The sequence below is a fragment of the Providencia sp. wls1916 genome (genome assembly GCF_009706585.1).
Lineage (GTDB): Bacteria > Pseudomonadota > Gammaproteobacteria > Enterobacterales > Enterobacteriaceae > Providencia > Providencia lanzhouensis.
Genome location: NZ_WLUL01000014.1, coordinates 230,686 through 317,500 on the forward strand (window position 1 = coordinate 230,686; position 86,815 = coordinate 317,500).

Genomic DNA, 86,815 nt, shown 5'->3' on the forward strand with positions numbered 1-86,815 from the left:
GTTCATACCCTAAATTCACCGCCCAACAGCAGGCATTGTACTGTAATCCGACAAGCTGGCTGGCAGATTGTTGCTGTTTGGTATCGTAATAATACGAGCCGACAAAGCCCCAGTTATCACTTAATGGCCAACTTACCACGGTACCTACTTGGGAAATACCTTGTTGATATTCTGGTAATTTATATACCTTCTCATTATCTTTTTGATATGTAGCTTGGATATAGTCACGGTCAACAAAACGGTAATTGAGCTGAATCAGTCTGTCCGCATCAAAGCGATACTCGGTGACCGCATTTCCCATGGTGATGTTGCCAAGGCGGCGGTCATACTGTAAGTTCCCACTAATGCCCCAGTTTTCATCAATGTGCCACATGGCATCCGTTGCCCACAGCAATGATCCTGTGTCACTCTTATCATCAATTTTTCGCGTTGAATTCCCCGCACGAGGGCGCTCTAAATAGTAAATTTGCCCGACGGAGAAATTGAAGCGTTCAGCTAAGTTTTCATCATAAATACGGGTGGTTAAACCAGTTGTGAATTGGTTCGCAGAAGCGATACGATCTAAACCACTGTAAATACGGTCACGGAATAAGCCCGAATAATCAGATTGTAATAATGATGAGTCGTAGTTATTGATATTGTCCTGATCTTTATACGGAATATATAAATACTGAACTCGTGGCTCTAATGTTTGAACAAAATCACTGCCTTGGAATAAGTCGCGCTCAAATACCACCTTCGCATCACTCTTAAACATAGGCAGCACGCGGGTGACATTTTTATCTAAGGCGCTATTTTCTTGGGCTTTGGGGATATCTTGATCATAGTGAGTAGCAAATAGCCTTACACTGTTATTCATCTGCGCCCAACCGTTAGACAGCGGCATGCTGACTTCTGGCTCGATATGCAAACGGGTTGCATCTGGGTTATTTTCACCTACGCTGGTAAAACGTGCAGCTTGTGCGTAGGTATGGAAATCCAACATACCGACGTCATTTTGGTAATAGTTAAAATCGATTTGTGGCTCAGCTTTATAAGCACGACGGTTCGGGTCATCAACGAAGATTTGGAACTGTTTGTGAGACACTTTCATGTTCCAATTGGTATCAGAATAGCCGACGTTAAATTTCTGGGTGGCATAGCCATCAGTGGTGCTACCATACTGAGAGCTAAAATCAGTAAAGTATTGACGGTCACTTACTTTGGTGTAGTCGGCACCAAAGTTCCAGTGCTGAGCAAAGGTCCCTGAGTGGCGCCAGTAGAATAACCAGCGGTCATCGCTGTCACGGGCATCACGCTTACCATTTTCTTTATCTTTAATATAAGCACGATCGTGGTTAATAAAGTCAAATGCGATGGTCCCCGTACCTGGTGTGATTAAATAACGGAATTCGTTATTTAATTTTACGCCTCGGTGGGTCATAAATTGTGGCGTAATCGTCGCATCGTAATTTGGTGCGATGTTCCAATAATACGGCAGCGTGAACTCTAACCCGTCGTTGTTTGAATAGCTTCCCATTGGGATTAAGAAACCAGAACGGCGCTTGCTACCAATCGGTAACTGCATATATGGGCTATAGAACACAGGCACATCTGCGATACGGAAACGAGCATGCCAAATTTCTGCGACTTCTTCTTCGCGGTCAATAATCACTTCAGAGCCAGCAACGCTCCATGTATTACTGCCCGGTAAGCAGCTGGTGAAAGTCCCGTTTTCCATAATGGAATAGCGGTTTTCACCTCGCATTTTCATTTTTTTCGCGTCACCGCGACCTTGACGACCTACCATCATGTAGTTACCGTCATCAACGTCAGTGTTTTTATTATCTAAGTTTGACCACGCTGAAGGGCCTTTCAGGATAATTTGAGGGTCATCGTAATGGACATTCCCCGTCGCCGTCACTTCACGAACCGGTTCTTCACCCTCTTTTTGGGTTTGTGTCAGTTTAACGTTATCTGCTGTGAGAGTCTGGTTGCCCTGCTGAATATCAACGTTACCAGTATATTCGACAAAATTAGGGTATTCCCCTGTGACGTCGTCAGCTTGAATCTCAATCGGTAAGCTATTTTGATCACCAGAGATAATAGGTTTGTCATAAACAGGCACCCCAAGCATACATTGTGCTGCAAGATCAGCATGTGCTTGCTGGCTATAAATAGCCGCCCATACCATGGTGGCGATTATTGTGGGATAACTTTTCTTCATCATTAAATAGGGAGTCCGTCAAATGGGCACAGTCGGCAAACGCTCAAAGACTATCTTAGCCAACCCGTTTTCGCCAGTATAATATCAAAACTGGAATAAACGTAGTTAGCAACTTGTTAGGTTCTTTATCGTTATGCACAAAAGCAGAATGGATAGTATGATAATGCAAAATTGCATTCTGAGCATTGAAGAATTGAGGGATATATGCACTATTGGGGTAAAATTATTGGGGTGATACTCGCTATTGTCTCCGGTTTAGGGTTTTGGGGAGCATTAGCCGGCTTACTGATTGGGCACGGTTTTGATAAGGCTTCGGCTCAACGTAAGTTCGCTGGCGCCTTCAATAAGCGCGACAGACAAATTATTTTCTTCGCAAGTACCTTTCAAATATTAGGGCATTTAACCAAGTCAAAAGGGCGTGTCACCGAGACTGATATCCAGTTAGCATCGAACCTGATGGACAGAATGCAACTGCACGGAGAAACTCGCAAAGCCGCTCAACAAGCCTTTAGAGAGGGGAAATCCCCAGACTTTCCACTGCGTGATGTTCTTAAACAATTACGTATGGCTTGTTATGGTCGTTTTGACCTTGTTCAGATGTTTCTGGAAATTCAATTACAAGCTGCTTTCGCGGATGGAACCCTACATCCTAACGAACGAAAAGTGCTATTTATTATTGCGGAAGAGCTGGGTATCTCCCAAATTCAGTTTGAGCAATTCTTAGATATGATCCAAAGCGGTCGCCAGTTTGGTCATGGTTATTCTCAGCAGCAGTCTGGAGGCTATTACCAACAAAATAATGGCCCTACGCTGGAAGATGCCTGTAAGGTACTTGGGGTTTCCGTCGATGATGACCCAACGAAAATTAAGCGAGCGTACCGTAAGCTGATGAGTGAGCATCATCCCGATAAGCTCGTTGCTAAAGGTTTACCGCCAGAGATGATGGAAATTGCTAAGCAAAAAGCACAGTCAATTCAGGCGGCTTATGATCTTGTTAAAAAAGAGAAGGGTTTCAAATAACTTCAGTTTTTAAATAACTTAAGCTTTTAAATAATTGAAGCGCTTAAACCAGCCTAAGCGCTTCAATCAGATTAGAAATCTGGCGGGCAAGTAAAATGCATTGGTGTGTCATACTCAGGATGAGTGATATACAGCTCCTGCGCATGTAACTGCAAACGTGGTGCTAATGCCAATGCTTCTTCATGGGCATAAAATCTGTCACCAAGAATAGGGTGTCCCAGTGCGAGCATATGGACACGTAGCTGATGAGAGCGTCCCGTAATTGGCGAAAGTTTGACTCGCGTTGCCTGCTCTTCATATTCTAAAACTTGGTATTCGGTTTGGGCCGATTTTCCGGTTTCAAAACAGACTTTCTGCTTAGGGCGATTCGGCCAGTCACAAATTAGCGGTAAATCCACCAAACCCTCAGGTTTTTCCAAATGACCCCACACGCGAGCCACATAGTGTTTTTTCGGCTCCCGTTCCCTAAACTGACGCTTGAGTTCACGCTCAGCCGCTTTATGCAGAGCGACGACCATAACGCCACTGGTTGCCATATCTAAACGGTGAACGGACTCCGCCACAGGATAATCCCGCTGAATACGGCTCATGATGCTGTCATGGTGCTCAGGGGCTTTCCCTGGTACAGAAAGCAAGCCGCTAGGTTTATTGACTACAATAATATGCTCGTCTTGGTAGAGTATGTGTAGCCATGGTTCAGTAGGGGGATTATAGGGTAACATTTCTTTTATCCTTCATTCTTCACACTGTAGCGGTGTTGGCTGCTATCAGCCAGCACCGCTGTAACTCGCATAATCTCGGGGAGTGTCGAGCTATATTCTCTACTGATGCGTGACAACCACTAAGCGGATAGCGTCGAGGCGCCATGAAGCTTGGTCGATGTTGGTCATCAATTGGCGACGCTCTTCCTCGATAATATCGAGTTCTTCATCACGGATATTTGGGTTAACCGCTTTCAGCGCTTCCAAGCGAGACAGTTCCAAAGTCAGGGCTTTATCAGCGGCTTCTTTGGCATTCTCAATAATGGATTTTGCTTCTTTCTCGACCATCGGTTCAGAGAGGCGTAATACAGAATGCACCTCGTTTTGTACGGCATTGACTAACTTGCTCGCCATATGACGGTTGATGGCATTTAATTGGCGGTTAAAACTCTCAAACTCCACTTGTGAAGATAGGTTATTACCTTTTAAATCAATCAATAAGCGAACTGGGGTCGCCGGTAAGAAACGGCTGATTTGCAGCTGTTTCGGAGCCTGAGCTTCTACAACATAAATCAGTTCGGTCAGCAAGGTGCCTACTGGCAACGCTTTGTTTTTCAACACAGAAACTGCGCAGCTACCCGTATCGCCGGATAACACTAAATCCAAACCGTTACGAATAATCGGATGTTCCCAGCTAATAAACTGCGTATCTTCGCGGGAAAGCGCTTGTTCGCGGTCAAAAGTGATAGTACAGCCATCTTGCGGCAATCCTGGGAAATCAGGCACTAACATATGGTCGGATGGCGTGAGGATAATTAAGTTATCGCTCTTATCTTCTTGGTTGATCCCAACGATATCAAACAGGTTCAGTGCAAAGTTAACCAGCTCAGTCTCGTTATCGCCTTCACCAATCTCTTCGGCTAATTTATTACCGGCTTCACCGCCATTTGAGTGCATTTCCAGCAAACGGTCACGACCTTGCTCTAACTGCGCTTTGAGTGCATCGTGCTCTTCGCGGCAGGTTTTAATAAATTCATCAAACCCGTCAGTGATGGTTGGCTCAGCCATAAATTGCAGCAATTGTTGGTAATATTTATCGTAAATAGTACGACCGGTAGGGCAAGTATGCTCAAAAGCATCTAAACCTTCATGGTACCAACGAATTAATACGGCTTGTGCGGTATTTTCCAAGTAAGGCACGTTGATCACGATATCGCGGCTTTGACCAATACGATCCAAACGACCAATACGCTGCTCAAGCAAGTCAGGGTTGAATGGCAGGTCAAACATCACTAATTGGTTAGCAAACTGGAAGTTACGACCTTCTGAACCAATTTCAGAACACAGCAATACCTGCGCGCCTTCTTCTTGTGAAGCAAAGTATGCAGCAGCACGGTCACGTTCTAACAGGGATAAACCTTCGTGGAATACCGCCGCACGGATCCCTTCACGCTCACGCAGAACTTGCTCAAGTTGCAGTGCTGTAGCGGCTTTGGCACAGATAACCAGTACTTTTTCATGACGATTTGCGGTTAAGAAGCCCATCAGCCATTCAACTCGTGGGTCGAAGTTCCACCAAGTGGCGTTTTCACCTTCAAATTCTTGGTAGATTTGTTCTGGATACAGCATCTCTTTTGCGCGAGTTTCTACATCCTTTTTCGTGCCCATAATGCCAGCGACTTTGATTGCCGTTTGGTATTGAGTTGGCAGTGGCATTTTTAAAGAATGCAATTCACGGCGTGGAAAGCCTTTGACACCATTACGGGTGTTTCTAAATAACAGGCGGCTAGTACCATGTCTGTCCATCAGCATATGGATCAGTTCTTGGCGAGCGGCTTGGCTGTCATCGCCTTCAAGATTAGCGGCTTTTAATAACGGCTCAACATCTTGTTCTTTGATAAGCTCGCTGAGCAGGTTTTGCTGGTCATTCGTCAGTTTATCGCCAGAAAGTAGCAGTGAAACCGCATCGGCGACAGGGCGATAATTTTCTTGCTCGGCTAAGAACTCTTGATAGTCATGGAAGCGGCTAGGGTCAAGGAGGCGCAAACGCGCAAAGTGGCTCTCTTGACCTAATTGCTCGGGTGTTGCCGTTAGCAGTAAAACAGAAGGAACATGCTCTGCTAAGGTTTCAATCACTTGATATTCACGGCTTGGGGCAGTTTCGCTCCATTGCAGATGGTGAGCTTCATCGACGACCATCATGTCCCAGCCCGCTTCGACGAGTTGGTCAAAACGCTGTTTATTACGACGAACAAAATCTAGAGAACACAGGACTAATTGTTCAGTTTCAAATGGGTTATCGCTGTCGTGTTGGGCTTCGCTGTAGCGGCTATCATCAAACAGGGAAAAACGCAGGTTAAAACGGCGCAGCATTTCCACCAGCCATTGATGCTGTAAGCTATCTGGGACAATGACCAATACTCGCTCAGCACGACCTGCCATCAATTGTTGATGGATTATCATACCCGCTTCGATGGTTTTCCCTAAGCCCACTTCATCCGCCAGTAAAACTCGCGGATTGTGGCGCTTACCGACTTCGTTAGCAATATGCAACTGATGCGGGATCAAACTCGCGCGGATACCACGCAGACCCGTAGATTGGTGTTTAACTTGTTCGCTTTGGAATTTACGTGCACGAAAACGCAGCGCAAAACGATCCATACGATCGATTTGACCGGCGAACAGTCTATCTTGTGGCTTATTAAACGTTAGCTTGCTATCAAGGAACACTTCTCTCAGGCTGACATCCGCTTCTTGGGTGTCTAAACGTGTTCCTGTGTAGGTCAATAACCCTTTATCTTCTTGAATACTTTCAACTTGTAGCTGCCAACCTTCGTGACTGGTGATGGTATCACCTTCGTTGAACATCACTCGGGTAATTGGGGCATCACTACGTGAGTACAGTCGGTTTTCCCCAGTGGCAGGGAAAAGCAACGTCACCATACGGGCATCAATAGCCACGACGGCGCCTAACCCAAGTTCGCTTTCTGTGTCGCTGATCCAGCGTTGACCAAGAGTAAATGGCATAGGTTTAATTTAATTCCATAATTTTGATTGTTTATTTTTAGATGTTTAAGACAACTAACCGGTGTCTTTGCCCAGTGTTGATATAACGGTTATATACCAAGGGTGATGCGAAATTTTTTAATCGTTTTGCCGTTTGGCAATTATAGCTCTTTTCTCTTTCGAGTCGCGTTGCTCGAATTATGATGAGTATAGCCGATTTTCTCGCCAAGCTGTGTGTATAACAGGTCGAGATATCAAAGGGGCGTTATATTAATTCAACATTCGCTTATCGTCACCTGTTAAAAATGCGGCAATTGTAATAAGAATTGTACAATTCACGCTGTTCGTTAGGCTTTAAAACAAAAGATTAATTTGCCCTGTCAAAATGGCGTCAAAATCATCTTGCAGAAATGGCAGAATTCCATCGGCGATAGGTTTGATTTGCTTAAGAATATAGTGCTCATAGTCAGGTTTCGCGGTTACGGTCTCTAATGGCTCGGGACCTGCCTGAGTGATGATATAACTGATCCACCCCCCATTTTGATATTGCAATGGGCGCTGTAATTGCAAATTGTACTCATCGGCTTGGCGTGCGGCTCGTACATGAGGTGGCACATTACGTTGATAATCTGACAATTTACGCCGTAGGCGCTTGCGGTAAATCAAGCGATCGTCATATTCTCCTGAACGAATGGCATGAATATAGTCGCGAATAAATTCCCGATAAGGCTGGCGATAAAAAATGCGCGTATACAGCTCTTTTTGGAAGTTTTGAGCGAGAGGTGTCCAGTCTGAACGAATAGTTTCTAAGCCTTTAAAAACCATTGTATCTTGGCTTAAACCCGCATAGCGTTTTTTACTGCCTTGGTCTGTGCCTCTAATTGTTGGCATCAAAAAGCGCCGATAATGGGTTTCATACTCAAGCTCGAGCACACCATCAAGTTGCCACTCTTCTTTAAGATGCTGTTTCCACCAATTATTTACATGGTCACGCAGTTGATAGCCCACTTTTTGAGCTTGTTCATCAGTATGGGGATCTCGTAGCCAAACAAAGGTGGAATCGGTGTCCCCATAAATTACCTGATATCCTTGGGATTCAATCAATTGTTTGGTAATTCGCATAATTTCATGACCGCGCATGGTAATTGACGCGGTTAATCGTGGGTCAAAAAAACGGCATCCATCGGCACCCAAAACCCCCGCAAAAGCATTCATAATAATTTTGAGGGCTTGAGAAAGCGGGGCGTTTTTTTGCTGTTTAGCTTTATCACGACCTTGCCAAATATGGCTGACAATATCTGGCAAGCAATGGGTCGTACGGGAAAACCAAGCACCGCGAAATCCTTCAACAGAGTGTTCAGGTTCTGGGTGTGCAAGCCCTTCAATCATGCCTGCTGGGTCAATTAAAAAGGTGCGAATAATTGAGGGATAAAGGCTTTTATAATCAAGTACCAAAACGGAGTCATACAAACCCGGCTGAGAATCCATGACAAATCCACCGGGATTGAGCTGAAACTTTTGCTCACAGAGCGTTGGGGCAACAAACCCTAAGCGGTGTAGCCGAGGAATATATAAATGGGAAAAGGCGGCTACTGAGCCTCCCATGCGATCGGCGGCGAGCCCCGTGACCGTCGAGCGCTCTTGCAAGAACGCCATTAAATCGGTTTTCTCAAAGATGCGATGCACCAAAATACAGTCTTGAATATTGTAATGGGCGAGGGCGGGTTTATCGTGAGCAAAGCGGCGGTTAATTTCATCCATGCGATCATAAGGAGTATCAATCGCTTTCCCTTCGCCAAGCAGCTGCTGGGCAACGGACTCCAAGCTGAATGAGCTAAAACTCCATGTCGCCGATTTTAACGCATCAATACCATCAATAATTAAGCGACCTTCAGCAGAGGCAAAAAAGACACCTTGCTTAAAACCGTGTTCTCGCCATTCGAGTTTTTTCCCTTGCCGACCGAGCAACAGAGGGATGCCATAGCGCTCCGCATGCTTTTGTAAAACTTGCAAATCAAACTGGATCAGATTCCAACCGATGATGGCATCGGGATCGTACTGTTGCAGCCATTCGTTCAATTTTTCAAGTAATTGAGGGCGGCTGGTGGCATACACGAGTCGATGTTGATCATTCAGAGCAGGGCCTTGATCGGGTCCCAACATAAACACCACATTGTCACCGCAGCCAGATAACCCAATCGAATAAAGCTCCCCATGTTGGCTAGTTTCAATATCGAGAGAAACAGCATGCAGTGTCGGGCGATAACCTTCACAAGGTTTGAGTTGATATTTCCCCTGATGATTGCGAGAAAACCACACGGGAGCGGTAATAAAGCGCTCCATTAAATAACGCTCACAAGGGCGAATATCGGTTTCCAGCAGTTCAATGCCTAATGCTTGGCAGTTTTTATCTAGGTTTTGTAATTGACGATATTGCTGGCAATAGATGGCGTAGACTTTTTCGCGTTTGAAATCTCGCAGTTCCACGGATCGATAGCTGATATCAGCTTGTCCTTCAATTAAATGGCGTACTAGGGAAAACTTGGATTCAGGTAAAAACCCTACGGCTTGTTGATAGGGAACAATGACTTTTTGCGGTTTATTATCCGTGAGTAACCAATAGCTTACCTCGACACCATAGCGGGTATCTCGCCAATGGCGGCTAAGAATAAAGCCTTTTTCAGCGGGGGTATTTGACAGAGGCATAAAGGAAACTCGCGTAAATAATCTGCAAATTAATATACGCGAGTAGTGGGAATTTATACAGTATTATTTGTCGAGCTAATTAGAAATGCCCAATAATGCAGAAGCGTTAGTTTTGCCTTGTAACAGTGTTTCGGTATCGCCGTCATACACAATTGCACCATCAGCGACCACTAAGCTGCGAGGGGCGATTTGTAGCGAGTCCTCAATACTATGAGATACCATCAATAACGTGATGGATTTGTTAACGCAAACGTCATTGAGTAATTGCAGCATTTCACTGCGCAGCGCTGGGTCAAGGGCGGAAAATGGCTCATCCAGTAATAAAATCGGCTGATTGCGAATTAAACAGCGGGCGAGTGCAGCTCGTTGACGCTGTCCTCCAGACAATTGCGCAGGCATTCGGTCTAAACATTCGGTTAAACTGACTTGCTGCGCCATTTGTTCAACTTCAGCCATTTGCGATGCACTCAAACGTAAGTTCGGTTGTAAACCTAGCCCAATATTTTGCCTCACAGTTAGGTGAGCAAACAGGTTATTTTCTTGAAATAACATGGAAACAGGGCGTTTAGCTGGGGGTGTAAATGTATGATTTTCACCATTTAAGGTGATAGTGCCACTGCGAGGAAATTGAAACCCACTAATTAGGCTGAGCAGCGTGCTTTTGCCTGCGCCACTAGGACCCATTACGGCAACGCGTTCCCCCGAAGCTACCGCAATATCAAAATGCATATTTAGGTTATCGTATTGATAATCTAGATTTTGTAATTCAATCATGAGTTTTCCCCGATAGGCGTTCGAGTAGGCTAAACAGGCAGAAACAGAGTAACAACAATAACATCGCGGTAACCGCGCCATCATTGGTTCGATACGCGCCAATCTGTTGATAAAGATAGTAAGGCAAGGTGCGGAACTCTTCATTACCAAACAAGGCGACCACGCCAAAATCCCCAATCGAAATCACGCAAGCGAATGCCAATGCTTGTGCGATAGGTTTGCGTAATGCTCGTAATTCAATGATTTTAAATCGATTAAAACCAGTGATTTCGAGTGATTGGCATAACGGATTATAGCGTTGGGCCAGATCTCGCATTGGGTTATCCAGTACCTTTAGCGCGTAAGGGATAGCGAGTAAGGCGTTAGTCATGATCACCAACGGATAAGGAGTTTCGGGTATTCCAATGGTTTCATTGAAAAAGATAAAAAAGCCTGTCGCCAGCACAATACCCGGCATCGCCAGAATAATCAGCCCGCTTAGCTCAATAGCTTGTCCAAGTTTTAATGCATTTCTTAAACGCAGTTCACGGCTACTCCACAGCAGCATTAGCGTGAGGATCACGCACAGAACCCCAGCACAGAGTGCAATAAATAGGGAGGTGGATGTGGCTTGCCATAGGGCAGGTTGCTGTAAAACATCCAGTAATTGGCCGTTGAGCCCATCAATAATGACCGCTAATAACGGCGGAATTAATAGCAAAATAGCTGCAGTAATCACCAGCCAGTCACGTAAACGGCGAAACAGGTTATCGGCAGGATCAAACCATGATGTTTGGTGGCTAAATCCAACGGAAAAGGCATGGTTAATACGTTGGCAAATAAGCATTAATCCTACGCAACATCCCAACTGAATTAACGCAAGCAGTGTGGCACGCCCTAAATCAAAGTCGTAGCTCAGTGCTTGGTAAATCGCGAGTTCGATAGTAGTCGCCGCAGGGCCACCACCCAGAGCCAGTACTGTCGCAAAGCTGGCAAAACAGAGCATAAAAATCAGCGCGCCTGTTGGCAACATCTGACGGCGTAAATAAGGCCACTCTAAAAGGGTAAATTGTTGCCACTCATTGAACCCTAATTGAGCGGCGCTTTGACGCTGCTCAATGGCAATATTTTCAAGGGATTGCAGCAACATCCGGGTGGCGAGTGGCATATTGAAAAAGATATGCGCCAATAAAATGCCACGCAGACCATAAGGGGAAAACTGATAGTCAACACCAAGCCATAGGAACAGTTTTGCTAGCCATCCGGTTTGTCCATATACCGACAAAATACCGAAAACGGCGACTAAAACGGGTAAAACAAGGGTCATTGCACACAAGCGGAGCAAGAGCATTCTTCCCCAAAATCGCCGGCGATACAGAGCTCTTGCAAGAAAAATAGCGGGAATAATGGAAAAAATAGCGGAAAGCAATGCCTGCCAAAACGTAAAACCGATGACATGCCATAGATAATCGTCGTCGATTATCTCGCGGAGGGAAACTTCAGGTGCGAAAAACCACAACGCCCCAAAAGCGAGCAGGGCAACGACGATTAAAAGACCGGAGGCTATTGCCCCCGGTAATAAGGTTAAATTGATTAACGACTGACGGCGGTTTGCCATAAACGTGTCCACGTTTGACGTTCTTTAGCCACTTCTTCCGCGCTAAATTGCAGGGATTTAGCAGGCAGTGGTAGCACGTTATACACTTCAGGCAACGGCATATCGATAACCGGATACATCCAGTTAGTGGTTGGTAATGTGCCTTGGAATTCAGGGGTTAACATAAACTGTAAGAACTGTTTTGCCAGTTCAGGCTGCGGGCTGTGTTTTAATCTTGCCGCCACTTCGACTTGCATATAATGCCCTTCATCGAACAATGCTGCCGCGTAGTTGTCTTTCTTATCATTTAAAATTTGATAACCCGGCGAAGAGGTGTAGCTCAGGACAAAATCTCCTTCACCTTTTAAGAACAAGCCATAAGACTCACTCCAACCTTTGGTCACGGTCAGTGTTTTCGCTGCCATTTTCTTCCATGCATTAGCCGATTTATCACCGTAGATTTTCTCAATCCACAGCATTAATCCTAATCCTGGGGTGCTGGTACGTGGATCTTGGTAAATGATTTTCCAATTATTTTTGCTATCAAGCAGTTCATCCATGCTTTTTGGCGGTTGCTTGATTTTATTGGTGTCATAGATAAAGGCGAAATAACCATAATCATAAGGAATGAATGTTTTGCTTGTCCATTCGATAGGTAATTTAAGCGCATCCGTTTTGATATCTGCTGGGGCAAATAAGCCAGTTTTTTCTGCGGAATCGAGCAAGTTGTTATCTAACCCTAAGATAATGTCGGCTTTGCTTTTAGCTCCTTCCATACGTAGACGATTCAGTAGCGCAACACCATCCCCTAGAGAAACCAGTTTTAACTCGCATTCACATTGAGCTTCGAAATTCTTTTTGATTTGAGGACCAGGTCCCCATTCTGCCGCAAAGGAATCATAGGTATATACAGTCAGCGTTGGTTTTTCGGCAGAGGCGAATGCAGCAAAACTTAAGGTGGTTAAGGCAATGAGTGAGGTAAAGAGTTTATTTTTAGTCATTGTAATTCCTGCGTAAATCATAAAAAAACACAGGATTTGAGGAGGGACCGATACAATAATTTGTAGGCGGTAGCTCAAATCCCTACGCCGGTATTAGCCGGATCAGGTTCTACGGGTTATTTCTCAGCCCAAATTGGCACCCCGTTGAGACGCAGACTATTGTAATTACTTCAGACATATCTGCAAACTGTATTGATATAGGTTTACCAGTTTGGGTATGTGTGAAACAATTAGGCATCTTTCAAATTTGGTTATTGAGGTAGTCTAGTGATCGATGATGATGGCTACCGCCCGAATGTAGGAATTGTAATTTGTAATCGGCAAGGTCAAGTCTTATGGGCTCGCCGTTATGGTCAGCATTCTTGGCAATTTCCCCAAGGTGGGATTAACCCGGGGGAATCGCCAGAACAAGCGATGTATCGTGAGTTATACGAGGAAGTCGGACTACAGCGTAAAGATGTAAGGTTACTTGCATCTACCCGTAATTGGTTACGCTACAAATTACCTAAGCGTTTGGTGCGTTGGGATACAAAACCTGTTTGTATTGGACAGAAACAACGTTGGTTTTTACTTCAACTCCAATGTAATGACGCCGATATAAACGTGCAGCGCAGTAAATCGCCAGAATTTGACGGCTGGCGGTGGGTCAGTTATTGGTATCCTGTTAGGCAAGTGGTCTCTTTTAAGCGCGAAGTTTATCGCCGCGTGATGAAGGAATTCGCTCCCGTAGTTATGCCTTTGCAGGAACAGAAATTACCACAACGACCTGTTTTTAATAATCGTAGGCGCGGAGTTAAGTAAGCCTATGTTGACGCGTTTACGTGACATTGTCGAAAAGGTTGCGATGGCGACCAGTCTGACTCAAGCTCTTGAAGTTTTGGTCAATGAGACGTGCAAAGCAATGCGCACCGATGTGTGCTCGATTTACTTAGCCGATCATCCTCGCCAATGTTATTACCTAATGGCAACCCGCGGGCTGAAAAAGCCTAGCGGGATTGCTATTCGTTTAGGATTCGACGAAGGGGTTGTTGGCGCAGTCGGTCGACAATCGGAAATGTTGAACCTCGCTGATATTCGCGAACACCCGCAATTCAAATACCTCCCTCAACTCAAAGAAGAACAGCTCAAAGCCTTTCTAGGTGTGCCTGTTGTTTATCGACGTCAATTACTGGGCGTGCTGGTGGTTCAGCAGCGAGAAAAACGGTTATTCAGCGAGACGGAAGAGTCCTTTATGGTCACGCTATCAATGCAGTTAGCGGTGATTTTATCCCAAGCGCAAACAAAAGGTATTTTCGGGCAATATCGACAAAATCGCCTCAAAGCTATCCCTGTTTCTCAAGGAATTTCGATGGCTTATGGTTGGCAAGACACCTCTCAACCTTCTTTAGACAATGTGTATCAAGCGACCACATTGAATATTGATGAAGAGCGTCAACGCTTAGTGATAGCGCTGGAAAGTGCGGCGGCAGAATTTCGTCGTATTAGTAAGCGGTTTATGGCGAGCTCATCGAAAGAAAGCGCAGCTATTTTCGACTTGTATAACCACTTGCTTAATGACCCCCAACTGAAAAAGCGGTTATTTACGGCGATTAATCAAGGGGCGGTGGCTGAATGGGCAGTGAAAACCGTCATCGAAGATTACGCTTTGCAGTTCTCACGTTTACGTGACCTCTATTTAAGAGAGCGTGGCTCTGACCTTCGCACCTTAGGGCAGCGCTTATTATTTCATCTCGATGATTCACTGACACCCACTAGCCAATGGCCAGACCGTTTTATTTTGGTGGCTGATGAGCTAAGTGCGAGCGTTCTTGCTGAATTACCGCTTGAGCAATTAGCGGGTGTGATTGTGCGCGATGGTGCAACGCACTCCCACTCTGCAATCTTGATCCGAGCGATGGGGATCCCCGCGATTATGGGGGCGGATATTGAGCCTTCCTTATTACATAATCGCCATCTGATTTTGGATGGCTATCGTGGCGAAGTGTTTATTGAGCCTGAAAATTTTATTGCTCAGGAATACCAGCAAATTATTGAAGAAGAAAATGTACTTAGCTGATTAGCGGAAGGCACACTTTCTCAAGATGCAGTACTCAAAAACGGTGAGCATGTGGATATTTGCCTCAACGCCGGATTGAGCCCTCGCTATGAACAGCAAATTCATGATGGGGTGGATGGTGTTGGATTATATCGAACCGAACTGCCATTTATGCTGCACAATGGCTTTCCATCTGAGGATGAACAGAAGCAGTTATATCGGGATGTATTGCAACTTTTTGCAACGAAACCGGTGGTATTAAGAACCTTAGATATCGGTGCAGACAAACAACTGCCTTACATGCCGATCAGCGAGGAAAATCCTTGCTTGGGGTGGCGTGGGATCCGAATCATGCTGGATCAGCCTGAAATCTTTTTAATCCAATTGCGTTCTATGCTGAGAGCTAACCAAGATACGGGCAATTTACGTATTTTATTGCCGATGATCACTAGCATTAATGAAGTGGATGAGGCTATTGGGCTGATTAATCGCGCCAAAAATGAAGTGAGCCAACAACTCGGAAAATCGATTGATTTACCTCCAATTGGCGTGATGTTGGAAGTACCTTCACTCCTGTTTTTACTGCCAGAGTTAAAGCAGCGAGTTGATTTTATTTCGATAGGTACCAACGACTTTACACAATATTTACTCGCCGTCGACCGTAATAACACTCATGTGGCGGCGCTCTATGATAACCTGCACCCTGCGGTGGTGCGTTTTCTATCCATGGTACATATGGAATGTCAGCGTATAGGCCTGCCGATTAGTGTATGTGGTGAAATGGCTGGACAGCCATTAAGTGCTATGGTGCTGATTGCATTAGGTTATCGTAGTTTGAGTATGAGTGGGCGCAGTGTTCCTCGCATGAAATATTTAATTCGTCAGCTTGATCCTCAATTGATGGCTGAGTTAGTGCCTGATTTGCTCGGCGCAGAAACCAGCGAAAATGTTCGCCATAAGATTAGCGAGTTTATGGAAAGAAATGGACTTGGTGGTTTTGTGCGTGGCGGGATCTAGTTTGATCTTCTATGTTATTAATATGTAATTATATGCTGGCAATAACCTCGTGTTATTATGCGACATAATTTTTGACTCAATTATTTTAAAGTGGGGAACGATGAGTAACAGTTACTTAGCATTTCCGGAAATTGATCCCGTAATGTTCTCGATTGGCCCAGTCTCTTTGCACTGGTATGGTTTTATGTACCTTGTCGGATTCGTTTTTGCGCTATGGTTAGCGGGACGTCGCGCTTCTAAGCCAAACAGTGGCTGGACAAAAAATGAAGTCGAGAACTTGTTGTACATTGGTTTTGTCGGTGTATTTGTAGGTGGACGACTTGGCTATGTTTTCTTCTATAATTTGCCTGTTTTCTTAGATGACCCTCTGTATCTGTTCAAAGTGTGGGATGGCGGCATGTCCTTCCACGGTGGCTTGATTGGGGTTATCTGTGCCATGATGTGGTTTGCCTATCGCACGAAACGTCGTTTCTTACAAGTTTCTGATTTTGTTGCACCGTTGATTCCTTTTGGTCTTGGAATGGGGCGTATCGGTAACTTTATTAATGGCGAGCTATGGGGACGGGTTACCCTAGATACACCATGGGCATTTTTATTCCCTCATTCAAGAAGTGAAGATATCCAACTTGCGGCACAAGACCCCTCTCTGTTGCCTATTCTTGAGCAATACGGTGTATTGCCAAGACACCCATCCCAGCTGTATGAAATGGTTTTAGAAGGTATCGTTTTATTCTTGATATTGAATTTATTTGTACGTAAACCTCGCCCAATGGGGAGCGTATCGGGCCTGTTCCTTATCGGTTATGGTGCATTCCGTATCATCGTTGAATTCTTCAGACAACCAGATGCACAATTAGGTTTATTCGGTGGTATCAGTATGGGGCAAATCCTCTCGATTCCGATGATTATTATCGGTGTATTGATGATTGTCTGGGCTTACAAATACGGTAAAAATATCCCAGCCCATAAGCCCGCTAAAAACGTTGAGAGTAAGTAGCGTAGATAGCAAGTAGCGTCGATAGCAAGTCACGTAGACTGTTAATAATGTAGACAGCAAATCGCGCTAATAAGCAGTAAATTAAGTCATTTTCGGTTTGTGTTATTGATGGATATTCGATAACACAAACCGCCTGTATTTCGGAGTAAGAGAGCCACTATGAAGCCGTATCTTGAGTTATGCCAACGTATTATCGATGAAGGTCAATGGGTTGAAAACAAGCGTACTGGTGTTCGCTGTTTAACCGTGATTAATGCCGACCTCGAATATGATGTGGGCAACAATCAATTCCCTTTAATTACGACGCGTAAAAGCTTTTATAAAGCCGCTATTGCCGAGTTATTAGGGTACTTGCGTGGCTATGATAATGCAGCGCAGTTCCGTGAAATTGGTTGTAATACTTGGAATGCCAATGCTAATGAAAACCAAGCATGGTTAGATAACCCGCATCGTAAAGGTGAAGATGATATGGGGCGCGTTTATGGCGTCCAAGGTCGCTCATGGCTGCGCCCTGATGGCTCTCATCTTGACCAATTAAAGAAAGTGGTTAATAACCTGAAAAACGGCATTGATGACCGCGCCGAAATCGTGACTTTCTATAACCCTGGTGAGTTCGAAATGGGCTGCTTACGTCCTTGCATGCACACTCACACGTTTTCACTACTTGGCGATACGCTGCATTTGACGTCATACCAACGTAGCTGTGATGTTCCTCTTGGGCTTAATTTTAATCAGGTTCAATGTTTTGTACTGCTGGCGCTAATGGCGCGTATTACGGGTCACAAAGCCGGTAAGGCTTATCATAAAATTGTGAACGCACATATTTATGAAAACCAATTGCCTTTAATGCGTGATGTTCAATTAAAACGTGAACCATATCCATCTCCAAGCTTGACGATTAACCCTGAAATTAAAACCTTGGAAGATCTTGAAACGTGGGTAACAACTGATGATTTCATCTTAGAAGGTTATCAGTGCCACGAAGCAATAAAATATCCATTTACGGTCTAATGCGGGTAGATTGATATAAAGGCATAGGCACGCATAGACCCTGTAAATAATACGGTTTATGCCTTTATTTTTTATTATCTTTACGGCTCATTCGATTTTTTAAGCTGCTCCATACCTTTACACCTCGATTAACGCTTACTCTCTTTCACCCTTATTACTTCCGCTATTTCCAATTTTTGCCTTATCCCCGAAAACTATTCTGACCTGTCTCCCTTATTTTTCGGGAACACTTTTTTATCTTGGTACTTAACTTTGCGAAGCCGTTTCCAAAAGCATTTAAGAAAAATGCAAAAGTGACATTTTTTTTGGGAAGCGTTTTGAAGAAGAGAAAATGTAGGCTGTAGCCATGTGAAATTTTCTTCCAAATTTATTTATAAAGAGCGAGTGACAGGGATAAAGAAATGGCAGAGCAGGCGAGTTTGCTACAGGGAAAAGTAAAGTGGCTAAAAAGCAATGTTGATGAGCTGGGATTCACTTTAATTGAAATTCTGGTTGTACTGTTTCTTTGCTCAATAGTGGCTCTACCTGCGTTTTATCAATGGCAACAGCAAGTGAAGCGGCTACAGCTTATTGATGCTGCGAGGCAAACTGCCGAATTTATCTACAGTAACCTAATGGAAGGCATCTATTTAAATCAGCACCGTATTATGACGGTAAGTTTCACATCAAAAGAGTGGCGTTTAGTTGTTATCGATGCAGAGACTGCGCAAGAAATCAGCCAATTTAAAAGCGATAAATTTGAAAGCATTGAGCTTAAATATGCGTCTAGAGAATTAATTCATTTTTACGGTAGGCAAGGAACAAGTAGCCCTTTTCGAATTGAACTCAGTAATGAAAGTGACCAAATATCCGTGATTATTTCATCTTCAGGTCGGGTACGCAGTTGCAGCCAGCAAACGTTGGCAGGTGTTCCTAAATGTTGAATGACATTAAAAAGCATAAAACAGAAAAGGGTTTTTCTTTGCTAGAAACACTGATTGCGATGCTAATTGGCTGTTTGGTCTGCATTGCAGCGATGAATACGATCCCTATGTTATTTAAGCAACTATTTCAGGCTTTTTTTCAATATCAACTGGATAGGGAGGTCCGGCAGGTGTTGATTAATATGGAAAAAGATTTTCGTCGAATAGGTCATTGCAGCCAGTCACCTTCCAAGCCTCATTGTGAAGGAAAGGCAATAACCATCAGCGCTAAGTTCTTAAGTCGTCAGGCCAATTCTTGCATTATTTTTGCCTATGATCAGGATTTATCTGGGCAATGGGTTATAGGACAAGGCCGTTCATTACATTCTGATTTTTTTGGATTTAGACTCAACAACAATAAGCTCGAGTCTAGCCGTAATGTGACAAACTGCGATGGTACCCGCTGGCAGTCGTTGTTTGATCCTAATATGGTAAAAGTGAATCAGCTGACTTTTGAGTGGCAGCCAAGCACGAAAATTTTAGGAATATCTATGACGGTGGAAAGCATGTTATTGCCTAATAAAACGTTTGATTATCAGTCCTCTGTACTGCTAAGGAATGTGCCATGAGGGAAAAAAATGCGCAGCAAGGCAACATTGCTTTAATCATGGTAATGGTTTTAATGAGTGTTGGGCTCATACTCTTAAAGGCATTACATTACTACCAAGCTCGAGCTAGCCATGAATTAATCCGCGAAGAAAAATATTACCAATCATTTAATTTAGCAGAATCAGCATTGTCATGGGGGCTCGCTCAACATTGGAAATTGAAAGCTGAAAAGGTGAGTCCTTGGGTGTGTCAGAGAGAAACAAATCATGGGTGGGTTAGCTGTCTTAAGCATTATAAAAATAATCAATTCATTTTATCGGGTAAGGGGGAATTTTCGAAAAATCAATCGCTAACGATATATCGATGGGTTGTACCAATATGGAATGAAGGGCGTCTACAAGCCCGTGAAAATGGCTGGATAGATTACTGCCCAGTGGCAATTAAAGGATTTTGCCAATGAAGAATTCACAGCAAGGATTTGCACTGGTAGAGTCGATGATTGCGGTGGTTATTTTTGCTATCTTGCTGATAGCTCTGCTAAACTACAGCCAATATATCGCTTTGAATTTTAATCAAATATATCAAGGTTCACAGGCAATTCGATCTCTACATGGAACATTAGAAGGCAAACGCTCTTTTAATGATAAAGTTCCATTGGAAATAGGGTATCAGCCCCAGAGAGAACAGATAAAAATCGTGCATTCTGTAAGCCTTGGGGGCTGTAGTGAATCTAAGGTGTCCTTGTTCGTGGGCGGGAAACTGTATTCGATAAGTCGCTGGCAGTGCGCAAAAGGAGAGAGTCATGTTTCAGGTTTATCATTCTAACCAATTAGATCTGCTCAAAGAGCTAATTGCACACTTAATGGAGAATGACCCTCTCACTCATCCTTTTGAGCAAGAAATTGTATTAGTACAAAGCCCAGGTATGTCCCAATGGCTACAGATAGAGCTTGCTAAGCGTTTCGGAATAGCCGCCAATATTAACTACCCATTACCCGCTACGTTTATCTGGGATATGTTCCGTCGAGTGCTTCCCGATATCCCCAAAGAGAGCGCCTATACTAAACAAGCGATGACGTGGAAGTTAATGACGATTTTGCCAAATGTTATTAATGAAACTGAATTTGAGCCTCTACGTCACTATCTACAAGACGATTCAGACAAGCGTAAATTACATCAACTATCAGGGCGTATTGCCGATTTATTTGACCAATATTTGGTCTATAGACCTGAATGGATTGCGCTGTGGCAACGTAATGAATTGATTGACGGGCTCAGTGAAAATCAATTGTGGCAAAAAAGATTATGGTTATGTTTGGTGGAATATACAGAGCAGCTTGGTCAATCGCCTTGGCATCGAGCAAACTTGTATCAGAGTTTTATTGATAAGCTAAAAGCATCACCAGAGTTAGCTAAAAATTTACCGTCACGCTTATTTATTTGCGGTATTTCATCCTTACCACCATTGTATTTGCAAGCACTCAACGCGATTGCTGAACACTCAGATATCCACTTAATGTTTACCAACCCGTGCCGTTATTACTGGGGAGATATTCAAAGCAGTGCCTTTTTAGCGCGATTACAACAACGGAAATTGCGCCACTATTTGGATAAGCACGAAATTTCCCGCTTTAAAATTGATGAGCATGCAGCCAATTTATTCAACACGGAAGGTGAGCAGAATTTAGCAAACCCACTGTTAGCATCGTGGGGCAAGCTTGGGCGCGATAATTTATTTTTTATTTCCCAAATAGAGGCTGCCAATGAAGTGTCGGCCTTTGTTGATAATGGGCGAAATAACCTTCTCGAAAATTTGCAGCAAGATATTCTCGACCTTGAAAATCACGCTCAGCTAGGCGTGACTTTAGATGAGTATGAAAGTAGCTCGCAGAAGCGCTCACTTCCTCAGTGTGATCAATCCGTGACATTTCATTCATGCCATAGTGCTCAGCGTGAAGTTGAAGTTTTACAGGATCGTTTATTGGCCCTATTTGAAGAAGATCCTACATTAACGCCCCGCGATGTGATTGTCATGGTTGCTGACATCGACAGTTATGCGCCATATATTCAGGCGGTGTTCGGTAACACCAGCTCATCACACTATATTCCATTCTCCATTTCGGACAGAAAAGCGCTCCAAGCACACCCAATCTTACAAGCATTTATTATGTTATTGGATTTACCTCAAAGCCGATTTTCAACGGAGCAAGTACTGACGCTATTAGAGGTTTCAGCGTTTGCTGCTCGTTTCGATATTGATGAGAGTGAACTGAGTTTGTTAAGGAGATGGGTCAATGAATCCGGAATTCGCTGGGGGCTGGATGATGATAATGTCAAAGCACTATCGCTACCGGTTATTGGGCAAAATACATGGCAATTTGGTTTAAGCCGAATGTTGCTTGGCTATGCGATGGATAGCCGTAATGGCCCATGGAATGGTGTGCTGCCATACGATGAATGTAGTGGTCTCGCAGCTCAGCTGGCTGGGAAATTAGCATTACTCGTTGATACACTTAGAGAATGGCGAACACACTTAGATCAAGAACGCATGCTCGATGAGTGGAAAGAAATCTGCCAGCAGTTAATCGATAGCTGCTTTAAAGTCGATAGTGAAACTGAAGTTGTCTTAGCATTACTCACGACACAGTGGCATAAAATTATTGAAAATGCGTTGACCGCCAACTACCAAGAAGCCATTCCATTACGTTTAATTCGCGACGAGTTATCGGTTTGTTTTGATGATGAAAAAATTAGCCAGCGTTTCCTCGCCGGTGCAGTCAATTTTTGTACGTTAATGCCAATGCGTTCTGTACCATTTAAAGTGGTTTGTTTACTGGGTATGAACGATGGTGCATACCCACGTAATGTGCCACCACTCGGTTTCGATTTAATGGCAGAAAAAGTCCAGCGAGGCGATAGAAAGCGTCGTGATGATGACAGATACCTATTCTTAGAAGCATTAAATTCAGCGACAAAACGGCTTTATATTAGCTATATCGGACGTTCTATTCGAGATAACCAAGAGTGCAATCCATCGGTATTAGTCACTGAATTATTGGAGTATATCTGTCAGAGTTTCTGCTTAGATGGCGACCAATCGTTGAATATCGATGAAAGTGCACAGCGGCTAAAACAGCATTTGATTATTGAACATAATCGAGTGCCATTTGCGAAAGAGAATTTTGCCTCTGGCTCTCTTTATCAAAGCTTCGCGCAAGAATGGTTGCCCGCTGCAAAAAGTGCAGAGCAAGCGGCTAAGTCGTTTACGTCAATATTAAAACAACGTGAACCTATTACAGAGTTATCGTTAGAACAAATTTTACGTTTTTACCGTCACCCTATCCGTGGGTTTTTCCAGCAGCGTTTGAAGGTTCATTTCTCGATTGAAGAGACTGAACTTCCAGAAGAAGAGCCTTTCGTATTAGGTGGATTGCAACGCTATAAAATTAATGACCAAGTGTTAGATTTGTTAGTCAAAGATGAAGATCCAAATCCTCTTTATCATGCACTAAGAGCCTCGGGACAATTACCTGCAAAACAATTTGGTCAGCTATTTTGGGAGAAACAATTAAATGATATTGCTCCATTAGCTGAAAAAGTGAAAGAGTACGGCGATCGACGTGTCGATTATCCGATTGAGTGTGAAATACATGAGATCAAAATTACAGGCTTATTGCGAAATGTTCACGAGTCAGGAATATTGCGTTATCGACCTGCTTATCTTACTGCTAATGATGGTGTGCAATTATGGATAGAACATTTGTTTTTTAATGCTTTTATTCGTGAAGGTGAAAGCATCGCATTAGGGCGAGAAAACAGTGTTTGGCATTTTTCTGCCATATCCTCAGAGCGTGCAAAAGTACACTTGAATACGCTTATTGAAGGGTATTGTGAAGGAATGAATACGCCGCTAATACTGTTAAATCAGAGTGGTTGGAATTGGATTTCGGCGTGTTTTGATAAAAAAACAAAGGAATATGACTTTACGTCAGAAGATGTGCAGCAAAAGGCGTTATCGGCGCTACTGCAAAGCCTACAAGGAAGCCAAATGAAAGTGGGTGAAATGGAAGATGATTATGTATTGAGAGCTTGCAGAAGCATAAATAGTTCGTTGATTGAATCGCTGCTGAGTAATACTCGGCGCTTCTTACTGCCGATGGCAGAGTACTTAAAATAAGGGAGAGCATCTAAGAATGTTACGATTATCGAAACATATCGCTCATTTATTCTTGTTATCACTACTATTTATAGGTAGTGCTATTGCTGCGCAGCCGCTTTGGCAAGTTATGCCAGAGACTATTAATAAAAGCGTCAGTGATCCGCGAGAATATAAAGCAATCAAACTCAACAACGATATGACGGTTTTACTGGTTTCAGACCCTAAAGCGACTAAATCGTTAGCGGCAGTTTCATTACCCGTCGGGAGTATTGAAAACCCGAACAGTCAGTTAGGGCTCGCTCACTACTTAGAACACATGGTGTTAATGGGCTCTAAAAAATACCCTGAGCCAAGTAGCTTCTCTGAGTTTTTACAAAAACACGGCGGAAGCCATAATGCTAGCACTGCACCACATCGTACCGCCTACTATTTTGAAGTTGAAAATGGAGCTCTTGAGGCTGCTACGGATAGACTAGCGGATGCACTCGCTGAGCCGTTACTTGACCCCGTGAATGCAGATAAAGAACGTAATGCTGTCAATGCTGAACTCACCATGGCTCGTGCGCGTGATGGTATGCGTATTTGGCAAATTCGTTCCGAAACGCTAAATCCTGCCCATCCAAACTCTCGCTTTGCAGGTGGAAATCTGGAAACGTTGAAGGACAAGCCCAATAGCAAGCTCCAAGATGAGTTAGTGAGTTTCTACAAACGTTATTACTCAGCAAACTTGATGAATGGCGTGTTGTATGGCGACCAATCTATTGAACAATTAGCGAAAATTGCCAATGAAACCTTTGGCCGTATTCCTAATTTTAATGCTTCAGTACCAGAGGTTACGATCCCCGCAGTGACGGATAAAGAAAAGGGGATTGTGATCCACTATGTTCCCTCTCAGCCACAAAAAGCATTGCAAATCGAATTTAGTATCAAAAACAATATGGCCGATTTTCGTAGCAAGAGTGATGAATACATCGGCTACTTAATTGGAAATCGTAGTCCGGGAACGTTATCTGATTGGCTTATTTCCCAAGGATTAGCAGAAGGTATCAGCGCATCTGCCTCGCCAAATGCAGATCGTAATTATGGTTCATTCTCTATCTATGTCACATTAACGGATAAAGGGTTAGCGGAACGAGATCAAGTTATCGCGGCTATTTTTGCTTATATTGATTTGATTAAAAACCAAGGGGTTAACCAAGATTATTTTGATGAAATAGCGAAAGTGCTTAATTTATCATTTCGTTATGGCTCTATTGTCAGAGACATGAACTATATCGAATGGCTTTCTGACCAAATGATCACTATGCCTGTTAATCACGTTCTAGATTCTGATTATGTTGCAGACAAATATAATCCTACGGCGATAAAACAGAGACTTTCTGAACTGACTGCGCAAAATGCACGTATTTGGTTTATTAGCCCGAACGAACCGAGTAATAAAAAAGCTTACTTTGTCGATGCGCCTTATCAAGTTGATAAAATCAGTGAAAAGCAGTTCACAGAATGGGCTGGTTTAGAGTCAAAAATGACTTTTAAATTACCAAAATTAAACCCTTATATTCCCGATAACTTATCCCTGATTAAAACGGATAAAGCGTATAAACATCCTGAAATGGTTTATCAGGAAGGGAATATACGTGTGCTGTATATGCCAAGTCAGTATTTTGCTGATGAGCCGAAGGCAAGTATTACGTTAGACCTGCGTTATAACGATCAAGATGAAACAGCAAAATCTCAAGTGGTAGGTTCTTTACTGCAATATATTTCATCGTTAAAAATGGATGAATTACAGTATCAAGCCTCCGTTGCTGGGATGTCGGTCTCTGTCTCTCAAGGGGTTGGATTACAGTTAAATGCGAGCGGCTATACTCAGCATTTATCGGAGCTGTTTTTATCCATGACCAAGGTGTATTTAAGTTTTGAGCCAACAGAAAGAGAGTTGATTCAGGCAAAATCTTGGTACAAAGAACAAATCGAAGTGGCAAACAATGCGAAAGCATACGAGCTAGCCATGCAGCCATTGCAGCGCCTTAACAGTGTTCCGTATTTTGAACAGGAGCAACGGTTAGCTGCTTTAGACACGATCACTTTGAAAGATATTACGGACTACCGTAATTCCGTCGTTGAAGGTGCCGCCTTACAAGCATTAGTTGTGGGTAACATTACTCAGCAGCAAAGTGTTCAAACTATCCAAGATGTCAGTAAGCTGTTAAAGAGCAAAGGTAAAAATTGGTGGAGTGGTGACATCGTTGTGGTGAATAAAACCTATCTAGCCGATTTCCATAAGCAAGGTAATAGCAGCGATAACGCATTGGCCGAGTTATTTATTCCTGATGGTTATGACCGTATCGATGGTGCGGTTCTGTCTGGTATTTTATCTAAAATTGTTCAGCCATGGTTTTACGACCAATTACGGACCAATGAGCAACTAGGTTATGCCGTATTTGCTTTCAAGGTGGGGCTTGGTGATCAGTGGGGTATTGGCTTCTTGCTGCAAAGTAATGCCAAAACACCAGATTATCTCAATACTCGCTATCAAGATTTCTATAAAGTCACTTTGGATAAGCTGAAAAAATTACCTTCTGCTGAATTTGAACAATATAAACAATCGATTATTACGGAAATGAAACAGCCGCCACAAACATTCTATGAAGAGGTTGGGCGCTATGGTTCCGATTTTTCTCGTAATATTTTCAGTTTTGACTCCCGAGATAAAGTGTTATCGAGATTAGAGACTGCCACTCAAGCTGAAGTGATTGCATATTATGAAAATGCGGTTTTAAAACACCAAGGTTTAGCGATGGCATCTCAAGTTATTGGTCAGGGTGTTGATGAGACATCAGGGTATGCAAAACTGAAAAACTGGGTATTGTACCCACAAGCTTCAGATCTTCAGAAAATGTTACCTATCAAGGAAAATGTTGAGTGAATAAGGTGCAGATGAGTTCCCAATTGTTAGATGCCTATAAACTCCCGTTACGTGGACAGCGGTTAATTGAGGCATCGGCTGGTACAGGTAAAACCTATACGATAGGGATCCTCTATCTGCGTCTATTATTAGGTTTAGGGAATGAAAATGCATTCCCTCGACCTTTAAGTGTTGAAGAGATTCTGGTTGTGACCTTTACTGAGGCGGCGACCAATGAATTACGCGGGCGTATTCGTGAGCGCATCCATAAGATGCGTTTGGCGTGTTTACGTAATGGCTTGGGATTCGAATCGGAACCAGAATATCTCACACTATTAACGGAGTTACCGAGTGAAGAGCAACGCGCTTTTGCGGCGAATTGGCTATTAGCCGCTGAGCGCCAAATGGATGAAGCCGCTATTTACACCATTCATGGTTTTTGCCAACGAATGTTAGCGCACAATGCGTTTGAATCAGGCATTTTGTTTGAACAAACCATGATCCAAGATGAGTTTCCTATCCAGAAACAAGCATGTGCGGATTTTTGGCGTCGTCATTTTTATCCTCTGGATTATTCGATGACCAAAGTGGTTCATGCCGAGTGGAATGGACCTGAAGCACTTTTGAACGAGATTAAGCCGTTCTTGCAAGGGGATATTCCCGTTATTATCAATCAGCCGGAATTACCTGAAACTCTTGAAGAACGTCATCAACGTTTGATTGGTTTAATTCAGAATTTAAAAGATTTATGGACAAAAAATTCTGCTGATTTTGAAAAGCTAATTTCTGATTCTGATGTAGACAAACGCAGCTACAGCATACGTTATTTACCTACATGGTTAGAAAAAATAACCGAATGGGCAGAGCAAAGCACTGATGATTATCAGCTGCCAAAAGATATCTTAGAGCGTTTTGCGCAATCTCGATTAGATGAAAAATCCAAAAGCGGTTCAGGGCCTTCTCATGTAGTCTTTAGGTTAGTTGATGAGTTGCTTGCCCAAGCGCTGACGATTAAAGATTTGATTATTCCTCAAGCGATTAGTGAAGTACGCCAGACTATTGCTCATGAGAAGCAAACACGCGGTGAGTTAGGTTTTGATGATCTACTGACTCGTCTAGATAGAGCGCTGCATCAAGATGGCGGGGCATTACTTGCCGAAGCAATTGCTAGGCGTTTCCCAGTTGCGATGATTGATGAGTTTCAAGATACTGACCCGCAGCAATATCGTATTTTTCAGCGTATTTATCGGGAAACTGACGATACAGCATTGCTGTTCATCGGAGACCCGAAACAAGCCATTTACGCATTCCGTGGTGCGGATATCTTCACGTATATTGCGGCGAAAAAGCAAGTTAGTGCTCACTATACGTTGGAAACAAACTATCGCTCATCCCAGCGTATGGTTGAAGCTGTAAATCAGGTTTTCCATCATGCTGAAAACCCATTTATTTTTGAACAAATTCCATTTCAAAGCGTTAATTTTGCAGCTCATAATAGCCACAAAAAACTGATCCATGATGGGAAAGAAGTGAAAGCGCTTACTTTCTGGCAGCAGCAAGCTGAGGCTGTTTCCGTTTCTGAATATGAACAAGCCCTAGCACAGCAATGTGCGGCGCAAATAGGACAATATCTTGCTGGTGGTCTGCAAGGTACGACCTACTTTGAAAACAAGCAGCAGCAAACGCCTGTAGAGGCCTCGGACATCACCGTATTAGTTCGGAGTCGTCGTGAGGCGATATTGATCCGTGATGCACTAAATCAACTTAATATCCCATCGGTGTTCCAATCAAATCGAGAAAGTGTATTCGCGACTCAAGAAGCTAAAGAAATTCTCTGGCTATTATTGGCCGTATTAACACCAGAAAAAGAACGGGTATTGCGCAGTGCCTTAGCGACGGGATTATTGGGTTTAACGGCAGAAGATATTGATAGCCTAAATTACGATGAAAAAGCCTGGGAAAATGTCGTTGATGAGTTTGCTCACTATGCTGTAATTTGGCGTAAACGCGGTGTTCTTCCCATGTTACGTGGGATTATGTCTCAAAGACATATTGCTGAAACCTTGCTATCGGGTTCTGAAGGTGAACGCCGTTTGATGGATCTCATGCATATTGGGGAATTACTGCAAGAGATGTCTCTCCAGCTTGAAGGTGAGCACACACTAACCCGTTGGTTAGCGCAGCAGATTGCCCATCCTGACCATCAATCAGATGCACAACAAATGCGTCTTGAAAGTGATAGGCATTTAGTACAAATCAGCACCATTCATAAATCCAAGGGGTTGGAATATAAAATTGTTTGGTTACCGTTTGCCAGTAACTTCCTACCTCAATCAAAAGGTCTGTTTCACGACCGTGATGATTACATAGCGAAACTCGATCTTGATGATACAGAAGAGTATGTCGAATTAGCGGACGAAGAGCGCTTAGCCGAGGATTTACGTTTATTGTATGTGGCACTCACTCGCGCTATTTATCACTGTAGTGTCGGAGTCGCGCCGCTTATCAAAGGTAACCGTAAAAAAGCAGGTAATACAGATTTGCACCTATCCGCGCTGGGATATTTGCTGCAAAAAGGGCAAGAAGGTGACAGTGTTTTGCTCAGCAGCATGCTCGATGCACTCAGTAATGATGTGATTGATGTGCAACTGATAAACTCCCCTGAAATGGTAAGGCTGAATTTAACCAAAGAGACCAGCGATGAGTTATCTGCGAGAGTGGTTTCTCGACACTTTGATGATAGCTGGCGTGTAACAAGCTATTCGGGTTTGAGTTATAGCGCATCCCATGGAGAAGAAGAGCAAGCTTTATCGGCTGAGCAATTTGCTAACTCATTAGCCCCTAAGATGGATATTGAAGTTAGTCATGATGTCGAGGCACAAGAAATACAAGAAAATCAACTGACCCCCCACCAGTTTCCTAAAGGTGCTGCACCCGGTACATTTTTACATAGCTTAATGGAAGAAATTGATTTTTCAGGTGACATTTCTTCCGAATGGCTAGAAGAAAAACTGCAAGTAGCAGGCTTTGATACTCAATGGGTTCCTATGTTACAAGGCTGGTTGAATGCCATTTTGAATGTACCGTTAGCCGATGATGGGCTCTGTTTGTCGGCTATTTCAGCTCAAGATAGATTGGATGAAATGCAGTTCTATTTACCGATTGATAGCTTGCTCAGTGCAAAAGATGTTGATCGCGTTACTCACAAGTATGATCCTCTGTCAAAACATTGTCCTCCGCTTAATTTTGAGCAGGTACAAGGTATTTTAAAAGGCTTTATAGACTTAACCTTCTGTTGGAAAGGGCGGTTTTATTTATTGGATTATAAGTCTAACTATTTAGGCGAAGATGCCTCTTATTACACTCAAGAGGCGATGGCTGAAGCAATGATTGACCATCGATATGATCTGCAATATCAGCTCTATTCGCTGGCATTACACCGTTTTTTACAACAGAGGATGCCAAATTACGATTATGAAACTCATTTTGGTGGCGTTTATTATCTTTTTTTACGGGGTACGGAACGCATAGGTTCTCAAAATGGTGTCTTTTTCTATCGACCAACAATTGAATTTATCAGTGAGTTTGATGCGCTATTTCATGATGCTCAATCTAAGGAGCCACAATGATGAAAGCGTTGTTTAATCAAGCTATTGAAGTGCGTATATTCACACCTCTTGATGTGCAATTCGCTTATAACGTTGCAAATGAAGATAACCCGATTTTATTGTTAGTGGCTGCGCTGCTTAGTGCAGAAACTATGTCTGGGCATGTCTGTCTAGCGCTGGATGATATTCGTCCTGACGTGTTATTTATGGGGAGAAACCCTGAATTTACAACTCAATTGTGGCACATGATTGGGGAACCAAATCAAGCCACTATCAGAGCGGCGTTATTATCGAGCGAATCCGTGAGTGAAGTCGGGGAAGAGTCTGTTGCTCCATTACTGCTATCAGGCGATTTTCTTTATTTCCAGCGTATGTGGCAATACGAGCAGTGCGTAGCTCACTTCTTTTCAGAGACTGAATTAGCTAATGTTAGTAATGATAATATTGTTAATAATGCTAAAGTTCAGCCAATTTTAACGGCGCTATTCCCTGAATCAACGCAGATAGATTGGCAGAAAATTGCCGCCGCCGTTGCGTTAACGAGTCGAGTTTCAGTCATTTCAGGGGGGCCAGGAACAGGTAAAACAACAACGGTAGCGAAAATTTTAGCGGCGCTGATTAAGTTAGGCCATCAGCAGCAACATCGCTTACGTATTGAATTAGCCGCTCCAACAGGTAAAGCAGCCGCCCGTTTAACCGAGTCATTAGGGTATGCGATGAAACAGCTACCGTTAAATGACGATGAGCGTGAATTACTCCCCTCTCAAGCCAAAACATTACATCGACTATTGGGTGCTCAACCTGAAAGCCAGCAGTTTCGTTATCATCGAGATAACCCGCTTGCACTTGATATCTTAATTGTTGATGAAGCTTCAATGGTGGATTTGCCGATGATGGGCAAGCTTATTGAAGCACTGCCTGACTCTGCCAAACTGATATTTTTAGGCGATAAAGATCAGCTCGCTTCTGTTGAAGCGGGGGCTGTTTTAGGGGATATCTGCCGTTTCGCGAATAAAGGCTATAGTCCTGAACGAGCAGCTCAGCTGGAGCGATTGGCTGGATGCTCATTAAGTGAATTCACCTCAAATAAAGGGCCTGCTATCCGTGATAGCTTATGTCTATTAAGACACAGTTATCGTTTCTCTGCCGATTCAGGAATTGGTCAGCTAGCTTTCGCCGTCAATACCGGAAATGTGAAGCGGGTGGATGATATTCTTGCTCAGAATTTCACGGATATTCATAACTATATCCCTAGTGCCATGCCAGATAATGAAAGCGATGCCGAAGCCAAAATGAGCGAAAGTTACGCCAATATGTTACTAGATGCGGTCGGGTTTTATCAGCACTATTTATTAGCCGTTAAAGCGAGGGAAAAACCTGCTGATGTCTTACATAAATTTAATCAATACCGTCTACTTGCCGCATTAAGGGAAGGTGCTTACGGGGTTTCAGGTCTAAATGACAAACTTGAAAAATTACTTCATCGCCAAGGGTTAATTACAAAACCATATAACTTGAAGCATAAGCACTATGTTGGAAGACCGATTATGATCAGCCGCAATGATAGTGCACTAGGTCTCTTTAATGGTGATATTGGTATTATCCTGTTAGATGAAGAGCGCCAGATGAGAGCCTACTTCCAATTTCCTGATGGCACTATTCGTGGGATCCAACCAAATCGACTGCCAGCACATGAAACGGCTTACGTGATGACAGTACATAAATCTCAAGGTTCAGAGTTTGCTCATACCGCCTTGGTTTTACCTTATGTATATTCGCCGGTGATTACCCGAGAGCTCGTCTATACCGCGATGACACGAGCTAAGAACGAACTTTCATTGTATGGCAGTAAAAAAGTGTTACGTCGTGCGATAGAAACCCCCACTAAACGCCGTAGTGGCTTAGCGCTACAGTTTGAGCAGTTAAATTAATTCCCAGACATTTAAGGTACCAATATGGAAAATCAGCAACAAATGACCGCCGTGACAGTAACATTGAATGCCAAAATTGATCCTGCTCGCCGTGCAGATTTGGAAGATGCATTTGATCAAGCCATGGAGAAATTAGGCAAAGAGGGGCAAATCCAAGTCAGTGGTGGTGGCACCCAATTAGGTGAAAATGGCGAAGTTGCTGAGTGTGATATTGAATTGGCACTAAGTGATGCAAGTGATGAAAACATCAGCCTGATTATTCAAATGTTTTCGGCGATGTTAGCCCCTAAAGGCTCTCGCTTAACTATTCATGGTGAAGACGTTCAAATCGACTTTGGTGCGGATGAAGGGCTGGCGATTTATTTCAATGGCACAGATTTAGCTGATGAAGTCTATGAAAATAATGATATTAACGATCTTTTTGATCAGCTTGATGAAGCGGTCGAAGATATCGGTGGGATCCATGGTGTTTGGGATGGTCCAACAGAAACCGCATTCTATTTTTACGGTACCTCTTTTGCTGAAATGGAAGCGATTTTACGTCCACTGTTAGAGCAAAATCCACTGTGCGAAAAATGCCGAGTCGTGCAAATCGCTTAACTTAATATTAGGTCACATTAAAGAAAAACCCAGAGTATTACTTGAATATCTGGGTTTATGGACGCGAGTTAGAGATTATGGCGAACTACTCTGTTTGCCAACTTTCTGTAAGATTTCAAGCGGCTTGGCTTTTAATATCCAGCATTAAAATTTTTGATTTACGCTGATAGTTATAAAGTGCCTGCTTTTTGACTGGAAGCATCTCAATTTCTGCAGGAATAAAACCACGTTCTTGGAACCAATGAATGCTCCGAGTGGTTAAGACAAACAGTTTATCCAGCTCTAGTTGCTTAGCTTGCGTCATAACGCGTTGTAGCAGTTCTTCGCCCCGAGATGAGCTACGATAATCAGGGTGTACTGCCACGCAAGCCATCTCCCCAAGTTTTTCTTCGGGATATGGGTAAAGTGCAGCGCAGGCGATCACCAAATTATCGCGCTCAATAATCGTGAACTTATCGATTTCCATTTCGAGTTGTTCCCGTGAGCGTCTAACCAGAATACCTTGCTGCTCAAGAGGTCTGATTAGCTCTAAAATTCCACCAATATCATTGATATTCGCACGGCGAGTCTTTTCTGAGCTTTCCATGACTATCTGCGTACCGATACCATCACGGGAGAAGAGTTCTTGGATCAACGAACCATTTTCTTGATAGCTAAGTAGGTGGCTACGGCGTACACCTCGGCGGCAGGCAGAAGCTGCGCCACGCAAGAAGCGAACTGTTCCAGAGTAATAATCTCCTTCAGATTCTAATTCTTGTATCCGTGTTTCTGCCTCATTTGGGAATAGCTCAGACAGAATATTACCGTCCTTATCAGCCACCCCTTGAGATGAGCAGAAACCAATCAGTTTTTCGGCTTTGATTTTAACGGCAAGCTGAGTTGCAATCTCTTCCGAGGTGAGGTTAAAGCTTTCACCGGTTACAGAAACTGCCACAGGACCAATTAACACGATAGATCCATTATCGAGTTGAGCATTGATAGCATCTTCGTTGATGCGACGGATACGACCGCTATGGCAATAATCAATTCCATCATCGACACCTAAAGGCTGTGCAATCACAAAATTACCACTCACAACGTTAATGTGTGCTCCTTGTAATGGCGTATTGCCTAAACTCATTGATAAACGAGCCGTAATATCAAGCTGCAATGCTCCAGAAGCTTGCTTAACATATTCAAGGGTATTCGCATCAGTGACACGGGTATGTTTATGATAAATGGCGTCATAATTATGCTCAGCAAGGATGTCTTCGATTTGAGGTCGAGCGCCATAAACAACGACAATACGAATGCCAAGGCTATGAAGTAGCCCTATGTCATTGACAATGCTAGGAAAATTTTCATGCGCAATTGCTTCACCGCCAAGCATGATGATAAATGTCTTGCCACGGTGGGCATTTATATAAGGTACCGAATGGCGAAATTCATCAACCAACTCGGTGCTGCGCTCTTTCATAATCACCCTCTTAACTGAATTTTTATTCGCAATAACTGTATTTTTATTCTTTTTGGCGGGAAATATCAAGTAAAAGTTAGGACAATAAAAGTAACAAATTTATTTTTAAGGTTTACATATCTCTAAATATAAATGGATATAATCACAACAATGCAATCTGCATATCAGATTATTGCCAATAAATGTTATTCGGCAATTGAGCATCATTAACTATTTAAATTACGCAAGTATGGCGTTTATATTGCATTGAATAGATGCGTGCTGGGATATAAATAGAATAGATTGGTAATGACAAAGGATGAAGAACTAGATAGAGTGCGAATTAGTCGCTAATATATTATCTCTTGTCTTAGATATTATTAAACTTTTCAGGATATAGATTCGGAATTATTGATGAGTCATCAAGATCACAGCCCATCAAAACGTCGCCTATTGCAAGGTGCGGCGGCAGTTATGCTATTAAGTGTCAGCCCATTCGGTTTTGCTGCCAGTAGTAGCGTTGTTGCTGTTCGTATTTGGCCAGCCTCGAGTTATACCCGTATTACTCTAGAATCCAGCATTCCTTTAAAGTATCGCCAGTTTGTTTTAAACAATCCTGAGCGTATTGTTGTTGATTTAGAGGGCGTTCAATTAAATAACGTTCTTAAGAATATGGGAAGCCAAATTCAGTCTCGAGACCCTTACTTAAAATTAGTGAGAGTCGGGCAGTTTGATCCTAAAACGGTACGTTTGGTTTTTGAAGTTAAAAACAAAGTATCTCCTCGATTCTTTACCCTACCGCCAGTCGCTGAATTTAAACACCGTTTAGTTATGGATTTCTATCCGGGTAAAGGCGTTGAAACCAACGATGACCCATTATTGGCGCTCCTTGAAGATTACAACAAAGGTGATTTAGAAGAGAGCATGCCAGTACAGGCGAAAAAACCAGGGAAAGCGGGTACCGATAGGCCGATTGTTATTATGATTGACCCAGGGCACGGTGGGGAAGACCCCGGTGCGATTGGTAAGTATAAGACCCGTGAAAAAGATGTGGTTTTACAAATCGCCCGTCGCTTGAAAACGCTGATTGATAAAGATCCGAAAATGCGGGCATATATGACGCGTAATGAGGATGTCTTTATTCCATTAAAAGTCCGCGTGGCGAAAGCGAGAAAAATGCAGGCTGATTTGTTTGTTTCTATTCATGCGGATGCCTTTACCAACCGTTCAGCGAATGGTTCATCGGTCTTCGCACTCTCCACGAAAGGGGCAACCAGTAACACGGCGCGTTACCTCGCTCAAACGCAGAACGAAGCTGACTTAATTGGTGGGGTGAGTAAAAGCGGCGATGCGTATCTCGACCATACCATGTTAGATCTGGTGCAAACTGCAACGATCAATGACAGCTTAAAGTTTGGGGATGAAGTTTTAAAACGTATGGGGCGCGTTAACCGGCTACACAAAAACAAAGTGGACCAAGCTGGCTTCGCGGTATTAAAAGCCCCCGAAATTCCATCTATTTTGGTGGAAACAGCCTTTATCAGTAACTTAGAAGAAGAGCGTAAACTCAAAACCGCTAAGTTCCAACAGCAAATGGCTGAGTCGATTTTTGAAGGGATCAAAGCTTATTTCCGTAATGGGGGCGAGTTAGCTATCCGTAATTAATCGTGATATTTTTGGTGTCGAAGAAGGTGGCAAACAGTAATGTGAGTCGCCTTTTTTATTGGCTGAAAACAAGAAATTAAGTGATTAAAAATCTGTTTGGGTTTTGATATGACTAAGAAAGACAAAGAAAAGAATAAATAAGAAGAGAAAAAAGAATTGGTTGCGGGGGCTGGATTTGAACCAACGACCTTCGGGTTATGAGCCCGACGAGCTACCAAGCTGCTCCACCCCGCGACTGAAGAGGTTAAATATATCAGGAATTGGTTGCGGGAGCTGGATTTGAACCAACGACCTTCGGGTTATGAGCCCGACGAGCTACCATGCTGCTCCATCCCGCGCCTGAATATTTCACTACTTTGGGATACTACTTTGATTTTACTGCTGAACTTACTTTGACTGAATCAAGTTTGACTAAATCAAGAAATTGGTTGCGGGGGCTGGATTTGAACCAACGACCTTCGGGTTATGAGCCCGACGAGCTACCATGCTGCTCCACCCCGCGTCCGATAGCGGGCACTATACTCGGGATGAGATCTGATGCAAGTTTTTTCGTGTTTTTTTTTCATTTTTCATCAAGTGGCGTTTAAAAATCGCACAAAATGTAGTTTTTTTGTTCTTTAAAGGTTTCTAACCCAAAAATAACCCCACTAAATATTTATACCCGTTTCATTCTCAATTTGGGTTTGCTATTGTGCGCTTCATATTGGATATGTGTTAGGTGGTATAAAGATGAATTCATGGCAGAAAGGGTTAATCGCGGGCGTCTTCTTTTCTTTATTGGCAGGGTGTCAATCTCATCCAACAGATAAAGGGCAACAATATAAAGACGGTAAATTGCACAGTGACTTGCAACAAGTTAATCAAGTTAACGTGCAAGGACGACCAATAAATGCGCCGGATTTTAATCGCCAAGTGACGGAAATTCAAAATGCATCACCACGCTTATTCAACAACAATAATGAAACTTACCACGCAATAGAAAACTGGTTAATGGCAGGGGGCGATCCTGCTCAATTATCGCGTTTCAATTTGTCGGCTTTCCAAATGGAAGGGATGGACAATTACGGAAACGTCCAATTCACGGGGTACTACACGCCTGTGATTGAGGCTCGACGCTCGCCGCAAGGTAATTACCGCCATCCATTGTATGGTATGCCGTCAAAAAGCAAGGGGCGCTTACCTAGCCGTGCACAAATATATAATGGCGCGCTCAGTAACAATCTGATCCTGGCTTACAGCGATTCTCCTGTCGACAATTTTATGATGGAAGTGCAAGGCAGTGGTTACGTGGACTTTGGCGATGGTAGCCCACTGAATTTCTTCGCTTATGCAGGCAAAAATGGTCATGCATATAAAAGTATTGGTAAGGTGCTGGTTGATAGAGGCGAAGTGCCTTTAGAGAAAATGTCCCTACAGGCTATTCACGACTGGACAAACACGCACAGTGAACAAGAAGTGCGTGAATTACTTGAAAGTAATCCATCGTTTGTTTTCTTTAAACCGCAATCTTTCGTCCCTGTAAGAGGTGCAAGTGCAGTGCCATTAGTGGCAAAAGCATCAGTAGCATCGGATAAAACCTTGATCCCACCGGGAACCGCATTGCTAGCCGAAGTTCCTGTGTTAGATGGAAATGGGAAATTTACGGGTAGATACGAAATGCGTATGATGGTAGCCCTCGATGTGGGCGGCGCAATTAAAGGGCACCATTTCGATATTTATCATGGAACAGGGCACGATGCAGGGAAAATGGCCGGTTTTTATAACCACTATGGTCGAGTGTGGGTTCTGAAAAAAAGCCAACCTGTTTTTAGTGCGATGTAGCCCCTATTTACTGTTTATTAAGTTTTCGTTTTAACTAAGGTTGTTTGTGATTATGCTAGCTCAGCTTTCTGATGCGTGGATGCAGCGATTCGCTGGAATCGGGCGTTTATATGGGCAACAAGCCCTTCATCTTTTTGCACGTTCACATGTGTGTGTTATTGGCGTGGGCGGCGTCGGCGTGTGGGCTGCTGAAGCATTAGCGCGTTCAGGAATTGGCGCTATCACCTTGATAGATATGGATGATATCTGCGTGACAAATACGAATCGCCAACTTCATGCATTGAAATCAACAGTGGGGCTACCTAAAGTTGATGTGATGAAAGAGCGCATTTTGGCAATCAACCCTGAGTGTACCGTGAATGTTATCGATGATTTCATTACGGTGGATAATGTGGCTGAATACCTCTCTTTGGGATTTGATTACGTTATTGATGCCATTGACAGTGTAAGACCAAAAGCGGCGCTGCTGGCGTATTGTCGACGTTTTAAAATTCCTATCGTGACGACGGGGGGCGCAGGTGGTCAAATTGATCCAACCCAAATTCAAGTCGCGGATTTAGCAAAGACAGTTCAAGATCCTTTGGCAGCGAAATTACGCGAACGCCTGAAATCAGACTTTAATATCGTGAAAAATGGCAAAGGTAAATTGGGAATCGATTGTGTGTTTTCGACGGAGCAGTTGGTCTATCCACAAAGTGATGGAACAGTATGCGCGGCAAAAAGCACAGCAGATGGTTCAAAACGTATGGATTGTGCATCAGGATTTGGTGCGGTCACGATGGTAACAGCCAGTTTTGGCTTTATTGCGGTGTCCCATGCGTTGAAAAAGATGGTTGCAAAGGCACAAAGAGAAGTTAAACAGTAGAATTGAGGCTACGATGTAGCCTCAATGGGATAATCATTCTGCTGGGGTCATTTCACCCGCAATGTTTTTGATTGCTGTAATTAGTGCGTGGATCCCATTTTGTCGGGATTCACTGAGTTGCCCTGTTAGACCAGTTTGACTAAAAATATCTTCAAAATCAGTCTCTAAAATTTGCTGTGCATTTTTCTGTTCAACGCAGGCGAGCAAAATAGCAAATAACCCTTTCACTACACGACCTTCGCTATCCCCATAAAAATGGAATGTATCATCATCATTGAGAATAGCGCCAATCCATACACGGTTTTCACACCCTTGAACTTCCTGAGTCTGCTGCTTTTCTTCTTCTGTGAGAGAGGGTAGTTTTTTCGCGAGCTGAATGAGTAAGCGATATTTATCTTCCCACGCTTTTTGTTTGGAAAACTGTTCAACGATTTCGTGAATGACAATTTCTGTGCCAAATGGATGAGAAGCCAGTTCATGTCGAGACAAAGTCATTAGATTACCTTTTAATCATTTAAAATCGAAAGTGCAAATTTCACTGAATCAATAAATTTATCAATATCTTGCTTGTTGTTATATGGCATGGCTGAGATGCGTAAACAGCCGCTAATATTGAGTGAATCCATCAATGGTTGAGCACAATGTTGTCCATAGCGTAATGCAATTTTCTGTTCGGTCAAGAAAAGCCCTAAATCACTATGGTGAATATTGTGGAAATTGAAAGATAAAAGCGGTGAATTTTGAGTTCGATAGAAAATCGCGCCTTCGAGCTGAGAAAGCTGCTCATAGGCATAGTCTATCAGAGCACAAGTATAGGCTTCTGCTTGCGTTAAGTTTTGCGTTGAAAGCCACTCAAGCACAGCTGAAAAGGCTATTACACCCGCGATATTCGGTGTTCCAGCTTCAAATCGCTGAGGGATTGGGGCGAGGGTGAAGCCTGAAAAATCAACATGATTCAACATTTTACCGCCGCCATGCCATGGGCTCATATTGGCTAAATGCTCGGGTTTTCCATAGCAGATACCTAAACCTGTAGGCCCATATAATTTGTGCGCTGAAAAAGCGTAGAAATCTACATTGGTTTCCATGACGTTAAGAGGGTGGTGCACAACGCCCTGAGCGCCATCAACAACGATTTTTGCACCAAATTGATGGGCAAGTGTGGTTATCGCGTTAATGTCCGGCTGGTAGCCCGTTACGTTAGACATTTGCGTTACTGCAACAATTTTGCTTTTGGTGTTCAAGAGTGATTGCAGCGTATTGAGATCTAAGGTTAAGTCAGGAGCCACTGTCCATTTAACAATCTTTGCGCCTGTCTGTTGTGCCAACATCAGCCAAGGCAGCAAGTTTGAGTGATGCTCAGTCTCACTGACAATAATTTCATCACCTGCTTGGAGTTTTTCACGGAAATAACTCTGTGCAATCAAGTTAATAGATTCAGTAGTGCCACGTGTCCAGATAATGGATTTTTCGTCCGGTGTTTGGATCAATTTTGCTGTGAATACGCGACCTTGTTCGTACAAGCGAGTAATTTTTAATGCTTCAGGAGATTGCCCTCGATAGACCGAACTGCCAGAAAAGCGATAGTAATCATCAGAGGCGTTGATCATATCCAACGGTTTTAGGGCGGTGGCGGCGCTATCAAGGAAAACAATATCAGAGCCGATGGCTGGAAATTGCTGACGAAATTGAGGGGCGTTAAAGTTATCCATTATGCTGATTCTTTGATGTTAGCTATCCAACAGGTGAATGTGGCTGTGGTTATGAATGTGCGTTGATTATGATAATAACGGAAAACAGCGAATAAGTAGATGGAGATAAAAAATGTTATTCAGTTATCGATTATTAGAAATAATTTGTTACACTTAACAGGAAGATTTTTGCGCAAATTTTTGAATAATTGCGCGCCTGAAAAAAGTTAACGCACTAAATCGATGAAGGTTTGCTTTTTAACCTAATGGTTAAATTTAATTTAAGATGCGTTTTTTGGGCTTTTTTACTCGAAATCCGATGGGATAATGTTTTTTTATCTTTCATAATGGATTTTATGGCGCCCAAAATAAAAAAAGCACCGCGCTTAGGCGGTGCACTATAAAAATCACTATGGACAGACAGGGTAAATGTACAGGAAGTGAAAAAAAACAGTAGCAATCGCTACAAAGCCTGGATTAACCAGACAACTTGCAAACACAACATCACAACCACAAAGCCAAAAGTTTCAAAGTAACTAAACTCTGCAACTTTTCGTTCCGGCTTAGGAAGTGCGCATACTATAGGTATTTACTGGCGTATCCTCAAGGGACAATTTATAATGCTTCGGATGAGAAAAACTAATGCGTATAACGAAGCTGAGTCGAAGAGATTATGTCTAAAAGATTACCGCCTTTAAATGCTCTGAGAGTGTTTGATGCCGCCGCCCGTCATTTAAGTTTTACTAAAGCGGCAGATGAATTATTTGTGACACAGGCAGCTGTCAGTCATCAAATAAAAAGCTTAGAAGATTTCCTCGGATTAAAGCTATTTCGCCGTCGAAATCGTTCATTGCTGCTGACGGAAGAGGGGCAAAGTTATTACCTTGATATTAAAGAAATTTTCTCGTCTTTAAATGAAGCGACGAGAAAGCTTCAGGCCAGAAGTGCAAAAGGCGCACTAACTGTAAGCTTATCGCCAAGTTTCGCGATACAATGGTTGGTTCCTCGGCTTTCTGGATTTAACCAAGCTTTCCCAGGTATTGATGTGCGTATTCAAGCAGTTGATCGGGAAGAAGATAAACTAGCGGATGATGTGGATGTTGCCATTTTTTATGGCAGAGGAAACTGGACTGGCTTAAGAACGGACAGACTCTACGCCGAATATTTAATGCCAGTGTGTTCACCTTCGTTAATGACCGGAGGGAATCAACTGAAGAACCCAGAAGATTTAGCGAAGCATACGTTGCTTCATGATTCTTCTCGCCGTGATTGGCAAGCTTATGTTAAGCAATTAGATTTGCAAAATATTGTGAATGTGCAGCAAGGACCTATTTTTAGCCATAGCGCTATGGTGATCCAAGCAGCAGTTCATGGGCAAGGGGTGGCATTAACCAACAATGTGATGGCAAAGAATGAGATTGATGCTGGCAGATTGGTGTGTCCGTTTAGCGAAGTATTAGTCAGTAAAAATGCATTCTATCTGGTCTGCCAAGAGAGTCAGGCCGATTTAGGGAAAATAGCGGCATTTCGTCAATGGATCCTTGCACAAGCAGCCAGTGAGCAAGAAAAGCTTGGCTTTATTACCAATGACCAAGATTTGACGCATATACAATAATCAAACAGTTAAAACGAAGGTGCTATTGTGAATAGTCGTTTGATGTTAATTTTTGCAGGGATTAGTGGATTTTTTATTGTTGCATTTGGCGCCATTGGCTCTCATGCGCTTTCTCCAATTATGAGCGCTCATCAAATGGCTTGGATTGAAACAGGGCTGCGTTATCAAATGTTTCATACCGTTGCATTAATGGTGCTGGGTGCGGTATTACTGCGTAAAGTCATTTTGTGGTTCTATTGGGCGGGCGTATTTTTCTCCGTAGGCATACTTCTTTTTAGCGGTAGCCTTTATTGTATGGCCTTATTGCAGGTAAAATACTTCTCTTATTTTACGCCAATAGGTGGCGTTTGCTTCCTCGTTGGCTGGCTTTTAGTTGTTATTGGCGCTATGCGTCTAAGGAAATCGGCGTCACGCAATGAGTAATAAAATTGCATTATATTGCCGCCCGGGCTTTGAAAAAGAGTGCGCAGCAGAAATTACAGATAAAGCAGGGCAACGCGAAATTTACGGTTTTGCCCGCGTTAAAGAAAATAGCGGTTATGTTATTTTCGAATGTTATCAATCTGAGGATGCAGACATCCTTGCGCGCACGCTTCCATTTCGTGAATTGATTTTTGCTCGCCAAATGTTTGTAGTGGGTGATTTATTAAAAGATTTACCGCCAGAAGATAGAGTTACACCGATTGTGAACGCGCTTAGCCAACAGGTTGAGAGAGCGGGGGATCTGCGTGTTGAAGTTGCGGATACCAATGAATCAAAAGAATTAATGAAATTCTGCCGTAAATTTACGGTACCTCTGCGTAATGCGTTACGCCAAGAGAAAGTTTTATTGGCGCAAGAGAACTTTAAACGCCCAGTCGTCCACGTGTTCTTTATTGCGCCGGGGTGCTGCTATACAGGTTATTCTTATTCGAATAATAGCTCGAATTTCTATATGGGGATCCCGCGCTTGAAGTTCCCATCGGATGCACCAAGCCGTTCGACGTTAAAGCTGGAAGAGGCTTTCCATGTGTTTATTCCTTATGAAGAGTGGGATGAGCGCCTTGCGAGTGGCATGAAAGCGGTGGATTTAGGCGCATGCCCTGGGGGATGGACTTACCAGCTCGTCAAACGCAGCATGATGGTGGAAGCGGTAGATAATGGTCCAATGGCGGAAAGCCTGATGGATACAGGACAAGTTCGACATCACCGTGAAGATGGTTTTAAATTTAAGCCAACCTCTCAAAATATCACGTGGCTCGTATGTGATATGGTGGAAAAACCTGCCAAGGTTGCTGCATTAATGACTCAGTGGCTGCAAGAAGGCTGGTGTCGCGAGACCATTTTTAACTTGAAGCTGCCGATGAAAAAACGCTATGAAGAAGTGGCGCATATTCTGGAAAAAATGAAAGCTCAGCTGAAAGAGAATGGTATCAATGTTCTGATCCAAGCGAAACAGCTTTACCATGACCGTGAAGAAGTTACTGTGCATGTACAACGTGTTTGGTCTGCAAACCCAATGGCGCGTGAATATTATTAAGTCAAAGCTGGGTTGGTTTGAATAGCAAAAAGGTCACTTTGAAGTGACCTTTTTTTGTGTTTGCTATCTAGCTTCGTAGCGTAACTGATTCAGATTACCTTTCAAGGTAATATCTGTTTTTAATGTGGCAATATCGCGACAGATAAGCGCAATTTCTTGTTGGTTAATTAGTTTTTTCTGCCATTTTTCTTCAAGAACATCAAAGTTGGCGTACAAATTTTCAATAGTGTGGAATCGCTGAAGTAACTCAGTGGCACTTTTGGTGCCAATCCCTGCAACTCCAGGAACTTTACTGCTACTGATCCCCGCTAAACCCCAGTAATCAGGTAGTTGTTCAGGCTTGACTCCAAATTCATTCTCGATGAAAGGTACGTCCAACCAACGTTTTTGAAAGTAGTCACGGATACGCAGGTTTGGAGAGAGTAGCTGGCAGTAACCTTTATCGGTAGAGACGATGGTGACGGTATGCCCAGAATCGGCAATACGTTTAGCGAGAGTGGCGGCTAAATCATCGGCTTCATCACCTTCAGATTGCCAGCAATGAATACCATTTTCTTCAAACTGAGCAACGAGTTGAGGTAACTCAGCTTGTAAGTTTTCAGGCATAGGCTGACGCCCTGCTTTATAGTCAGGCAGTTTTTCATGACGCCAACTATGGTGGCGACCTTCTTCATCAAATACTGCCACAATATGGGTGGCGTTAGTATGGTTAATCAATTGAGAAATAGCGGATAAACAGATTTCTCCACATGGGCTCCCCTGAACCGCGTGGATACGTCGAATTAAGTTTAAAGCATCAATAATTAATAAATGGATCATAAGCCGTTTGGTCGTTAAACGCGCCTTCCTTGGCACGTAGGTGATTATTTCACAATTTCATAGCAAGGTTCGTAAGCGGTGCCACCCGGCAACTTCATACGATGCTGTTTCACGAAACCTTGGAGTAAAATGTCCATGCGTTTCATGATATCGCTATCCCCATGAATTTTGAAAGGACCATGTTTTTCAATCGCTTTCATGCCGACTTCTTTTACGTTACCCGCGACAATTCCAGAGAAAGCACGGCGTAAATCGGAAGCCAGTTTTTCTGGGGATTGACCCGGATGCAGGTTCAGTGACGCCATATTTTCGTGAGTCGGCTCAAACGGGTGCTGTAGCTCAGGGGCGATTTTAATCGACCAGTTGAAGCTGTATGCGTCACCCGTATTACGACGGCTCTCTTTCACTGCAGACATGCCTTTTTTCATCACGCGTGCCACTTCTTGCGGGTTGTCGATAATGATTTGGTAATGTTTGCTCGCTTCATCTCCCAGAGTATGGCGAATAAAATCATCAAGAACAGAGAAGTATTCCGCGCTTTCTTTTGGTCCAGTCAGGACTAATGGCAGCACTTGCTCGGTATTTTCAGGATCCATCATAATACCCAACAGATAAAGGAGCTCTTCTGCGGTTCCCACGCCACCAGGGAAAATAATAATCCCGTGGGCTAAACGGACAAATGCCTCAAGACGTTTTTCAATGTCTGGCATGATGATCAGTTCATTAACTAATGGGTTAGGTGGCTCAGCCGCGATGATGGATGGCTCAGTTAACCCGATAAAACGGCTGTCTTTATAACGCTGTTGAGCATGACCTACCGCGGCACCTTTCATTGGCGCTTCCATAGCTCCCGGTCCACAACCTGTGCAGATGTTCAGTTCACGCAAGCCTAGTTCATTACCGACTTTACGACCATACAGGTATTCATTTTCATTAATGGAGTGTCCACCCCAGCACACGATCATATTCGGATCTTCACCAATATGTAGCGCACGGGCGTTACGTAAGATGGAAAAGATCATATTAGTGAGGTGAGTGCTATTTTCTAAATCGAGATGGAACTGCTGTTTGGCATTAGTTATTTGAGCGTGAACAAACAGAATATCGCGCAGTACGGCAAACAAGTTCGCTTGTAATGAACGAATGATTTTACCGTCAACGAACGCTTTTTCTGGTGGGTTAATAAGCTCTAATTTGATACCACGTTCACGACGTAAAATGTTGATATCAAAACCTGCACTTTTTTCTAAAAGTTCTTTACTGCTGTCAGTTAAGCTTCCTGAATGTAATACCGCTAAGGAGCAGTTTCGATATAGCTGATACAAATGGCTGCTCGCCGTACGTTTCAGCATATCGACTTCAAGCTGAGACAATAGATCCATAGATCCTAATGGACTGATATGAGTAATCAAGTAACACTCCTTTGCCCAATTGGGCTCTTGACGCGTGAATTACATTGAAAATGATTTAAATAGCATTCTCTTAAATTACACTGATTTTCAATTTAGTAGGTACTTATTGCCGTGCCAAACGACCCGTGTCAGGCTCGAATTGTTCATTACTGCGCCATGGGTTGATATCAAGCCCACCTCGGCGAGTATAGCGTGCATACACAGATAATTTCTCTGGTTTGCACAGTATTGTTATGTCGTTGAAAATGCGCTCCACACACTGTTCGTGGAATTCATTATGATGACGAAATGAGACGAGGTAACGTAATAACGCTTCACGGTCAATTTTTGGACCACGATAATGAATTTGTACTGATCCCCAATCAGGTTGGTTGGTTATCAAACAATTTGATTTCAACAGGTGGCTGACGAGGGTTTCTTCGACAACCTCTGGTTGAGTGCAATCGACCAAATAGTCGCGATTAAATTCATAGTTATCGATGTCAATCTCTTGCTCATCAATACAGACACCTTGGAATTGGTGAATGGCTTGCTGAGTAAAGTCATCAAGTTTATAAAGTGTAACCTTAACCTCGCCATTAGCACAGCGGCTTAGGTCATTTTGCAAAACGCTTCGCACATTTTCCCACGTTTCGAAGCGAGTCTGATTGAAACTATTGAGATAAAGCTTGAAGCTTTTTGATTCCACCAAGTTTTCACTTGTGGCATCTACACTGACGGAGCCTATCGCTACTTGAGGAACACCACGGGTATTTAGCCAAGAGAGTTCATACAGTGTCCAAATATCGGCGCCGTGGAATGGCAGTGTATCAGCATGAATATCCAAAGGAACGCGATTAAGGCTACGCGGCACCGCTTGCAATAAAGCGGCATCATATTGGTCATGATAAGCCGTCTTTTTCCCGAGAGTTAAATTATCGAGAGCGGGGTTATTTTGATAGTGAGACATAGTGATCCTTATCTTTTCGGCGTGTCAGTGCTGAACATTGGCAAACTGAGTGCATTTTATTCGTTTGTTAACTTCTGTCATAATACCACTTATCCATAATATTGAGCCTGCCAATTTGAATTGGTTTTAATAATGTTATTTCTCACAATTGAAAAACGATGAATACAATAATCTCTGATTTAATTAAAAATTTTACCAGCCAGTATGTGGCTAAGTGGCAAGAAGCTACGGGGCTTCCACCGGTGTCTGCTGAGCTGTATGGGGTACCTTCTCCTTGCATCGTTCGTACTGGTGATGATGTGGTTTATTGGGAGCCTAAGCCGTTTCCATTAGAAGAGAAAAGTTTAAATAATGTCGCTAATGCGCTAGATCTCCAATTACAGGACGATATTCACGCTTTTTATACCTCTCAGTTAGCAGGAGATATGAGCGCGACGTTGGGTGATTTATCATTGAATTTGGTGCAAGTGTGGAGCGAAGAGGACTTTATTCGCTTACAGGAAAACTTGATTGGGCATTTAGTGACTCAAAAGCGCTTAAAGTTACCACCAACGCTGTTTATTGCCACGTTAGACTCTGAATTAGAAATGATTTCTATGTGTAATTTAACAGGGGAAATTATTGTTGAAACGTTTGGAAGCAAGCAACGACAAGTTATTGCAGAAAATCTTGCGAGCTTTATTCAACAACTGAAGCCCGTTATATCATCTCAGGGGTAAGTGATTTATGGCATGGTGCTGTAGGTTATCGCCTACAATTTGGTTAAGCCATATCTTAATAATTTTTCACATCATCGAAATGAGAACTATTTAACTTTTAATTTCATAGCGTTACTATCCATTTTAAGTTTTTTATCATTTTTTGAATCATCTGAATGTAGAACACTAGGTTGTTTGCTTAATGGATTTAATACATTCTTATCGGGCTGGACAGGGTAGTTGTTTAGCTTTTTTACATATAAAAAACAAGGAAATGGATAACCTGGCAGAGCGGTTGGTCTGCTAAATTTTTATCTAACAGGATGTTAGGCGGCAGGAAGTCGCATTGCAGGATGCAAGTCAATTGATAGATAAGTAGCCAGTTAGTTTTAACTGGCTACTTTTTTTATTTCTGAGCTGAGTTTGAGTATTGGGTGAGGGACTCAATAATATTTTGGGACATGGCTTCTCTCAGTGCTTCGCGCTTACGGAATTCGGAACGTCTCTGGCTTTTCACTGATTCGATATCACGCATTGGCTCTTGAAGTGGTAATTGATACCAACCTTCGGCATTTAAAACGCCGCCACACTCTTCCCAAAAAGTATCGTAGCTAGATTTTAAATGCTGGCTTTTGATATGGCTATTATTTGAAATCCCGAGAATAGATTTGATTTGGAAATAAGCAGCTACCGCATAAATAGCAGACATTAAAAGATTTTTAGGCCTCATTGCATGCATCTGTTTCGTAATGGATTTCACTTGCTCTACGCTCTGTTCTGTCGATGGCCCTTGTAGGGAACAGACATAAAGCTGACCTTGTTCACCAAATGAAAAGCTCATCAAATAGATTTCATCACCCGTTTCATTGAGTAAATGGATGGAGAGATCCCCTTCACGTGGATATTGAGAATAGATCATTTTTAATTGGGCAAAATCACCGGATTTTAGCTCAATATTCGCGACCGTTAAGCCGTCTCGTTTATCCGAAAACATGGCGGTGATAGCTTCAGGCGTAAAGGTTTTTTCAATTAAATCTAACGTATAGCTTGCAGTGGATAATTTCTGTTTACCACTCCACGTTTTATGCAGGTATTTGTTAATCGGTCGCTCAATAAATTGAGGTACGCCATCGATGGTCGCTGATAGCAGGGCGCTTTGGTATGTATCGCACATCGATTGATATTGCTGATATTGTTGTGAAGGCAACTTAGCAATACGGAGCTTTCTTTTTAGCTGTACATATTTGTTAGTGAAAGATTTCCATGTCTTGTTTTGTTGGCGCCACTGTTTTAATAGTCCCATAGATAAACCATCTTTATGTTAATAATGAAAAAAGCAAACTGTGCATAAAAACATTCAATAATAAAGGCAGAATATACAACAAATGATAAACAATTATTAATTGTTTTAGTCAATGTGAATAAATGGACGTAGATACATAATTTGGAGACGCATGATTGCTTTTTGCTTGTCTCATCCCCATGTTTGCGACAACACTGTGTCCAAAAATACGGTATATTTTGAATTATTATCTTTGAATAGGTTTTAGTATGAATATTGAGCAGCGCATCCTTGAGAAACTCAGTCATCTTGAAATAGAGATGAGAGCCAAATCCTTATGGGAAGAAGTTCCTCCAAGTCCAGACGCGTTTGAGAGTGTGGAACCTTTTGCCATCGATACGATGGAAGCCGCCCAATGGCTTCAGTGGATTTTAATCCCTCGACTGACAGCAATGATTGATCAAGGTGCCATGTTGCCGAGCAATTTTGCTATCGCACCGTATTTTGAAGAGATCTACAAAGACGATGAAGAAGGGCGCTTTATTGCATTCCTCGATCATTTGCGTGAGTTAGATAGCTACTTTCAATTCACTGTGATGGGCGAATAACGGATGCTGGATATTATCTACCAAGATGAGTATGTGGTTGCTGTTAATAAACCAGCAGGCATGTTGGTGCATCGCAGTTGGCTCGACAGCAAAGAGACGGTGTTTGTGATGCAAACACTGCGTGACCAAATTGGGCAGCATGTGTTCCCAATCCACCGTCTTGATAGACCAACATCGGGTGTGTTGTTGTTTGCATTATCCAGTGAAGTAGCAAGGTCACTCGCCGAGCAGTTTGAGCAGCATACCATGGAAAAAGTGTACCATGCGATTGTGCGGGGCTACGTTACAGAAGGGGATAGATTAGATTATCCGTTACTTGAGGAACTCGACAAAATTGCGGATAAACACGCCACTAAAGAGCCTCGGTTACAAGAGTGTGTCACCCATTATAAACCCTTGGCGACAGTCGAGTGTTCAGTGGCAATTGGGCGTTATGATACAGCGCGTTTTAGCCTTGTTGAGCTTAAGCCTGAAACTGGACGCAAACACCAATTAAGACGTCATATGTCCCATTTACGTCATCCCATTATTGGGGATAGTAAACATGGAGATTTACGTCAAAACCGCGGTGTGAGTGAGCATTTTTCAGTCTCTCGCTTGATGCTGCACGCTAGCCAGCTAATATTTATTCACCCTATAACAGAAGAAAAAATATCGTTAGTCGCGGCATGGGATGCACAATGGCTATCATTAGTTGAACAATTTGGATGGGGTGATACTGTCTCAAAGCTCGATATTAATGTGATTGATTATCCTGTTTGATAGACTTTTATAAGGAGGACGTAGTGTCCAAAATCGGAATTTTTGTCGGAACAGTGTATGGCAACGCATTAGCGGTTGCGGAAGTGGCGCAAGAGCTCTTCGAACAGCAAGGTCATGAAGTGGCAGTGTTTGAGGAGCCAACGCTAGCGGATTGGCAAGTCTATAATGCGGGGGAAGGCGTTGCTCTGGTGATCACTTCCACTACCGGACAAGGTGATATTCCCGATACCATTGCGCCTCTTTTTTATGAAATTAAAGATGTTGTCGGCTATCAACCTGAATTGAAATATGGCGTGATTGCCTTAGGTGATAGCAGCTATGAGAACTTCTGCGGAGCGGGTAAACAGTTTGATGAGTTATTAGCTGAGCAATCTGGCAGCCGTATTGGCGATGTGTTGTTTATTGATGCCACTGAAGTGGAAGAGCCGGAAGAGTTCGCCAAAGTGTGGTTACAATCTTGGGCGGATTTGCTGTAAATCGCGAGCCTTATGCATCTGCACTGTAAACAGGTCGGCTTACAGTGCAGTGAGGAATTGGACTATTTACGAGTAAGTTTCTCGAGATCCGCTTCAATTTCTGCGATTTTATTGGACACAACGTGTTCTAAATGACGCAGGTCATCCAAAATTTTGTGTTTTAAATCAACATCTGTTTGGTCGTTTTGACAAATTTGGTCTAGTTCTTCAATCACATAACGTAAGTTAGTATTGATTTCGTTAATTTCTTTGAAGTTGTTGCTGCCATCAGTTGCTGCAACAGTTTTACGCTGGCGTGGGTACTTAAATTTCACGCTTTTAGCGAAAAACTCGCCTTTATCTTTGCGAAAGTAAATTTTTAAAATATCGTTATTAGCTTCTTGGCGCAGGGAATAGCGGTCGATATCTTGCGGATTGCTGATACCTAAACTTTTCAAATTATCGTACATGTTAGCTCGCTTAATCGTAAGGGACTGTGTCGATGACTTTTAGGGTTATAAATAAGGGCTATAAACAAGGCAGTCTCTTTTTATAACCATTTACTGAGCCCTAATTGCTTATAAAATGATGAGTTACAAAACAACCATCTAATAATAGCAGCTAATTGACCAAGGGCTGTAAATTCTCGGTCATATTATGCGCGATTAATCCAGTTTGACCAACCTCTGTTTGTAATAGAATCTGCTTTATTATTTGCGTTATCTATCTATAACCCAGAGGCTTCTGCTGACTTAACGAGAGATTTATGCTTGAGGTGCAGGATTTTCCATTGTTAATCAATAGATCAGCGGAGCAATGACTCAATGGGACACTCGGCTACCCGATTCGCTGATGGACATGCGCTTCGGGGTAGCTTCGCGTTTTACACCTTACAACCCTTAAACTATAAGGGGAGGTGAGAGAGTTTAGAATTTGATTAGTAATTGATTCGGTAACTTACAAGTAAGTCACTGATCTATACTTACTCATCAATACTTCTTAATAACTCATTGATACCGACTTTACCGCGGGTTTTTTCATCGACTTTTTTCACGATCACGGCGCAGTACAGGCTGTAGCTACCATCTTTGGACGGTAAGTTGCCAGAAACAACAACGGAGCCCGCAGGTACGCGACCATAGAAGATTTCACCCGTTTCACGGTCATAGATCTTGGTGCTTTGACCCAGATAAACGCCCATAGAAATCACGGAACCTTCTTCAACAATCACGCCTTCAACCACTTCAGAACGTGCGCCGATAAAGCAGTTATCTTCGATAATTGTTGGGTTTGCTTGTAATGGCTCCAGAACACCACCGATGCCGACGCCACCAGAAAGGTGAACGTTTTTACCAATTTGGGCACAAGAACCGACTGTTGCCCATGTATCAACCATTGTTCCTTCATCAACATACGCACCGATGTTGACGTAAGATGGCATCAATACACTGTTTTTGGCGATATAAGCCCCTTGGCGTACGGCTGCTGGTGGAACAACACGGAAGCCTTCACGTTCAAAGCGAGCTTTGTCGTAATCTGCAAATTTCATTGGAACTTTATCAAAATAGCGGCTTTCAGCGCCTTCGATGACTTGGTTATCATGAATACGGAAAGATAATAAAACTGCTTTTTTCAGCCACTGGTGAGTGACCCAAACACCCGCAATTTTTTCTGCAACACGCAGTTTACCGCTATCTAATAAAGCGATGGTTTCCATCACGGCTTGTTTGACTGTTGGCGTGACAGTATTCGGGGTAATGGATGCGCGATCTTCGAATGCTTGCTCAATAATTGTTTGTAATTGTTGCATTAATGCTGTTTCTCCTTCAATGATTCTCAGTCAGGTAACATGCCATAAATTAGACTGGCACTATATTTTATCCTTCGATTTAAGGGCTTCTGTCAACCTTTCTGATAACTCTTGTTGCATATTTTTATCTAACGCTTTGTGTTCTCTATCTGCCAATACAAAAAAGTCTTCTACTTTTTCGCCAATAGTCGTGATGCGGGCGCCATATAAAGAAATCTCCATTTGAGCGAAAATGTGCCCCACTTTGGCGAGCAATCCGGGTTGGTCAAGCGCGAATAACTCCATGTAGGTACGACGGTCATTATTGGAGTGTAGAAAATTCACTTTGGTTGGTACGCTGAAATGACGTAGCTTCGCAGGAAGAGTTCGCGGTTTTGGTAATGGAATTTCAGGTTGTTGAACTGCCAGTAACAGCGCCTTACGAATGTGTTCATATCTATCTTTCGAAAGTGGCGAGCCATTAGGTTCGAGTACCACGAAAGTATCCATCGCCATATTATCTTTATTAGTAAAAATTTGAGCGCTATGAATGCTGAGGTTGCGTCTATCCAGCTCACTGGCAACGGCTGCAAATAAATGCGCTTTGTCGTGGCACCAGATAAAAATTTCTGTTCCGCCATGTTTCTGTTGAGTACTGATTAACACCAAAGGCTGGGTTAAATCATGTTTGAGCAGGTGATTGGCGTGCCAAGCCAGTTGAGTCGGCGTGTGGCGCAAGAAATAATCCGCATGGCAGCGTGACCACAGAGTGTTGAGCTGCTCTTCATCGATGTGCGATTGTCGAAGTAGCGATAGCGCTTGGTAACGATGATGACGAATGCGTTCACGAAGATCGGGCGTGCTTTGCATGCCTTGGTTGAGTTGATGTTCGGTAGAAAGATAAAGCTCACGGATCAAACTTTGCTTCCAGCTATTCCATAACGTGCTGTTGGTGGCACAAATATCGGCAACGGTTAGGCACATCAGGTAATTCAAGCGCGCTGTCGATTTAACTTCCCCGGCAAACTGTTTGATCACATCCGGGTCTTGAATATCTCGGCGCTGGGCGGTCACGGACATCAATAAGTGATTTTTCACCAGCCATGCGACAAGCTCGGCATCTTTGGTTGTAAAATCATGTTGAAGAGCAAATTCATAGACAAATTCAGCACCGAGATCGGAGTGATCCCCTGAGCGCCCTTTGGCAATATCATGAAACATCGCCGCTAAGCGTAACAGCTCTGGCTGTAAAATCTTAGGATAAACACTGACACATAGCGGGTGCTCTCGGCGGTTCTCTTCCTGAGTGAAACTGTCGATTTTTTGCAGAACGCGAATGGTATGTTCATCTACGGTATAGGCGTGGAACAGGTCGAACTGCATTTGCCCGACAATATTGCTCCAAAATGGCGTATAGGCGCTGAGAACACTGTGTAAGTGCATCGGGACAAAAGCCCCTTTGATAGCTCTTGGATGGCGCAAAATTTTGACAAACATGCGGTGAGCTTCAGGAATTTCGCATAAGGGGACTTTCAGATCGCGCCGTGCAAAGCGTAATTGACGTAATGTGGTGGAGTAGATCCCTTCAATATTGGGGTTGCGAGCCATTTGATAAAACATTTTCAAAATAGCGTCTGGCTGCTTAATAAACAGCATTTCGTCAATCACATCGATTAAGTTGCCACGCAGTTGAAAATATTCATCAATAGGGCGCGGTTTTTCATTAGGATTTAATGCCAAGATAGCTTCATCAAACAGTTGCAGCAGCATTTGGTTCAATTCCCTAACGCGGCGAGTGACGCGATAGAAATCTTTCATCATACGCTCAACTGGTTGGTTCCGCTCGCCGGTGTAACCTAATGATTGTGCGACACTAAATTGACGGTCAAACAGTAGTCGGTTGTCATAGCGCTTGACCACTAAATGCAAGGCAAAGCGGATTTTCCATAAAAATGATAAACACTCTTTAAGCTCTTGGCGTTCTTCTTCGGTGAGGAAACCAAAGCCAACCATTTCATCGACGGTTGTCGCACCAAAATGACGGCGGCCTACCCACAGTAAGGTATGAATATCCCGTAATCCGCCGGGGCTGCTTTTAATATCTGGCTCTAAGTTGTAGCTAGTGCTGTGATAACGCTGATGGCGTTCTTGTTGTTCGGTTAGTTTCGCGGCAAAAAAGGTCGCGGATGGCCAAAAGTCATCACTAAAAATAGTTTTCTGTAAGCTTAAGAATAGGGCGATGTCACCACATATTAAGCGCGATTCAATCAGATTGGTCGCCGTGGTTAAGTCTTGTTTTCCTGCTTGAATGCACTCTTCCAATGAGCGAACACTGTGCCCGATATCAAAACGCAAATCCCACAGTAAGGTAATGAACTGACCGACTTTAGTGGCAATCTCTTCAGGAAGCGGTTGCTGGCTGAGAATTAAAATGTCAATGTCTGATAGCGGGTGTAGCTCATGACGACCATAGCCTCCGACGGCAATCAACGACATCTCTGAACATTGGTCAAAATGGTAACTCTGCCAAAGCTTGGTGAGTAAGGCATCAAGATAGTCACTGCGGGCGCGGAGTAAATCCACGACATTTTGCCCTTGGTGAAATGCAGATTCTAACCAAGCATCAAATTGATCAACGTGTTGCCGAAGCGTTGAGAGTTCAAGATCGGAAGGCTGGAATTGAGTGGGAGATAAATAGCTGTTTGAAGGTGCCGTCATCATCATCTGTCCGTGTTGAGAGCCATACAGAAATTATGATCAGCTTACGTTTTTTTAGGGGGGATGAACAGAAAAACTAAGCTCCCCCAAGGAGGAGCTTGAAATACGATTATTCGTTGATCAGAACCGCAGAAATAAATGGCTCTTCTTCTTTACGCAGAGTTAAAATTTCACAGCCGTTGTCAGTCACCGCTAAGGTGTGCTCGTACTGTGCAGACCAACCACGGTCTTTAGTTTTGACTGTCCAGCCGTCTTTCATGGTACGAATACGGAAATCACCGGTATTTACCATTGGTTCGATAGTGAAGGTCATGCCTTTTTGCAGCACAACGCCGCTGTCATCTGCATCATAATGCAGCACTTGTGGCTCCTCGTGGAAACCTTCACCGATGCCGTGACCGCAATATTCGCGAACTACTGACAGGTCTTGTTTCTCAACAAACTCTTGAATGGCTTTACCGATAGTGCGTAAACGGATACCTGGTTTAACCATGCGGATTGCCAGATACAGACTCTCTTGAGTCACTTGGCACAGGCGCTCACCTTGGATAGTTGGTTTACCGACGATGAACATTTTAGAAGTATCGCCGTGGAAGCCATTTTTGATGACAGTGACGTCGATGTTAACCACATCACCATCTTTCAGAATTTTATCGTCGCTTGGAATACCGTGGCAGATAACATCATTCACAGAAATACAAACAGACTTAGGGAAACCATGGTAGTCAAGGCAGGCTGGGATCGCTTGTTGTTGCTCAACAATGTGTTTGTGGCAAAGGCGATCCAATTCACCTGTACTGACTCCCGGCACAACATGCGGTGCGATCATTTCTAACACTTCAGCTGCTAGGCGACCAGCAACCCGCATTTTCTGAATATCTTCTTCAGTTTTGATAATAATAGCCATGAGTTCAGTCCATATATGTCAGCAAGGAATTTGCGACATGTTAAAAAAAGGGTTTGGAAATGGGCAATTGTTGCGACATTTTTACCGTTGATGCTGAGTATGGTAACAGTCACCGCATTTTCTGCCAACTAGTAGGCGATATGTTTAGATGCCCACAATTCGATTAAAAACAGATAATGGAGCACAGGGTAAGCCAAGCCTTAGGCGTGGTTTGTTCAAATTGAGCTTTCTAGAGCACAAATTGTCAAAAATGCCAGTCGATTTTTGATGGTGAATTTTTTGTCTTGACCATTTTTCGCTATCGCTTTGTTGTTGCTCCATATTTGCACGGAGGCTCTTTTGTGACGGGAAAAATTCATTGATATTTGAATAGTACACTTAGTTTTTATCAGCGAAAAAAACAACAATTATTGGATTACAACTGCATTTTATGGTATAAAGCGCGCCGGCAATCCATATTTTTCTCTTTATCTCATTTTTTAATCTAATTTGGATTAGTGAGTGAATCTTAAAGGCATCGATTGGATGTGCGTAAATTAAAACTCAATTGTGTAATAACACACACGAATCGGCACGTGCGCCGGGGTGCTCTTATGCGTTTAGACGCAGCTATAGAGTCGGTAGCATGGGATTCGTGGAGGCATAACCCCAATTACTTATATACAGAGGTATAAAATGGCAACTGTTTCCATGCGCGATATGTTACAAGCGGGCGTTCACTTTGGTCACCAGACTCGTTACTGGAACCCTAAAATGAAACCTTTCATTTTCGGCGCTCGTAACAAAGTTCATATCATCAACTTGGAAAAGACTGTTCCAATGTTCAACGAAGCTCTGGCTGAGTTGACTAAAATTGCTTCTCGTAAAGGCAAGATTCTGTTTGTTGGTACTAAACGTGCTGCAAGCGAAGCCGTTCAAGAAGCTGCTGGAAGCTGTGATCAATATTTCGTAAACCACCGTTGGTTAGGTGGGATGCTGACTAACTGGAAAACTGTTCGTCAGTCAATCAAACGTCTGAAAGATCTGGAAGTTCAGTCACAAGACGGTACTTTCGACAAACTGACCAAGAAAGAAGCGCTGATGCGTACTCGTGAACTTGGTAAGTTAGAAAACAGCTTAGGCGGTATCAAAGATATGGGCGGTTTACCAGACGCTCTGTTCGTTATCGATGCAGACCACGAACACATTGCTATCAAAGAAGCTAACAACCTGGGTATCCCAGTATTCGCTATCGTTGATACTAACTCTGATCCAGACGGTATCGACTTCGTTATCCCTGGTAACGACGATGCAATCCGTGCAATCAAACTGTATCTGGGCGCTGTTGCAAACACCGTTCGTGAAGGTCGTTCACAAGATCTGGCTGTTCAAGCAGAAGAAAGCTTAGTAGAAGCTGAATAATAAGGCAAAAGCCCTTATTAACCAGGTATTGCTATATATTGGTTAGAAGGGGCCTACTTAGGCCCCTTTTGTCTCTGTGAATCAGAATTATCCTTGTGGGAAAGTCCCGTGAGGCATATCGAGGAATAAATCACATGTCTGGAATTACCGCTGCATTGGTAAAAGAACTGCGCGAACGTACTGGCGCAGGTATGATGGAATGTAAAAAAGCATTAGTTGAAGCTAACGGCGACATCGAATTAGCAATCGACAACATGCGTAAATCAGGTCAAGCGAAAGCAGCTAAAAAAGCAGGCCGTGTTGCTGCTGAAGGCGTTATCCTGACTGAAGTTTTCAACGACGGTAAAACTGGTGCGCTGATCGAACTGAACTGCGAAACTGACTTCGTTGCTAAAGATGCTGGTTTCTTAGCATTCGGTAAAGAAGTTTTAGCTTCTGTTGTTGCTGATAAAAACGCTGACATCGACGCTCTGAAAGCAAAATTCGAAGAAGCTCGTACAGCTTTAGTTGCGAAAATTGGTGAAAACATCAATATCCGTCGCGTTGCTATTCTGGAAGGCGCACAAGTAGGTAGCTACCTGCACGGCGCTCGTATCGGTGTTCTGGTTGCTGGCGAAGGCGCAGATGAAGAACTGCTGAAACACATCGCTATGCACATTGCTGCAAGCAAGCCAGAATATGTGACTCCAGAAAACGTTCCAGCTGACGTTGTTGCTCACGAGCACCAAATTCAGTTAGACATCGCTATGCAATCTGGTAAACCACGCGAAATCGCTGAAAAAATGGTTATCGGTCGCATGAACAAATTCACTGGCGAAATCTCTCTGACTGGCCAGCCTTTCGTAATGGATCCAAGCAAATCTGTTGGTGACTTACTGAAAGAAAAAGGTGCTAACGTAACTAACTTCATCCGCTTTGAAGTTGGTGAAGGTATCGAGAAAGTTGAAACTGACTTCGCAGCAGAAGTTGCTGCAATGAGCAAGTAATCAACGAAAAGGGCCGCCGATTGGCGGCCTTTCTTTAATACACTGCATATTTCAAGCTGCATGCATTCGCCTCCTTTGGTGTAGCGACTCAACTTCCTGCAACTTGAACTATTTTTGTGTAGCATTCTGTATCAAATACATTTTTCGGCATATAGAGCGAGATTCTATATGTATGACTCCAATAATGACCTGTTAGGACACAACTCATGGCAACCAATGCAAAACCCGTTTATCAGCGTATTCTGCTTAAACTAAGTGGCGAGGCTCTACAAGGTGCAGAAGGTTTTGGTATCGATGCTAGCGTTTTAGATCGTATGGCTCAGGAAATCAAAGAACTTATAGAACTGGGTATACAGGTCGGTGTGGTTATTGGTGGTGGTAACTTGTTCCGTGGTGCCGGTCTGGCACAAGCAGGCATGAACCGCGTTGTTGGTGACCATATGGGTATGCTGGCAACCGTGATGAATGGTCTGGCAATGCGTGATGCGCTGCACCGTGCATACGTAAACGCAAGACTGATGTCTGCAATTCCACTCAATGGTGTGTGTGACAACTACAGCTGGGCTGAAGCTATCAGCTTACTGCGTCACGGCCGTGTGGTTATCTTCTCTGCGGGAACAGGAAATCCATTCTTCACAACGGACTCAGCAGCTTGCTTACGCGGTATTGAAATTGAAGCTGATGTTGTACTGAAAGCCACAAAAGTTGATGGCGTTTACTCGTCAGATCCTGCCAAAGATCCTGATGCCGTTCTGTATGAAAACCTGAATTATCAAGAAGTTCTTGAGCGTGAATTGAAAGTTATGGATTTAGCTGCATTTACGCTAGCACGCGATCACAACCTGCCAATTCGTGTTTTCAACATGAATAAGCCAGGTGCATTACGCCGTGTTGTGATGGGTGAAAACGAAGGAACTCTGATTTCTCACAATTAATACTCAGAGACATGACCTGAGTTTGAATGTATTATCTAACATAAATTCAGACAATTTAAGCGAGGCTGCTTTGCGGCCTTTAATAACAAGTTCTTAAGGGTTGATAACGTGATTAACGAAATCCAAAAAGATGCTCAAGACCGTATGGAAAAGAGCCTTGAAGCACTAAAAAGTCAAATCAGCAAAGTTCGTACTGGCCGCGCTTCTCCAAGCCTGTTAGACGGCATCTCTGTTGAATATTACGGTTCAGCAACGCCTCTGCGTCAATTAGCTAACGTGACTGTTGAAGATTCACGTACATTAGCAATTTCTGTTTTTGACCGTAGCATGTCACCTGCAATTGAAAAAGCGATCATGGCGTCTGACTTAGGTCTGAACCCATCTTCAGCAGGTACTGTTATCCGCGTTCCACTTCCTCCATTAACGGAAGAGCGTCGTAAAGACTTAATCAAAGTGGTTCGTGGTGATGCTGAGCAAGGTCGTATCGCAATTCGTAACGTCCGCCGTGACGCGAACGATAAAGTTAAAGCTTTACTGAAAGACAAAGAAATCAGTGAAGATGACGAGCGCCGTTCACAGGATGACATCCAAAAGCTGACTGATAACTTCATCAAAAAAGTGGATGAAGCATTAGCTCAGAAAGAAGCGGAGCTGATGGAGTTTTAATCCATCTTGATAATAAAGCCATCTGAACACATTTTTTAAAAGTGTGCTTTAGCATGGCTTTATTATTTATCATTTCTATTAAACAATCCTTTCTTATCGCTAAGCTGATATAATCTCAGTATTGAATTAATACAGAGTATCTGATCACTATGAAACGTCTTACTATCCTGGGTTCTACAGGTTCAATCGGTACAAGTACACTTTCTGTTGTTCGTCAAAACCCTGATAAATTCCAAATTCTTGCATTAGTCGCAGGTAAAAACGTGACTGAGATGGCAAGTCAGTGCCTTGAATTTAATCCTAAATATGTCTCAATGGCTGACGAAAGCGCAGCGAAAGCATTACGTACTATTTTGACGGAAAATAACTGCAAAACAGAAGTTTTATCTGGTACAGAATCCGCTATTGAACTTGCTGGATTAGATGATGCGGATCAAGTGATGTCTGCTATTACTGGCGTGGCGGGGCTACTCCCAACGTTGTCAGCAATCCGCAAAGGGAAAAGAATATTATTAGCGAATAAAGAGTCTTTGATCACCAGTGGCCGTTTATTCTTTAATGCGATTCGAGAGCACCAAGCGACAGTTTTCCCGATCGATAGCGAGCATAATGCGATTTTCCAAAGCTTACCTGAAGAGATTCAATTGAATTTAGGCTTTGCCGACCTGATGGCCTCAGGGATTTCCAGCATCGTATTAACAGGGTCTGGCGGACCATTTAGAGATACACCTTTATCTTATTTTGACCAAGTGACACCTGATGAGGCATGTAATCATCCTAACTGGTCAATGGGTCGCAAAATCTCAGTAGATTCCGCGACTATGATGAATAAAGGTCTAGAATATATCGAGGCCTGCTATTTCTTTAATGCGAACGAAAAGCAGATGGAAGTGATTATTCACCCTCAATCTGTGATCCACTCTATGGTTCGTTACCGTGATGGGAGTGTTATCGCCCAGTTAGGAACACCGGACATGCGTACACCAATTTCGTACAGCATGGCCTATCCTCAGCGTATTATGTCGGGTGCTAAGCCATTGGATTTCACTACGTTATCTTCGCTGACTTTTGTGGAGCCTGATTACCAACGTTATCCTTGCCTGAAACTGGCTATCGATGCATGTCACCAAGGGCAAGCGGCGACGACTGTATTAAATGGTGCGAATGAAATCACTGTCGGTGCATTCTTAGAAGAGAAAATTCGCTTTACGGATATTGCAAAAATCAATCACAAGATTATGGATAAATTAGATTTTTCGGAACCCACGTCTATTGATGAGGTCTTAGAAATCGATGCTTGTGCTCGTCGTGAAGCAGCTCAGCTAATTGCTCAAGAATTTTAATCTTGATATGTGATTTATTTAGTTGCTGATAACTATAATATATCTTTAATATGTGGCGTGTTGAGAATAGAAAGCTTATCAACAATAAGCATATTAAGGATGTGTCTTATCAGCAATTATAATCATAAGAGTTATGATTGAGCCGGATTTCCCAAGTAGTACAGACAAGGATTAACATTTAATGAACTCTAGTGGTGAAAATCTCTCTGATTCTATGATGCCTAAGCATGTTGCCATCATTATGGATGGTAATGGGCGATGGGCAAAACAGAGAGGAAAATTCAGAATTACTGGTCATCGAGCAGGTGTTGAATCTGTACGTAGTTCTGTGCGTTTTGCAGTAAAGAGTAATATTCGTTCCCTGACACTTTACGCATTCAGCAGTGAAAATTGGAAAAGACCAGAAAAAGAAGTCAGTTCGTTGATGGATCTGTTTGTTTTTGCATTAGATAATGAAGTCAAAAACCTGCATAAAAATAACGTAAAACTGAAAATTATTGGTGATGTTAGTCGCTTTAGTGAAACCTTAAGAAAAAGAATTGATAAAGCGGAAGCATTAACAGCAGGTAACACCGGTTTACAGCTGAATATTGCCGCTAACTACGGTGGACGCTGGGATATTGTAAATAGCGTTAAACAAGTTTATGAAAAAGTGAGTCGTGGTGAGTTATCTATTGATGACGTAACTGAAAGTACGATTAGCGACCATGTTTGTATGCATGACCAAGAGTGTGTTGATTTGGTGATCCGTACAGGTGGAGAACATCGCATTAGTAATTTCTTGTTATGGCAGGTTGCTTATGCGGAATTTTATTTCACCAACGTTTTATGGCCAGATTTTGATGAAATGGTGTTTCAGGATGCAGTCGATGCTTTTAGCAAGCGAGAACGGCGCTATGGTGGAGCAGAATCAGATGACGAACTCGTCAAATAAAAGGGGATGGATGTGCTGAAGTATCGTTTACTCACTGCGGTGATTTTAATTCCAATTGTTATTGCTGCACTTTTTTTACTGTCCCCAGCAAATTTCGGTTTAGTAGTGATAGCTGTCTGTGCGTTGGGCGCATGGGAATGGGCTCAATTTGCTGGATGGCATTCACAAACTAAACGCATCGGTTTAGCGGTTGTATTTGCGGCGGTATTACTCGCAATTCAATTTTCTTTACCAGACATGACCGCTCTTTCAAGTTCTCCGTTTATTTTATATAGCCTATGGGCGGGTTTAATCTGGTGGATTGCCGCCATTTTATTGGTTGTGACATACCCAGCCTCTGCCTCATGGGGTAAATCGGTCATCATTCGCTTACTGTTTGGTGTATTAACTATCGTGCCTTTCTATAGCGGCATGATGGTATTAAGAACCATTGGTTACCAAGCAGATACCTCTGTAGGGGCATGGTGGCTGCTCTACGTTATGTTATTGGTATGGGGTGCAGACTCCGGTGCTTATGCGTTTGGACGTACTATTGGTCGCAATAAAATGGCACCAAAAGTTTCTCCAGGTAAAACATGGGAAGGGTTAATCGGTGGTTTAATTACCGCTGGAATTATCTCATGGTTATTTAGCTTATATGCGCCAATCCCAGCAATGCCAGATTATTTACTAGTGACTTCAATTATTGTTGTTGTAGTATCTGTGTTTGGTGACTTAACAGAGAGTATGTTTAAGCGCCAATCCGGTATTAAAGACAGTAGTCATTTAATTCCAGGTCACGGTGGAATACTCGATAGAATTGATAGCCTAACTGCGGCAATCCCTGTATTTGCAGGGCTGAATTTGTTAGTTTTTAACGGTTTTGGTCTTTAGGAAGATTAATGGGATTTATTTGGAGCTTAGCGGCGTTTATTATTGCGATTGGTGTGCTGATTACGGTGCACGAATTTGGGCATTATTGGGTCGCGCGCCGTTGCGGTGTTTACGTTGAAAAGTTCTCTATAGGGTTTGGTAAAACGCTATGGCGTAAAGTCGATAAACATGGGACAGAGTTTGTTTTAGCGCTGATCCCGCTTGGTGGCTACGTCAAAATGCTCGATGAGCGTGTTGGTGAAGTAAGCCCAGAACGCCGTCATTTAGCTTTCAATAATAAGACTGTTGGACAACGTGCCGCCATTATTAGCGCGGGGCCTCTTGCGAACTTTTTGCTTGCTATTGTTGTCTACTGGATTGTCTTTATGATTGGGATTCCATCTGTTCGCCCAGTCATTGATAGCATTAAGCCAAATTCCATTGCTGCTGAGGCAAATTTTGAGCCTCAGATGGAACTAAAATCGATAGACGGTATCGAAACACCTGATTGGAATTCAGTTCGTTTAGCGCTAGTGAGTAAAATTGGTGATAGGGAATTTACTGCACAAGTTTTACCTCAAGGATATAATGAACCGGTTTCTAAAACAGTGGATTTAAGCGCATGGCAGTTTGACCCTGAAAAGCAGGATCCTATTTTATCAATAGGGATTATGCCAGTGTCTGCGAAGGTTGACCCTGTCATCCATAAAGTGACGGAAGGCTTAGCGGGCGAGCGTGCCGGTTTAAAACCGGGAGATAGAATTATTAGTGTCAACGGAGAGCTACTGGATACTTGGAATCCAGTGACGAGAATAATCCGAAATAATCCGGGGACACCATTAAAATTAGCCGTGCAACGTGATTCGACATTGATTGATTTAACCTTGGTTCCTGATGTTCAGGAAGGTAAAAAAGGTGAGCGTTTTGGCGTTGCAGGTGTCGAACTAACTGTATTACCGTTAGCTGATGAATATAAAATAGTGCAGCAATACAACCCTGTATCTGCACTGTTTCAAGCTAGCGACAAGACTTGGCAGTTGATGAAACTGACAGTCAATATGATGGGTAAACTGGTTGTTGGGGATGTCAAACTCAATAACTTGAGCGGGCCGGTATCTATCGCAAAAGGTGCGGGGGTTTCGGCGGAGTCAGGCTTGGTATATTATCTGATGTTTATTGCGCTGATTAGCGTGAACTTAGGCATCATCAATCTATTTCCATTGCCTGTGTTAGATGGGGGGCACTTACTCTTCTTATTAATTGAAAAAATTAAAGGGAGTCCAGTGTCTGAGCGAGTACAAGACTTTAGTTTTCGAATTGGTGCAATGGCATTGATTCTGTTAATGGGACTTGCACTTTTTAATGATTTCTCTCGCTTCTAATTTTGTAAGCTTGGGACCAGTAAGGAATACGCATAACAACGATGGCGATGAAAAAGTTGCTCATAGCGTCGCTGCTTTTAGGTAGCGCCACTGCATACGGTTCAGACGGATTCGTAGTTAAAGACATTCGTTTCGAAGGTCTACAACGCGTCGCCGTTGGTGCAGCATTATTGAACATGCCTGTCAGGGTCGGGGATTCAATCGATAACGAAGATATCAGTCGTTCGATTCGTTCGCTATTCTCTACAGGTAACTTCGAAGATGTTAGGGTCCTGCGTGATGGAAATACGCTGATCGTTCAAGTTAAAGAACGACCAACCATCGCGAGTATCACTTTTACAGGTAACAAATCTGTAAAAGATGACATGCTAAAGCAGAACTTGGAAGCATCCAATGTCCGTGTGGGTGAAGCATTAGACCGCACTAAAATTGCGAATATTGAAAAAGGTTTAGAGGACTTTTATTACAGTGTTGGTAAATACAACGCGACAGTAAAAGCGGTGGTCACGCCATTACCACGTAACCGCGTGGATTTAAAATTTGTGTTCTCTGAAGGCGTGTCTGCAAAAATCCAGCAGATCAACATTGTGGGTAATAAAAACTACTCAACAGCGGAATTGGTGAATAAGCTCCAATTACGTGACGATGTGCCATGGTGGAACCTGGCGGCTGACCAAAAATATCAAAAACAAAAATTGGCGGGTGACTTAGAAACCCTGCGCAGTTTCTACCTTGATCGTGGTTATGCACGTTTCAATATCGACTCAACGCAAGTGAGTCTGACACCAGACAAGAAAGATATCTACATTACGATTAATGTCACTGAAGGAGATCAATATAAGATTTCTGGCGTGGACGTTAATGGTAATACGGCAGAGCATTTAGCGGATATCCAAGAGCTGATCACTATTACACCAGGTGAGTTATACAATGGTGCGCAAGTGACTCAGATGGAAAACCAAATTAAAGACCTGTTTGGTCGTTATGGTTACGCTTATCCGCGCGTAATGACTCAGCCTGAAATTAATGACGCTGATAAGACAGTTAAGCTGCATGTTAACGTTGATGCAGGTAACCGTTTCTATGTTCGCCAAATTCGTTTCCAAGGCAATGATACCAGTAAAGATTCCGTTTTACGCCGTGAAATGCGCCAAATGGAAGGTGCTTGGTTAGGTAACGATTTAGTTGAATTAGGTAAAGAGCGTCTGAACCGTACTGGTTTCTTCGAAACTGTTGATGTTGAAACTCAGCGCATTCCGGGTAGCCCAGACCAAGTTGATGTTATCTATAAGGTTAAAGAACGTAACACTGGTTCAATGAACTTTGGTGTTGGTTTCGGTACTGAAAGTGGCGTTAGCTTCCAAGTTGGTGTAACTCAGGATAACTGGTTGGGTACAGGTAATGCGGTTGGTATTAACGCGAGCCGAAATGACTACTCAACAAACGTAGAGTTTTCAATGACAGACCCTTACTTCACTGTAAACGGTGTGAGTCTGGGTGGACGTATTTTCTATAACGACTTTAGTGCGAAAGATGCGGACTTATCTGGCTATAACAACAAAACGTATGGTTTAGATAGCACATTAAGCTTCCCATTCAATGAAAATAACTCCTTCCGTATTGGTGCGGGTTATGTTCATAACGACCTGTCTGACATGCGTGCGCAAGCTGCAATGTGGGACTATCTACAATCTATGGGTGAAAACCCACCGGTGACTAAAGATGGTCGTAACAAAGAAAGCTTCAGAGCTGATGACTTTACGCTAAACTTAGGTTGGACATATAACTCCTTAAACCGTGGTTTCTTCCCAACATCGGGTAACAAAACCAGTGTTTCAGGCAAAATTACTGTCCCAGGTTCTGATAACGAATACTACAAACTGCGTTTTGATACTGCCCAATATCTCCCATTGAATGATGATGAAACATGGGTTGTGTTAGGTCGCGCGCAGGCGGGTTATGGTGATGGTATTGGTAGCAAACAAATGCCATTCTATGAGAACTTCTATGCAGGGGGTTCTAGCACTATCCGTGGTTTCCGTTCAAATAACATCGGTCCGAAAGCTGTATATCTGAAGAATGTAGATGGCAAAGATGGTCCTGAGCCAGGTAGCCCATCCAGCGATGCGGTTGGTGGCAACGCGATGTATGCAGGTTCATTTGAGCTGATTACACCAACGCCATTTATCGACGAAAAATATGCGAATACGATCCGTACATCTCTGTTTGTAGATGCGGGAACCGTATGGGATACCAACTGGAACAGTATTAACCCAGCATGGCGTGCAGGTATGCCTGACTACGGTACAGCAACTAACGTCCGTGTTTCTACGGGTATTGCTTTACAGTGGATTTCGCCACTTGGGCCTCTGGTCTTCTCCTATGCGCAACCTATCAAGGATTACGAAGGCGACAAATCAGAACAGTTCCAATTTAATATTGGTAGAACTTGGTAATAATTCAGTCTCTATCGAAATCAGCCCTCATAAAATAATGAGGGCTACCAAAATTTCCAGCCATAAGAATGGGTTAAGGAGTTTAGTGTGAAAAAATTGTTGTGTGCAGCGGGTGTAAGTATTGCTTTAGCAATGTCTGCGGGTGCGTATGCTGAAAAAATCGCTATCGTTAATGTTGGCGAAGTTTTCCAGAACATGCCTGCTCGTGAAGCCGTTGCTAAACAGCTTGAGAGTGAATTCAAAAGCCGTGCTACTGAACTGCAGAATCTGGAAAAAGATCTGCAATCACGCGTAGAAAAACTGCGTCGTGACGGCGCGACTATGAGCACTAGCGATCGTGAAAAGCAGGAAAAAGAATTAATCACTAAACGTGACCAGTTCGCTGAAAAAGCTCAGAAATTTGAAGAAGACAATCGTCGTCGTCAAGCTGAAGAGCGTAATAAAATCCTGAGCCGTATCCAAGATTCTATTAAATCTGTTGCAGCGAAAGAAGGCTATGATGTTGTTATCGATGCAAACGCAGTTGCGTATGCAAAAGATGGTATCGATATCACCAGTCAGGTTCAAAAACAGGTTAAATAATAGATGTCTTCAATTCGATTAGCTGACCTTGCTCAGCAGTTGAATGCACAGTTACACGGTGATGGCGATATCGTCATCACCGGTATTGCACCGATGTATTCAGCGAATAATCAGCAGATTACTTTTTTATCTGATAGCCGTTACAGCGATAAGTTGGCAGATTGCCAAGCTGCTGCTGTGGTATTAACTGAAAAAGATCTGAGTGCTTGTAAGGTTGCTGCACTGGTTGTAGATAATCCTTACCTTGCTTATGCGCACATGGCGCAAATTATGGATACCACTCCAGCCCCTGCTGAGAATATCCATGCGTCAGCGGTCATTGCTGATGATGCCCAGCTTGGTCAGAATGTCGCAATTGGCGCGAATGCCGTTATCGAAAGTGGCGTTGTGCTAGGTGATAACGTTATGATTGGTGCAGGTTGTTTTATTGGTAAAAATACCCGCATTGGTGCAGGCACCCGTTTATGGGCGAATGTCAGTGTTTACCATCATGTTGAGATTGGGGAAAGTTGCTTAATCCAGTCAGGCACAGTGATCGGTTCTGATGGCTTTGGTTATGCCAATGATCGTGGTAATTGGATCAAGATCCCACAATTAGGTACCGTGATCATCGGATCTCGTGTTGAGATCGGTGCGTGTACAACAATTGACCGTGGCGCATTAGATAACACAGTCATTGGCAATGGCGTTATCATCGATAACCAATGCCAAATTGCGCACAATGTAACAATAGGCGATAATACCGCAGTTGCGGGTGGCGTCATTATGGCTGGTAGTTTAAAAATCGGTCGCTATTGTATGATTGGCGGAGCCAGTGTTATCAATGGTCATATGGAAATCTGTGACAAGGTTACCGTAACAGGTATGGGAATGGTCATGCGACCAATTACTGAGCCAGGAGTTTACTCTTCCGGTATTCCTTTACAGCCGAATAAAGCATGGCGTAAAACCGCAGCTTTAGTCTTAAGCATCAATGAGATGAATAAGCGTCTAAAAACACTTGAACGTGAATTAGATAGCCAAAATCAAAAAAATCAGTAATTATTTGGTAATTCAAGCTAAAATAGTTTCTTGAGTTACATTTTTTCCGGCCTGCCTGTTAACTCGCTATTGAGTTAAAGCGGGCCGATTCATTAATTAAATAGTATTAATAGACAGGAAGAGTATTTCGATGAGTGATAATCATACTCTGAATATAGAAGAAATCTTAGAACTACTTCCGCACCGTTACCCATTCCTTTTGGTTGACCGTGTATTGGATTTTGAAGAAGGTAAATCTTTGCGCGCGGTAAAGAACGTCTCTTTTAACGAGCCATTCTTTCAGGGACATTTCCCGAGCAAACCAATTTTCCCAGGTGTTTTAATTTTAGAAGCAATGGCTCAGGCTACGGGTATCCTTGCATTTAAAAGCGTAGGCAAACTTGAACCCGGCGAGCTGTATTATTTTGCAGCGATTGATAACGCACGCTTTAAACGTCCAGTTCTGCCAGGAGATCAAATGATCCTGGAAGTTGAATTTATCAAAGAACGTCGCGGTGTTGCACGTTTTAAAGGTGTAGCAAAAGTTGATGGAGAAGTGGCCTGCGAAGCAGAAATGATGTGCGCCCGTCGTCGTGAGGTCTGATATGATTGACAAAACTGCCTATGTTCATCCCTCATCTATTGTAGAAGATGGAGCTGTTATTGATGCCAATGTACGCATTGGTCCTTTTTGCTATATCGGCGCTAATGTTGAAATTGGTGAAGGTACTGAGCTGAAATCTCACGTTGTTGTAAACGGACACACGAAAATTGGTCGTGACAACGTTATTTTTCAATTTGCTTCGATTGGTGAAATTAACCAAGACCTGAAATACCAAGGTGAGCCAACTCGCGTTGAGATTGGCGACCGTAACCGCATCCGTGAAAGTGTGACTATCCACCGTGGAACCACACAAGGCGGTGACCTAACTAAAATTGGTAATGATAACTTACTGATGGTTAACGTCCATATTGCGCATGACTGCATCATTGGTAACCGCTGTATTATCGCGAATAACGGAACGTTAGGTGGTCACGTCACTCTTGGTGATTTCGCTATTATTGGTGGCATGACTGCGGTGCATCAATTCTGTCAGATTGGTGCGCACGTAATGGTCGGTGGATGCTCTGGTGTTGCACAAGACGTACCTCCATACGTTATTGCACAGGGCAACCATGCAACTCCATTTGGTTTAAACCTTGAAGGTTTAAAACGCCGTGGTTTTGAAAAAGAATCTCTGCACGCTATTCGTAACGCCTACAAAACGTTATACCGCTCAGGGAAGTCTTTGGAAGAAGCACGTGAAGAAATTGCTGAAATGGCAAAAACTGACGAACACGTCAAAGTATTTAGTGATTTCTTAGAAGACTCAGCACAATCTAAGCGCGGAATTATTCGTTAATTTTTGCAGCTGCAGATGAATACAAGAAAAGGCCTTTAATAAGGAGCGAATTTTGGTGAATAGCAACCGCCCACTTACTATTGGCCTTGTTGCCGGAGAAACCTCTGGTGATATCTTAGGCGCAGGACTTATCCGCGCCTTAAAACAACAAGTCCCCAATGCCCGTTTTGTCGGTGTTGCAGGTCCTCTCATGCAAGCAGAAGGTTGTGAAGCTTGGTATGAAATGGAAGAGCTCGCCGTCATGGGGATTGTTGAAGTCCTTGGTCGTTTACCTCGTTTATTATCCATCCGTAAAGATTTAACTCAGCGTTTTACTGAGTTACAACCTGATGTGTTTGTTGGCATTGATGCGCCTGATTTCAATATCACCCTTGAAGGTCGCTTAAAATCAAAAGGCATTAAAACCATTCATTATGTCAGCCCATCTGTTTGGGCATGGCGCCAAAAGCGCGTATTCAAAATTGGTCGTTCCACAAATTTAGTCTTAGCATTTCTCCCATTTGAGAAAGCATTTTATGACCGTTTTGATGTCCCTTGCCGTTTTATTGGGCACACCATGGCGGATTCAATCCCCTTAAACCCTGATAAACAGGCTGCGCGTGAACGTTTAAATATCCCCGTAACTGCAAAATGTTTAGCATTGTTACCGGGAAGTCGCCATTCTGAAGTCGAAATGCTTAGCGCTGATTTCTTAAAAACCGCTACACTATTAAGTAGCCACTTTGCCGATCTACATATTGTCGTGCCTCTGGTAAATCAGAAACGCCGCCAGCAATTCGATGAAATAAAACAACAGGTTGCTCCAGAGTTGAATGTCCATATTTTGGATGGACAGGCTCGCGATGCAATGACCGCAGCAGATGCGACATTACTTGCTTCTGGCACCGCGACCTTAGAATGTATGCTAACCAAATGCCCAATGGTAGTGGGTTATCGCATGAAGCCTTTCACATTCTGGCTTGCCAAGCGCTTAGTCAAAACGCCTTATGTTTCTTTGCCAAATTTATTGGCAGGGAAAGAAATCGTGAAAGAATTACTCCAAGAAGAGTGCCAGCCACAGCAGCTTGCAGACCAGTTACTTCCATTGTTGGAAGGTGGAGAGCAAGTAGACGCGCTGAAGGAAACTTTCTTACAATTGCATCAACTGATTCGTTGTGATGCAGACCAACAAGCCGCTGATGCTGTATTAGATTTGGTTAGAAAATAATGGAATTTATATACCCGAAAGCCAACTTAATTGCTGGCGTTGATGAAGTGGGGCGTGGACCTTTAGTGGGCGCTGTAGTGACTGCAGCGGTTATTTTAGATCCTAATAACCCAATAGCAGGACTTGCTGACTCGAAAAAACTTAGCGAAAAAAAGCGTGAAAAGTTGTTCGATGAGATCAAAGAAAAAGCACTGTGTTGGTGCATTGGCCGTGCAGAACCTGAGGAAATTGACCAACTCAACATATTGCATGCGACTATGTTGGCAATGCAAAGAGCGGTAGAAGGCCTTTCAATTCAACCAGAATTCGTCTTAGTGGATGGCAACCGCTGCCCTAAATTGACCATGCCATCACAGGCTGTTGTCAAAGGTGATAGTTTAGTCCAAGAGATCAGCGCTGCATCAATTCTGGCTAAAGTGATTCGAGATAGAGAAATGGTCGAGCTTGATAAAGCTTTCCCTGAATATGGTTTTGCGAAACACAAAGGCTACCCTACAGCGTATCATTTAGAAAAATTAGCTGAGTTTGGCGCTACCGAATTTCACCGTAAAAGCTTCGCGCCTGTAAGACGTGCGTTAGACATTAAATAGTCGGCATAAGAAAAATAGGTATAAAGTTAATGGCTTCTCCTCGTTTTATTCATCTACGTGTTCACAGTGACTACTCCATGATTGATGGGCTGGCGAAAACCGCTCCATTAGTGAAAAAAGTCGCCGCCATGGGCATGCCTGCATTTGCCATCACGGATTTTACTAACCTTTGTGGGTTAGTGAAGTTTTATGGTGCGGCTCATGGTGCAGGTATCAAGCCGATCATTGGGGCTGATTTTTATATGGAAAGTGAGCAACTTGGTGATGAGGTTGCTCACTTAACGGTTCTGGCTCGCAACAACGAAGGCTATCAAAACCTCACCTTACTCATCTCCGAAGCTTACCAAAAAGGTTATGGCGCAATTGGTCCCACGATTCATCGTGACTGGCTCGTCAAACATAAAGAGGGTTTGCTCCTGCTATCAGGCGGTCGAAAAGGGGATGTGGGGCAGTTTTTACTCCGCGGTAACCAAGCACTAGTGGATGAAAGTTTAGCGTTCTACCAAACCCACTTTCCTGATGCTTACTATCTTGAGCTTATTCGTACTGGGCGACCTGATGAAGAGAGCTACCTACATGCTGCTGTCGAATTAGCAACTCAGCGTGGTCTGCCTGTAGTGGCTACCAACGATGTCTGTTTCATTGAAAGCAGCGATTTTGATGCCCATGAAATTCGTGTCGCTATTCATGATGGATTCACGTTAGCCGATCCGAAGCGTCCAAAAAATTATAGTCCTCAGCAATACTTACGTACTGAAGAAGAGATGTGCGAGCTGTTTGCCGACATCCCTGAAGCATTAGAAAATAGTGTAGAGATTGCTAAGCGCTGTAACGTCACTATTCGTCTTGGTGAATATTTCCTACCGAAATTCCCGACAGGGGATATGGAAACGGAAGACTTTCTGGTTATGCGTTCAAAAGAAGGTCTGGAAGAGCGCCTTAAATTCTTATTCCCAGATGAAAAAGTCCGAGCAGAAAGACGCCCTGAATATGATGAACGTTTAGAAATCGAACTCAACGTTATCAACCAAATGGGATTCCCTGGCTACTTCTTGATCGTAATGGAGTTTATTCAGTGGTCGAAAGATAACGGTGTTCCTGTTGGTCCAGGGCGAGGCTCAGGTGCGGGCTCTTTAGTGGCTTATGCACTAAAAATCACTGACTTAGACCCACTTGAACTTGACCTGCTGTTTGAGCGTTTCTTGAACCCTGAGCGGGTATCAATGCCAGACTTTGACGTTGACTTCTGTATGGAAAAACGTGACCAAGTTATTGATCACGTTGCTCAAATGTATGGGCGAGACGCGGTATCCCAGATTATTACCTTTGGTACGATGGCAGCAAAAGCTGTTATTCGTGACGTGGGACGGGTGCTGGGGCACCCTTATGGTTTCGTTGACCGAATTTCTAAACTCGTTCCCCCTGATCCGGGAATGACCCTTGAAAAAGCCTTTGAAGCAGAACCGCAGCTGCCTGAAATTTATGAAGCAGATGAAGAGGTTAAAGCGCTAATCGATATGGCGCGTAAGCTTGAAGGGGTAACGCGTAACGCCGGTAAGCACGCCGGTGGGGTAGTTATTGCACCAACTAAAATTACGGATTTTGCACCGCTCTATTGCGATGCTGAAGGCAATAACCCCGTTACACAATTCGATAAAAACGATGTCGAATATGCTGGCTTGGTAAAATTCGACTTCCTAGGTCTGCGTACGCTGACCATTATTAACTGGGCATTGGAGATGATCAATGCCCGTCGAGCCAAGAAAAATTTAGAGCCGATTGATATTGCAGCTATTCCTTTACAGGATAAGAAAAGCTTCGACATGTTGCAGCGTTCAGAAACCACGGCGGTATTCCAATTAGAATCCCGAGGAATGAAGGATCTGATTAAACGCCTGCAACCGGACTGTTTTGAAGATATGATCGCTCTGGTGGCGTTATTCCGCCCAGGTCCGCTGCAATCGGGGATGGTAGATAACTTTATCGACCGTAAACATGGTCGTGAAGAGATCTCATATCCTGATGTAAATTGGCAGCACGAATCATTAAAACCTGTTCTAGAGCCAACTTATGGTATTATCCTATACCAAGAACAGGTTATGCAGATTGCTCAGGTTTTAGCCGGTTATACCCTCGGTGGCGCGGATATGTTGCGTCGTGCGATGGGTAAAAAGAAACCTGAAGAAATGGCAAAACAGCGCTCCGTTTTTGAGGAAGGTTCCATCAAAAACGGGGTAGATGGTGAGTTGTCGATGAAAATCTTTGACTTGGTGGAAAAATTCGCCGGTTATGGATTTAACAAATCACACTCCGCTGCCTATGCGCTGGTTTCGTACCAAACATTATGGCTAAAAGCCCACTATCCGGCTGAATTTATGGCTGCAGTAATGACTGCGGATATGGATAACACGGAAAAAGTAGTCGGACTGGTTGATGAATGTTGGCGTATGGGCTTGAAAGTATTGCCACCAGATATCAATAGTGGGTTATATCACTTCCATGTGAATGATGAAGGTGAGATAGTTTACGGCATCGGCGCAATTAAAGGCGTTGGAGAAGGCCCAATCGAAGCGATTATTGAAGCTCGCCAACAAGGCGGGATCTTTAAAGAAATTTTCAATCTTTGTGCTCGAGTGGATATTAAAAAGATTAACCGCCGAGTGATGGAAAAGCTGATCATGGCAGGGGCATTCGATCATTTAGGTCCTCACCGAGCGGCGTTGATGTCATCCCTTGAAGACGCATTAAAAGCGGCAGATCAGCATGCGAAAGCAGAAGCTATCGGGCAAGGGGATATGTTTGGGGTGCTTGCAGAAGCCCCTGAGCAGGTTGAAAGTTCTTATGCGAGTGTGCCGAAGTGGCCTGAGCAAGTTGTGCTAGAAGGTGAGCGCGAAACTTTGGGGCTCTATTTGACAGGTCACCCAATAACGCGATACTTAAGTGAGATAGAGCGTTATACAAATGGTTTGAGATTGAAAGATGTGAACCCAACCCCTCGTGGTCAAGTGACAACTGTGGTAGGTTTAGTGCTCTCTGCCAAAGTGATCACAACCAAACGTGGAAACCGAATTGGGATTTGCACACTCGATGATCGTTCCGGTCGTCTGGATATTATGTTATTTTCAGATGCGCTGGATAAATACCAACATATGTTGGAAAAAGACAATATTTTAATTGCCACCGGTCAGGTCAGCTTTGATGATTTCAATGGTGGTAATAAAATGACAGTGCGCGAATTGATGGATATCGGAGAAGCAAGGGAAAAGTATGCGCGCGGCCTTGCAATTTCACTGTCCGATAAACAGATTAACGATCAATTACTGAATCGGCTTCGTAATGCGCTTGAACCTCACCGTTCAGGCACGATACCGGTTCACTTGTATTATCAGAAGGATGATGCCAGAGCTAAGCTTAAGTTTGGCGTTGTTTGGCGTGTAACACCCGTGGATCCCCTTCTGAACGACCTTCGAACTCTGCTGGGTAGTGAGCAGGTAGAATTAGAATTTGACTAAAATAGGAATATTATGAGTCTGGACTTTCTTGATTTTGAACAGCCGATTGCTGAATTAGAGGCGAAAATCGATTCCCTAACTGCAGTTAGCCGTCAAGATAACAACTTAGAAGTCAACCTGGATGAAGAGGTTGCTCGTTTACGTGAAAAAAGTGTTGAACTGACACGTAAGATTTTCTCTGATCTGGGGGCTTGGCAAATTGCTAAACTCGCTCGTCACCCTCGTCGTCCATACTCTTTGGATTACATTTCTCGCATTTTTACAGATTACCAAGAATTAGCGGGTGATCGTGCGTATGCCGATGACAAAGCGATTATTGGTGGTTTAGCTCGTTTAGATGGGCGCCCTGTGATGGTTATTGGTCATCAAAAAGGTCGTGAAACGAAAGAGAAAATTCGCCGTAACTTTGGTATGCCAGCACCAGAAGGCTACCGTAAAGCACTGCGTCTGATGGAAATGGCTGAGCGTTTTAACCTGCCAATTATTACGTTTATCGATACACCGGGTGCATATCCGGGTGTTGGTGCAGAAGAGCGCGGTCAATCCGAAGCGATTGCGCGTAACTTACGTGAAATGTCTCGCTTATCCGTTCCGGTGATCTGTACCGTGATCGGTGAAGGCGGTTCAGGTGGTGCGTTAGCGATTGGTGTGGGTGATAAAGTGAATATGCTGCAATACAGCACTTATTCCGTTATCTCACCAGAAGGTTGTGCATCTATTCTGTGGAAAAGTGCTGATAAAGCACCATTAGCGGCTGACGCGATGGGTATTACGGCGCCTCGCTTGAAAGAGCTGAAGCTGATTGATAGCGTGATCCCTGAACCTCTGGGCGGCGCTCATCGTAATTACGATGAAATTGCGGAATCTCTGAAAGCACAAATCACGCAAGACTTGAATGAGTTAGAAACTCTGGATGAAGAAGCATTGAAAAATCGTCGTTATCAACGTCTGATGGGATATGGTTACTGCTAATTAGCTAACCTATTAAGTGTAATCCAGCCTATTTTGAAACGGGAGTCGGTTTAGCCAGCTCCCGTTTTTTATGGCTCATACTTTAGTTTTCATTTTTATTAATCAATGTTCAGAACCTTAATTATCCAAAGTGCTATATTCAAAATCTGACGACGACCAAAACGTATACCATAAAAGACGTCGATGTAGGGTGCACAATTTCTTTTAACGTCACCCCTCGCGCACTAAGTGGTACGCCGAATACGGGGATTGAAGCTCAATCGAATAAAGTCACAGTAGAAAAAATACTGGAGTCATCCAAAATACGGATATTTAACGGCAACCAGATAGGGGATCGTTCCGGATATGGATACAATATGGAGATAGACTATGCACACCTTGGTTATGGCCAGCCTAGGTCAATAAGCACTCATGAATACCTAAAAAGAAGTGGTTATAGAAAGAAATCAATGCATTATTCTATTGGTGGTAAGACTGAAATTAATTCACCAGTAACTGATGATGGCAGTTCGATTAAGTTTGGGACTAATGCAGTTAGCAGTATTGGAGACACCATTTATATGACTATTGTCATTCAGTTCGAAAACGGAAACTCGGTAAGAGGTACATCGGCTGACATAGAACTAAAGCGGTAATATTGCATTGTAGTGGTACCGTTAATTTTTTCTTCCCCGCTTAGGCGGGGTTTTTCTTGCTAACTCGATATCTTTTCCCTTGCACCCCATTTACATCTGAATATCCTTAAATATTGATGCAGATTTTTCTTGTGATTATGTTCGGTATATTATGTTCTAGCGCTAGAAAAATCGTAAAAATAATGGGGAAGGGCAGGTTAATGGCCGAAAAATCAGCAATTATTGTTGAGCACGTTTACAGTAAAATAAAAAACTATCAAAAAATTCTGGTTGGATTCAGTGGTGGCATTGATTCTACCGTACTGTTGCATGCCCTTTATCAAATCAAAAATAGCATAAATCCTTTACTCCAAATCCGCGCAATTCATATTCATCATGGTTTAAATATTCAAGCGGACAAATGGGAAGCTCACTGCGCTTCATTATGCCAACAATGGGATATTCCGTTTATTTGCCAGCATGTAACTGTAGATAGCGCTCAGATTGGTGTTGAAGCGGCTGCAAGAACTGAACGTTATCAGGCATATCGTGATGAGCTACTCGAAGATGAAATTTTGGTGACGGCTCAGCATCTTGATGACCAAGCAGAAACCTTTATGCTGGCACTTAAACGCGGAAGCGGCCCCGCAGGGCTTTCCGCGATGCCGGAATCACTTTCTTTTCAAGCAAAAAGTGGAAAAACAGTTCTATTACGTCCTTTGCTTTCTATTTCTCGCCATGAATTAGAAAACTATCGAACGGAACATCAACTTCCTTGGGTTGAAGATGATAGTAATCAAGATGACCGATATGATCGTAACTTCTTGCGTTTGAATATTATGCCAAGATTATCTGAACGCTGGCCTCATTTTGCGAATGCAGTTTCCCGAAGCGCATTATTATGCGCAGAACAAGAAGCATTACTGGATGAACTGCTACAAGATTCCCTTGATGACATTATTGATTATCGCGGTGGATTATACATCGATGGGCTTATCCATTGTTCAGTAGCCAAGCGTAACGCCTTGATCCGCAGATGGATTGGTCTTCACCAACTTGCTATGCCGCCATTTAATCAATTAGAACGAATTTGGCAGGAAGTGGCACTTGCCCGGCAGGATGCAGAACCTATCTGTCGCTTGGGTGATGTGGAAATTCGCCGTTATCAAGGGGCTCTGTGGGTGGTTAAGCGCATTAATAGCCTGATGGGAAAACAGTATCAGTGGAATTATCCAGAGGCTTATCTCTTACCTGAATCACTGGGAACACTGGTTGTGATGGATGGAGAAGGGCAGATCCGCCCACCACAAGAAACGGAAAAAGTGACAATTCGCTTTGGATTGCAAGGCTCACTAAATATTGTTGGTCGCCATCATTCACGCAGTAGTAAAAAGATTTGGCAAGAATTGGGTGTTGCTCCATGGATGCGAGAAAGAACCCCGCTGATTTACTATAACGAAACACTAATTTGTGCCGTGGGATGTTTTATTACTCCTGATGGATTTGTGGGAGAAGACACTGTTGGGATTGCTATTGATTGGCAAAATTCCGAACATTGGATAAATACCAATGAGTTTTCCTGCGAATAAGCTGCATAGACTACCCAAAAAGTAGAAACCCCTTATGACTGTGACTATCATAAGGGGCATAGAAGAAACTCAGAAAAACGAGTATTAGTGGGAGTGGTCGACAACGATAGTGCCGATTTCAGGATGACTGAAGGATGAGATAATATCCAGTCTTAGCTCCTTAGTGCCTTCCTGTGTGATCAGGACGAGGTACTCAATTTTTTTTCGTAGGAGCAAATCACTGGCTTGCCCTTCAATATTCTCGCCGTCATTAAGCTTAATTTGCAGCTTTAATTGACGCTGGCATGCGATTTCTAGATATTCGTAATCATCACAATTGATTGGTTGATATTCATTATCTGTAGACATATTCCCTCACCACTGTGTTAGTGGCGGTTATTGCCGCCTTGAACATGTTTGTATTATCTAAAAACTCTAGCATTTATCGACTAAGCATTATCGGCTAAGCATTTACCGATGAAATAAAAAGCTAAATCAAAAGTGCTTGGCTCGATAATAGCATAGTAATTTAATAACTATAATCAGTGACGTGGGAAAAGGAAAATTCTTATTCACTAAACTGATATCTTTAGCTGGTTATTTATCCGATTGTAAACTTTTGCATACCTTATTTTTTTATTGGTTGAGATGTTATGATGTCTTAATAAGCGAAACAGTGATAATTGAATGATCTGAAGGGAATTATAATGAAGAAAGTACTTTTATTAGCTCTTATTTCAGCGGGTGCTGTGGCATTATCCGGCTGTCAAAGTAGTGTCAATGAAGCAAATTTTGCGCCTGTAGACCATGTTTATAGTGGTGTACTTCCTTGTGCGGATTGTTCGGGAATTGAAGCAACACTATTAGTTAATCCAGATGGTAGCTATGTTGAGCAACTGCTTTATTTAGAAACCCGTGAAGGGAACCAAATGTTCCATGAAACAGGTAACTGGTCTAGCACGGAAAATGTATTAACATTAACTAACTCAAAAGCAGAACGTACATACTTTGCACAATCTCCTGATAACCAGTCAATCACACTGCTAGATTTAGAAGGCAAGGCGATTGAGAGCTCAATGAACCATACCTTAAAACAGGTCACTCCAAGTAAAAAGCGTGGCGAATATCGTTATATGGCGGATGCCGCTGTATTTACTGAATGTGGTTCTGGGCGTAAATATGCAACGTCAGGTATTGAGCTAGAGAAAGCCTATAGTGATACCGATGTGGATGGCGGTACGCCAGTGTATTTAGAAGTGGATGGTTTCTATTCAATTCGCCCATCAATGGAAGACGGTCAATTTGATTCTGCATTTATTCCTACAGGGAATATTCAGTTTGATAAAACCCGCTCCTGCAAATAACCTGAATTCGTTTTGGTTATATTGTAAAAAGGCTTAGTGGTAATAAAAAAGCTCAGAGACAGTAAAACTGAACTCTGAGCTTTTTATTTAGGCTAACGTAACGGTTATTTAGCTAATTTTTCTTTTAGGAAGCTAACTACGTTATCTAAACCAACTAGTTGTTTGTCATCACTGCGGCGTGATTTATATTCAACTTGGTTAGTATCTAAATTACGATCACCAATGACGATAGTGTACGGAACACCAATCAGTTCCATATCGGCAAACATCACACCCGGACGCTCTTTACGGTCATCAAAAATAACATCGATGCCTTGTGCTTTCAGGTCTGCATACAGTTTTTCAGCAACTTCTTTAACGCGATAAGACTTATGCATGTTCATTGGCAGGATAGCAACGTGGAACGGTGCGATAGCGTCAGGCCATACAATACCGCGCTCATCGTGGCTTTGCTCAATCGCAGCTGCAACAATACGTGTTACACCAATACCATAGCAACCCATTGTCACGATTTGGTTATGACCTTCTTCATTCTGCACAGAGGCTTTCATTGCTTCAGAATATTTTGTGCCTAACTGGAAGATATGGCCCACTTCGATACCGCGTTTGATTAACAGGGTACCTTTACCATCTGGACTTGGGTCACCCGCTACCACATTACGCAGGTCGTAAACTTCCGGCAGTGGGAGATCACGTTCCCAGTTGATGCCAAAGTAGTGTTTACCATCAATATTAGCACCTGCACCAAAGTCACTCATCACCGCAACGCTGCGGTCAATGACGATTGGCATTGGCATTTTCACAGGACCTAAAGAGCCAGGACCTGCGTTAACAGCTTTACGGATCTCTTCTTCTGATGCAAATTGCAGTGGGCTTGCCACTAATGGGTGTTTTTCTGCTTTAATTTCATTAAGTTCATGGTCGCCACGAATTAACAGAGCAACTAAAGTATGACCAGAGTCTTTCTCGGCATGGACAATCAGAGTCTTAACTGTTTTCTCGATTGGCAGATTGAACTGTTCAACTAATTCAGCAATCGTTTTTGCATTTGGTGTATCAACTAAATGCATCTCTTGGCTTGGTGCTGCACGTTGAACACTTGGCGCAACCGCTTCAGCAAATTCGATATTGGCTGCAAAATCAGATTCAGTGGAGAAGACAACATCATCTTCGCCGCTTTGTGCTAAGACTTGGAATTCGTGAGAAGCGTTACCACCGATAGAACCGGTGTCTGCCTGTACTGCACGGAAATCAAAGCCAATACGGGTGAAAATTTTGCTATAAGCTTGGTACATTGCATCGTAAGTTTCTTGCAATGACTCTTGGCTTGTGTGAAACGAGTATGCATCTTTCATGATAAATTCACGAGAACGCATTACACCGAAACGAGGACGAACTTCATCACGGAATTTGGTTTGAATTTGGAATAAATTCAATGGTAATTGTTTGTATGAAGTGATCTCGTTACGCACTAAATCAGTGATAACTTCTTCGTGGGTTGGACCTAAAACAAAAGGACGTTCACCACGATCTACAAAGCGCAGTAACTCAGGGCCATATTGTTCCCAACGTCCACTTTCTTGCCATAAGTCAGCAGGTTGAACGACGGGTAAAGATACCTCGATAGCGCCTGCATTTTCCATTTCTTCACGAACGATGTTTTCTACTTTACGCAGAACACGCACGCCTGTGGGTAACCAGTCATACAGACCAGAAGCAAGTTTACGGATCATCCCTGCACGCAGCATCAGCTTGTGGCTGATAACTTCTGCATCCGCAGGGGTCTCTTTTAGAGTTGAGAGCAGATATTTGCTAGTACGCATTGTATAGGTTCCATTAGAACAACAAATTATGGTAGGGCTTATGCCTACCCAATAATTTAAAGCTGCTAAGCAGCGGAATAAACAGCTAGTCTACCAGTGACGATGCTTTGTCAAAAGAGGTTAACGCGATTTTTCATTACGTTCGATGGCAAACACTTCAGTGATATTATTAGTCACTCGCCAGCGTACATTGAAATCTAATAAATGAACCGCATAATCACGGGCTTCATTGGATTGTTTCTTATAGGCAGGACGTGGGTCCTGCTTTAATACTTGCTCAATAAAAGACGCTAATCCAGGATAGTGAGATTGGTATTTATCACATTCAAGCTGAGCTTGTGTGCTAAATATAACCTGCATATCTTCTGAGGGTGCTTCTTGAGCATAACCTGCTTTGGCGGTTGTGATAGCTTCAGCAAAAGGTAGATACGGTTTGGTATCTATCACTGGTGTGCCATCAACTAAATCTAGGCTACCGAGTTCAAGGATGACTTGGTTGTTTTCGATAGTCACATCTTTTAATTCAACTAACGACATCCCAATCGGGTTTGGTCGAAATGTTGAACGAGTGGCAAACACACCCATTTTATCGTTACCACCTAAGCGGGGAGGGCGTACTAGCGATTTCCAGCCACCTTCTATCGTTTGGTGAAAAACAAACAACACCCAAATATGACTAAATTGAGTTAATCCTCTAACGGCATTGGGGTCATTGTATGGCGGATGTAAATGCAAACGCCCAAAGCCGTTTTGAACCAGCCCAGGCTGGCGAGGAATAGCAAACTTTTCTTTATAAGGGGATTCGATATGCCCGATAACATTAAATTGAAAAGATTGCATAAGTTGATTATTCAACAATTTTAAGTGCGCTACCTTCACATACCGTTGCTTGGTAACAACCCGGTGCTGATTTGGTTTGGCACTGATGTAATAACACTGCATCTGCAGCGATATAAGCGGCTTGCGTCAACATACTGTTTTTAGCTGAATCAAGGTTAATCGGGGGACTCTTTGCATTTTTTCTGCATGACTCACCAGATACAATACCTAAGTCACGAAATGGCATTCCTAATAATTCTTCAGGGCTGTTCATTAATTTAATGTTTTCTGCGCTGACATCTTCTTCAGTTTCGACAGGTAAAGGTTTCGATAATTTCATGCTCGAAAACCCTTTATTCATGCTTGGACTGGTGTATTGATTAATTCCGCACCCAGCTAAAACAAATGTAGCGAGGGCGAGCAAAAACAATCTCATAAATATTACCTTTTTATTATCTGCGCTAGCGCATTAATTATGTAATCGGTTTAAAGCTAATTTATTTGAAACAAATCGGTTTAATGCTTGTCGGTATGATACAAAAAAACTAGGTGACATAAAGTCACCTAGCATTTTATACACATTTTTTTTAAGAGAAAAGCTTACCAGCCTTTAACTGCTCCACCATCGAAAACTTCGTTGGCCTTTTCTGCCACTTCATTAGATTGATATGCTTGAATAAACTTCTTCACATTCTCGCTATCTTTATTATCTTCACGAGCCACAATAATGTTCACATATGGAGAATCTTTATCTTCAACAAACAGACCATCTTTTGCTGGAGTCAGTTTTGGTGTTGCACTGCTAGCCCAAGTTGTGTTGATGATAGCCAATGCAATTTTTTGATCATCCAGAGCACGTGGTAACTGTGGCGCTTCTAATTCAACAAATTTTAAGCCTTTTGGATTTTCAACAACATCCAACACGGTAGGCATTAAACCTGTGCCATCTTTTAACTTAATCAAACCTTGTTTTTGCAGTAACAGTAATGAACGACCTAAGTTAGTTGGGTCATTTGGCAGCGCTACTTGTGAACCGTCAGCCAATTCATCAATGGATTTAATTTGTTTAGAATATCCTGCAATTGGATAAATGAAGGTATTTCCAACAGGAACTAATTTGTAGTTACGGTCTTTAATTTGCTGATCCAAATAAGGTTTATGCTGGAATGCGTTAGCATCAATATCACCTTTGCTTAATGCTTCGTTTGGTAGTACGAAGTCATTGAAAGAAACTAATTCAACATTCAGACCATATTTTTCTTTAGCAACTTTTTGTGCAACTTCAGCAACTTCAAACTCTTTGCCCATGATCACACCGACTTTGATGCTATTTGGATCTTTTTGTTTTTCACCACAGCCAGCGAGAGCTAATGTTCCTAACAGCGCGCCAACTACTGCAATTGATTTTAACTTAATAGACATAATTTACCCCTTTAGACACTATTTATAGCACCTTAACTACTGTGTAGCGTTTTTTGGCGCTGCTATTGTTTCTGACTATCTAGATTACGGACTATTTATGCGACACTTTTTTCATTAGATATTCACCCGTGAACTGAATGATGAATACTAAGACAATCAATAGAACCAGAACGGTATTCATAACTAATGGATTATAAGTATAGTACCCATATTGCATTGCAATTTGTCCTAATCCACCGGAACCCACTGCACCGCCCATTGCGGAATAACCGACTAACATAATTAATGTAATGGTTGCTGCGTTAATTAACCCCGGTAAAGATTCTGGCAGTAATACTTTGCGAATAATCTGTAACGGAGTTGCACCCATAGCGCGTGATGCTTCAATTAAACCATTCGGCACTTCTAATAATGCGTTTTCAACCATGCGAGCAATAAACGGAATTGCGCCAACAGTTAATGGAACAATCGCACCTTCAATACCAATCGCAGAACCTACAATGAATTTGGTAAAAGGGCTGATCCAGACTAATAAAATAATAAACGGTATTGAACGGAATATGTTCACGACAGCAGAAATAACGCTATACAGAACGGTATTTTCCATTACTTGCCCACGACGAGTGACATAAAGTAGGACGCCTGTCGGGATACCTAAAATAAAACCTAAAATTGCAGAAACGAAAGTCATGATAATGGTATCAATCGTTCCTGAAATAAGCAGTGAAATCATTCCCTCAGACATAACCTAAAACCTCAACTTTCACATGGTGCTCTTTCAAAAATGTAATAGTGGACTCAATGCCATTTTCTAAGCCGTGTAATTCAGCCAGCATTACACCGAATTTAACGCCACCGGCATAATCAATCTGAGAGCTTAAGATATTAATATCGATATCAAATTTACGTACGGCCATTGAGATTAATGGCGCATCCACCGATTGCCCTGTGAATTCCAGTTTCAATAACGGAGAGAGATCTTTACCCGACTCTGGCTGCAAACGTTCTTTATAGTCATCAGGAATATCAATAACTAACGTTGACTTAATAAATGCTTGAGCAACTGGCGTTTTAGGGTGAGAGAAAACTTCACTCACTTTATCTTGCTCAATAAGCTGACCGCCACTGATCACTGCCACTTGGTCACAAATACGTTTCACGACATCCATTTCATGGGTGATCAATAAGATGGTTAAACCTAAGCGACGGTTGATATCTTTCAATAATTCTAAAATAGAGCGCGTCGTTGCTGGATCTAATGCACTTGTTGCTTCATCACACAGTAATACTTTTGGTGAGTTTGCTAAGGCACGGGCAATAGCCACACGCTGTTTTTGACCACCAGAAAGGTTTGCTGGATAAGCATCTTTCTTTTCAGATAAACCGACTAACTCTAATAATTCATCAACGCGCTGTTTAATGGTCTCTTTCGGTGTATTGTCTAATTCTAATGGCAACGACACGTTATCAAACACAGTGCGTGAAGATAATAAGTTGAAGTGCTGAAAGATCATGCCAATTCTACGGCGTGCTTTTGTGACTTCTTTCTCTGGCAGAGACGTTAAATCTTGTCCATCAACAATGACTTGCCCTGATGTTGGACGCTCCAGCATATTCACACAACGAATTAAGGTACTTTTACCTGCGCCGGATGCACCAATGACACCATATATTTGACCAGCAGGAACATGCAGGCTGATATCAGTCAGCGCCTGTATATTGCGGTTTCCTTGCTGGAACACTTTATTAATATTTGAGAGCTTTATCATTCTATCTTCTATTCTCTGACGAATTATATTCAAGATACTGTATCTAACTTGTATTGGATGTTAAGGCGTCTAGACGTCTAAGTCAATAAAGTTTGATGGATTTATTCTATTCTCATTTCATTTCTTTTCATGAGATACTAAAAACCATTTCAGTTTGAGGAGTAAAGCAGTGAGCAAAGGCATTCCAGCAATCTTTCTAGATAGAGATGGCACAATTAATATCGACCATGGTTATGTACATCAAATTGATGACTTCGAATTTATCGAAGGCTCAATTGAAGCCATGATTGAACTCAAAAAGATGGGATATGCATTAGTTGTCGTGACTAATCAATCTGGTATCGGTCGTGGTATTTATACCGAAGACCAGTTTATGACACTGACTGAGTGGATGGATTGGTCTCTAGCTGACCGCGGTGTTGATTTAGATGGTATCTACTTCTGTCCTCATCACCCAGATGCAACAGTAGAAGAATATAAGCAAGAATGTAATTGCCGCAAACCAAAACCGGGAATGCTTTTAGATGCCCAGCAATTTTTAAACATTGATATGACTTCTTCTATTATGGTTGGCGACAAACTTGCAGATATGCAAGCGGGTAAAGCGGCTCTTGTGGGTACAAATGTGTTAGTAAAAAGTGGCGAACCTGTTACAGATGACGCTATTGCGAGTGCAGATTTGGTGATTAATAGTCTTGCAGACCTGCCAAAAGCCTTAAAAAGCATCACAAAGTAACCATTTTGGGTGATAAATCAGCAATTGGAAATTATTTTAAAAAAAACACTTGCGAGATTTTTTGAGCTCCCTATAATGCGCATCCGTTGTCACGACAAACCGGCTCGAAGAAAACCTCGAAGCCCCGTGATAACAGAGGTGAAGAAAGAAAATAGTTGAAAATAATCGCTTGACTTTCTAAATAAAAAACGTAGTATACGACACCTCGCGACAACGACCTAAAGTCGATAATCAAAAGATTAAGTCGCACCGCTCTTTAACAATTTATCAGACAATCTGTGTGGGCACTCACAGGACACTATCAAAAAAATATTTGATTTTAAGTCTTGAAGAGTGACTAACACGTTAATTCATATATATGAACTAATAGGTAATTTGGTTTCTTCGGAAATCAAACGACAGTAACATTCTTTGAGCATCAAGCTTTTTAATTGAAGAGTTTGATCATGGCTCAGATTGAACGCTGGCGGCAGGCCTAACACATGCAAGTCGAGCGGTAACAGGGGAAGCTTGCTTCTCGCTGACGAGCGGCGGACGGGTGAGTAATGTATGGGGATCTGCCCGATAGAGGGGGATAACTACTGGAAACGGTAGCTAATACCGCATAATCTCTTAGGAGCAAAGCAGGGGAACTTCGGTCCTTGCGCTATCGGATGAACCCATATGGGATTAGCTAGTTGGT

At 42.9% G+C, this 86,815-nt stretch carries 69 protein-coding genes, 3 tRNA genes, 1 rRNA gene, 1 pseudogene and 1 riboswitch (2 of these 75 running past the window's edge); of the genes and pseudogenes, 46 read left to right on the forward strand and 28 right to left on the reverse strand.

The features are described from left to right. On the reverse strand, nt 1–2,206 hold the 5' portion of the coding sequence (gene lptD / locus GKR61_RS10405; RefSeq protein ID WP_195848049.1) for an LPS assembly protein LptD. The gene continues 155 nt to the left of window position 1, outside the view; 2,206 of the gene's 2,361 nt are visible here — the first part of the coding sequence; its start codon is at nt 2,204–2,206; its stop codon lies off the left edge, out of view. A 204-nt stretch (nt 2,207–2,410) separates the two neighbouring features. Here lptD and djlA point away from each other — a divergent pair, with 204 nt between their 5' ends. Continuing rightward, nucleotides 2,411–3,226, forward strand: a complete 816-nt coding sequence (gene djlA, locus GKR61_RS10410; protein ID WP_036956297.1) for a co-chaperone DjlA — start codon at nt 2,411–2,413, stop codon at nt 3,224–3,226. Nucleotides 3,227–3,297: 71 nt separating this feature from the next. On the opposite strand, the gene rluA is transcribed toward djlA, so the two are convergent. The 6 genes from rluA to thiB all read right to left on the reverse strand — a co-directional run bounded on the left by rluA (nt 3,298) and on the right by thiB (nt 12,990). Beyond that, complete coding sequence (rluA, locus tag GKR61_RS10415; protein ID WP_154639763.1) at nt 3,298–3,948, reverse strand: bifunctional tRNA pseudouridine(32) synthase/23S rRNA pseudouridine(746) synthase RluA; 651 nt, start codon at nt 3,946–3,948, stop codon at nt 3,298–3,300. Nucleotides 3,949–4,047: 99 nt separating this feature from the next. Continuing rightward, complete coding sequence (gene rapA / locus GKR61_RS10420) at nt 4,048–6,954, reverse strand: RNA polymerase-associated protein RapA (RefSeq protein WP_154609932.1); 2,907 nt, start codon at nt 6,952–6,954, stop codon at nt 4,048–4,050. A 333-nt stretch (nt 6,955–7,287) separates the two neighbouring features. Beyond that, entirely contained in the window at nt 7,288–9,639 is a 2,352-nt protein-coding gene (locus tag GKR61_RS10425) for a DNA polymerase II (RefSeq protein WP_154599795.1), read from the reverse strand. A 75-nt stretch (nt 9,640–9,714) separates the two neighbouring features. Further along, nucleotides 9,715–10,413: a thiamine ABC transporter ATP-binding protein ThiQ gene (thiQ, locus tag GKR61_RS10430; protein ID WP_154599796.1), complete on the reverse strand. Its 699-nt coding sequence runs from the start codon at nt 10,411–10,413 to the stop codon at nt 9,715–9,717. Continuing rightward, a complete protein-coding gene (thiP, locus tag GKR61_RS10435) occupies nt 10,406–12,010 on the reverse strand; it encodes a thiamine/thiamine pyrophosphate ABC transporter permease ThiP (RefSeq protein ID WP_154599797.1) in 1,605 nt (534 codons plus the stop codon). The genes thiQ and thiP overlap by 8 nt, the downstream gene beginning before the upstream one ends. After that, on the reverse strand, nt 11,986–12,990 hold the full coding sequence (gene thiB / locus GKR61_RS10440; protein ID WP_036956308.1) for a thiamine ABC transporter substrate binding subunit: 1,005 nt from the start codon (nt 12,988–12,990) through the stop codon (nt 11,986–11,988). The genes thiP and thiB overlap by 25 nt, the downstream gene beginning before the upstream one ends. Before the next feature lie 61 nt (nt 12,991–13,051). Next, a riboswitch (TPP riboswitch) is annotated at nt 13,052–13,144 on the reverse strand. Nucleotides 13,145–13,257: 113 nt separating this feature from the next. Here thiB and rppH point away from each other — a divergent pair. From rppH to GKR61_RS10505, 13 genes and pseudogenes are all read left to right on the forward strand, one after another. After that, nucleotides 13,258–13,791, forward strand: coding sequence for an RNA pyrophosphohydrolase (gene rppH / locus GKR61_RS10445; RefSeq protein WP_006659219.1), 534 nt, complete (start codon nt 13,258–13,260; stop codon nt 13,789–13,791). 4 nt (nt 13,792–13,795) lie between these two features. Next, nucleotides 13,796–16,042 (forward strand): annotated as a pseudogene (gene ptsP / locus GKR61_RS10450) (phosphoenolpyruvate--protein phosphotransferase). Between the two features lie 100 nt (nt 16,043–16,142). Then, nucleotides 16,143–17,039 (forward strand): prolipoprotein diacylglyceryl transferase, encoded by an 897-nt coding sequence (lgt, locus tag GKR61_RS10455; protein WP_036956312.1) that lies wholly within the window; start codon nt 16,143–16,145, stop codon nt 17,037–17,039. Nucleotides 17,040–17,198: 159 nt separating this feature from the next. Then, on the forward strand, nt 17,199–18,050 hold the full coding sequence (locus GKR61_RS10460) for a thymidylate synthase (RefSeq protein WP_154599798.1): 852 nt from the start codon (nt 17,199–17,201) through the stop codon (nt 18,048–18,050). Nucleotides 18,051–18,451: 401 nt separating this feature from the next. Beyond that, a complete protein-coding gene (locus GKR61_RS10465) occupies nt 18,452–18,973 on the forward strand; it encodes a prepilin-type N-terminal cleavage/methylation domain-containing protein (RefSeq protein WP_154599799.1) in 522 nt (173 codons plus the stop codon). After that, nucleotides 18,967–19,581 (forward strand): prepilin peptidase-dependent protein, encoded by a 615-nt coding sequence (locus GKR61_RS10470; protein WP_154599800.1) that lies wholly within the window; start codon nt 18,967–18,969, stop codon nt 19,579–19,581. The genes GKR61_RS10465 and GKR61_RS10470 overlap by 7 nt, the downstream gene beginning before the upstream one ends. Further along, on the forward strand, nt 19,578–20,021 hold the full coding sequence (locus GKR61_RS10475) for a DUF2509 family protein (RefSeq protein ID WP_108478484.1): 444 nt from the start codon (nt 19,578–19,580) through the stop codon (nt 20,019–20,021). Before GKR61_RS10470 ends, GKR61_RS10475 begins: the two co-directional genes overlap by 4 nt. After that, nucleotides 20,018–20,386 carry a type II secretion system protein gene (locus GKR61_RS10480; RefSeq protein WP_036956318.1) on the forward strand — a complete coding sequence of 123 codons (369 nt, stop codon included), beginning with the start codon at nt 20,018–20,020 and terminating at the stop codon, nt 20,384–20,386. The genes GKR61_RS10475 and GKR61_RS10480 overlap by 4 nt, the downstream gene beginning before the upstream one ends. Next, nucleotides 20,364–23,738: an exodeoxyribonuclease V subunit gamma gene (recC, locus tag GKR61_RS10485; protein WP_154639764.1), complete on the forward strand. Its 3,375-nt coding sequence runs from the start codon at nt 20,364–20,366 to the stop codon at nt 23,736–23,738. Before GKR61_RS10480 ends, recC begins: the two co-directional genes overlap by 23 nt. A 16-nt stretch (nt 23,739–23,754) precedes the next feature. Further along, nucleotides 23,755–26,649 carry a pitrilysin gene (gene ptrA, locus GKR61_RS10490; protein ID WP_154599802.1) on the forward strand — a complete coding sequence of 965 codons (2,895 nt, stop codon included), beginning with the start codon at nt 23,755–23,757 and terminating at the stop codon, nt 26,647–26,649. Next, a complete protein-coding gene (recB, locus tag GKR61_RS10495) occupies nt 26,646–30,257 on the forward strand; it encodes an exodeoxyribonuclease V subunit beta (RefSeq protein WP_272537338.1) in 3,612 nt (1,203 codons plus the stop codon). The genes ptrA and recB overlap by 4 nt, the downstream gene beginning before the upstream one ends. Beyond that, nucleotides 30,257–32,167: an exodeoxyribonuclease V subunit alpha gene (recD, locus tag GKR61_RS10500; RefSeq protein ID WP_154599823.1), complete on the forward strand. Its 1,911-nt coding sequence runs from the start codon at nt 30,257–30,259 to the stop codon at nt 32,165–32,167. Before recB ends, recD begins: the two co-directional genes overlap by 1 nt. A 24-nt stretch (nt 32,168–32,191) precedes the next feature. Then, entirely contained in the window at nt 32,192–32,767 is a 576-nt protein-coding gene (locus GKR61_RS10505) for a hypothetical protein (protein WP_036956323.1), read from the forward strand. Between the two features lie 115 nt (nt 32,768–32,882). On the opposite strand, the gene argA is transcribed toward GKR61_RS10505, so the two are convergent. Further along, the gene (argA, locus tag GKR61_RS10510) at nt 32,883–34,223 is read right to left on the reverse strand and encodes an amino-acid N-acetyltransferase (RefSeq protein ID WP_036956324.1); all 1,341 of its coding nucleotides are present in this window, start codon (nt 34,221–34,223) and stop codon (nt 32,883–32,885) included. A 393-nt stretch (nt 34,224–34,616) separates the two neighbouring features. Here argA and amiC point away from each other — a divergent pair, with 393 nt between their 5' ends. Continuing rightward, nucleotides 34,617–35,867 carry an N-acetylmuramoyl-L-alanine amidase AmiC gene (gene amiC / locus GKR61_RS10515; protein ID WP_036956325.1) on the forward strand — a complete coding sequence of 417 codons (1,251 nt, stop codon included), beginning with the start codon at nt 34,617–34,619 and terminating at the stop codon, nt 35,865–35,867. 157 nt (nt 35,868–36,024) lie between these two features. Here the strand turns inward: amiC and GKR61_RS10520 are convergent. The 3 genes from GKR61_RS10520 to GKR61_RS10530 form a co-directional block, all read right to left on the reverse strand. Further along, nucleotides 36,025–36,101: transfer RNA gene (locus GKR61_RS10520), tRNA-Met, on the reverse strand. Nucleotides 36,102–36,128: 27 nt separating this feature from the next. Next, nucleotides 36,129–36,205 (reverse strand) — tRNA-Met (locus GKR61_RS10525). A gap of 87 nt (nt 36,206–36,292) precedes the next feature. Beyond that, nucleotides 36,293–36,369: transfer RNA gene (locus tag GKR61_RS10530), tRNA-Met, on the reverse strand. Nucleotides 36,370–36,596: 227 nt separating this feature from the next. On the opposite strand from GKR61_RS10530, the gene mltA reads away from it, so the two are divergent. Together mltA and tcdA are read left to right on the forward strand one after the other, a co-directional pair. After that, nucleotides 36,597–37,688, forward strand: coding sequence for a murein transglycosylase A (gene mltA / locus GKR61_RS10535; RefSeq protein ID WP_036956326.1), 1,092 nt, complete (start codon nt 36,597–36,599; stop codon nt 37,686–37,688). 52 nt (nt 37,689–37,740) lie between these two features. Beyond that, nucleotides 37,741–38,553: a tRNA cyclic N6-threonylcarbamoyladenosine(37) synthase TcdA gene (tcdA, locus tag GKR61_RS10540; RefSeq protein WP_154599804.1), complete on the forward strand. Its 813-nt coding sequence runs from the start codon at nt 37,741–37,743 to the stop codon at nt 38,551–38,553. A gap of 33 nt (nt 38,554–38,586) precedes the next feature. Here tcdA and csdE read toward each other — a convergent pair whose 3' ends face one another. Both csdE and csdA read right to left on the reverse strand, forming a co-directional pair. Next, on the reverse strand, nt 38,587–39,048 hold the full coding sequence (gene csdE, locus GKR61_RS10545; RefSeq protein ID WP_108478490.1) for a cysteine desulfurase sulfur acceptor subunit CsdE: 462 nt from the start codon (nt 39,046–39,048) through the stop codon (nt 38,587–38,589). A gap of 11 nt (nt 39,049–39,059) precedes the next feature. Continuing rightward, the gene (gene csdA, locus GKR61_RS10550; protein WP_154599805.1) at nt 39,060–40,265 is read right to left on the reverse strand and encodes a cysteine desulfurase CsdA; all 1,206 of its coding nucleotides are present in this window, start codon (nt 40,263–40,265) and stop codon (nt 39,060–39,062) included. A gap of 652 nt (nt 40,266–40,917) precedes the next feature. Between csdA and GKR61_RS10555 the strand changes: the two genes are divergently transcribed. From GKR61_RS10555 to rlmM, 3 genes are read left to right on the forward strand one after another with little or no spacing between them, the layout of a single operon-like run. Next, nucleotides 40,918–41,859, forward strand: a complete 942-nt coding sequence (locus GKR61_RS10555; RefSeq protein ID WP_036956330.1) for a transcriptional regulator GcvA — start codon at nt 40,918–40,920, stop codon at nt 41,857–41,859. A 27-nt stretch (nt 41,860–41,886) separates the two neighbouring features. After that, nucleotides 41,887–42,282 (forward strand): DUF423 domain-containing protein, encoded by a 396-nt coding sequence (locus GKR61_RS10560; RefSeq protein WP_036956331.1) that lies wholly within the window; start codon nt 41,887–41,889, stop codon nt 42,280–42,282. After that, nucleotides 42,275–43,378, forward strand: coding sequence for a 23S rRNA (cytidine(2498)-2'-O)-methyltransferase RlmM (gene rlmM / locus GKR61_RS10565; RefSeq protein WP_036956332.1), 1,104 nt, complete (start codon nt 42,275–42,277; stop codon nt 43,376–43,378). The genes GKR61_RS10560 and rlmM overlap by 8 nt, the downstream gene beginning before the upstream one ends. Nucleotides 43,379–43,441: 63 nt before the next feature. On the opposite strand, the gene xni is transcribed toward rlmM, so the two are convergent. From xni to queF, 3 genes are all read right to left on the reverse strand, one after another. Continuing rightward, nucleotides 43,442–44,197, reverse strand: a complete 756-nt coding sequence (gene xni / locus GKR61_RS10570; RefSeq protein WP_154599806.1) for a flap endonuclease Xni — start codon at nt 44,195–44,197, stop codon at nt 43,442–43,444. Nucleotides 44,198–44,241: 44 nt separating this feature from the next. Further along, entirely contained in the window at nt 44,242–45,609 is a 1,368-nt protein-coding gene (gene ppnN, locus GKR61_RS10575) for a nucleotide 5'-monophosphate nucleosidase PpnN (protein WP_036956334.1), read from the reverse strand. Between the two features lie 103 nt (nt 45,610–45,712). Beyond that, nucleotides 45,713–46,558 carry an NADPH-dependent 7-cyano-7-deazaguanine reductase QueF gene (gene queF / locus GKR61_RS10580; protein WP_154599807.1) on the reverse strand — a complete coding sequence of 282 codons (846 nt, stop codon included), beginning with the start codon at nt 46,556–46,558 and terminating at the stop codon, nt 45,713–45,715. 158 nt (nt 46,559–46,716) lie between these two features. Between queF and syd the strand changes: the two genes are divergently transcribed. Beyond that, entirely contained in the window at nt 46,717–47,277 is a 561-nt protein-coding gene (gene syd, locus GKR61_RS10585; RefSeq protein ID WP_154599808.1) for a SecY-interacting protein, read from the forward strand. A gap of 385 nt (nt 47,278–47,662) precedes the next feature. Here the strand turns inward: syd and GKR61_RS10590 are convergent, their stop codons facing one another. Continuing rightward, nucleotides 47,663–48,559 carry a VirK/YbjX family protein gene (locus GKR61_RS10590; RefSeq protein WP_154599809.1) on the reverse strand — a complete coding sequence of 299 codons (897 nt, stop codon included), beginning with the start codon at nt 48,557–48,559 and terminating at the stop codon, nt 47,663–47,665. 248 nt (nt 48,560–48,807) lie between these two features. Between GKR61_RS10590 and GKR61_RS10595 the strand changes: the two genes are divergently transcribed. The 3 genes from GKR61_RS10595 to GKR61_RS10605 are packed head-to-tail and all read left to right on the forward strand — an operon-like array spanning nt 48,808 to nt 50,384. Then, a complete protein-coding gene (locus GKR61_RS10595) occupies nt 48,808–49,146 on the forward strand; it encodes a YqcC family protein (protein WP_036956339.1) in 339 nt (112 codons plus the stop codon). Nucleotides 49,147–49,149: 3 nt separating this feature from the next. Further along, a complete protein-coding gene (truC, locus tag GKR61_RS10600) occupies nt 49,150–49,908 on the forward strand; it encodes a tRNA pseudouridine(65) synthase TruC (RefSeq protein ID WP_036956341.1) in 759 nt (252 codons plus the stop codon). A gap of 23 nt (nt 49,909–49,931) precedes the next feature. Next, nucleotides 49,932–50,384 (forward strand): flavodoxin, encoded by a 453-nt coding sequence (locus GKR61_RS10605; protein WP_230085020.1) that lies wholly within the window; start codon nt 49,932–49,934, stop codon nt 50,382–50,384. 62 nt (nt 50,385–50,446) lie between these two features. Here GKR61_RS10605 and GKR61_RS10610 read toward each other — a convergent pair whose 3' ends face one another. From GKR61_RS10610 to map, 4 genes are all read right to left on the reverse strand, one after another. Further along, complete coding sequence (locus GKR61_RS10610; protein ID WP_036956344.1) at nt 50,447–50,833, reverse strand: DUF3461 family protein; 387 nt, start codon at nt 50,831–50,833, stop codon at nt 50,447–50,449. Between the two features lie 512 nt (nt 50,834–51,345). Next, nucleotides 51,346–52,173: a 2,3,4,5-tetrahydropyridine-2,6-dicarboxylate N-succinyltransferase gene (dapD, locus tag GKR61_RS10615; RefSeq protein ID WP_036956346.1), complete on the reverse strand. Its 828-nt coding sequence runs from the start codon at nt 52,171–52,173 to the stop codon at nt 51,346–51,348. A 60-nt stretch (nt 52,174–52,233) separates the two neighbouring features. Then, complete coding sequence (gene glnD / locus GKR61_RS10620; RefSeq protein ID WP_154639765.1) at nt 52,234–54,873, reverse strand: bifunctional uridylyltransferase/uridylyl-removing protein GlnD; 2,640 nt, start codon at nt 54,871–54,873, stop codon at nt 52,234–52,236. Between the two features lie 106 nt (nt 54,874–54,979). Next, on the reverse strand, nt 54,980–55,777 hold the full coding sequence (map, locus tag GKR61_RS10625; protein WP_036956350.1) for a type I methionyl aminopeptidase: 798 nt from the start codon (nt 55,775–55,777) through the stop codon (nt 54,980–54,982). 675 nt (nt 55,778–56,452) lie between these two features. Between map and rpsB the strand changes: the two genes are divergently transcribed. From rpsB to tilS, 19 genes are all read left to right on the forward strand, one after another. Continuing rightward, nucleotides 56,453–57,178: a 30S ribosomal protein S2 gene (gene rpsB, locus GKR61_RS10630; RefSeq protein WP_036956352.1), complete on the forward strand. Its 726-nt coding sequence runs from the start codon at nt 56,453–56,455 to the stop codon at nt 57,176–57,178. Nucleotides 57,179–57,312: 134 nt separating this feature from the next. After that, complete coding sequence (gene tsf / locus GKR61_RS10635; RefSeq protein ID WP_036956353.1) at nt 57,313–58,164, forward strand: translation elongation factor Ts; 852 nt, start codon at nt 57,313–57,315, stop codon at nt 58,162–58,164. A 206-nt stretch (nt 58,165–58,370) separates the two neighbouring features. Then, complete coding sequence (gene pyrH / locus GKR61_RS10640) at nt 58,371–59,099, forward strand: UMP kinase (RefSeq protein WP_006814045.1); 729 nt, start codon at nt 58,371–58,373, stop codon at nt 59,097–59,099. A 108-nt stretch (nt 59,100–59,207) separates the two neighbouring features. Next, entirely contained in the window at nt 59,208–59,765 is a 558-nt protein-coding gene (gene frr / locus GKR61_RS10645; RefSeq protein WP_036956356.1) for a ribosome recycling factor, read from the forward strand. A gap of 149 nt (nt 59,766–59,914) precedes the next feature. Further along, complete coding sequence (ispC, locus tag GKR61_RS10650) at nt 59,915–61,108, forward strand: 1-deoxy-D-xylulose-5-phosphate reductoisomerase (RefSeq protein WP_132496504.1); 1,194 nt, start codon at nt 59,915–59,917, stop codon at nt 61,106–61,108. Nucleotides 61,109–61,289: 181 nt separating this feature from the next. Next, on the forward strand, nt 61,290–62,042 hold the full coding sequence (gene uppS / locus GKR61_RS10655) for a polyprenyl diphosphate synthase (protein WP_154599811.1): 753 nt from the start codon (nt 61,290–61,292) through the stop codon (nt 62,040–62,042). 6 nt (nt 62,043–62,048) lie between these two features. Continuing rightward, nucleotides 62,049–62,915, forward strand: a complete 867-nt coding sequence (gene cdsA / locus GKR61_RS10660) for a phosphatidate cytidylyltransferase (RefSeq protein WP_154599812.1) — start codon at nt 62,049–62,051, stop codon at nt 62,913–62,915. 8 nt (nt 62,916–62,923) lie between these two features. Next, a complete protein-coding gene (rseP, locus tag GKR61_RS10665) occupies nt 62,924–64,276 on the forward strand; it encodes a sigma E protease regulator RseP (protein WP_036956361.1) in 1,353 nt (450 codons plus the stop codon). Between the two features lie 41 nt (nt 64,277–64,317). Beyond that, a complete protein-coding gene (gene bamA / locus GKR61_RS10670) occupies nt 64,318–66,732 on the forward strand; it encodes an outer membrane protein assembly factor BamA (RefSeq protein ID WP_036956363.1) in 2,415 nt (804 codons plus the stop codon). 87 nt (nt 66,733–66,819) lie between these two features. Then, nucleotides 66,820–67,314 carry a molecular chaperone Skp gene (gene skp, locus GKR61_RS10675; protein WP_036956365.1) on the forward strand — a complete coding sequence of 165 codons (495 nt, stop codon included), beginning with the start codon at nt 66,820–66,822 and terminating at the stop codon, nt 67,312–67,314. A gap of 3 nt (nt 67,315–67,317) precedes the next feature. Next, entirely contained in the window at nt 67,318–68,355 is a 1,038-nt protein-coding gene (lpxD, locus tag GKR61_RS10680) for a UDP-3-O-(3-hydroxymyristoyl)glucosamine N-acyltransferase (protein ID WP_036956367.1), read from the forward strand. A 130-nt stretch (nt 68,356–68,485) separates the two neighbouring features. Further along, nucleotides 68,486–68,938, forward strand: coding sequence for a 3-hydroxyacyl-ACP dehydratase FabZ (gene fabZ, locus GKR61_RS10685; protein ID WP_006658399.1), 453 nt, complete (start codon nt 68,486–68,488; stop codon nt 68,936–68,938). Nucleotide 68,939: 1 nt separating this feature from the next. After that, nucleotides 68,940–69,737 carry an acyl-ACP--UDP-N-acetylglucosamine O-acyltransferase gene (lpxA, locus tag GKR61_RS10690; RefSeq protein ID WP_036956370.1) on the forward strand — a complete coding sequence of 266 codons (798 nt, stop codon included), beginning with the start codon at nt 68,940–68,942 and terminating at the stop codon, nt 69,735–69,737. A 52-nt stretch (nt 69,738–69,789) separates the two neighbouring features. Next, nucleotides 69,790–70,944 carry a lipid-A-disaccharide synthase gene (gene lpxB, locus GKR61_RS10695; protein WP_154639766.1) on the forward strand — a complete coding sequence of 385 codons (1,155 nt, stop codon included), beginning with the start codon at nt 69,790–69,792 and terminating at the stop codon, nt 70,942–70,944. Next, on the forward strand, nt 70,944–71,534 hold the full coding sequence (gene rnhB / locus GKR61_RS10700; RefSeq protein ID WP_036956374.1) for a ribonuclease HII: 591 nt from the start codon (nt 70,944–70,946) through the stop codon (nt 71,532–71,534). Before lpxB ends, rnhB begins: the two co-directional genes overlap by 1 nt. Nucleotides 71,535–71,563: 29 nt before the next feature. Then, on the forward strand, nt 71,564–75,046 hold the full coding sequence (gene dnaE / locus GKR61_RS10705) for a DNA polymerase III subunit alpha (protein WP_154639767.1): 3,483 nt from the start codon (nt 71,564–71,566) through the stop codon (nt 75,044–75,046). A 12-nt stretch (nt 75,047–75,058) separates the two neighbouring features. Beyond that, nucleotides 75,059–76,018 carry an acetyl-CoA carboxylase carboxyl transferase subunit alpha gene (gene accA / locus GKR61_RS10710; RefSeq protein ID WP_036956378.1) on the forward strand — a complete coding sequence of 320 codons (960 nt, stop codon included), beginning with the start codon at nt 75,059–75,061 and terminating at the stop codon, nt 76,016–76,018. Between the two features lie 356 nt (nt 76,019–76,374). Continuing rightward, nucleotides 76,375–76,653 (forward strand): hypothetical protein, encoded by a 279-nt coding sequence (locus GKR61_RS10715; protein ID WP_036956380.1) that lies wholly within the window; start codon nt 76,375–76,377, stop codon nt 76,651–76,653. A gap of 200 nt (nt 76,654–76,853) precedes the next feature. Further along, nucleotides 76,854–78,221: a tRNA lysidine(34) synthetase TilS gene (gene tilS / locus GKR61_RS10720; RefSeq protein WP_036956381.1), complete on the forward strand. Its 1,368-nt coding sequence runs from the start codon at nt 76,854–76,856 to the stop codon at nt 78,219–78,221. A gap of 84 nt (nt 78,222–78,305) precedes the next feature. Here the strand turns inward: tilS and rof are convergent, their stop codons facing one another. Next, complete coding sequence (gene rof, locus GKR61_RS10725) at nt 78,306–78,569, reverse strand: Rho-binding antiterminator (RefSeq protein ID WP_006658392.1); 264 nt, start codon at nt 78,567–78,569, stop codon at nt 78,306–78,308. Nucleotides 78,570–78,907: 338 nt separating this feature from the next. On the opposite strand from rof, the gene GKR61_RS10730 reads away from it, so the two are divergent. After that, nucleotides 78,908–79,564, forward strand: a complete 657-nt coding sequence (locus GKR61_RS10730; RefSeq protein ID WP_036956383.1) for a copper resistance protein NlpE N-terminal domain-containing protein — start codon at nt 78,908–78,910, stop codon at nt 79,562–79,564. A gap of 104 nt (nt 79,565–79,668) precedes the next feature. Here GKR61_RS10730 and proS read toward each other — a convergent pair whose 3' ends face one another. The 6 genes from proS to metN form a co-directional block, all read right to left on the reverse strand. Further along, nucleotides 79,669–81,387, reverse strand: coding sequence for a proline--tRNA ligase (proS, locus tag GKR61_RS10735; protein WP_036956385.1), 1,719 nt, complete (start codon nt 81,385–81,387; stop codon nt 79,669–79,671). A 120-nt stretch (nt 81,388–81,507) separates the two neighbouring features. Beyond that, complete coding sequence (gene tsaA, locus GKR61_RS10740) at nt 81,508–82,227, reverse strand: tRNA (N6-threonylcarbamoyladenosine(37)-N6)-methyltransferase TrmO (RefSeq protein ID WP_154639768.1); 720 nt, start codon at nt 82,225–82,227, stop codon at nt 81,508–81,510. 7 nt (nt 82,228–82,234) lie between these two features. Then, a complete protein-coding gene (rcsF, locus tag GKR61_RS10745; protein ID WP_230082465.1) occupies nt 82,235–82,546 on the reverse strand; it encodes an Rcs stress response system protein RcsF in 312 nt (103 codons plus the stop codon). Between the two features lie 260 nt (nt 82,547–82,806). Beyond that, a complete protein-coding gene (locus GKR61_RS10750) occupies nt 82,807–83,628 on the reverse strand; it encodes a MetQ/NlpA family lipoprotein (RefSeq protein ID WP_036956390.1) in 822 nt (273 codons plus the stop codon). Between the two features lie 91 nt (nt 83,629–83,719). Further along, on the reverse strand, nt 83,720–84,373 hold the full coding sequence (metI, locus tag GKR61_RS10755; protein ID WP_036956392.1) for a methionine ABC transporter permease MetI: 654 nt from the start codon (nt 84,371–84,373) through the stop codon (nt 83,720–83,722). Beyond that, nucleotides 84,366–85,397, reverse strand: coding sequence for a methionine ABC transporter ATP-binding protein MetN (gene metN, locus GKR61_RS10760; RefSeq protein WP_036956393.1), 1,032 nt, complete (start codon nt 85,395–85,397; stop codon nt 84,366–84,368). The genes metI and metN overlap by 8 nt, the downstream gene beginning before the upstream one ends. Nucleotides 85,398–85,566: 169 nt before the next feature. Between metN and gmhB the strand changes: the two genes are divergently transcribed. Beyond that, nucleotides 85,567–86,133, forward strand: a complete 567-nt coding sequence (gene gmhB, locus GKR61_RS10765) for a D-glycero-beta-D-manno-heptose 1,7-bisphosphate 7-phosphatase (RefSeq protein WP_036956395.1) — start codon at nt 85,567–85,569, stop codon at nt 86,131–86,133. Nucleotides 86,134–86,561: 428 nt separating this feature from the next. Continuing rightward, nucleotides 86,562–86,815 (forward strand): 16S ribosomal RNA (locus GKR61_RS10770); it runs 1,286 nt beyond the window's last position.

Coding starts and splice junctions, on each gene's coding strand:
- djlA (WP_036956297.1), top strand. CDS start 2,411: ATGCACTATTGGGGTAAAATTATTGGGGTGATACTCGCTATTGTCTCC.
- rluA (WP_154639763.1), bottom strand. CDS start 3,948: ATGTTACCCTATAATCCCCCTACTGAACCATGGCTACACATACTCTAC.
- rapA (WP_154609932.1), bottom strand. CDS start 6,954: ATGCCATTTACTCTTGGTCAACGCTGGATCAGCGACACAGAAAGCGAA.
- GKR61_RS10425 (WP_154599795.1), bottom strand. CDS start 9,639: ATGCCTCTGTCAAATACCCCCGCTGAAAAAGGCTTTATTCTTAGCCGC.
- thiQ (WP_154599796.1), bottom strand. CDS start 10,413: ATGATTGAATTACAAAATCTAGATTATCAATACGATAACCTAAATATG.
- thiP (WP_154599797.1), bottom strand. CDS start 12,010: ATGGCAAACCGCCGTCAGTCGTTAATCAATTTAACCTTATTACCGGGG.
- thiB (WP_036956308.1), bottom strand. CDS start 12,990: ATGACTAAAAATAAACTCTTTACCTCACTCATTGCCTTAACCACCTTA.
- lgt (WP_036956312.1), top strand. CDS start 16,143: ATGAGTAACAGTTACTTAGCATTTCCGGAAATTGATCCCGTAATGTTC.
- GKR61_RS10460 (WP_154599798.1), top strand. CDS start 17,199: ATGAAGCCGTATCTTGAGTTATGCCAACGTATTATCGATGAAGGTCAA.
- GKR61_RS10465 (WP_154599799.1), top strand. CDS start 18,452: ATGGCAGAGCAGGCGAGTTTGCTACAGGGAAAAGTAAAGTGGCTAAAA.
- GKR61_RS10470 (WP_154599800.1), top strand. CDS start 18,967: ATGTTGAATGACATTAAAAAGCATAAAACAGAAAAGGGTTTTTCTTTG.
- GKR61_RS10475 (WP_108478484.1), top strand. CDS start 19,578: ATGAGGGAAAAAAATGCGCAGCAAGGCAACATTGCTTTAATCATGGTA.
- GKR61_RS10480 (WP_036956318.1), top strand. CDS start 20,018: ATGAAGAATTCACAGCAAGGATTTGCACTGGTAGAGTCGATGATTGCG.
- recC (WP_154639764.1), top strand. CDS start 20,364: ATGTTTCAGGTTTATCATTCTAACCAATTAGATCTGCTCAAAGAGCTA.
- ptrA (WP_154599802.1), top strand. CDS start 23,755: ATGTTACGATTATCGAAACATATCGCTCATTTATTCTTGTTATCACTA.
- recD (WP_154599823.1), top strand. CDS start 30,257: ATGAAAGCGTTGTTTAATCAAGCTATTGAAGTGCGTATATTCACACCT.
- GKR61_RS10505 (WP_036956323.1), top strand. CDS start 32,192: ATGGAAAATCAGCAACAAATGACCGCCGTGACAGTAACATTGAATGCC.
- argA (WP_036956324.1), bottom strand. CDS start 34,223: ATGAAAGAGCGCAGCACCGAGTTGGTTGATGAATTTCGCCATTCGGTA.
- amiC (WP_036956325.1), top strand. CDS start 34,617: ATGAGTCATCAAGATCACAGCCCATCAAAACGTCGCCTATTGCAAGGT.
- mltA (WP_036956326.1), top strand. CDS start 36,597: ATGAATTCATGGCAGAAAGGGTTAATCGCGGGCGTCTTCTTTTCTTTA.
- tcdA (WP_154599804.1), top strand. CDS start 37,741: ATGCTAGCTCAGCTTTCTGATGCGTGGATGCAGCGATTCGCTGGAATC.
- csdE (WP_108478490.1), bottom strand. CDS start 39,048: ATGACTTTGTCTCGACATGAACTGGCTTCTCATCCATTTGGCACAGAA.
- csdA (WP_154599805.1), bottom strand. CDS start 40,265: ATGGATAACTTTAACGCCCCTCAATTTCGTCAGCAATTTCCAGCCATC.
- GKR61_RS10555 (WP_036956330.1), top strand. CDS start 40,918: ATGTCTAAAAGATTACCGCCTTTAAATGCTCTGAGAGTGTTTGATGCC.
- rlmM (WP_036956332.1), top strand. CDS start 42,275: ATGAGTAATAAAATTGCATTATATTGCCGCCCGGGCTTTGAAAAAGAG.
- xni (WP_154599806.1), bottom strand. CDS start 44,197: ATGATCCATTTATTAATTATTGATGCTTTAAACTTAATTCGACGTATC.
- queF (WP_154599807.1), bottom strand. CDS start 46,558: ATGTCTCACTATCAAAATAACCCCGCTCTCGATAATTTAACTCTCGGG.
- syd (WP_154599808.1), top strand. CDS start 46,717: ATGAATACAATAATCTCTGATTTAATTAAAAATTTTACCAGCCAGTAT.
- GKR61_RS10590 (WP_154599809.1), bottom strand. CDS start 48,559: ATGGGACTATTAAAACAGTGGCGCCAACAAAACAAGACATGGAAATCT.
- GKR61_RS10595 (WP_036956339.1), top strand. CDS start 48,808: ATGAATATTGAGCAGCGCATCCTTGAGAAACTCAGTCATCTTGAAATA.
- truC (WP_036956341.1), top strand. CDS start 49,150: ATGCTGGATATTATCTACCAAGATGAGTATGTGGTTGCTGTTAATAAA.
- GKR61_RS10610 (WP_036956344.1), bottom strand. CDS start 50,833: ATGTACGATAATTTGAAAAGTTTAGGTATCAGCAATCCGCAAGATATC.
- dapD (WP_036956346.1), bottom strand. CDS start 52,173: ATGCAACAATTACAAACAATTATTGAGCAAGCATTCGAAGATCGCGCA.
- glnD (WP_154639765.1), bottom strand. CDS start 54,873: ATGATGACGGCACCTTCAAACAGCTATTTATCTCCCACTCAATTCCAG.
- map (WP_036956350.1), bottom strand. CDS start 55,777: ATGGCTATTATTATCAAAACTGAAGAAGATATTCAGAAAATGCGGGTT.
- rpsB (WP_036956352.1), top strand. CDS start 56,453: ATGGCAACTGTTTCCATGCGCGATATGTTACAAGCGGGCGTTCACTTT.
- tsf (WP_036956353.1), top strand. CDS start 57,313: ATGTCTGGAATTACCGCTGCATTGGTAAAAGAACTGCGCGAACGTACT.
- pyrH (WP_006814045.1), top strand. CDS start 58,371: ATGGCAACCAATGCAAAACCCGTTTATCAGCGTATTCTGCTTAAACTA.
- ispC (WP_132496504.1), top strand. CDS start 59,915: ATGAAACGTCTTACTATCCTGGGTTCTACAGGTTCAATCGGTACAAGT.
- uppS (WP_154599811.1), top strand. CDS start 61,290: ATGAACTCTAGTGGTGAAAATCTCTCTGATTCTATGATGCCTAAGCAT.
- cdsA (WP_154599812.1), top strand. CDS start 62,049: ATGGATGTGCTGAAGTATCGTTTACTCACTGCGGTGATTTTAATTCCA.
- rseP (WP_036956361.1), top strand. CDS start 62,924: ATGGGATTTATTTGGAGCTTAGCGGCGTTTATTATTGCGATTGGTGTG.
- bamA (WP_036956363.1), top strand. CDS start 64,318: ATGGCGATGAAAAAGTTGCTCATAGCGTCGCTGCTTTTAGGTAGCGCC.
- lpxD (WP_036956367.1), top strand. CDS start 67,318: ATGTCTTCAATTCGATTAGCTGACCTTGCTCAGCAGTTGAATGCACAG.
- fabZ (WP_006658399.1), top strand. CDS start 68,486: ATGAGTGATAATCATACTCTGAATATAGAAGAAATCTTAGAACTACTT.
- lpxA (WP_036956370.1), top strand. CDS start 68,940: ATGATTGACAAAACTGCCTATGTTCATCCCTCATCTATTGTAGAAGAT.
- rnhB (WP_036956374.1), top strand. CDS start 70,944: ATGGAATTTATATACCCGAAAGCCAACTTAATTGCTGGCGTTGATGAA.
- dnaE (WP_154639767.1), top strand. CDS start 71,564: ATGGCTTCTCCTCGTTTTATTCATCTACGTGTTCACAGTGACTACTCC.
- accA (WP_036956378.1), top strand. CDS start 75,059: ATGAGTCTGGACTTTCTTGATTTTGAACAGCCGATTGCTGAATTAGAG.
- GKR61_RS10715 (WP_036956380.1), top strand. CDS start 76,375: ATGGAGATAGACTATGCACACCTTGGTTATGGCCAGCCTAGGTCAATA.
- tilS (WP_036956381.1), top strand. CDS start 76,854: ATGGCCGAAAAATCAGCAATTATTGTTGAGCACGTTTACAGTAAAATA.
- rof (WP_006658392.1), bottom strand. CDS start 78,569: ATGTCTACAGATAATGAATATCAACCAATCAATTGTGATGATTACGAA.
- GKR61_RS10730 (WP_036956383.1), top strand. CDS start 78,908: ATGAAGAAAGTACTTTTATTAGCTCTTATTTCAGCGGGTGCTGTGGCA.
- proS (WP_036956385.1), bottom strand. CDS start 81,387: ATGCGTACTAGCAAATATCTGCTCTCAACTCTAAAAGAGACCCCTGCG.
- tsaA (WP_154639768.1), bottom strand. CDS start 82,227: ATGCAATCTTTTCAATTTAATGTTATCGGGCATATCGAATCCCCTTAT.
- rcsF (WP_230082465.1), bottom strand. CDS start 82,546: ATGAAATTATCGAAACCTTTACCTGTCGAAACTGAAGAAGATGTCAGC.
- GKR61_RS10750 (WP_036956390.1), bottom strand. CDS start 83,628: ATGTCTATTAAGTTAAAATCAATTGCAGTAGTTGGCGCGCTGTTAGGA.
- metI (WP_036956392.1), bottom strand. CDS start 84,373: ATGTCTGAGGGAATGATTTCACTGCTTATTTCAGGAACGATTGATACC.
- metN (WP_036956393.1), bottom strand. CDS start 85,397: ATGATAAAGCTCTCAAATATTAATAAAGTGTTCCAGCAAGGAAACCGC.